This window comes from Vitiosangium sp. GDMCC 1.1324, assembly GCF_003044305.1.
Classification (GTDB): domain Bacteria; phylum Myxococcota; class Myxococcia; order Myxococcales; family Myxococcaceae; genus Archangium.
In genome coordinates, this window is sequence record NZ_PZOX01000029.1 from 1 (window position 1) to 115,343 (window position 115,343).

Sequence of the window (115,343 nt, forward strand, 5' to 3'; positions counted from 1 at the left end):
CCGGGTCAGGCCAGAAGTCCGAGCCCACGTAACGGACGACGCAGGGGTTCTCCAGGTGAATGAGAATGCCGATCTCTCGCTTGGCCCTGCCGTCCAACTTCGGGACTGCAAGGATCTTCAACGCAAAGAACCGGCCCCCACGCTCGACCTTGTAGACGACCCCGAGGCCCCCCGCGCCCAACAGCCCCACGACCTTGTAGTCCCCGATCATCTCGCCGATGTCCGGGTGCCTGAGTGCCAGTCCCACGCGCTCTACCTCCTAGATTGGGGAGCGTAGCATAACCGGAGGGATTCGGTCTGAAAGGCGGGACCGGGGAGGCGGGTGGACCCCTCCAGGCGTGGCGACCGCTCCAAGCCGGCCCCCAACCCACTCGCCCCCGGCCGCCACCCACCCGCCCCCCAGTCCCTAATTTGAGACGGGTCTACTCGTCGGCCATCGGCACGGCGTCGAGAACCCGCAGCAGCTCGTTCCCGACCGCGATCCTCGCCTCTGACCACGTCCGCACGAGCCCCACGACCTTACGCGCTTCGGGCGACAGGTCGCGATCCGAGGAGGGCACCTCTTGGCGGGTCATATCCAGGAGCACGGCCGGAGAAACACCCAACGCGACCGCCATCCTTCGCAGTGCCGGAACGCTCGGCATCATCCCGCCGCGCTCGATTCGCCCATATACTGCCGGGCTCATCTCCGCCTTTTTAGCTACTTGGGCCTGAGTAAGCCCAAGCTCTTCCCGTGCGGTTCGGGCTGCCTCGCCGAGTCTTTTCTGTAGAAGGTCGTCTTCCATGCGATATGCCTCTCAGGTGATGGCGCCCTGTGACTTATCATGCTTGCGCTGTTGCCGCTGACGCCGTTTCTTGAGTCTGAGAAACCCAGCCGCCGTCCCCTTCAAGACGGCGAGCTGCACGGGAGCCAGCGTCCGCACCACCCGCAGCAATCGCCTAACATCGGGAGTCAGCGCTTCCTCGGGTGACGGTCGGGTCTGGGAGGCTTCCTGTTCGGTGAATCCTATCAGGGAGTCGGCAGAAGTTCCGAGTACCGCGCAGATTCTCTTTAGCCTTGGAGTGGCCGGAAGCATGTCGCCTCGCTCTACCCTTCCATACACTTCGGCGGTAATACCGACGCGCTCGGCGACATCCTCCTGCGTCAATCCAACACGCCGCCGAGCCTCCCGCGCTGCCCTGCCAATCTGAATCGTGAGATCGCTTCTGACTCGCCCCCTCTCGCCGGGAGACTTTGTGCCTTTCTTCCCTTTCATTGGCACTAGTCTCCCTGCTCGTCCGGCGACAGCGCCGTTCGCTCGATCGGGTTCGCGATCAGCCGCTTGACCCTCGCGGCAGTCTCCCAGATGGCTTTCAGCTCGCCGGCAAGCTCTACTTCTCCGAAGGGCCGATCCAAAGCATCCAGGTAGGCGCGCAGCTCGTCGCGCATTTCGGCGGCTCCGTAGCGTGCGGCGGGATCGTGTTGAAGCGCACGCCGGACAATGGACCGCAAGGGAGGGGGCGCCATTTCCAAACGACGTTCCGCTTCCCTGGGGTCGAAGCGCAGCAGCCGGTAAGCCAACACATCCAGGCTCAATTGTGCCGTCCGCTCGGCTCGCACACCGGATGCGAACCCCTGGGGAGCGCCCAGCACGGGGGCCTCAGTCGGATCGAGCGGGTATTCGGCCAGCAGCATTTCGAGCAGAACAAGCCCGAGAGAGAACACGTCAGCCCTACCGTCAATCGCTCCCGCGATGAGTGGGTCGGCACCGGTCCCGGTGGACTCCATCACGGCTCGCAGGATCTCGGGCGCACAGTAAGCGGGGTCCCCGCGCAACCGGCCGGGCGGTGTTTGCAAGCGGTCGCGCAGCTCCGAGTAGGCGGCACCGAAGTTCGCGAGCATGACGCGCCCATCAAACCCGAGACGGATCCGCATGGGACCCACGGCGCGGTGAATGATGTGCAGCGGGTGGCCCTCGGCGTCACTGCGACGGTGTGCATAATCGAGCGCGTTCGCCACTTCCGCTGCGACATAGGCCGCTAGGGCGGGCGACAACGTACGCCCCACCAGCAAGGCGAAGTCCATAGCCGTCAGGAGATAGCAACCGCGCAAGTGCTCCATGACGACATAGACCTTGCCCCTGTGAGAGACGTGGCCGTGAACCTTCACAATGCCGGAGTGTTGCAAATGCGTCGCGAGCTGCACCTCTTCCCAAGCACGATCCTCCCGCTCGCGGTCTGAAGACACCTGCAAGGGTTTGAGAACGACTTGCGAGCGAGGGCCCCCATCAGCGGACTGCCTCCAAGCGAGAAGAAGCGTGTCGTAATCCCGGAAAGCAACCTGGGTTGCGTAAACATCGTAACGGAAGCCCTCCGAAACGAAGACAAGTCGCGGGGCGGAGCTGTCGATCATGGTGCGTTCTCCACATGTGGCCCTAGGGCTGTCGAACCTAAGTTGTGTTCACGGGGCCAGCCTTCGCCGTCTGAGCGCTGGTCAGACGGCGATGTGGTTGAATAGGTAACACGGCCTCCCCTGAACAGGGAAGCCCCGAACTACCAAACAGCCCTGAAACAAATCTATCTCGAAATGCGCGTTTGAGCCCCAAAATCGAGGAAATCGGCAAAGATTTGTTCCCGACATGTATGTGTTATCCCGGCCGGATTGCACCCGCGGGGCTCGCTCAGCAGTACACCTTGCCGCCCCACAGGAACGCGCACGCGGCGGGCATACGGCCGTTGTGCTGTCCAACGGCAAGGTGCTCATCACGGGGGGCTACAAAGATAAAACCCTCTCGTCGGCGGAGCTGTACAACCCGGCCACGAGGGCCTGGAGCACCATGGGCTCCATGGCCTCGGCGCGCGACCTCTACACAGCGGTTGTGCTGTCCAATGGAAAGGTGCTCGTCACAGGGGGCTACAACCGCGTCAGCTCCACCTCCCACTCATCGGCGGAGCTGCACGACCCGGCCACGGGTACCTGGAGCACCACATCCATGACCTATGAGCACAGGGAGCACACGGCAACCCTGCTACCCAACGGCAAGGTGCTCATCACGGGGGGTTACAATCCCAGCAACAATGCCATTCTCGTCGGCGGAGCTGTACACGCCCTGAGCTCCGTGCACGGTGAGTGCGCGTGACCGATGGACACGGCCCCCCACCTGGCCGTGTCCATCGCCCGCGGCCTCCGCCGGCTCATGACACGTCATCCCCGCGACCGCGCCACGTCAATGACGCGTCAACGCCGCGTGTTCACCCGGACGCTCGCCCCTCTTCCCTCGGAGGATGTTTCACGCCGCCGTGGCGCATGGCTTGCACAACCCCGCGTGGACTCGAACAACGAGGGTTTCATGCGTTCGGTGTGTGCAGTGGTTGCCGCGGTGGGGCTGTTGGGCTGCGGTGGTGAGGTGATGGAGCCGGAGCAGGTCGATGCGATGGACACCATCGGGCAGGAGATTGTCGGCGGCGTGGAGGCGCGTCCGGGCTCCCACCCGTGGATCGTCAGCCTGCAGCAGTACGGTAGCCACTTCTGCGGTGGATCCCTCATCAGGGTCTCCCCCACCGTTGAGGCCTCCGATATCGTGGTCACGGCCGCGCACTGTGTCTACGACGGCTCCAGTGGTCTCACCGTGGTCGCGGGCGCACACGACCTCAATCGTCCGGGGGCCGGACAGGTCAGCGTCAGCGGCGAGAGGGCGGTCTACCACTCGGCCTACAACCCGGACACGACCCTCAACGACATCGCCATCATCAAGCTCGCCAAGCCCATCAAGTTCTCGAGCACCATCCAGCCCGTCTTTCTGCCCCAAGCTGGGGAAGCCGTTCCGGACAACACGCTTGGCACGGTCGCGGGCTGGGGGCTGACGCGAGAAGGGGGGTACGACACCTCGAGCATCTTGATGCAGGTGTCCGTCCCCACCATCAACTCCCGTGAGTTGGCCTCCATGTACAGCAAGGAAGGCATCAGTATCGATCCGAAGGCGATGCTTGGAGCCGGCTACCGGCAGGGGGGCAAGGACTCGTGCCAGGGAGACAGCGGTGGCCCGTTCGTCTTCAAGAATGGGAACAACTACGTCCTCCAGGGCATCGTGAGCTTCGGCGTGGGGTGCGCGAGGCCCGGGCTGCCCGGCGTCTACACACGGGTCTCCAGCTACATCTCGTGGATCAATCAGCAGCGCAAGGTGCTGAGCAGCCTGTAGTCGCGTCGGGGGCGCCCCTCTATTCTTCGACCTTCGGGAGCGCACGGGGTGTCGGGGTGCCCCGCTATCGGCTCATTCCCGATGCCGGGCAGGCAGTAGCAGCGCACCGGCTCGGGGATGCCCTTGAGATCCATGGCGCCCATTTCTCGCGCTCCTCCGGGCCGGGGCACGAGCTGCTGGAAGACGGGCTCGGACAGGGGGCGAGTGTCGCCTGGCGGGCCCGTCTCCGCGGTCACTCGCGAGCGGGACGTGGGCCACACAGCGGGCGGATCGCGTCACGCGTAACCGTGGAGAGCACCGTGACAGGGTACTTCGGATTGCCGCTCGCGCGGTCGAAGAACGGATGTGGCCACGTCTTGCCGCGGAGCTTCCAGCCGAGCACCTTGCGGATCGCACGCGCGATCAGGCGCACGTTCGGCTTCACCGACCCGGGCGGCGGATGGCCGATCGCGAACTTGCCGAGGATCCCACCGAGCGGCGCGCCGAAGACCTCGTCACACGGGCGCGCGTTCGGTGCCTGCTGGAACAGTTCGGTGACGATCCCGACGAACGGTAGCCGCGGCGACACCGTGTTGCCGAGCGGCGTCTTGCAGCAGCCCGCGTACCAGCGATAGAGGCCCTCGGGCGTGAGGCGCACGGCGATGACGAGCTCGGTGCCACGATCAAACGAGAGCGTCGATGGCGCGACCTGCACGACATCCGAGCCGCCGTGCTCGTCGAGCAGCTCGGCTCGGCCGAGGTAGTGCAGGAACGCCTGACAGTCATCGCAGTAGCAGATGACACGGTTCACCGTGTCTGGAGCCGCCTCGCGCAGCCATCCGTGTATCCTTCCGCAACGACACTGGAGCTCGACGTCTCGAGACATGGGAGCCCCGCATATCATCTTTTGACGCACCCTGAACTCATTGCTTAAAGGTCCGCGCACGTATGTCCAAAACCAATACCTCTTCAGGACTCGGGTCCGAGTACCATCCGCTCGACTCTCCTCAGCTCGAGGAGCCCCACCCGTTCCTCGCACGTGCAAGGCGGGAGGAGCCGGTGTTCTTCAGCCCGTCGCTGGGGTCGTGGGTGGTGACGCGCCATGCGGACATCAGCGCCGTGGTCGCCGATACCGCACGCTTCTCGTCCGCCGAGTCCATCACGGTGGGAGCCGCGACGACGCCGCCGGAGGTGGTCACCGCGCTGATGGATGGCTACCCCCTGGTGCCCAGCCTCGTCGACAATGATCCGCCAGCGCATACGCGCTTCCGGAGCCTCGTCAGCAAGGCCTTCACCGGGCGGCGCCTCACGGAGAAGGAGCCCTTCATCCGCGCCCTCGTGGACGAGCTCATCCACTCCTTCAAGCAGGAGAGGCAGGCGGACCTGTTCCTCCGGTTCGCCCATCCGCTGTCGTGCAGCATCATCGCGGAGATTCTCGGAATCCCCCGCTCGGACATCCACAGGTTCCGGCGCTGGTCCGACGAGTTGTCCACGGTCCTCGCGGCGCATGGCCCCGTCGAGCACCAGGTCGCGTGCGCGCGAGGCGTGGTCGACTTCCAGCGCTACCTCGCCTCGGCGCTCGAGGAGCGGAAGACGACTCCCCGGGAGGACCTGCTGAGCGACATCGTCACCGGGGCGCAGGGGATGACGCCGCCCATGAGCATGGCGGAGCTCGTGAGCCTGCTGATGCAGGTGCACTTCGCGGGTCACGAGACGACCGCGGGCCTCATCGTGGGAGCGGTGGAGCTCCTGCTCCACCATCCGGAGCAGCTGCGGGCACTTCGGGACGACCCGAGCCTCATCGCGGGCGCGGTCGAGGAGGCGCTGCGGATGACCTCCCCCGTGCATGCCATGTTCCGCACAGCGCTGGAGGCGGTGGAGCTCGGGGGAGTCCCCATTCCCAAGGGTGCCCACATCCGGCTCGTCTACGCGTCGGCCAACCGCGACGAGGCCCGGTTCCATGAGCCAGAGCGCTTCGACATCCGGCGGCTTGACGTCAAGAAGCACATCGCCTTCGGACAGGGCCTCCACTTCTGCATCGGCGCGCCGCTCGCACGGCTCGAGGCTCGCCTGGCACTGGAGGCCCTGCTCCGGAGTCTCCCGGGACTCCGGCTCGTGCCGGGGCAGAAGCCGGGCTTCCTGAAGAGCGTCACCGTCCGGAGACACGAGAGCCTCGAGGTCGCGTGGGACTGAGCCTGCCTCCGGGGCGAGGAGCCGCTCAGCCCCGCTACGATGCGGCTCACATCCGCTGAAGTCGGACTCTATTCATGATTGGCGCGCGGCTCAGGCGCGCCGTCACTCCCATCAAAGGAAGCAGGCCCTCATGAGTCAGACTCATCTGAATCCTCCGGACACGGCACAGGATACGGCTCAGGTCCTTAGCGAGCGGGTCCGCCAGAAGCACGCGGAGCTCAAAGCGTACGCTCGAGGTCTCGAGCGGCGTACCGCTCGCTACAACACCATCAGCATCGTCTGCAGCGCGCTCGCGACGGTGCTGACGATTGGCGGGGTCTCGCTCGCCTCGGCTTTCAGGTCCATGCCTTGGAAGCCCCTCTGCTTGACCGCTGCCATCTGCTCGGCGATCTCGGCTGTTTGTATCAACCTCGTCCGCTCGTCGGGGTCCTCCGAATCCCTCGAGAAGGCTCATCGGGTGGACACGAAACTCGAGGCCCTCGAGCTTCAGCTCGACTTGAAGCAGCTGCCCCTGGCGCAGGGACTGGAGCTGTACTCGCAAGTGCTGGAGGACCTGCCAGGGCCTGACATTCCGAAGATGGCTCTGCCGGAGCTCATGTCCAATTCCGGAGCACCGCACACCGAGCCGCCGTCCTCCGCCCCGGTGCATTGATCGAGGGCCCGCCGGCCCGCTCCCCTCCACGGGCTATCGGGCGTAACGGCCCCTCCCACCTCGATGGGACAGGCATCCGCCTCCCGGGCACGAGGCGGAATATAGTGCGCTAGGATCACCTCATGACGGCTCTCCTCACGAGTGATGCGGAGCTGTGGGAACTGCGCGCTCAGCTTCTCACCACTCCCTGGCGCCACATCGTCGTCCTCACCGGCGCTGGCATCTCCGTCGCGTCGGGGCTCCCCACCTACCGGGGGCCCGGCGGCCTGTGGACGCAACCCGGCATGGAGGAGCTCCCCGATGCGGCCATGCTCACCCGCGAGCCTTCCCGGATCTGGGCCCTCTTGGGCTCCCTGCGCACGCACGTCCGCGCCGCGAGCGCCAATCCGGCGCACCTCGCGCTGGCGGCTTGGGAGGCCCGGTGTCAGGAGGGCCAGTTCTTCACACTCCTGACGCAGAACGTGGACGGGCTCCACCGCCGTGCGGGCAGCCGTAACGTCATCGAGCTCCACGGCAACCTGCTGCGCACGCGCTGCACCAACCCGGCCTGCGCTCTTCCTCCCTTCGAGGACTCCGCCGAATACCCTCAGGTCCCGCTGTGCACGGCGTGCGGCGCGCCCCTACGCCTCGACATCACCCTGTTCGACGAACCATTGCCCGTGGATGCCGAGTGGGCCGCCAAGAAGGCTCTGCGTGAGTGCGAGCTCTTTCTTGCCGTTGGAACCTCCGGCACGGTCTCCCCCGCGTCCAACTTCGTGCGCAGCGCGAAGTACGCGGGGGCAAAGACAATCCTCGTCAACCTCACCCCCATGCAGCCTCGCCACCCGGACTTCGACATCGAGGTGTTGGGACACGCCGAACACATCCTTCCACTGCTCATCGGAGACGGGGAGCGGTGTGCCCTGGACGAATGACTATTTGCATCCGTACAGCTTGTGTATCTTCTTGACGTCGAGCGCCGTGAGGCCCGGCTTCTCGCTGAGCTTCGTCCGAGAAGAAGCGCGAGCCCACGTGCGCGCGGCCTTCGTCCAGGCCGTGGCCTCGCTGGATGACGAGGACCGGGAGCTGCTCCGCCTCCATTTCGTCGAGCGGCTCTCGCTGGAGCGGATGGGCGCGCTGTTCGGCGTGCACAAGTCCACCGTTTCCCGCCGCCTCTCCGGCGTGCAGGCGCTGTTGGAGAAGCGCACGCGCCGTCTGTTGATGGAGCGGCTGTCCCTCCCGGCACCCGAGCTGGAGAGTCTGATGCGCGCCATCCACGGACGCCTCGACCTGAGCCTGTCCGGGCTCCTGGGCGAGCGGGAGTGAGCTGCCCGGACGCGAACACGCTCGCGCGCTATGTGAATGGCCTGCTCGCGCCCGGCGGAGAGCAGGAGGTGCGCGGCCACGTAGCGCTTCCGCAGGTAGGTAGGTGTCCACGCGTCCACGCTCAGTCCCGCTGGACGTGCCGAAGCTCTCCTCGCGACGTCAGCAGCCAGCAGTCCTCGTCCGGATCCTCATCGAGGTTCGCCGCGAGGACCACCTGGTACGCGTGCTCGGAGAAGGAGCTCCCGAGCCCCGCGCACTCGCGCTCCTGGTAGGAGTGAAGGCCGCTGTGCGCGACGGGTCCGCTCGCGAACCGGCCCTCCTGCTGATAGACCCGCCGCTGCTGCCGGTAGATGTCGATGAGGTTCTCCACCACTTCCCCGACCGCTCCTCCTCCTCCAGAGCCCGCGGCACCACCAAACCAGTGAACGTCGCGATGGAGTACCGCCCAGTCCGCTCCGCAGGCCGTCTCGGCCGCGAACGGCTCGAGCCCCGGCTCGATGGACGCGTCCCGCTCGAAGACGTGGCACCCCTCCGCGAGCCCCCAGAGCGTGGTGGCACACGAACGGAACCGCCCACAGCTTCCGCCATACTCATACGTCCCCACATGGAACGGCTCGCGCAAGAGGGCGATGAGCAGCACGAGCCCCAGACACAGGACGCCCAGCTTCCACCGCCTCCGAAACAGTCCCGGCAACCCGCTCAGCTCCACGTCCAGGCCCGCCCAGCCCCATCCCCCCTGCCCTCGCTCGCGTGCGGCCCGCCTCCGGCGCACGGCCCACCTAACCCCGAGGAACCCCACGTACACCAGGGTAAGCAGCGCGATCACCGCGACGCCGCGGGACACCTGGTTCCCGATTTCGGCCAGGCGGTAAATCAACCAGACATGGCTGACCTGCTCTGGGTTCTCGAAGAGCCGGAACATCGTTTCCCCTTCCTGCACCTGGCCTACGTGCCCGAGAAATCCTCTGGCCGGCAAGGCGCCCGCACAAACTACCATCCTGGAGCTCGAATCCCGGGCCCTGGCACCCGGCGCACGCCGTGCGCTCGCCGATGCATCCCCTCCCCCAGCGCCGCCCTATACTCGCCCAGGTCCTTTACCTGGAGGTAGCGCGTGCGTTGGTTCGTGGTCACCGCGGTGTTGTTCGCGTCGAATGCGTCCGCGCAGACGCCTGAGTGCAAGGCGGCGAGGAAGGAATATGCCGAGCGGGAGGAGCAACTCACCACGCTGAAGAAGGCCCGCAAGGACATGCGCGACGTGCTCGCCACCGCCAAGAAGGGCCGCGCCCACAGCCGCGCCCTGGACGCGCTGGAGAAGGCCGACGACGCGCTGGAGGATGCCGTCAAGCGAGCCACCGCGGAACAGCTCCAGCGCGACAAGCTGACGAAGGAAATCTGCAAGTAGCCGCCACGCCGGCCGCCTGTCCAACCGGCCACAACCCCCGTGCCCTCGGAGCGTACGGCGCCTCGACAGGCTCCAATCCCTCACGCCCTCGAGCTCCCGCCCGCGTGGGGCGTGACCGGATTGCGTACACATACAAGTTTTCACACTGACTGCTTTCATCCCGTCGATGCCGAGAGATGTTGACGGCTCAAGGAACTTCAGTTAATCATATTTTAATCGAATTGCGGCTTTGTCCTGACGTGAGCCACACGGCTCCTTCATGGCGATCGCGGGGGGCTGTTTTCGCGCGCAGTGGCGGTGTCGGTCCTCGCGAATGGGGCGGGGGGTCGTCGCGTCAATGACGGACGCGGGAAGCAGTCGAGCCAATCACATACATTCAAGGAGTCATCGACATGCGAAGCGTGTTCTCACGCCCGGCGGGCGTCTGGCGTCCTCTTTCGGCTCTGGCCCTGGGCTGCACCCTCGTCACGCCGTTGCCGGTCCTCGCCGCGGCGGGGCAAGGCAATGCCTCGCGGGAGGCCTCCCGCTCCCCTGCCCAGCTCGTGGATCTCCAAGGGGTCCGGGCGGCCTCCGGTGCCATCCGAGCGCTGGAGGGCTCGTCCCTCGCGGCCGAGGGCCGTTACCTGCTGGTGACCGGGGCCGGTCTCGCCTTCCACCGCACGGCCCAGCCCGTCCACTCGCTGAGGACCATCTCCGTGCCGGGCTCCGCGGTGGAGCTCTACACGTGGGAGGAGGAGCTGCCCATCGGCGGACGTCAGGCCCACTACGCCTATAGCCGCGAGGGCATTGCCGCCCTCGGACGCGTACGGTCCACCAGTTACGTGGTGCGCCTGCAGGATGCCTGGTTCGATCCGCTTCAGGACCCCAAGTCCGTCGCGAACAACCTGCTCGCGGCCGGCGCGGACAACACCCTGCACCTGGTGCAGTTCCTGGCGACGCCGCTGCCCGAGTTCCGTCAGGCCATCGAGGCCCAGGGCGGCAAGGTGCTGCGCTTCCTCGCCGACCACACCTTCCTCGTGGAGATGAACGCGGGTTCGAGGGCACGCGTGGAGGCGCTACCCTACGTGCGTTGGATTGGCCCCTACCACCCGGAGTACCGGCTGGAGCGTGAGCTGCGCGAGTCCCTCCTGGGCCTGAGGGCGCCCCAGCAGGAGCAGCGCTACTCCATCATGCTCGGCGAGGGTGGAGAGAAGCGGCAGCAGGACGTGGTCCGGCTGGTACAGCGTCTGGGCGGCAAGGTGGAGCTCGTCGAGCAGGGGGGCCTGCGCGTCGAGGCGACGCTCACCCAGGCCCAGCTCCAGCAGGTGGCGCGCGCCAACGAGGTGCAATTCATTGATCGGTGGGGTGGCCCGGGCGAAGTGGACATGGACATCGTCCGCGAGACGGGTGGCGCCAACTACCTCGAGACGCTCAAGGGCTGGACGGGTCAGGGCGTGCGCGGGGAGGTTTTCGACACCGAGCTGCTCACCACGCACCAGGAGTGGCCCACCGCCCCCATCCTCCACAGCACGGGCACCACGGGAAGCCTCCATGGCACCAGCTGCTACAGCCACAACTTCGCCAAGGGAGTGAACGCGGGCGCGCGCGGCCTGCTGCCGAGCGGCCAGGGCATCTTCTTCCGCTACAACGAGTCCACCCAGTTCGGTGGCACCAAATCCCGCTACACCATCAACCAGGAGCTGACGGACCCGGCCGGGAACTACCGCGCTGTCTTCCAGACCTCCAGCGTGGGCAGCGCCCTGACGACCGCGTACACCACCATCTCCGCCGAGGTAGACGACTACCTCTTCAAGCACCCCATCCTCAGCACTCAGTCGCAGAGCAACTCCGGCAGCCGGAGCTCGCGCCCGCAGGCGTGGGCGAAGAACATCGTCTCGGTGGGCGGAGTCCGCCACAAGAACACCCTCGACCGCGCGGATGACTACTGGGGCTCCGGTGGCAGCATCGGTCCGGCGGCGGACGGGCGCATCAAGCCGGACCTGTCCTACTTCTACGACTCCGTCCGGGGTGCCTCGGGCAGCAGCGCCACCAGCTACACCGAGTTCAGTGGCACCAGCTCCGCCACCCCGCAGACGGCGGGTCACTTCGGCCTGCTCTTCCAGATGTGGCACGAGGGCGTGTGGGCCGGCCACGGCCGCAAGGCCAGCGTCTTCGAGAGCCGCCCGCAGATGGCCACGGCCAAGGCGCTGATGATCAACAACGCCTGGCGCTACAACTGGCTGGCGGGTGGTGCGAACGCGGACCTGGACCGCTACAAGCAGGGTTGGGGCACGTCCCACCTCAAGCGTCTCTACGACCGCGCCCCGGTGACGAGCGTCATCGACGAGACCGACGCCATCACCCCGCTGGGCGTCAAGAGCTACAACGTCAGCGTCGCCGCGGGTGAGACCGAGCTCAACGTTACCCTGGTCTACACGGACCCCATGGGCACGGTGGGAGCGGCCTACGCGCGAGTGAATGACCTGTCGCTGCGGGTCACCTCTCCCTCGGGCGTGGTGTACTGGGGCAACAACGGCCTCACCGCGAGCAACGTCTCGACCTCGGGAGGCACCTCCAACACCGTCGACACGGTCGAGAACGTCTTCCTGGCGAACCCCGCGGCCGGCATCTGGAAGGTCGAGGTGCTGGGTGACGAGATCGTCCAGGACGCGCGCGTCGAGACGACCGCGGTGGACGCCGACTACGGCCTCGTGGTGAACGGCGGACTCATCCAGCCATAGCCACACGGCCGGACGGGCACTCCGGACAACCGGGGCGCCCGTCCCTCCCGGTGTGTGTCCCGGCCGGGTGGTTCAGAGCGGCTGCACCGAGTCGAGGATCGCCAGGTTGCGCGCCAGGGTCTGCTCGAGATGAGCCAGCGGCGACCTGGTGTCGATGCACAGGAGGGTCGTGCTGTAGGTGCGCACCTCGCGAATGCGCACGGTCGGGTAGGTTTCTCGGGTGCCGTAACGCATGACCCGTGCGCCGGCGTAGCGGGTCAGGTCCGGATGATCGATGGTCGTTTCGACGCCGAAGCCCTGAAGGTTGGCCTCGGCCAGCTCCTCCAGCTCCGCCGGGTCCACGTCGCGGACGATCTGCAGGAGAAACTGGTTGCGACAGGGATTCTTCGACTGCTCCAGCCAACCGATAGCCGGCGCCGTGAACGTCACCGCATCGGCCACTTCGCGCGTGATCTGCCAGGTTTCCGGAAGCTGGAAGCGAAACCCCTGCGCCTCGACTGCACGCAGCGGCACCTCGTAAGACGCTGCCAGCGCACGCAATGCCGGCAAGCCCGGCTCGGCGATCTGGGTGATGGAGGCGTTCCGGGTTCTGGCCAGCTTGTCGTCGAGCCGTTGCAGGGTCGCCACGTCCAGCGGGGCCTGATTGAGGAAGAAGCGCATACAGTCGTACTCGACCCAGTCGAAACCGTCATCCAGGTGTCGCAGCGCCAGCGGCGCCGCGTCGGCGTACCAGCGATGCGCGATGGCCTCCAGCGCCAGGCTGCCCAGGCGCCGCATGTGCGGCGAAGCCTGAGCGAACAACTGGCGGATCAGGGCGAAATCCTGCTCGTCCTCCACAGCGTCGGCCAGCGCCTGGCCGACACGCAACTGCTCGGCGAAATCGACAATGCCGTCGCCTTCCGCCAGCGCCTCCTCGAACCAGCCGATGCGGCTGTTCATGCCCTCCGCTTGCCTGGACATCACCCGCTCCTATGGAGAAAGCCCATGGGACACCTCTTCAACCCCATGAAGGTCGCGCCACTCGCTGAATGAACGCAAGCGCGCTCCGCCGCTTTTCGTGGGCATGCCCTGCATCAGGCCCTTGAACATGGCTGGCCGCTTAATCTGGTATTTTAACTAATTCTTGAATCCATTCCAGGGCGCTGTCTTCCGAATCCACCGCAAGTACGTCTCCGCCAACAACGCTGGCGGCTCCTCCGTGGCGGCCACCGGCGCCTCGGCGCGTGAGTGGGAGACGCTCACCCTGGGCATCTCCACCTCTGGCGGCGGCTCCAGCGGCAACATCCTGGCGGACCTGGGTGTGTCCGACGTCGCGAGCATCAGCAGCGCCGCCGGCATCCGGCTCGACAGCTCCACGTTGGATCCGAACGCCGTCGGTCTCTACACCGTGCCCTGAGATGCGGGAGGGCCACCAGATCGGGGCGAGCTCAGCGCCGGTGGGAGACTGCCTGGCATGGGGGGCCCCGAGGGCTTGCCAGGAGGTGGAAGGAGCTGCCAGGGAGCGTCGGCGTCGAGGGAAACCCACAAGGGCCGCGGAAGAGCTGGGCGCGCCTGGGGGAGGAATGGCCTTCCGGGACGCGCATGTTGCGCCTTTGTGGGGAGCAGTTGGCCGCGGCGCACACCACCACCATCCTGTTGCAGGCGCGCGTGGGGTCTTCCACCAGGAGAAAGGAATGACGCTCCAGTTGCAAGACCACCCCGTGCCGCTCTTCCGATTCATTCCGTGGAAGCCAAACTCCGGACTGGGGCATAAGCCCTGGATCGCCCTCGGCGATCGTGGGTCCGGTCAAACAGCACATGGCTGGGGAGGCGAGCATCCGAGCGCACCGGGTCCAAGAAGCCCGCTGTCGCGGCGCATGGGGAGCGAGGAGCATGAGCAGCACCACCACGCTTGACGGCCGTCCCGCCACCATCCTGATCGTGGATGACACCCCTGCCAACCTGGGCGTGGCGGTCGATCATCTGGAACTCATGGGCTATCGGGTGCTGGTCGCCCAGGATGGTGAAGAGGCATTGGAGCGGGCCGAGCACATGCGACCCGACATCATCCTTCTGGATGTGGTGATGCCGGGACTGGACGGCTTGGAGACCTGCCGGCGCTTGAAGAAGGCGGAAGGCACCCGCGAAATCCCGGTCATCTTCATGACCTGTCTTTCGGACGCGGCCGACAAACTCTCGGCGTTCGAGGCGGGGGGCGTCGATTTCGTCACCAAGCCGTTCCAGATCGAGGAGCTGATCGCCCGGACCCGGGTGCATCTGGCCCTGCGCGAGGCGCAAAAACAGCTCGAAGCCAAGAACGCGCAACTGCAGCAGGAGATCGCGACGCGCCGGGAAAAAGAGGCGGCACTGCGGCGCATCCAGGATGAGCTGGAGCAACGGGTGCAGGAGCGCACGGCCGCGCTGGCCAACACGAACACCACCCTGAAGGCGGAGATCTCCGATCGCCAACGAGTGGAAGAGGCTTTGCGTGAGAGTCAGCGCCTGCTTCAAGCCATCATCGACAACTCGACAGCGGTGATCTCCGTCAAGGACGTCGAGGGCCGCTATCTGTTGACCAACCGCCGCTTCCTGATGCTGTTTCACCTCACCCGGGAGTCGGTCCTCGGCAAGACCGATTACGATTTGTTCCCCAGGGTGAACGCCAACGCATTTCGCGCTTTCGACCAGCGGGTGATGACAGCCAGGAAGGCGCTAGAGGCAGAGGAGCTCATGCCACAGGACGACGGGCTCCACACCTACATTTCGATCAAATGCCCGCTCCAGGATGAATCGGGGCGGCCCTATGCGATCTGTGGAATCTCGACGGACATCAGCGAGCGCAAGCGGATAGAGGAGGAGCGGGAGGTGCTCCTGGCCAGTGAGCGGACGGCGCGGGGGGAAGTCGAGCGCACCAGCCGGATGAAGGACGAGTTCCTGACGACGCTGAGCCACGAGCTGCGGACGCCTCTGACCTCCATTCTCGGGTGGGCGCAGTTGATCCTCTCCCGCCACACCTTGACCCAGGACTTGCGTCGAGGGCTCGAGACGATCGCGCGAAATGCGCGGGCACAGGCCCAGCTCATCGACGATCTGCTGGACATGTCACGCATCGTCTCCGGCCGGCTGCGCCTGGACGTGCGGGCGGTCAGTCCGGCGTCGGTGCTCGAAGCGGTGGTGGAGTCACTGAAACCGGCGGCGGACGCGAAAGCCATCCGGTTGGAACAGGAGCTCGACCCGGCAGTCGGGCAGTTCCTGGCGGATCCAAATCGCCTTCAGCAGATCGCCTGGAATCTGGTGAGCAACGCGATCAAGTTCACGCCGCAAGGCGGACGGGTGAAGGTTGCGCTGAGCCAACAGGGCCCGAACGTGCAGCTCACGGTGAGCGACACGGGGATCGGGATCGAGCCAGACTTCCTGCCGCACGTGTTCGAGCCGTTCCGGCAGGCGGACGCTTCGAGCACGCGGCGGCACGGTGGGCTGGGAATGGGTCTGGCAATCGTGCTGTGCCTGGTGGAGCTGCACGGGGGAACGGTGGAGGTGGCCAGCGAGGGGAAGGACCAGGGTGCGAGCTTCACGGTGAAGTTGCCCAGAAAAGCCTTCCCTACCGCCGCCAGGGCCAGCAGGACACCCGCGACGCACCGGCGCCGGGCCTCCTCGGATCTCAGCGGCAAGCTCGTGGATCTGGAGAGCGTGCGGGTGCTGGTGGTGGACGACGAGCCCGACACCCGGGAGCTGATTGGGCTGGTCCTCGCGGAGCACCATGCCGAGGTGCGAACGGTGGGCTCTGCGGCGGAGGCGTTGGCGGAGCTCGCCCGGTTCCGGCCGATGGTGCTGGTGAGCGACATCGGCATGCCGGAGGAGGATGGGTACTCGCTGATCCAGAAGGTACGGCGGCTGCCGCGGGATCAAGGCGGGGTCGTGCCAGCACTGGCGTTGACGGCGTTCGCACGCGCCGAGGATCGGACACGGGCGATCCTGGAGGGATACCAGATGCACCTGGCCAAGCCGGTGGAGCCCCTGGAGTTGATGACCTATGTGGCGAGCCTGGCCGGCCGTACCTATCGCGAAGCGATGCCGAGTGCATGAGCCTGGAGCAGGACCACTCCTCCATCCTCGGGAGAAATGAGGCGTGACATGAGCCGCAAGATGAGGTGGCTGGGGGGACTGCTCGCGTTGTTCGTGTTGTCTGCTTGGAGCGAGGACCAGGAACCATCGAAGCTGGGTCCATCGGACGCATCCGTGGTCAAGATGGGCGATATCGTTCCACCCCGGGTGGCGCAACCGTGCAAGCCTGACAGGTGCCCATTCGCCGGCCAGAGTGTGACGGTGTTGGCGGTCAACAGCCGACTGATCGGTGCGCCTTTGTCGGAATTGAAGGAGGAATTCGAGGCCGCCACAGGCGCCAGGCTCAACATCATTTTCATGCCACACGAAGAGCTGTTCGCCAATTTGATTTCCGACATGACCAACCGCACTGGCAAATACGACGCGGCCATCGCCGGTGCCTGGTGGCTGGGCGAACTGGTGGCGCAGGACTTCGTCATCCCCTACGACAAGTATTACAACGATCCGCGCTTCCCGAAATGGGACATCGACGAGGTGTTGCCGGGCCCCCGCGGTCTGCTCTCCTACGGCGGCAAGAAGTACATGGTCGCCAATGACCACGATGGACAGGTCATGTACTACCGCCGTGATCTGTTCGCGGACCCAGGGCACCAGGCCGCCTTCAAGCAGAAGTATGGCTATGCGCTCGCCGTGCCAAAGACCTGGGAACAGTTCCGGGATGTGGCCGAATACTTCAACGGCCGCGATCTCAACGGCGATGGTGTGCCTGACAGCGGCCTGACGATGGCCCTGAAGCCCGGGGCGCAGGGCATGTTTCACTTCATGTCGTTGTCGGCGCCGTTCGTGATCGGTCCGGACAACCCCCGGCTGTACTGGTTCGATCCGAAGACCATGAAGCCGCTGATCGAGAGCCCCGGCCACGTGCAGGCGCTCAAGGTGCTGGTCGACCTGGTCCAGTTCGGTCCCAAGGAGATGCTGACATGGGATTTGGGGAAGAGCTGGGACCACTTTCTGGAGGGACACGCCGCACTCACCTTCTCCTGGGGTGATCTGGGCGCGCTGGCACAGCAGGAGGGCAGCAAGATCAAGGGCAAGATCGGCTCCGCTCCCCTTCCAGGCACCCATGGCTACTACAACATCGCGCAACACAAGTGGGTCAAGACCGGGCAGCCAAACCTGGTGGGCAACACCACCGGCGGCTCGTGGGCGGGTGTCATCTCCAAGTACTCGAAGGCGCCGGAGGCGACCTACTACCTGCTGGCGCTGATGGCGAGCAAGGAGAAGTCCCAGGTCTACGCGGCGCGCGGCTGGGATGGCATCGACCCGGGCCGCCGCTTCCACTTCCTGCCACCCAATGGCAGCGGGAAGCTCGACACGTATCTGAAGGCGGGCTGGAACGAGGCGGACATCCGCGACTACCTGCAAGCCTACTCTGACAACTTCGGCAACCGGCTGCAGTTGCCCTATCTGCGCATTCCCGGTGCCTACAGCTATTGGCAGGCGCTCGATGGGCACCTGGCGGAGGCCGAGAGCGGCCAGTTGAGCCCGGAAGCGGCCTTGAAGGCCGCCGCCGTCGACTTCGAGGAAATCACCCTCCGGCTCGGCCGCGAGCGGCAGCGGCGCGCCTACCGGGTTTCGCTGGGGTTCTGACATGCGCACGAAGAAGTTCTTCGTGCCAGCCACACGCCACTCGAAGCCCCTGGGCATCGGACGCAAGCTCACGCTCGGCTTCGGCACGCTGGCCGCTGTCACGCTGCTGGTCGTGACGCTGGCGTTCGTTGCCGGGCGCAGTGCCACCGAAGACATCAACCTCACCGAGGGCGTACGAGGGCCGGCGTCGCTGGCCTCCGCGCAGGCGCAAGCCAGCCTGTTGCGCATGCAACTGCACGTGCGCGGCTACCTGGTGCTGTCCGATCCGCTGGACATCGAGCAATACCACCTGGCGAGAAAGTCCTTCGAAAACAGTCTTGCCTCACTGCAAGCGATGTCCGTCACCTGGCCCGACGAAGAAGCGCGGTGGGTGTCCGAGCTGACCGAGACCTATGCGCGCTGGGTCAAGCTCCCGCAGCACCTGTTCGAGCTGCATGACAACCCGCTCAAGAACCGGCCCGCGCTACGGCTCGCCCGGGTCGACATTCAAGCGCTGCGAATCCAGATCATGGAACAGGTCGATACCCTGATCGATCTCCAGAAGGCACGTGGCGCCTCGCCGCAGAACCGGGAGCTGCTGGCCGACATGCTGGGCTTCCAGACCTCGTTCGATGCGATGGCGACCAACCTCATGGCCTACGGCGCCTCGGGGGAACTCAGTTTCAAACTGGCCTACGGGCCGCAACTGGCGACCAACGCGACGATCTGGAATGAGCTGTCCAGCAAGCGCCACCTGCTGTCCGCCGCGCAGCGGGCCGGACTCGATGCCATCGCTCAGGACCGGGCCGGCTTCGCGGATCTGGCGCTGCAGATCGTCAGCATTCTCGGTGGGGAACACGCGTACGAGGACCTGTACTTGTACCGCACCCAGGTCACGCCACAGGCGGATATCCTGCTCGGCCTGCTGGGGAAGGTGACCGAACGGCAGCAGGCCCAGTTGCAGACGGATCTGGCGCGAGCGCGCAACAGCCTCGCCGAGGCGCGCCTGCAAACCGTGGCGGGCGGGCTGGTGGCCGTCATCTTCAGCTTCGCCATGGCCTTTCTGTTCCGGCGCAACATCGTCGGTCCGGTGCACCGCCTGACTGGCGTGGCGGAACAGGTGGCAGCGGGCAACCTGTCTGCGCGCGCCACGGTCGAATCGAGCGACGAGATCGGCGTGCTCGCCATCAGCATCAACATCATGACGCAACGCCTGGCCGAGACCATCGGCCACCTGGAAAGGGTCTTCGCCGAGGCGCAGCGCGCAAAGGATGCGGCCGAAACGGCCAACCGCGCCAAGAGCACGTTTCTGGCCCACATGAGCCACGAATTGCGCACGCCGCTGAACGGCATCCTGGGCTACGCGCAGATCCTGCGCCGGGACAAGACGCTGGGTGAGCGGGAGCTCGCGGGTCTGAACGTGATCCAACAGAGCGGCGAGCATCTGCTGACACTGATCAACGACATCCTGGACTTCGCCAAGATTGAAGCGGGCAAGCTGGAGCTCTACGTCACGGACCTCCAGCTCGCCCGTTTCCTGCGCACCATCACCGAGATGATCAGCGTCAAGGCGGCGCAGAAGGGCCTGGACTTCAGCTGTGACATGGCACCGGACCTGCCAGGCTGGGTGCGGGCCGACGAGAAGCGATTGCGACAGGTGCTGCTCAACCTGTTATCCAATGCGGTCAAGTTCACCGATAGCGGCCAGGTGCAGCTGCGGGTGAGCTTCGCGCCACCCAGCCGGATACGCTTCGAGGTGCGGGATACCGGCATCGGCATCCACGAGGACCAACTGAGCATCCTGTTCCAGCCATTCGAACAGGTGGGCGAGGCGCGGCGCCGGCAAGGGGGAACAGGCCTGGGGTTGGCCATCAGCCGGCAGTTCGTGCGGCTGATGGGCTCGGATATCCAGGTCGAGAGCCGGCTCGGCCAGGGCAGCACCTTCTGGTTTGAACTGGAGCTACCCGTGGTGAATGCCGAGATGACCGCGGCACCGCCGGACGGCGTCGTGACTGGCTACCATGGGCCGGCCAAGAAGGTCCTGGTGGTGGACGACGTGGCCGAGAACCGGGCGGTGGTGGTCGAGCTGCTGGCCCGGCTCGGCTTCGAGATGACGGAAGCGGAGAACGGCCGCGAGGGGTTGGACAAGGCACGAGCCCTCCAACCGGACCTGATCCTGATGGACACCATGATGCCAGTGATGGACGGCCTGGAGGCCACGTACTGGATTCGCCAGCTGCCGCATGGACGGGAGGTACCGATTGTCGCCATCTCCGCCAGCGCCGCGCAGGAGGATCGAGACAGGAGCCTGGAGGCTGGCGTCAACGCATTCATCGCCAAGCCCATCGATCACAGGGTGCTGCTGCAGGAAGTGGGTGCCTGCCTGGGATTGAGCTGGACATACGAAACACCCCGGGAGCAACCCGCCCCGCAGGAAGACAACGCCCAACCCCTGCTTCCCCCACCCCAGGAGCAGCTGGCGGTGCTCCACGAGCTCGCCCTGGCCGGCAGCATGCGGGACATCCTCCACTGGGCGACGCAGCTCACGAACCTCGGTGCGCAGTATGGCCCGTTCGCCACCAAGGTCAGCCAACTGGCACGGGGATATCAGTCCAAAGCCATTCTCGGGCTCGTGGAGAGTCACCTGACGGACGGCGGCCGCCGGGGGAAGGGCGCGACCAGCACGTGAGCGGGCAGGAGGGAAGACGCGCTCGACTCGAGCGGCCTCGTCCGTCCCGCTCTCATCGCAGGGGGCGCCGGAACTCGCGCCGCGCGGCCTCCACGGACACCCGGAACGCGCAGGTCTCGACATGGTCGTTGACGAGCCCCATCGACTGCATGAAGGCATACATCGTCGTCGGCCCGACGAAGGTCCATCCCCGAGCCTTGAGCTCCTTCGAGAGCGCCTTCGACTCGGCGGACATCGTCAGCGTCTTCAGGACCTCGGGGGTCATCCGGGCCGGGCGCGTGCCCGGATCGGGCTCGAAGCGCCAGAGGAACGCCGCCAGCGAGCCCACCTCGTCGACGAGCTCGCACGCGAGCCTCGCGTTGTGGACGGTGGACTCAATCTTCCCCCGGTGCCGGATGATGCCGGCGTCCCCGAGCAAGCGCTCGACGTCCTTCTGGGTGAAGCGCGCCACGCGCTCGAAGTCGAATCCCACGAAGGCCCGCCGGAAGGCCTCCCGCTTGCGGAGGATGGTCAGCCAGCTCAGCCCGGACTGGAAGCCCTCGAGACACAGCTTCTCGAAGAGCCGGTGGTCTTCCGTCACCGGCCGGCCCCACTCGAGGTCGTGGTACACCGCGAGCTCCGGAGATGATCCACACCAGGAACAGCGCGGCTTCTCGTCGAGCCCCGTGAGGACCTTCTCAGCCGATGGCGACATGGCTCACCTCCTCCGCGAAAAACGGTCGTTTTCCTAATACCGCGGCGAGGTATCGGCAAACGCATGAATGATTTTGCGCTGGGCCCGCCGCGGGGATAGGGAGACGGTCCTCGTATGTCAGTGACCGCGGAGCTACTCGAAACCGTCCGGGGGGAAGCGCGCCCGGATACCTGGTCTGCCGGCATGAACCTGGCCCGAGCGGGCGCCGTCTCGGTGCAGTCCGTCGGAGAGGAAGAGGCCGTGCTGCGGGTGCGCATCGCCGGCCGGCCAGCCCCCGTGACCACCGTGCTCTATCCGGAGGACGATGTCTGGGAGTGCGACTGCCGCGGCCGGGTAGACCCCTGCGAGCACGTGGTGGCGGCGGCCATCATCCTCCACCACTCGGTGTCCCAGCGCTCCCCCACTCAGCGTGCCTCCGCACCGCGCCCACCCACGCCCACCCGGCCCGCGCCCACCCAGGCCTCCGCAGCCCAGGCCAGCCCTCGCCCGGGTGCCAGTGCCGCGCCGAAGCCGGAGCGCATGGTGTACCGCTTCAAGCGCGTGGACGGAGGGATCCAGCTCGAGCGTCTGCTTGTGCGTCCGGACAACACCGCGCGGCTCCTGGCGCGCAGCCTGGCGTCGCTGCTGACGAATCCCGTGGAGGCGGCCCGGATCCAGGTGGAGCCGTGCGACCTGCTCGCGGACAAGCTGCTGCTGAAGCCCACGCGAGGCCCCCTTCCGCCCGAGCGGCTCGACGCGCTCCTGCGTGTGCTGGAGCCCGCGCGCACCGTGCTCTTCGACGGCATCCTGGTGTCCGTCTCGAGCGAGCCCCTCCTCCCACGCGTCTCCGTGGAGGACCGCGGCGAGCAGACGGTGCTCAAGGTGGAGAAGGACCCGCGCGTCACCGAGGTGGTGAGCCCCGGGGTGGTGGTCTGCGGAGGCACGCTCTGCCGGCTCGGCGAGCAGGCCCTCACCGGCGCGCGGCTGGAGCACCTGCCGCAGGAGCGCGTCTTCCCGCCCGAGCAGATGGGAGATCTCACCGGGAAGGTGCTGCCGGACTTCGCGCGGCGCATGCCGGTGGACGTGAAGAGCCAGCGGCTGCCGCCCATCGATCGCACGCTCAAGCCGCGCATCTCCCTGGAGCTCAACCAACTGGACTCCGGCCTCTCGGTGCTGCCCACGCTGGTGTACGGCTCTCCGCCGTCGGTGCGCATCGACAACGGGCGCATGGTGTACCTGAAGGGCGCGGTGCCCGTGCGCGACGAGCCCGCTGAGCAGAAGCTCATCCACCAGCTGCGCGACGATCTGAACATGATGCCCGGCCGGCGCGTCACGGTGCAGGGCCCGGAGGCGGTGCAGCTCGCCGACAAGCTGCGGCGCTGGCGCGGAGGCCTCACCGGGGACGCGGCGCGCGTGGTGAGCCCCAACGTCCAGCTACGCCCCACCCTCTCTGTGGATGCGGGTGCCACGCCGTCCGGTGTGCCACACGTGGGTTTCTCGCTCGACTTCCAGGTGGAGGGGGCGGAGCCGGGCGTGCCGCGCTCGGTGGACGCGGGCGCGGTGATACGCGCGTGGGAGGAGGGTCTGGGCCTGGTGCCATTGGAGGGTGGCGGGTGGGCACCCTTGCCCACCGCATGGCTGAAGACGCATGGCCAGCGCGTGTCGGATCTGCTGGCGGCGCGAGGGAAGGACGGACGGCTCGCCAACCACGCCATCCCTCAGCTCACCGGGCTGTGCGACGCGCTGGAGCACCCTTCCCCGCCCGGGCTCGAGCGGCTGGCGCCTCTGGTGCAGGGCTTCGAGAAGCTGCCGGAGGTACAGCTGCCCCAGGATCTCACCGCGACGCCGCGTCCCTACCAGATACAGGGCATCAGCTGGCTCACCTTCCTGAGGCAGGCGGGCCTCGGCGGCGTGCTCGCGGACGACATGGGTCTGGGCAAGACGCTGCAGACCATCTGCACACTGGGGCCGGGCACGCTGGTGGTGGCACCGACGAGCGTGCTCCCCAACTGGGAAGCGGAGGTGAAGCGCTTCCGTCCCTCGCTGAAGGTCTCCGTCTACCATGGCCCCGGCCGCACCCTGGACGAGACGGCCGACGTGACGCTCACCACCTACGCACTGCTGCGCCTGGACGCGGAGCTCCTCGGGGCCAAGGCATGGGACACGGTGGTGCTGGACGAGGCCCAGGCCATCAAGAACCCGGACAGCCAGGTGGCACGCGCGGCGTACGGGCTCCAGGCCGCCTTCCGGGTGGCCCTGAGCGGTACCCCCATCGAGAACCGGCTCGAGGAGCTCTGGAGCCTGATGCACTTCACCAACCGGGGGCTGCTCGGAGGGCGCAAGGAGTTCGAGGAGCGGTGGTCGCGGCCCGTGTCGGACAACCAGAAGGGAGCGGCCGAGCAGCTGCGCGCGCGCATCCGACCCTTCGTACTGCGCAGGCTCAAGCGGGACGTGGCGCCGGAGCTTCCGCCGCGCACCGAGTCCGTGCGCCACGTCACCCTCACCGAGCGGGAGCGCGCCGTCTATGACGCGGTGTACGCCGCCACGCGCGAGGAGGTGGTGTCCCAGCTCGAGGAAGGCGGCAGCGTGCTGAAGGCGCTGGAGGCGCTGCTGCGGCTGCGTCAGGCGGCGTGCCACCCCGCCCTCGTGCCCGGACAGCAGGCGAACACGTCCTCCAAGGTGGAGGCGCTGCTCGAGGCGCTCGGCACCGCGGTGGAGGACGGGCACAAGGCGCTCGTCTTCTCGCAGTGGACGTCCATGCTGGATCTCATCGAGCCGGCCCTGAAGGGGGCGGGCATCGGGTTCATCCGGCTGGATGGTGGCACGAGCAACCGCGGCGCCGTGGCCGAGTCCTTCCAGGATCCGAAGGGTCCCCCCGTGATGTTGATCTCCCTCAAGGCGGGCGCCACGGGGCTCAACCTCACGGCGGCGGACCACGTCTTCCTGGTGGACCCGTGGTGGAACCCGTCCGTGGAGGCCCAGGCCGCGGATCGCGCGCACCGCATCGGCCAGCAGCGGCCGGTGATGGTGTACCGGCTGGTGTCGCGAGGCACGGTGGAGGAGAAGATCCTCACCCTACAGGAGAAGAAGCGCGCTCTCTTCGAGTCCGCGCTCGGCGGCGCCTCCGGGGCCGCGGCCATCACGCGGGCGGACCTCATGCAATTGCTCGACTGAGCTGCAGCATCGCTAATCACAAACACGAGGGAACCCACTCCTTCTCGGCGTCCTTGCGAGGACAATCAGGAGAAGGACATGAACAGGAAACGAAGCACCGAGGTACAGCGTCTGCCCATGCTGGAGATGACGCCCGAGCCCGTCTGGCCGCAGACCAGCCAGGCGTCACAAATGCCTTTCCCCATCAATACGGCAAGGGACCGCCGGAGAAGAGCCGTCCTCGGGACGCTGGTGGGGTGTCTCTGCGTGCTCGTGGCGGCTCCGGCATGGGCCTTCGATGACGCGGCGGCGGATCGAGCCCTCCAGTCCGCCCAGCAGAAGTTGCGCGCCACGGCCACGAACCCACAGATACCAACGACGCAGTACCCCAAGGCCACGACCAACGGCCCGTGGAGACTCGTCCCCAACACCGCCAACATCGACTGGGTGCAAGGCTTCTTCCCGGGCCAGCTCTGGCTCATGTACGAGCAGGGGCGGGATCCCTTCTGGAGCACCAAGGCGGACGCCTGGACGCGCAACCTGGAGCTCCAGAAGAGCAACCCCGACATCCGTCAAATCACCCATGACCTGGGCTTCAAGTTCATGACCAGCTTCGGGCAGGCGTACCGCCTGACGGGGGATGACTACTACCGGCAGGTGATGTTGACGGCGGCGGGCTCACTGGCCAGACGCTTCAACCCCACCGTGGGCGTCATCGATTGCTGCGACTGGAATGACGGGACCTGGCATGTGCCCATGGTCACGGACACGATGGCCGACCTGGAGTTGCTCTTCTGGGCGTCCCGCAATGGAGGAGATCCCGCCTGGAACGACATGGCGCTCCGTCATGCCCTGAAGACCGCGGCGGACATGGTCCGCGCGGACGGTGGCACCTTCCACGTGGTGGATTACAGCACCTCGGGCGCCATCCTCTCCCGGGGCACGTACCAGGGGTTCTCCAACAGTTCCACCTGGGCCCGAGGGCAGGCCTGGGCCATCTACGGCTTCACCACGGCCTACCGGTACACGCAAGACCCGCGCATGCTCCAGGCCGCGCAGAAGGTCACCGACTACTACCTGGCCCGGCTGCCCGCGGACTCCGTCCCCAACTGGGACTTCAACGCACCCGCGGACCAGCAGCAGAAGGACTCCTCGGCCGCCGCCATCGTCGCCTCGGCGCTCCAGGAGTTGAGCAGGTATGTCAGCGACCCGGCCGTGGCCCTGCGCTACCGGAACGCGGCCCTGGCGATGCTCGACAGCCTCGCGTCCCCGGCCTACCTGGCCCCGGCCACCGGTGGCGGTCCCGGCATCCTCCTGCATGGCGTGGCGTTCTACAGGACGGCCATCGAGCCGCAGGGAGAGGACATCGACAAGAGCCTCATCTACGGGGACCACTACTTCGTCGAAGCGGTGAGCCGCTTCAAGCTGTGGAACCAGAGCGGGTGGCTCTCGACGCTCGGCTTCCCCGGGAGCCTGCATGACCTGGGGCCCAGCAACACCGGGGTGCGGATCGTCGAGTTCGACATCACGCCGCTCAGCAAGCCCGTCGACGGCGTCGTCGGCTACGCGGACACCTCCACCAACGTCACCGCCTACTCCAGCGTGGCCATGAGCATCCGCCTGAACCCGAGCGGCTTCTTCGACGTGCGCCGGGGCGGGGACTATGCCGCGCTCGCCAGCGTGCCCTACCAGGCCAACACCACCTACCACGTGCGCATGAGCACGGACCTCGGCGCCAAGACGTACAGCGTCTGGGTGACGCCTCCGGGTGGCAGCGAGGTGCTCGTGGCCGACCGCTTCGCCTTCCGCTCCGATGCGCCCCCGACCGATGACCTCGGCAAGGTGGCACTCAAGAGTGGCCACTTCGACAACGAGTTCCGGGTCCGGAACCACACCGTGCGGGCCGCGACAGCCACCGCCTCGAGCGCGAGCACGCTGACGGGGCCACCACGAGCGGTGCAGAAGCCGTAGGGATGACACCAACGCCCGGGCCTTCGAGCTGACCCCGCGGACCGGGCGCCGCGAGAACGACCTCGAGACACCTCAGAGATTCCGCTCGCGCAGCGCCTGGAAGAGCGAGACGTAGAAGGCCTCGGCGTCGAAGCGGGAGGACCAGCCAATCTGGGCCCAGTGGTCCGCTTCGATGGTGCCCAGCACCTCGCCCCACTTCTGCGAGTCGGCGGGCACCACGCCATCATTGGGCCCCACACTCCGCGTCAGGTACAGGTACGAAGGCAGGAGGATGGGATTGAGTGCCCGGATGCTCCTCGGGAAGGCACCGACGTAGCTGGCGTATCTGACGCCCGGCGCGTCCGGCACGGCGCGGTTGAACTCCGCCATCTTCGTGGTGGTCAGGTCGTAGAAGGCGCCCGTGCTCACCGCGAGCGCCTCACACACCCGCTTGAGGCCGAGCGCATCGCCCAACACCTTCGTGCCCATGTCCGCCAGTGGCGTGCCCTGGTGCGGGGTACCAATGGTGATGAGCGAGGCCACGCGCGAGGCCAACCCCAGGTGCGCGATGGCATAGCGCGCGTCCAGGCCACCCATGCTGTGGGCGATGATGTTCACCCGCTTCGCATCCAGGCTGCGCACGGCCTGGGCGAGCGCCTCGGCACGCTCGGCCACCGAGCCGGTGGGTGGCACCTTCACCACGTACACATCCGAGCCCAGCTGGCGCAGCCGCTCGGGGACGCCTCGGAAGTACTGGTGCCGGCTCTGGCCCAGCTTGAGCTCGTCGAAGCCGAGCAGTCCGTGGACCAGCACCACCGGATGGCGCAGGCCCCGCACCGCACGGCGGACTCGGAGCGTGCGCAGGTACCGGAACCCGAGCACCCCCACGCCCCCCAACACAACCAGGGCGAGCACCACCCACAGGAGCATGAGCGACATACCCGGCAAGCATGGCCGGGATGCCCTCGCTCCATCAAGTCATGCGGACAGGAGTCTCCTCAGTGGGAGGGAGTCGTCCATGTCGGACTCACGCATGCGCCTGCGCGTGCCCATCCTTCACACCCGACAGACGCAACAGCCACTTCCGCGGTATCCGATACTGGCGGCGGACGATCACATCCAACAGGTCATACACCCTCCCGGGAATCCGGCCCAATCCCTCCAGGGCCTGCTCGAGTGCTTCCAGGGATTGATCGATCTCCGCCTCGGTGACGGTGAGCGGCGGGTAGAAGCGCAGCACGGGGTGCGGGGCCGTCTCGTTCATCGAATGTCCGACGTGGACCCCCCGCTTGCCGAGCGCCATGGTGATCGCCGTCTCCACCGCGGGATTCCGCACGCGGAGGCCTGTCATCAGGCCTGTCCCTGGCACGTCCAGGATGAGCTTCGGGTACTTGCGAGCCATCCGCTCCAGCCCGCTCCGGAGCCGCTGGCCGAGGAACGCGGCGCGCTCGGGCAGTTGGTTGTCACGAATGAACTCGATGGAAGCCAACGCCGCCGCACACGCATAGGGCGAGCCCCCCGAGTCGCTCGACAGGTAGCGCGGCGGCAGGCCCTCGATGCGCTCAAGCCGCTCCACCACGGAGTCCTGCATGACCGCGAGGGCGATGGCCGCGTGGCCGCCGGTAATCCCCTTGGAGAGCAGCATGATGTCTGGCTCGACCCCATCGTACTCGATGGCGAACATCTTTCCGGCTCGGCCGAAACCGGTCTGGACCTCGTCCACCACCAGCAGGCTCTGGGTCCGCCGGCACAGGGACTCCACCTCCTTGAGGTAGCCCGGGGGCGGCACGGTGATGAAGGGGCCTCCGAGGATGGGCTCCAGGAAGACCGCCGCCACGCCATCTCCCACGGCCCGGCGCATGGCCTCGATGTCGCCATAGGGAACGAACTCCACCTCCGCCATCAGCGGCAGGAACGGGGAGCGGTGCCCCTGCTGGCCAAGGATGTTGAGCGCGCCCAGGGTCTTGCCATGGTACGAGTTGATCGCCGCGATCACCTTCCGGCGTGGCGCGTTGCAGGCCAGGGCGGCGCGCAGCGCCATCTCCGAGGACTCCGCGCCGGAGTTGGCGAAGAACACCCGGTTCAACCCACCCGGTAACATGTCCGTCACCACTTCCATCAACTCGGCGGCAACCGGGTTGGCGACGCCAAAGGGTGCACTCGCGAGCCGGTCCATCTGCTCCAACACCCTGCGCCGCACATATGGATTGCAATGGCCGATCACGAACACGCCGTAACTGCACGCGAAGTCGAGATAGCGCCGGCCCTCCTCGTCCACCACCGTGCAGCCTTCCGCGTGACTCTCGATGGTCCGGTGTGTGACGTGGAAGAAGGTCGCGGCGGTTGGATTCCAATACCTGCCACAGGCATCAATGACTTGACTCCGGTCCATCATTCCATCTCCAGGGAGGCCGTTAGGATATCTAGCGCTCCGCCAAGCTCCGTGGCGGAGACCAACAGCGGTGGCCGCATGTGCAACCAGCCATCCGCCGCATGCCGCAGCAGCAGGCCCCGCTCCAGCGCGCTCCGGCGCACGGCCTCCGCCCGCTCGGTTGATTCGAATTCAAGGGCGGCCAGGGAGCCGAGGACCTGCACCTGCCGGATGCGTTCCGGATGACGGGCCCGCAGCCCCTCCAATGCGAGGGTCAAGGTGCGCCCATGCTGCGCGTGGCGCTCCGCCAACCGCTCCTCCACGAGCGTTTCGAGCACGGCCAGCGCCGCCGCGCAGCTCGCCGGGTTGGCGCCCGTAGTGCTGCCATGCAGGGTGGGATTGCGCCGGTCGTACACCGCCGAGTTGATCGGCACCCGGGTCACATAGGCTCCCACCGGGATGATTCCTCCCCCCAGCGCCCCGCCGAGGACCAGCACGTCCGGTACCACGCCCGAGTGCTCCACGGCGAACTCGCGGCCCGTGCGGCCCAGGGCTGTCTGGATTTCATTGATGATCATCAGCGTGCCGGTTTCATCGCAGCGCTGGCGGAGGGCCCGCAGGTACTCCGCGGGCGTCAGTTGCACACCCCGGGCAAGAGACACGGGCTCCAGCAGCACCGCGGCGGTGCTGTCATCCACCGCGTGCAGCATCGCCTGAAGGTCACCGAATGGCACACGCACGGGAACGAACGGCAGGTGCCGCAGGTAGGACTCGCCAATCCCAGCCAGGTAGAGACCATGGCTCAGGGTGCCGAAGTCACAGCCCTCGACGACCACCAGATTGCGCCGGTGCGGTGCATACCCCTTGGTGAGCTTCAGCGACGAGTCCAACGCCTCCTCGCCCGAGTTGCACACATAGGAGACCTGGAGCTCACCCGGTGCCATCTCCGCCAGGCGTTGAACCAGCATCGCGAGTGGACGGCTGATGAGGATCCGGCTGGAGAGGGGTGCCTTCTCTATCTGCGCGGCAACCGCCTCGCGCACTCGCGGGTGACCGTAGCCGAACCCGCCACTGGCGAAATCGAGCAGCAGCCGATCGCCGGCGCAGTGCAGGGTCGCGCCCTCGGCCGACATCACCACCTCGTCCACCAGGTCCACGAGCAAGGCTGGAGGCGCATGCCTCCGGTATCGATGCAATACTTCCTGTGAGGATTCTGCCTGCATGGCCTATTCCTTGTCGTTCAGCGGCGGGGCCCTGGCTACCGGGCTTCGAGCACTTCCTTCTCGAACTCCCGGAAGCCGTCCTCCACCCCGATGGTGATGTCCTTGAACTCGATCAACCCCTCGGAGAACAACCTGCTCTCGCGCAGCTCCTCGATGAGGAAGTAGTACTGCTTGAGGTCCTCCGTCTCGAGAATCACGAAGTCCGAGCAGCGGGTGGAAAAGGCCTCCGCATCGTAGAAGCGGGGTTGGACGGTGTTCGCGTATTTGGCGAAGATCGGCTGCAGGTGCTCGCGCTCGAACGCCCCCCGCTCCTTCCAGCTCTTCTGCAGCCACTCGGTAGCAAACGTGTACGTCAGCACGATGGTGTATTTCATTGTGTCCTCACGGGTTGATGTGAACTGCTTCGTCTCGGCTCTGCTGTCTGTCTTGGTTCTGCTGTTCGTCCTGGCTCTGCTGCAGGAAGGCCCAGATTGCGTCGCGCCGCGGTCGGCCGGTCAGGGTGAACAGGCGTTGGTACATCTCCGGCGTGGCCGGGTAGATGTGGAGCACCTCGACCCGCTCCACCTCCGACAGGTGCTCCCGGCCGAACGCCTCGAGTTGCGGCGCCACGTGAGCGGGAGACACCCCAGGGTCCACCAGGAAGAAGCCATGCAGGGCCTCCAGCCCGTCACCGAAGACGACGGCCCTTTCGATACCAGACACGCCCTGGTACCGGGCCTCCACCCACTCCGGGGAGACGTTGCGGCCGTGGGCGGTGATGATCACGTTCTTCTTCCGGCCCCGGATGCTGATGAAGCCCTCGGCATCGATCTCCGCGATGTCGCCCGTGCTCAACCACCCCTTGTCATCGAGCCGGCAGGATGAGGGATCCCTCGTGGTGTAGCCGGCGAACAACGAGCGCCCACGGATGAGCAGTTCCCCATCTGGCGCGAGCTTCACTTCGACATGCTCGAGCGGCCTGCCCACGGTGCCGGGCTTGTTGTGACCGGGCGTGTTCAACGCCACCACCGAGCTGTTCTCGCTCAGACCGTAGCCCTCGTAGACGTCGAGGCCGAACGCCGCGAGCGCCCGCAACATCTCAGGAGGAGTCGGTGCCCCTCCGCAGGTGAGGAATGGAGCCTCCGGCCGTCCGAAGAGCCCCCTGCACAGCTCGGTGCGCTCCAGGCCCTCCATTCCCTGGCAGAAGGACAGAAGCGCCGCCACCATGGAGGGCGTCAGGGTCAGGCAGGAAGGCCGAGCGATTGGAAGGAATGGCATCATGGCCTTGGGGACGCCACCCGCCTCCCCCAGCAACGGCTTGCCACGCGGTAGGAAGACCGTGGTGCCACCCGCCAGAAGTGCCAGGTAGAGGGCGGAGACCTGCTCGATGAGCAGACTCAGGGGAACGAGTGAGAGGGAGCGGGAATGGGTGCCCGGAGGAATCACGCGCCGGAGCGAGGTCAGCAGGGACTCCAGGCCGCCTGACCGGATCATCACTCCCTTGGGAGCACTCGTCGTTCCCGAGGTGTGGATGATCTTGGCAATCCATTCCCCGGTCCGGGTCTGCGGGAGAGGGGGCGGCCGAGAGCACGCCAGGAGCTCAGCCATGTCCACCCGCAATACCCGGCGCACGACGGGGTTGCCCTGGGGCCACCACTGCATCAACCGCCGCTCTCCCTCGGCGTCCACCAGACAGAGCTCGGTGTGCTCGAGCAGGCTCCGGGCCTGGGCCGCCGAGAACGCCAGGGGCACGGGGACTTCAGAGACGCCGAGCGAGAGCAGGGAGAGATCCGCCACCACCCACTCCGGCGTATTCGCCGCCAGCACGCCGACTCGGGCCGGCTGCCCGGCTGCCTGGAGGCGTGCCGCCAGCACCGCGATGGCATGGAGGAGCTCGCGGCCGCGGTAGCTCTCGGCGGGGCGCTCCTCCGAGGCCAGCACCTCCAACACCGTCCTGTCGGGCTCGGAGCGGAAGCCGGCGAGAATTTCGTCAATGAAGCTCATGTAGCCGTCCCTGGCGGCCCATGGCCGCGGGCATGGTTGTTCAGGTGGATGGGTGAGGAGCCGGGAATGAGACGAAGGCTTCCGCTAGACAAGCGACCATGACCCTCCGGACCGTCACGCTCGCGGCTCCCGAAATTCACAAGACAGAGCGCCACTGGCCCGCGTTGTGACGTTTTCCGCGCATGGGGAATGCGCCAGGTCTCTCGAAGGGAGGGACGGACATGAGCCTGCCTGCCCATGAGACCGCCGGCACCGCGGAGTCTCCCAGAGCCCGCATCACATCCTCCTCCGACACACTCCCTCCTCGGAGTGCTTGAAGCGGGAGGCTTCATCGATGGTGGATCTGGCTCGTAAGAACTTATTGCATGATCGACTGCGATTCTTCACCACTGTCCTGGGCGTGGCTTTCGCCGTGCTACTGGTGTTCGTCCAGATCGGCCTGTTCTCGGGCCTTCTACGGAATGCCACGGTCACCATCGAGAACATGAATGCCGATCTCTGGGTGACGTCGCGCAACACGCCCAACATCGACTTCGCGCACACGTATCCGGAGTCCCTGCTGTACCGGGTGCGCGCCATCCCCGGGGTGGCCCGCGCCGACAACCTCATCGTCTCCTATATGGACATCCAGCTCCCCAACGGAGTGTCGGAGGAGATGCTCGTCTACGCCATGAAGGACTTCAAGGAGTGGAACTTCCCCTGGCACGTGGTGGAAGGCGCACCCGAGGACCTGCGGCGCGGCAACTATGTCTTCATGGACGACTCGGCCACGCAGCGCTTCGGCCCCTTCTCGACGGGCGAGTACCGCGAATTCGTGGGCAAGCGGCTGAAGATCATCGGGCGTACCCGCGACGCCCTCTCGTTCACCACCACGCCCATCGCATTCCTCGACTATGACCTGGCACAGCGGTTGGCACCCGAGGAGCTGGGCAGATCCACCACGTATACGGTGATCAAGCTGAAGCCCGGCGCGGACGTGGAACAGGTGCGCGCACAACTGCAGAAGGAATTGCCCTACAACGACGTCCACACGGGCAGCGAGTGGGCGAAGATCTCTCGCAACTACTGGGTCACCAGCACCGGCCTCGGATTCAACATGATCCTGACGGTCTTCCTCGGGTGCCTGGTGGGTGTGGTGGTGGTGGCTCAGACGCTCTACACCTCGACGATGGAGCACCTCCGGGAGTTCGGCACCCTCAAGGCCATTGGCGGTAGCAACCGCGTCATCTACGGAATCCTGGCGCGGCAGGCCCTCATCTCCGCGGTGGTGGGCTTCGTGCTCGGTTTTGGACCCGCCCTGCTGGCGCGCAGGCTGGTGGCGAACGTGGGATTCCATCTCATGCTCACGCCCCCGCTCATCGTTGCGACCTTCGTGGGAACGGTGCTCCTGTGTCTGGCCGCCGCCATGCTCTCGTTCCACAAGGTGGCCCGAATCGATCCCGCACTGGTGTTCCGGACCTAGAGGAGACAGACATCATGGCCATACTCGAAGCCCAGAATCTCACCAAGACGTTCAAGGAAGGCCGCGAGACCGTGGAGGTGCTGCGGGGAATCTCCATGTCGCTCGAGCGCGGGGAGATCGTCGTGCTCGAGGGCCCCTCCGGCTCGGGCAAGACCACGTTGCTGTCCATCCTCGGGTGCATCCTCACCCCCACCGGAGGACGGTTGGTGGTGGATGGCAAGGAGCTCGATGCGCGGCGGCCCGAGTCGCTCCCCGGAATCCGCAAACGCTCGGTGGGCTTCGTCTTCCAGCAATACAACCTCTTCCCCGCGCTGACAGCACTGGAGAACGTCGTGTTCGCCCTCAACATCAAGGGGTTCGACGACAAGGCGGCCATCGAGGAGGCGCAACGGGTGCTGCGCGCGGTGGGGCTGGAAGAGCGCCAGAACTTCCTCCCCAGGGACCTGTCTGGAGGGCAGAAGCAGCGCGTGGCCCTGGCCCGAGCACTGGCAGGCCAGGCCCCCATCCTCCTGGCCGATGAGCCCACGGCCAACCTGGACTCCGAAGTGGGAGGCCAGGTGCTGCGAATCTTCAACGACCTGGCGCGGCAGGAGGAGCGTGCCCTGCTCATCGTGACGCATGACCCCAAGGTCCGGACCATCGCGGATCGCATCCTCCACATCTCTGACGGCCATTTGATGGATTGAGGTAGACACAACATGAGAAAGCCAAGACTGACGAAAATCCTCCTGGTGGTGGCGGGTATCGCCGCGGTGCTGGTGCTGGTGCTGCAGATGCGCCGGCCGGCCGAGTCCGCCGAGCCCGCGACTCCAAAACCCGTGACGGACAGTTCCCGCGAAACCCATGCGGAGGGACGCGTGATGACCTACCCGGGGGCACTCGTCACGGTGGGCACGGAGGTGGCGGGAAGGCTGGAGGAGGTGCGGGTGGACGAGAAACAGACCGTGCGCAAGGGCGAGGTGGTGGCGGTGCTGGACTCGAGCGAAGAGCGCGCCGCGCTGGGTGAGTCCCGGGCGCTCGCCGCCGAGGCCGCGGCCCAGCTCCGGCTGGCGACAGCCGAGCTGGCGCGCTACGAACCCTTGCAAGCGGCAGGTGTGGCGACGAAGCAGACCCTGGATCGCTACCGCAGTGACCGGGAGGTGGCCCTGGCACGCCTCGAGGTCGCTCAGGCCCGGGTGCGTCAGCTCGAAAGCCGTATCTCCCGCTCCCGCATTCTGTCGCCGATCAACGGCGTGGTCATCTCCCGCGTGGCGCAACCGGGAGAGAGCGTGGCCGAGCAGACACCGCTGCTGACGATTGCCGACCTGAGCCGGCTGCGGGTGGAGGCGGAGGTGGACGAGTACGACGCGGGCCGGGTGGTGCTCGGCGCTCCGGTACGAATCGAGGCGGAGGGCTACCCTGGCAAGTCCTGGCGGGGAGTGATCGAGGAGATCCCCGACGCCGTGGGAGGCCGCTACCTCAAGCCCGATGAACCCGGACGCCCCGTGGACACGCGCGTGCTGCGGGTCAAGGTGGCACTCGCCGAGCCCACTCCGCTCAAGTTGGAGCAGCGGGTCGATGTCACCTTCCCGCCTGCCTCCTCAGACGCCCCCGAGGCCGCCGCCAGCGCGGAAAAATAGAAGGTGCGTGGCCGCCTCACAATGGCGGCCACCTCGCTCAATTAATGCTGAGGGTCGCGAAATACAAAGCAATGCGTTCCAAGTGCCCGGCCTGTTCCCCAGAACAGGCCGCCCCAGCGGGATGCTGACACCGAGCCAGCGTGCCCACTTCTGGAACAACCCAAACACAGCCTCCCTCAGGAGAAACCCCTATGGACATCAGGATCATCCGCCGCGACACAGACGAATGGGCTCAAGTGATCTCGCTGGCGCAAAGGAAATACAAGCGCGCCTTCGAGGCGAGTGTCGAGCCCACGCCCGATTGTTTCGTGGCGTGCTACGCTCGGCGCGAGCCGGCCGCCGGGCCAGAGCTCCTGGCGTGCGTGGGACTCACCTTTGGCGCCTCCGGCAAGTTCTTCGCCGAGCAATACCTGGACGAGCCCATCGAGCAGATCCTCGCCGCGGCGGAGCAGCAGCCCGTGAGCCGGGAGAGCATCGTGGAGGTCGGAACACTGGCCTCGGTGGGGCAGAGCGCTGGCACCGAGCTGCTCCGCATCCTCCCCATGCTGCTCTGGTGCATGAAGATGCGGTACGTCCTCTGCACCGCCACCCGGCAACTGCGGATGCTCTTCGACGCCCTGGGGTACCCCTTCGAGTCGGTCGTCGCCGCCAGCGTCACGCGGCTGGATGACGAGGAGGCTCGCGAGAAATGGGGCCGCTACTACGAGAACCAGCCGGAGACCGGCTTCGTCAAGCTGGAGCTGCTGACCGGCCACATCTCCGAGAACGTCCTGCGCTACCAGTTCTCTCGCATGGCGCGGAAGACGCCTCCCCAGCCGCAACCGCAGCCGCAGGAAGCCGCCTGACATCACAGCCCGAGACAACACAGGAAATCCCCAGACATGTACGGACCCGACATGACCCGCTATGGCAGTGGACACGGAGTGCTCATCCAGGCGCCGGAAGGTGAATCGCTGGACACCCTGACGAAGGACGGTGTGCTTGCCTCGCTCGAGGAGGCGGGCTTCATCCTATTCCGCCAGTTCAACACCCACCTGGATGCGTTCTCCCACTTCGTGAAGCGCATGAGCAGCCGCATCTCGCTGGACCCGGCGCGCCAGTTCCACGGGTCGGTGGCCCAGAAGGTGGACGCGGGTTTCGACGCGGTGGGGTTGCATTGCGAGAACGGCAACAGCCCGTTCCTCCCGGACCTGTGCTGGTTCTACTGCGAGAAGGCAGCCAGTGCGGGCTCGCAGACCACGGTGTGTGATGGCTACCGGGTGTGGAATGCACTCTCTCCCGCCACCCGGGAGCTCTTCCTCGCGCAGCCCATCGTGTACAGCCGCCGGGTCGCGGAGGCCCGGTGGAAGAGCTTCGTGTTCCACCTGCTCGAAGGCCGCAAGCCGTTGGAGGACATCGAGCTGGGTGATCTGCTGGCGCTGGTGCGGAACAGCACCCAGACCCGCATCGAGCCCGAGGCGGATGGCGCCATCCATTACGCCTTCCAGGTACCGGCGGTGCATGGGACCCTGTTCTCGGAGCAGAAGTCCTTCGCCAACAGCATCCTGGGCCCCTCCTTCAATTACGAGCGGCCTCGCATCACCTTCGCCGACGGCTCGAGCATCCCGGACGAAGTGCAGGAGGAGATCCGCGTCACCACCGAGACCCTCACCGAGGACATCGGCTGGCAGGACGGTGACGTGGTGCTGATCGACAACACCCGGGTGATGCACGGCCGGCGCGCCATCCAGGACCCTCACCGGACCATCTACAACGCGCTGAGCTACCTCTAGGCATTACGCACGAGCCCCCTACCCCCACGGAGATACACCATGCGGTCCAAACTGAGCCTCATCCACGAGAACGCCCACCTGAACACCTTCCACCCCAATCAACTGAACTGGCCGAAGGTGAGCGGCACCGAGGAGTTGGATTTCGTGTCGATGATGGCCTTTGGAGAGACCCGGCACCACGAGAAGGCCATCGCCTATCTCACCAAGGAGTTCGCCCAGCTGGCGGAGATCGAACGGCACGTGTCGGCGGTAATGGCCATCGTGATGGCCGAATTGCAAGCGGATGGCCATCCGCTGGCCGAGGGCTTCGAGCTGCACAACGCCCTGTCGAACTTCGCAGCCGAGGAGCTGAACCACGCCAACATGTTCTACCGCTACGTGCGGCTGCTGTCCGGGCGCGACTTCAGGTACCCGGACAACCTGTTCACCGAGCGGGTGGGCCTCTACGAGGGCTCCGACTCGCCGCTCGTGAAGCTGGCCGCGCTGTGCTGCTCGGCCTACATCGGCGAGTCCGTCATCACCGTGTTCGAGCACCGCACCCAGGCGTACGATCCCGAGCGGAAGTTCTTCCTGAGCCAGATGCTGTATGCGCACGGCCTGGATGAGGCCCGCCACATCAAGACCGACCACTACGTGTTCGACTATGTGATTCCCTCGCTCTCCGTCCAGGAGACGCGCCGCATGCGGCAGATCCTGGACGCCACCGAGACGCTCAATACCGAGCTGGCCGGGCGCTTCGAGCGCTTCACCAAGGCGCAGTTCGGGATCGACTACACCGAGGGAAACCTCGGACACTCGACGCAGTTGCTGTTGACCCGGATGTTCCGCCAGAAGGTGTTCGGGGGCAGCGAAATCCACAAGGTGGACGAGGTGTTGAACGAAGCCGATCGGGAGCTCATCCAGGCCTTCGCCCACGCCCAGGTCGTCCACCCGTAAGACAAACACGGTCATGGCTGGCCCGCGAAGGGTCAGCCTCTCCTTCCAATCATCAATCGAGCAGGGAAAAGCCATGCAACTCGAAGGCGTGAAAGAAGTCGTGGCAAGCAGTGACCAGGCGGCGGGCCGTACTGGCAAACGGGCACTCCTGGCGTCCGTGCTGGTGGGGTTGTTCCTGGCGGCAATGGATAGCACCGTGGTGGGGACGCTGTTGCCCGCCATCAAGGCGGAGATGCAGGATGTAACGCTGTACCCCTGGCTGTTGTCGGGCTTCATCCTGGCCTCCGTGCTGGCAACTCCCGTGGTCGGCCGGGCCGCGGACGTGTTCGGCCAGAGGCGGACGCTGGTGGCGGTGCTCGGCATCTTCCTGGTGGGCTCACTCGCGGTCTGCATCTCGAGCAGCATGACCAGCCTGGTCTTCGCGCGCGCGCTGCAGGGCGTGGGAGCGGGAGGCGTCTCGGTGATGACCTACATCACCGTCGGCAAGCTCTATTCCGAGCGCGAGCGCGGCAAGATGCAGGGCATGTTGAGCATGGTCTGGGGACTGGCGGCGGTCATTGGCCCGCTCGTCGGCGCGCTCGTGTACCAGAAGTTCGGCTGGCGCATGGTCTTCGCCCTCAACATCCCGCTGTCGTTCATCGCGATGGCGCTGGTGTGGTCGATCAGGTCCACCGACCAGGAGCGAGGACAGAAGGCGGAGGGCGGGGTCGATGCCCGGGTGATGGCGCTCTTCTCGGTGACGCTCGCCAGCCTGTTGATCCTCATTCTGCAGCCCAGCGTCGGGCTCTCCCCGGGCGTGAGTTTCGGGCTCGGCGCGGCCATGCTCATCGGGCTGGGGTTGTCGGTGGTGTACCTGCGCAAGTGGCCGGAGAAGAGCCTGTTGCCGGTGGAGTTCTTCACCCGCCGTGACTACGTGCTCGCCGCCTTGCTGACGGTCGTCGCGAGCATCGCCCTGTATGCCTCGGTCACGTTGCTGCCGCTCTACCTGCGGGCCACCCTGAGCACCAGCACCGTGAGCAGCGGGCTCATCGTGATGGTCGCCGCCCTGGGCTGGGTGGTGGGCTCGGCCATCTGTGGCGCCAGCCTCGTGCGGACGGGTTACAAGGCCACCGCGTTGCTCGGAACGATCCTGCTGGCGGCTGGCACCGGCGTGCTCGCCCTCGGCGGGGGCCCGCTCCCCGTGTTCGCGGCCGCCCAGGCGCTGATCGGGTTGGGCATCGGCTTCGTGGCCACCACCACGCTGGTGTTCGTGCAGAACATCTCGCCACTGCCACGGCTGGGGGCCTACACCTCGGCGGTCCACCTGTTCCGCAACATCGGTGCCGCGCTCGGCATCAACACCGTGGCGGCCATCCAGATCTTCTCCTTCAAGCGGTTGCAGCTCTCCAACCCCGGCATCGCCTATCAGGGGTCGTTCAAGTGGAGCTTCATCGCGCTGTTCGCCGCCGCCGCCGCCGCGGTGGTGGCCGCCCTCTGGATGCCACGGCGGGTCTCGCGCACCGCGTGAGGACGGTGTTCCAGCCCCCTCCAGGCTGGACGCCATCGCCTCTTGAGAGCCTACCCGGGTCGGGTAGGCTCTCGCGTCTCATGCAAGCGCATTCCCTCTCGTCGAAGCTGCTGGCGCTCGCGTTCGGTGCCAGCGCGGTTCTCGGTTGTAAGTCCAACGGAAACACCTCTCCCCCGCCTCCGCCTTCGGACACGCTGCACGTTCCGTCTCCGGACTGGCGGGATCAGATCATCTACTTCGTCATGACGGATCGCTTCGCCAATGGCGATCCGGGCAACGACAACCAGGGCGCTGGCGAGTTCGATCCCGCTGACGGAGCGAAGTACAGCGGCGGTGACCTGAAGGGCATCGAGAGCAAGCTGGACTACATCCAGGGCCTGGGCGCCACGGCCATCTGGCTCACCCCGCCCGTCGCCAACCAGTGGTGGGATCCGCTCGTCAACTACGGCGGGTATCACGGCTACTGGGCGCTCGACTTCACCCGGGTGGACGCCCACCAAGGCACGGTGGAGGACTACCAGCACCTGTCGCGAGCCCTGCACGGGCGCGGCATGTACCTGATCCAGGACATCGTCCTCAACCACATGGCCAACTGCTTCCGCTACACGCGCTATGACCCGGCGGATGTGTCGGCCAACGTGGTGCTCAACACCGGCGCCAGACCCGCGTGTGGCCCCACCCAGGCCCCCTTCAACCTGTGGGATCCCACCCGGGCCGAGCACCGCGAGTCCCACATCTTCCACTGGACGCCGAGCATCGTGGACTACGCGAACCGGGACCAGGAGCTCGGCTGGCAACTCTCCGACCTGGATGACCTGAACACCGAGAACCCCGCCGTCATCGCGGCCCTCAAGGACAGCTACAACTATTGGATCCGCGAGGTGGGCGTGGACGGCTTCCGCGTGGACACCGTCTTCTACGTGCCCCCGGCCACCGTCCGGGACTTCCTCCACTCCACCGACCCGGACCATCCGGGCGTCCTCGAGGCGGCCCGGAGCAAGGGGAAGGATGGATTCCTCGCCTTTGGTGAGGGGTTCGCCTTCGACAAGCCCTTCGAGGACAAGCTGTCGCGCAAGGTGGCCCTGTATATGAAGGACCCGGACACCGGTGAGGATCGGCTGCCGGGGATGCTCGACTTCCCCCTGTACGGCACCGTCGGGGACGTCTTCGCCCGGGGCGGCCCCACGTCGCAGCTCGCGTACCGGATGGAGCGCCGGGCGGCACTGTTCGCGCGGCCGCACCTGATGCCCATGTTCCTGGACAACCATGACGTGGATCGCTTCCTGTCGGGAGGCTCGAGGGCCGCGCTCCAGCAGGGGCTCCTGTTCATGATGACGGTGCCCGGCATCCCCGTCCTCTACTACGGCACCGAGCAGGGCTTCACCGAGCAGCGCGGCGCCATGTTCGCACAGGGCTACCGCTCGGGCGGGAAGGACCACTTCGACACCGAGGCGCCTCTGTATGCCTTCATCCGCGAGCTGACCACGCTACGCAAGACGCATCCGGTGTTCCGCCACGGCACGCCCACGGTGCTGCGGCAGAACGACGCCCGGAGCGGTGTCTTCGCCTACGCGATGGGGGACGGAGCGGACATGGCCTTCGTCATCTTCAACACCTCGGACGAGGACACGCTGCTGGACAACCTGCAGACGGGGCTGCCCGAGGGCAGCGGGCTGAAGCTGCTCGCCAGTCTGGACTCCGGCGCCGGCAATGCCACCGTGGGGCGCGGAGGACGGCTCTCCCTGAAGCTGCCCGCACGCGCCGCACGCGTCTTCATGCCCGATGGGACGACGACCGCGCTTCCGCCGGAGACCGCTCGCATCACCCTGTCCACCGCCAGTGGCGACACGGTGGCGGGCGACTTCGAGCTCGCGGGCACCGCCACCGGGGTGTCCTCCTTCCAGGTGGTGGTGGACGGGGCGCTCGGCACGGCGCAACAGGTGGCGGTGAATCCGGACGGTTCCTGGCGCACCCTCATCTCCGTGGGCAGCATGGTGGACCCCAACATCCAACACTCGCTCGTGGCCTGGAACGAGGAGGCCCGGGTGTTGTCCGACACGCTGAAGTTCCGGGTCGACCGCGCATTCAAGGACCTGGTCACCCATGAGGATCCGTCCGGCGATGACGTCGGCCCCGAGGGGCGCTACCACTACCCCACGGACACCTCGTGGGGAGACAACCACCAGGGTGATCTGCGCCGCGTCGTGGTCCAGGGCTCGGGGACGGTGCTGAAGCTGGCCCTCCAGACGGCCCACGTCACCACGGTGTGGAACCCGCAGAACGGTTTCGACCATGTGGCCTTCACCATCTTCGTCGACGTGCCCGGCCGCACGGGACTCACCGTCATGCCGCAGCAGAACGCCTCCCTCCCCGCCGGCATGGATTGGGACTACCGCATCCGGGTCCACGGCTGGTCCAACGCCCTCTTCGACACGCGCGGTGCCTCGGCCACCCAAGACGGAACTCCCGTCTCGCCCGCCGCCGCCGTCGAGGTGGACGCGGCCTCGAACACCGTCTTCCTCACGCTCCCGGGCCAGCTGTTCAGCGGCATGACGAACCTCCACGGCGTCAAGGTGTATGTCACCACCTGGGACTACGACGGCGGCTACCGCCCACTCGTCCCCTCGGCCGAGCAATGGAAGTTCTGGGGCGGTGATGGGACGTCGGACCCGCTGGTGCTCGACGACACCCCGGTGCTCACCATCCCCTGAGGTCCGCCTCCCAGGCGAGCAAGCCGTCGCGTGGTGACAGAGTGGAGCGCCAAATCCACGCTCGTCGTGATAACGCGTCCTGCATGATGGACATCCCGGGCCATACGTTGCGCGGATCGCTCCGCGCGACGGGCGCCAACCAGCTCTTCCACGCCATCTGTGACCTGGACAACCGGCCCGTCATCATCAAGACGCCCGCGCTCGCCTCACCCGGACCCCGCGAGTGGGAGCGTTATCGCCGGGAGCACGGCATCCTGCAGTTGCTCCAGAGCGTGGGAGGCGTCCCCAAGGTCCATGGCTGCGAGCTCGTCCACGATCGCCCGCTCCTCCTCTTCGAGGAGGTGGAGGGCGAGCCCTTGTCGAAGCTCGTGGGCCAGCGGCTCGAGGTCTCCCGGTTCCTCACGTTGGCCATCTCCCTGACATCGACACTCGGGGAGATCCACCGGCGTGGCGTCATCCACAAAGACCTCAAACCTTCCAACATCCTCCTCAGGCCCACGGGAGAGGGGTGCATCGTCGATTTCGGCTCGGCGACCCTGCACTGGGTCGAACATGTGGACTCGGCGGCGCCCCAGCTCATCGAGGGGACGCTGGCCTATATGTCCCCCGAGCAGACCGGGCGCATGAACCGGGCCGTGGACTCCCGCACGGATCTCTATTCACTGGGAGTGACCTTCTACGAGCTCCTGACGGGCACCCTGCCCTTCCGGGCGCGGGATGCGCTCGGGTGGTTCCACGCGCACATGGCCTTTCGTCCGCGGCCCCCGCACGAGCTCGTCCCGTCGCTCCCGCCCGTCCTGTCCGCCATGGTCATGAAGCTCCTGGCCAAGGTCGCCGAGGAGCGCTACCAGGGAGCGGATGGACTGAGGGCGGACCTCGAGCGGTGCCGCGACGACCTGCTCCGGGGCATGAGCGAGGTGTTCCCGCTGGGCGAGCAGGACTTTCCCAGCCGCTTCCAGATGCCCCAGCGGCTGCATGGGCGAGAAGTGCCCATCGCCACCTTGTTCGAGAGCTTCGAGCGGACGGCGCGGGGCGGGCGTCCGGAGCTCGTCCTGGTCAGCGGCTACTCCGGCATCGGCAAGTCGTCGGTCATCCACGAGCTGAACCGGCCCGTGGTGGAGCGGCGCGGCTTCTTCCTGCGCGGCAAGTTCGAGCAATTCCAGCGGGACATTCCCTACGCCACGCTGGCCCAGGCCATCCGCGGACTGGTGCAACACCTGCTGTCGGGCACCGATAGGGAGCTCGCAACGTGGCGTGAGCGGCTGAACAAGGCGTGGGGGACTCATGGGCAGGTCCTCGTGGACCTGGTCCCCCCGTTGGAGCTGGTCGTGGGCAAGCAGCCGCCCATCCAGGAACTGCCCCCCTCCGACGCGCAGAAACGCCTCCACCGGGTCTTCCAGCAGTTCCTCGGCGCCATCTCCACCTCCGAGCACCCGCTCGTCCTGTTCCTCGATGATCTGCAATGGGCCGACCTGGCCAGCCTGCGGCTCCTCCAGAACCTGCTCTCCAGCGCGGAGATGACGCCGGTGCTGCTGGTGGGGGCCTATCGCGACAACGAGGTCAGCCCGTCACACCCGCTGATGCTGATGCTGGAAGAGGTTCGCCAGGCGGGCGCGCGGGTCACCGACATCCGGCTCGAGCCACTGAGCCTCACGCAGCTCCAGCGGCTCGTCGCCGAGGCGCTCCCGGGCGCGAGCCCCGACGTCGTCGAGCCCCTCTCTGCCCTGGTGCTCGAGAAGACGGGGGGCAATCCCTTCTTCCTCATCCAGCTGATGGTGACGCTGAATCAGGACGGGCTGCTGACGCGCACGTCGGACGGACGGTGGCGGTGGGATGCCTCCGGTGTCCGGGCGAAGGGGTACTCGGACAACGTCGTCGACTTCATGGTGGGCAGGTTGCGCCAGCTCCCCCAGGGGACACAGCACCTGCTGCGCCTGTCGGCATGCATGGGCAACGTCTTCCCGCTCCCGATGCTGGCCATCATCTCCGGCATGGAGCCCCACGAGGTGGTGCAGAACCTCGAGCCGGCGCTCCAGGAAGGCATGCTGGCGCGCGGGAGCCAGGAGCAGTTCCGCTTCCTCCATGATCGCATCCAGCAGGCGGCGCAGGCCCTCATTCCCGAGGAGGAGCGCAAGGCCGTCCACCTGCGCATCGGCCGTCTGCTGCTGGAGAGCCTGTCCCCGGAGCAGGTGCGCGAGAAGCTCTTCGACATCGTGGGGCAGCTCAACGCCGGGGCGGAGCTGATCGACGCGCCCGAGGAGCGCCTGCGCGTCGCGCGGTTGAATGCCGAGGCCGGCTGGAAGGCGAAGAGCTCCACCGCGCACCGCTCGGCCATCGCCTGGTTCTCGGCGGCCTTCGAGCTCATCCCGGGAGACCCCTGGACGACGGACCCCACGCTCGCCTTCAAGCTGCTCCTGGATCAGGCGACCAGCGAGTTCATGGACGGCAATGCCGCCCAGACGCGCCGCCTGGTGCACATCCTCCTCACGCGGACACGGACGCCCACGGACATCGCGGCCGTCTACCGTCTCAAGAGCGATCTCCACCTCGCCGCCGGGGAGATCCAGGACGCCGTCAACTGTCTCCTCGAGGGCCTGGAGCTGCTGGGCATGCCGATGTCGCCGCATCCCTCCTGGGAGGAGGTGGTGGCAGCCCACAACGAGGTCTGGACTCTCATCGGGGAGCGTTCCATCGAGAGCCTCGTCGAGCTGCCCCTGGTGACGGATCCGCACCTGAAGGCGGTGCTCAGCGTCCTGGGCTCCCTCTTCACGCCGGCGTACTTCACCGACAACAACCTGCTCATCCTCCATCTTGCCCGGCTGGTGGCCCTGAGCCTGCGGCACGGCAACAGCGATGCGGCCGTGTATGGGTATTCCTGGTACGGCGTGGTGCTGGGACATGCCTTCAAGAAGTACCGGGAGGGCCATGCCTTCGGAGAGCTCGCCTGCGCGATCGTGGAGCGTCACGACCTCTCCGCTTCGCGGGGCATGGCGCTCTACAGCATGGAGATCATCAACTACTGGACCCAGCCCATCGCCAGCTCCATGGAGCTCATCCGCAGCGCCTTCCACCACGCGCTGCAGTCCGGTGATTTCCAGGTCGCCTGCTACTGCTGCAACCACATCGTCACCAACAGCATCTCCCTGGGTCATCACCTGGATGATGTCCATGCGGAGTCGGTCGCCCGCTTCGACTTCGCCCGCAAGGCCGGCTACCTGGACGTGCACGACGTCATCCTGTGCTCGCAGCGCTACGTCCAGCAACTGCGCGGGCTCACCCATTCGTTCGACACGCTGGACGGCGAGAACTTCCAGGAAGAGGTGTTCGAGGCCGGGCTGACCCCCGAGCGAATGAACACCATGAAGTGCTGGTACTGGATCATCAAGATGCAGGCGCGCTTCATGTGCGGTGCGTACGAGGAGGCACGCCGCGCGGGAGAGAAGGCCGCCGGGCTCGTCTGGGCCTCCCTCGGCCACATCCAGCTGCTGGACTTCCACCTCTACCGCGGGCTGACCCTGGCCGCGTGCGTCCCGGGAGCGGCGCCAGCGGAGAGGGAATTGCTCCTCGAGGACATCCAGCGGCACCAGCAGCAGCTCGCGGAGTGGGCGGGCTACTGCGCCGGGAACTTCCTCGCGCCCGAACGGATGGTGTCCGCGGAGCTGGCCCGGGTGACGGGCCGGGGCGACGACGCGATGCGGGCCTATGAAGACGCCATCCACTCGGCCCGGGAGCACGGCTTCATCCAGAACGTCGCGCTCGCGAGCGAGCTCGCGGCGAACTTCTGGCGCGAGCGGCGCTTCCCGACCATCGCCGAGGCCTATGCGCGCTCGGCCCGGGAGGCGTACCTGCGGTGGGGAGCCCAGGGCAAGGTGCGTCACCTGGAGTCCCGCTGGCCGAACCTCGCGCTCGCGGTGGCCTCGTCGGAGCACGATACGAACACGACGCAGATCGACGCGCTCACCGTGGTGAAGGCCCAGCAGGCCATCTCCGGAGAGATCGTGCTCCAGCGGCTGGCGACCACGCTCATGCAGGTGGCCATCGAGAACGCGGGAGCCCAGCGCGGCGCGCTGTTGCTCGCGCGGGGCGACAAGCTTCCGGTCATGGCCATCTCCGGCGCCTCACCGGGAGACCCCATCCTCCTGCCGGAAGAAGACGCTCCGCAGGAGCTGCCCTGGACCCTCGTCGCCTACGTCAAGCGCACGCGCGAGCACGTGCTCATCGGTGACGCCACGCAAGCCCATCCCTTCGCGGCGGACGAATACCTGGGACGTGGCGGGGCCCGATCGGTGCTCTGCCTTCCGCTGCTGCGCCAGGAAACCTTCTACGGAGTGCTGCACCTGGAGAACAACCTGGCGACCGAGGCCTTCACCCCGGATCGCCTCGCGCTACTCGGGCACATTGCCTCCCAGGCGGCCATCTCCATCGAGAACGCGCGGCTGTACGCCGACGTCCAGCACGCCGAGTCGGCCCTGCGCCGCGCCAACGACGAGCTCGAGGCGCGCGTGGAGGAACGCACCCGGGAGCTCAAGGAGGCCCAGGCCCGTCTGGTGGATACCGCTCGCGAGGTGGGCATGACCGAGATCGCCTCCAACGTGTTGCACAACGTCGGCAATGTCCTCACCAGCGCCGTCGTCAACCTCGAGGTGATGCGCGGGACGGTGGCCACCTCGCGTCTCGGGCGGCTGAAGAAGCTCTCCGCCCTGTTCCAGGAGAACCGCAACCGCCTGGCGGACTTCTTCACGAATGATCCGCGGGGGCTCCAACTGCCCGAGTACTTCTCCGCGCTCACCGAGGAGCTCCTCCGCGAGCAGTCGAGCGTGCGGGATGGCCTATCGGAGATGGGTTGGCACGTCGAGCACATCCGCTCCATCGTCCAGGTGCAGCAGACCTACGCGAAGACCGCGCTCCTCCTCGACGAGTGCGAGCTCTCACAGCTCATCGAGGACTCGCTGCGCATCCAGATGCCAGCGCTCGAGCGCCACGGTGTCTCTGTCACCCGCGAGCTCCACGGCAACCGCAAGGTGCGGGTGGACCGACACAAGGTGCTGCAAATCCTCATCAACCTCATCAGCAACGCCAAATACGCCCTGGATGGAGTCCCCGAGGGACAGCGGCGGATGACCGTGCGGCTGAGCCTCGAGGGGAACGTGGCTCGCATCCAGGTGATGGACAACGGCATGGGAATCCCGGCGGAGATCCGCGAGCGGCTCTTCTCGCACGGCTTCACCACGCGCAAGGATGGCCACGGCTTCGGACTGCACTCCAGCGCGTTGGCCGCGAAGCTGCTGGGAGGCCAGCTCCTGCTGGAGAGCGACGGACCGGGACGCGGCGCCACGGCCACGCTGGTGCTCCCGCTCTCCTAGCTCGGCGGACCCCAGCCTTCTGGAACGGGCCTCAATCCCTATCACCGATCCGTGACTGTGCTTCTAATCCAGCCCCGTGCTTCGCATCCGCTGTTGCCCTCCAGGCAACATCTCATTCACGGAGCGTGGGCCGGGCCACAGAGACCCGGCAAGTAAGTGGACTCCCTGAGGAACCAGGAGGAGCCCACGTGTTACCGTCTCGGGCCACGGGGAGGGCAATGCATTCCTCCTGTGCGTCGGGAGTTCCATCATGAGCACGAGCGCTGGGTCGGGATCGAACGAGGGGGCGCCGCCTGAATGGAAACAGGAGATGGAACAACGGCTGGCCCTGGCAACACCCCAGGACACCGTGCGAGGGATCTTCTTCATCAGCATGCTCGGGGTGGTGCGAGCGCTGGATGACGACGCCGCCGTGGAGCGCTGCCTGGAGGCCTGTGGCGAGCGGAACTTCCTCGAGTTCTTCAACTATCCCGTCAGCATCTTCATCCGATTGACCTACACCGCGGGGCAGGTGCTGAGCACCCGATATGGGAGCTTCGACGAAGCGCTGCGGCAGCTGGGGCGCAGGGCCATGGAGGACTTCCTCGAATCCGCCATGGGCAAGACCTTGAAGCACCTCGCCGGCCAGGACATCCGCAGCCTGGTGAGCAGCATCCAGGGCATCTACCGGATGACGATGAGCTACGGGGAGCGCCTGGTGGTCTGGGAAGGGCCCACCCGGGGCCGGCTCATCCTCAAGCGCAACTTCATCCCCCGCGCCTACCACGAGGGGGGGTTGCGCACCACGCTCGACCGGATGGGTGCCCAGAACGTGAAGGTGGCCGGCCGGCAGACGGGGCCGCTCGACAGCGAGTACGAGTTCTCCTGGGACTGAGCCCCCCTCCCGACACCTGGAACGCCCCTTGCAGAGCAGAGAGTCGTACTCGCGAAGAGGGCATCCACCATGAGCGTCCGGTTGGCACAAGCACAGGCGATGATTTCACGACCGGGCGGCCCGTCGGTCCGTGGCCCCCAGCAGGAGCCCCGGAAGGAGTCCGCGAAGCCAGGAACCGGCAAGTCGTCCTCGGGGGGAGCCTCCTCGGCGGGGGCCTCCTCGGCGAAGTCCGCGTCCGCGGGCAAGAGCGGGGGCGCCCAGGGTGCGCAGCGCCAGGATGGGATGGAGGCCGCGGGAGCCGTTGGAGCGAGGGCGGGTGGATTCGACGGCCTGGCGGACAAGCACGAGCCCCAGGGCCGGAGCCAGCTCGCGCTCATCCGGGGCGAGGCGGCCCCCTCCACGCCCCAGGGCCAGGGGCTCCCGGCGCGCCCGGCGCCCGTGACGGTGGCACCCGACCTGTCCCGGGAGGAGAAGGTGGCGGACCGCGAGGACGCCGCCTCCCGGCGCCAGAGCCTGGAGGACCGGGCGAAGCTGCGCGCCGCCATCGTGGATCGGCTCCTCCACGGCATGAAGGACGTCCACGGCCGGCTGTCCAACTTCCTGAAGAATCCCGGGCGCTTGGGCGTCGTCAACCTGACCCTGGTGCTCAGTGAGAGCTCCATCACCCTGGAGCTGTGGAAGGAGCCGAGCGCCATGCCCGAGCGCCGGGCCCGCATGGCCCAGGTGATGGGCGTCCCGCCGGAGGCGGATGACGCCACGCTGCTGCGGGCGCTGATGGCCGAGGTGCACCAGGCCTTCGTGGAGTTCCAGGCCAGCCGTCCAGGCCGTGAGCTCCGGCAGCAGTACGAGGAGGTGCTCCAGGGCTACGACGCGGCGAACGTGCTGCCCGTCGTCCCCGGCCACGACACCGGCCCCATGCTGGCCGAGCTCGCCCGGGTGGGGATTGCCCACGAGCCGGACTTCTCCCGGTCGCTGCTGGTGGATCCGCGGCTCCTGGCGGTGGGGCTCGGCCCCGAGGAGGGCACGACCACCCAGGTCATGGTCTCCGGCCTGACCGTGTCCCAGCTGGGCACGCTCGTGGCCCACCTGCGCCGCCTCAATCCCCGGCTCACCAACAAGCAGGTGTGCCACCTCCTCCTGCGCGCCTCCACGGACCTGAGGACGACGAGCCGTAAAGCCCTGGGCCAGGCCGAGGTGGACCAGGTGCAGGAGCTGGCGCGCCAGCTCCTGAGGCTCCAGGGCGTCGAGCTGCTCTTCGTCTGAAAGTCCCAGGGGGTGGTGACAACAGTCACCAGAGGGTGACCGCAGTCACCAGATCCGAGGCCCCCGGATGGTGACGGCGGTCACCAGAACCCCCTGATGGAGGGCTTTTGAGGGGGGCACGGGCCTTCTGCGGCCCGAAAGGCCCCAACGGGCCCTGGCACACCTCCTGCTCTACGTCCCTACGTGCCGCGGACTCGTGAGCGTGCACTTCCCCTTCACTCTCGAGGAGCTCCCGTCATGGCTCTGTCGCCCGTCTCGAACTCGCCCCTGTTCAGCCCATCCCAGCTGCGTACCCCCACCGCCGAGCCGGTCTCCGCCCCGACCCAGGGCATGCCGGACCTCCAGGGCACGCAGACGGGCAACTCCCTGGGGCAACTGTTCCAGGCCGATGGCTTCGACTCTCCGATGAGCCCGCAGAAGGCAGGCGGACTGGAGGCGGTGGCGCAAATGCTCTCTCAGCTGGCGCAGGTGCTGGCCGCGTCCGCGAGCATGTTGAGCGGCGAGGGCGGTGCCGGTGGCCAGGGTCTGTCGGGCCAGGAATCGCCGCTGAGCGGCCTGAGCGGTGCCTGCAAGGGAGTCGAGGTGCCTGAGATTGGCGGCGCGGATGGCGGCGTGCCTGAGATTGGCGGCGGGGAAGAGGGCGCACCAGGTCTCGAGGCGGCTCCGCTCACCAGGCAGGAACTGCCGAAGGCGGAAGCGCAGAAGCCGGAAGCGCAGAAGAATGTCTCCAAGCCACAGCAGGCAGCGGCTCCGGCTGGCGGCGGACCAAAGACTGGCAACACGATGACCTTCACCAACGACGGCACCTCGCCGATGACCGTCAAGTTCACGCCGAACGCCGGTGACAAGGAAATCGCGTCCCTGACGCTGAAGCCCGGTGAAACCCTGACACAGCAGTTCCCCGAGGGCTGGTCCGGCAACTTCCGCAGCACGGCTGGCGATGGGACGGCGGCCACGCTCGGTGAGGTCAAGTTCAACGGTGGCAGCAACCAGACGTATTACGACGTGAGCTACATCGAGGGAAACAACGCCGCCATGACCATCCAGCCGGAGGAAGGCGGCCGGCTGTCCGGCACGATGGACGACCTCCTCGGGTCCGCGCCTGACTCGATCAAGGCAAAGAATGCCGATGGCAATGCCTACGGCATCAAGAAGAGCACCACGTCCAACGTCCAGGATCCGGGAGTGGTGGATTACTACCGGAAGCACGTCGGAGCCGACCAGGGCTATGTCATTCCCACCGACGACGCGAGCACTCTGGGCAGCAGCGACACGAACCTGTCCGTCCACCTGAAGAATCTGGATTGAGTTGACAGGAGAGAAGGTGCACGCTCGGCTGCATGAAGGAGTTCTCCCATGCAGCTTGAGCCCTTTCGCGTGCAGCCCACGCTCCTCGAATGGAAGCGTGAGGACTACCTCATCAGCACCCACCCCGCCCTGCTGGACCTGGATGTCATTCATGGGTACCTGACGAGGTCCACCTGGGCCGCGGGCATCCCTCGAGAGACAGTCCAGCGGTCCCTGGCCAATTCCTTCCCCTTCGGGCTCTACAAGAGCGGAAGTCAGATTGGCATGGCGCGCGTCACCACGGACTTCGCGACGTTCGCCTATCTGGCGGACGTGTTCATCCTCGAGGAGTACCGGGGCCAGGGGCTCTCGCGGTGGCTGATGGAAGCGGTCCACGCGCATCCAGACCTGCAGGGCTTCCGCCGCTGGATGCTGGCCACGAGCACCGCGGCCGGCCTCTACCGCAAGGTGGGATGGTCTCCCGCGGCGCGGCCGGAGATCTTCATGGAGATCACCGACCCGGACATCTACAAGCGCCCGAAGCCCACGGGGAACGGCTAATCGAGGGCTCTCACATCGGGCCGGTCGCGGTGCTGATCGGCCCAGCGGGAGAGCTCCGGGGGCAGGCGCCAGCCGAGCGAGAGCATCTGCTCGATCACGGGGAACTTCAGCGCACGCTCGGGCATCGTGGCGAACCAGTGCTCCGCGGCGACGAGCCACATGTCCGCGGCCGACCAGCCACTCCGGGCGATGGTGGGGCGCGAGAGCGCCGAGACGCGCTGGCCCAGTGCATCCAGCGCGCGCTGGATGCGATCCACCGCCTCGGTCTTCACGGCACTCCAGGCCTCGGAGGTGTGAAGCGCGTAGTACCGGGCCCCGATATCAGCGACTCCGTTCTGGGCGACGTCGACGAGCGAGGCGATCTCGAAGACGGCGAGCGCATCCTCGGGCTCCGACGGCCAGAGCCGCGGAGCCGAAGGTTAGGCCCGATCCAGGTAGTGGGAGATCGCGGTCGAGTCCCCGAGGACACGCCCATCCTCCTCGACGAGGACGGGGGTCGTCTTGAGCGGGGAGAGGCGGCGCGACTCCTCGGCGAACTCCGGGTGGACACGCACGTTGCGCAGCTCGACGGTGAGTCCCTTGTGTGCGAGTGCGAGGCGGGTACGGCGGGCGAAGGGTGAGGTCTGGATGTGGAAGAGGATGCGCATCATCAGCCAACGGCGTGAGGGTCAGCGGCTCACGCTTCTCCCATGAGCCGGTCGCGAGCATACGCATCGAACAGCAGCTCAGCCATCGCTATGTTTTCAAGACGTTGAAGGCCCGCCTCCCAACGCGCGGATGATCTCCTCGGCGGTTGTCTCCGGCTTGAGCTCGATGCTGCAGTTGTACCCCTCATCGAAGAGCAAGAAGGGTTGAGCCTCTGGGACGACGGATTGATACCAAAGAGCGAATTCAGCGCAGTCGCGGAGGGCCCCATAGTAGATGATGGCCGACCCCTCTCGATTGAGCGCGCCCAGGACCATTGATTCCTTCATGGGCAGCCGGAACTCCACGGCGTGGTTGTCCTGAGGGTCCGGAATGAGCTTCAGCTTGACTGCGGGCCACTCTGAGGCCAGGAGCTCCACGAACCTTTCGGTCTGAATGCGCCAATCATCCCGGGCCATGAGGAAGTAGTCCATGATGGCGTCTCCGTTCGCAGCTCATGTGCATCTGCAGTCAGGGCCGCACGACGACGCGGCCTGGAACTTCTGCCTCCACCAGCAACGCCTCGAAATACGGTAGGGCTCGGGCCTCATTGGTGATGAGCTCGAGTGCGACAACAGGAGTTGCTGGATCCAGGATCACGGCAGCATAGCGGCGAAGTTGACTGAGCAGTTCGGCGCGAACGATACCTCGAACCTTTTCATTGCACGTCGAGCCTGGAACGTAAGGACTCGTCGCTGGATTATCCACATGCTTGACCTCCAACAGGTGTGCATCGCCTGCGCGGGCACCATCTGCTCGAATCTCCCTGCCCCCGCCCGACACTTCGACTTCATTCGGACCAGCCTGCTTGATTTGGTACTGAGAAGCGGGGGAGTTTTCACGGACAGGATGTTTCTCGGCCTGCTCAATCCATGAAGCGAACGCTTTCGGCTCCACCTGCTTCGGCGCGACAACCCGATCACCACTTGTCGGCCCTGCCGTGGACTGAGAGTGGGCCCCGCCCACTGCCGCAGCCGGCGCAGCCGAGCGCGCTGGAGCCCGTGGTGTACTCACGTCAGAAATAACCACCCCTTCGGGGGTGACGGCGGGTGGCTCAGGTGGAGGTGGCCGGGACTTGGAAACTTTGCTCACCACCTTTTTTGTCAGCACGAAGGCGACTACGTTGACACCCACCTTCGAGATAGCTTGACTCAAGGATAGGGCTGCTGCCTTCAGGTCGTCGTCCGTGCGTGCTGTGAGCGCGCGGTTGGCGAACATCCAGAGCGAGTTGGAAACCTCTCTCGCCTGTATCGCGACCAGAACCACCCCTAACGACACCAGTGCTGCATCCACCGCCTCGCCAGCTACTGGAACGCCCTGGGTCCCCAGCCAGACCGATGTCAGGGCCGTCATGGTGGCCAGGTTCTCGGGCGTGAGCAGGGCGCGCAGCTCCGCGGAGGATGAAGCTGGCAATTCCGAAATGGAGCGAATGGAGGCCCGGCACAGCTTCTCCGAGCCGGGCATCCGTGCCACAGGCGCTAAAGGACTCCCACAGGTTGCGTCCTCTATAGAACTGGCAGCTGCGGGCGCTGCGAGCAGCAGGCCCAGGCAGAGGGCAGCGAGTCTCAAGATTGATTCCCCCGGTGTACCCTGCCCGATGGCCACTTTGTGAGGAAGCCTTCGGCAGGGAGATGCTGAATGAGAAGTGCCCCCCCTCACGCCCGTGCGGCGACGTGACCCGTGCGCACGGTGAAGTCACCAAACCCTTCACCGGGCTGCCGGTCGCGAGCATACGCGGCGAACAGCGGTTCGAGCGCGGCCAGAATGCCCGCTTCGTCGATGTTCTCGCGGTACAAACGGTTGAGGCGCTGACCTCTTTGATCGCCTCCGAGGAACAGGTTGTAGCGGCCCGGGGCCTTGCCCACGAGGGCGATCTCCGCGAGGTACGGCCGGGCGCAGCCATTCGGGCATCCGGTGATGCGCAGGAGGATGTTCTCCTTGGTCAGCCCGTGGGCCGCCAGACGCTCCTCCAGCAACCCCACCAGGTGCGGCAGGTAGCGCTCGGCCTCGGCCATGGCCAGGGCGCACGTCGGCAGGGCCACGCACGCGAGCGCGTTCTTGCGCAGGGGGCTGGCGCGCTGGGCGCCCGTGATCCCATGCGTCTCGAGCAGGGCCTCGATGGCCGGACGGTCCTCCGGCGCGATGCCCGCGAGGATCAGGTTCTGGTTGGGCGTGAGCCGGAAGTCGCCCTTGTGCACCCTGGCGACCTCCCGCAGTCCCGTCAGGAACCGCTGGCCCTCGCGATCCGCCACCCGGCCGCTCTCGATGAAGAGCGTCAGGCTCCAGCGGCCGTCATGCCCCTGGATCCACCCGAAGCGGTCGCCATTGTGCTCGAACACGACCGGGCGCGCGGGCTGCAATGAATAACCGAGCCGCTTCTCCAGCTCGGAGACGAACCAGGCAATCCCCCGGTCTTCAATGGTGTACTTCAGACGCGCGTGTTTGCGATTGGTGCGGTCTCCGAAGTCACGCTGGACCTTCACCACGTTCTCCGCGACCTCGAGCAACTGCTCGGGGCGGATGAAGCCAATCACATCCGCGAGCCGGGGGAAGGTCGCGTTGTCCCCGTGCGTGGCGCCCATGCCTCCGCCGACGGCCACGTTGAAGCCCACCACCTCACCCTTCTCGAGGATGGCGATGAAGCCCAGGTCCTGCGAGTAGACATCCACGTCATTGAGGGGCGGAACCACGATGGCCGCCTTGAACTTCCGAGGCAGGTAGGTGGAGCCATAGATGGGCTCCTCCTCCTCGACGCCCGCGACCTTCTCCTCGTCCAGCCAGATCTCGTAATAGGCGCGAGTCCTGGGGCGCAGGTGCTCGGAGAGGCGGACGGACCACTGGTGCACCACCTCGTGCGCACGAGACTCCACCGGGTTGGGATTGCACATCACGTTGCGGTTGACGTCACCGCACGCGGCGATGGTGTCGAGCAACGTGGCGTTGATGCCCGCGATGGTGGTCTTCAGGTCCGTCTTCAGCACGCCGTGCAGTTGGAAGGCCTGGCGCGTGGTCAGCCGCAGCGTCCCGTTGGCATGGGTGCGGGCGAGCTCGTCCAGGGCCAGCCACTGCTTCGGGGTGCACACGCCACCCGGCAGGCGGGTGCGGATCATGAAGCTGTAGGCCGGCTCGAGCTTCTGCTGCCGGCGCTCCTCGCGGATGTCGCGGTCGTCCTGCTGGTAGCTGCCGTGGAACTTGATGAGCTGCGTGTCCGCCGGGGCGATGGCTCCGGTGAGCGGATCGGCGAGGCTCTCCACCAAGGTGCCCCGCAGCAGGCGGCTGCGCGCCTTGATGTGCTCCACCTCGGAAAGGGCCGGAGTCGTCGGATTCTTGCTGCTGCTCATGAGGTCTCTCTCAGTAGACGTCGCGCAGGTAGCGCTGCTGCTCGCGCAGGGATTCGAGGTGGGCCTTCGCGTCCTCGCGGCTCTTGCCGCCGTGGGTCGCGATGATGTCGATCAACGCGTCATGGACGTCCGGTGCCATGCGGTTGGCATCGCCGCAGACGTAGAGGTGGGCACCGCCCTGCAACCAGTCGTAGACCTCGCGGCCCTTCTCGCGCAGGCGGTGCTGGACGTAGACCTTCTGGCCCTGGTCTCGCGAGAAGGCCACGTCGAGCCGATGCAGCTCCCCCTTCTTGACGGCCTCCTGCCACTCGAGCTGGTAGAGGAACTGGGTGCGGAAGTGCTGCTCGCCGAAGAAGAGCCAGTTGCGGCCACTCGCTCCGGTCTCGGCGCGCTCCTGCACGAAGGCGCGGAAGGGAGCCACGCCCGTGCCAGGGCCGATCATGATGATGTCGCGGCTCGGCTCCTTCGGGAGGCGGAACCGGTCGTTGGCCTCGATGAAGACGTCCACCAGATCTTGGCCGGCCTCGCGCGTCGCCAGGTAGCTCGAGGCGGCCCCCAGGTGGCGCGAGCCGAAGGCCTCGTACTCCACCAGGGCCACCGTGATGTGGACCTCCTCCCCTGCCCGCTTCTTGCTGGAGGAGATCGAATAGAGCCGCGGCGTCAGGCGGCGCAACGCGCCCACCAGCTCCTCCGCTCCCCACTTCGCGGGATGCGCACGGAGCAGGTCGATGACCTGATGGCTGGCGAGCACCGCACGCAGGGCCTCGCCGCCCTCCGGAGTGAGCAGACGCTGGAGCTCCGCCTTGCCAGCGCGCTCGGCGTGGGCCGCGAGGAACGGACGGCTCACGCGGGTGATCTCCAGCCCCTCCGAGAGCCACCGCTTCAATGGCTGGGCGCGGCCTTCGCGAGTCACCTCGGTGGCACCATCGAGCCGCAGCTCGGAAAGCACGGCCTCGACCAGCTCCGGCGGATTGCGCGGCACCACGCCGAGCGCATCACCCGGCTCGTAGGTGAGGCCCGAGCCCTCCAGAGACAGCTCCAGGTGGCGCACGTCCTTGAGGGCCCCGCGTCCGGTGATGCGCTGGTTGGCGAGCACCTGGGACGGATAGGGATTCTCGCGGCTGAAGGTGGGCGACGCTGGGACGCTTCGCAGTGGCGTGACGGTCGCCAGCGCGGGCTGCGGTCCGATCTCCGTCTTCGCGCGCTCCAGGGCCTGAACGAGCCAGGGCTCGGCGACGGGCTCGAAGTCCACGTCACAGTCAGCGCGTGCGAACAGCCGCGTGGCCCCGAGCTGGGCGAAGCGCTCGTCGAGGACGCGGCCGACCTCGCAGTACTTGGGGTAGCTGGAGTCGCCCAGCGCCAGCACCGCGAACCGGAGCTCTCCGAGCGCCGGAGCGCGCTTGCTCAACACGAACTCGACGAAGCCGCGCGCATCATCGGGCGGATCGCCATCGCCCTGGGTGCTGATGACCACGTACAGGAGCCGCTCGTTCTTCAGTTCGCGCACGGGATACTCACTGGCGCGGACACTGCGCACGGCGAGCCCGGCGGCCTCGGCGCGCTGCTTCAGGCGCTCGGCGAGCAGCCGGCTGTTTCCGGTCTGGGTGCCATAGACGATGGTCAGCGAGCCCTGGGGCGAGGCCTGCACCACCGGCGCGGGCTGCGGGGCCGGGGCCGAGGCGGGGAGCTGCCGGGCCGCGAGCCCGGCGAAGTACCCGCTCAGCCAGGTGAGCGACGGGGAATCGAGTCCGTCGACGAGGCGCTGCACCAATGCGCCCTTCTCCTCGCCGAGCGGCGCGGCCAGGGCGGGAATGGCGGAGGGATTCACGGGAGAGGTCACGAGGTCGTCTCCTGCGCATCCAGGATCTGCTTCACCTGGCGCTCCAGGTCGTGGGAGGGATCCAGTTCCACCGAGGGGATGCCGGCACCCCGGAGCTGGTCACGCAGCCCCAGCCGCGCCTGGGGAACGGGGGTGTAGAGGATGGCGAGCAGCCCCGCCTCGGCCAGCGCGAGAGCGGTCTCCGCGTCGCCGCGGACGGTGACCACATGCCGACCCAGGTCGAACAGGGCCCGCTCCAGGCGAAGCGCCGACTCCCGCACCTCGGGAGTCCCCGTCAGGAGCACCACCGCGCCCGACTGCCCGAGACGTGCGCGCCGCTCCTCCGAGGAGATGAGGGACCGGGTCTCCTGGCCTCCCTCGTCTCCCACGGCGCCGAGGATCATCCCCGCGGCGACCGTGTCGTTGGTGAGCGGGTCGACGACGATGAAGGCACCGGTCTTCCGGTTGTCCTGGTAGGGGTCGCAGATCAACGGACGCTTGCAGACGACGCGGACCTTGCCGATGTCATTGAGCGACAGGGACTCGGCGGGGACCTCGGAGAGGGCCTCCAGGTCCTTGCGCCAGAGCACCTGCTCGATGTGGGCCGGGACGTACTTCGAGGTGTGCTTCACGAGGTAGCGGCGCGTAGGGTCCAGGCGCTCCTCGCCGAACCACACCAGCATGGCCTCCAGGTACTGGAGCGCCACCGGAGGCTTCTCGGCATGGGCGATGAGATCTCCCCGGCTGATGTCCACCTCATCGGTCAGGCGCAGGGTCACCGAGGACGGCGCGCTGGCCTCCCGGAGGCTGGCGTCGAAGGTGTCGATGGAGGCGATGCGCGTGCGCCGCTTCGAGGGGAAGACGGCCACCTCGTCGCCCACGCGCACGGTGCCCGAGGCGATCTGCCCGGCGAACCCGCGGTAGTCCAGGTTCGGCCGCAGCACGTACTGGACGGGGAAGCGGAAGGGCGCGCCATCCAACCGGCGCTGGTGCGGCAGCGACTCCAACCACCCGAGGAGCGTCTCGCCGTCATGCCACGGCGTGCGGGCGCTCGGCTGGGTGATGTTGTCGCCCCCGCGCGCGCTGATGGGGAAGTAGCGGACCTGCTCGAAGCCGAGCGTGCGGGCGAACGCATCGAACTCCGTCGTGAGGCGCTCGTAGACGGCGGGGTCAAAGCCCATCAGGTCCATCTTGTTGATGGACACCGCCAGGTAGGGAATCCCCAGCAACGAGGCGATGTACGCGTGCCGCCGCGTCTGCGGGAGGATGCCCAGGCGCGCGTCCACCAGGATGACCGCCGCGTCGGCAGTGGAGGCGCCGGTGGCCATGTTGCGCGTGTACTGCAGGTGTCCCGGCGTGTCGGCGACGATCACCTTGCGCCGGCGCGTGGAGAAGTAGCGGTAGGCCACGTCGATGGTGATGCCCTGCTCGCGCTCGGCCTTGAGGCCATCGGTGAAGAGCGAGAAGTCGATCTCCTCGCCCGCGCTGGCGCGCTTCACCGCGGCGACCTGGTCCTCGAAGAGGCCATTGCACTCGTAGAGGAGCCGGCCGATCAGCGTGGACTTTCCATCGTCCACCGAGCCCACCACCACCAGGCGCAGCAGCTCCTTCTCGTAGTGCTCGGTGAGGAGCCGCTGGATGTCATTCGTGTCCTGAAGCTGCGGTGCGGCGGCCATTAGAAATACCCCTCGCGCTTCTTGAGCTCCATCGAGCCTTCTTCGTCGTAGTCGATGAGGCGGCCCTGGCGCTCCGACACGCGGGCCTCCAGCATCTCGGAGATGACGTCCTCGACCGTGGCAGCGGAGGACTCGATTGCACCGCTCAGCGGGTAGCAGCCCAGGGTGCGGAAACGCACCCGCTTCTGCACGGGACGCTCGCCCGGACGCAGCCGCATGCGCTCGTCATCCACCATGAGCCACTGGCCGTTGCGGTTCACCACGGGGCGCTCGGCGGCGAAGTACAGCGGAACCACCGGGATGCGCTCCTTGAGGACGTAGTGCCAGACATCCAGCTCGGTCCAGTTGGAGAGCGGGAAGACGCGCATGCTCTCGCCCGCGTCGATGCGTCCGTTGTAGAGGTTCCACAGCTCGGGCCGCTGCTTGCGCGGCTCCCACTGCCCGTGGCGGTCCCGGAAGGAGTAGACGCGCTCCTTGGCGCGGGACTTCTCCTCGTCGCGCCGGGCACCGCCGAAGGCCGCGTCGAAGCCGTTCTGCGCGAGGGCCTCGAGCAGCGCCTGCGTCTTCATCGCGTGCGTGTACTTCTGGCTGGTATGGTCGAAGGGGTTCATCCCCTCGGCGATCGCCTTCTTGTTCTGGTGCACGAGCAGCTTCAGGCCATGCTTCGCCACGAACTGATCGCGGAACGCGTACATCTCCCGGAACTTCCAGGTGGTGTCCACGTGGAGCAGCGGGAACGGCAGGGGCGCCGGGTAGAAGGCCTTGCGCGCCAGGTGCAGCAGCACCTGCGAGTCCTTGCCGATGCTGTAGAGCATCACCGGGTTGGCGAACTCGGCCGCCGTCTCGCGGATGATGTGGATGCTCTCCGCCTCGAGCACCGCGAGGTGGGAGAGCCGTGCGGACAGGGTCTCACTCATGGCCAGCCTCCGCCTTCAGGAACCGCTCACGCTCGGACACCACGGACCGCGACTCGACCAGCGAGCGGAGCTGGGAGCGCAGGGAGACGACCTCGCCCACCACGAGCAGGGCCGGCGAGCCGACGGAGGCCTCACGGGCGCGCGAGGCGATGGCCGCGAGCGGGGCTTCGATCACCCGCTGGTGCTCCCAGGTGCCCGCCTCCACGATGGCGGCCGGGGTGTTGGGAGCGCGCCCCGCGGCGATGAGCGCGAGCGTCGCCTCTTCCAGCCTGCTGCCGGCCATGAACAGCACGAGCGTCTCCGCCCCGGCCAGGTGCGCCCAGTCCGGCGCCTTCCCGGCCCGGTGCCCGGTGGCGAACGTCACCGAGCCCGAGACGCCCCGGTGGGTGACGGGAATCGCCGCCGCCGCGGGAGCCGCCAGGCCGCTGGAGACACCGGGCACCACTTCATAGGAGATGCCCGCCGCCTCCAGCGCGAGTGCCTCCTCGGCGCCGCGGCCGAAGACGAAGGGGTCTCCGCCCTTGAGCCGCACCACCGAGCGGCCCAGCCGCGCCTGGGAGATGAGCAGCGAGTTGATCTCCTCCTGCGGCACCGACTCTCCCCCACCCTCCTTGCCAACGAACAGGAGCCGGGCCCGGGCCCGGGCGTGCTTCAACACCGCGGGGTGGATGAGCCGGTCGTAGACCACCGCATCCGCGACCGCGAGCAGTTGGGCCGCTCGGAGCGTGAGCAGGGAGGGATCTCCAGGACCGGCCCCCACCAGGTAGACCTTGCCGTTGACGTGCTGCTTGCTCATCTCGTCTCTCCAAAAGTCTCGAGCGCGGCGCGCACCCGGGCCCAGGCGGCCCGGCGCTGACCCCGCGCGAGCAGTTCCCCGGCCTCGCCCTCCACCAGGTGCTTCAGCAGCCGCATCCGCTCGGAGCCCCGAGGCAGCCGCTTGCGGAGCCATCCACTGAGCCGCGCGAGCTGGACATGCCCGGGGCGCACCTGCTCCAGGAACCGCTGCCGCAGTTGCCGGGCCAGCGCGGGGGCGAGTCCGGAGGTGGAGACCGCCACGACGATGGGGCCGCGCCGCCCCGTCGAGGGCAGCGTGAAGTCGCACAGCTCGGGAATGTCCGCCGTGTTCACCCAGATGCCCAGGGCGTGCGCCTCGTCCGCCACGGCCTGGCTCACCCGCCGATCATCCGTGGCCACGAACACGACGTCCTGCCCGCGCACGTCGCCTGGAGCATAGGCGCGCTCGAGCAGCTCCAGCCGGCCCTCGTCGGCGAGGCGGCGGATCGTCGCGCTGATGCCAGGGGCCACCACGCGCAGCCGGGCGCCCGCCTCCACGAGCTGCTGGCTCCGCTCGTCGGCGATGTTCCCGGCCCCGACCAGGAGGACCCGCTTGCCCTGCAGGCGGAGGCAGACGGGGAAGTCCACGTACGTGCTCATGACGGCGGGTCGGAACTAGCGGCGGACGTGCAGTCCGCACTCGCGGTTCTCGGGCGACTCCCACCACCAGCGCCCGGCGCGCTCGTCCTCGTAGGGCTTCACCGCACGCGTGCAGGGCGCGCACCCGATGGACGGGTAGCCGCGATCATGCAGCGCGTTGTAGGGGACGCTGTGCTCCTTGATGTACGTCCACACCTCCCGGGAGCTCCAGCGCGCGAGCGGGCTCACCTTCACGAGCCCATGCTCCGCATCGGTCGCGATCGCCTGGACCGCGGTGCGGGTGACGGACTGCTCCCGGCGCAGCCCCGTCACCCAGGCCTCCCGCCCCGCCAGCGCGCGGCCGAGCGGCTCCACCTTGCGGATGGCGCAGCACTCCTTGCGCTCCTCGATGCTGCGCTTGAAGGAGAAGTACCCCTTGGTGGACTCGAGCACCTCGACGCGGGCGCGCTCCGGGAAGAACGTCTCGATCTCCACGCCGTATCGGCGGCGCACCACGTCCATCACCTCGTAGGTCTCCGGCGGGAGCCGTCCCGTATCGAGGGTGAACAGGCGCACGCTCGGAGCGTGGGTGCGGGCGAGATCGATGAGGACCATGTCCTCGGCGCCGAAGCTGGAGGCGATCGCCGCGCGGGCGCCGAACCTCCGCTCGACCCAGGCGAGCACCATCTCGGCGGAGGCATCGAACAGCTCCGCCGATGCGGCACTCAGCTCTTCCGGCGTGATGGCGAGGGACGGCGGTGAGGAGGGGGACATGGGGATTCCAGAAAAAAAACGGCCCGGCACCTCATGACAAGGGCGGGCCGCACCTGCTGGGGGGAAGAGAGACGACAAAAAGGGTTGTCGCACGCCCCTAGCTCACCCGGCAGCGGTGGCCGTCGGAGAGTGGAGCGTCATCGTGGGCCTACTAGTAGCGCTGGAGGGGTCCATCCGTCAAGGTGGACGATGTGCCAATATGACGGATGCCCCTTCAGGGCCGGATACCCGCCTGCCCTCCCGTACGCGGCCCCCCGCGAAGACAGCTGCAATCTGGTGCGGTCCAAACAGGGATGGGGCAGAACACGCGGTGTGCCGACCCTGACCTCGCTCACCATCTATCCCCTCAAGTCGTGCGCGGGAGTGCCGTTGACCCGCGCCATCGTGGAGCCGCTCGGAATCCAGCATGATCGCCGGTGGATGGCGGTCCGCCCGGATGGCTCCTTCATGACGGGACGCGAGCTGCCCGCGCTCGTGCTCGTGAGGGCGGTGCCTGGGCCGTCGGGTCTCCACCTGTCGGCCCCGGGCATGCCCGACCTCGAGGTGCCCGTCCCACCCGCCGACGCGCCCCGCCTGGACGTCACCGTGTGGAAGGACACCTGCTCGGCCGCCCGGGCTGGCGCCAACGCGGACCGGTGGCTCTCCGAGTACCTCGGTCAGCCCACGCACCTGATGCACGTGGACGCGCGAATGCAGCGCCCAGTGGATCCGGAGTACGCCGCGCCCGAGGACCGGGTTGGCTTCGCCGATGGATTCCCGCTGCTGCTCATCTCCGAGGCCTCGCTGGCGGACCTCAACCAGCGCCTGGAGCATCCCGTGCCGATGACCCGCTTCCGCCCCAACCTCGTGGTGGATGGCTGTGAGGCCTTCGCCGAGGACGGCTGGAAGCGGCTGCGCATCGGTTCCGTCGAGCTGGCCGTGGTCAAGCCGTGCGCCCGCTGCGTCTTCACGACCGTGGACCCGACGACGGCCCGGGCCGATCCCCAGAAGGAGCCCCTGCGCACCCTCTCCACCTACCGGCGCGTGGGGGGCAAGAACGGGGTGATGTTCGGTCAGAACCTCATCGTGCGGCGCCCGGGGGAGATCCGCGTGGGCGACGCGGTGGAGCTCCTGGAGTAGGCGGTGGCACGGAACGAGTCCCTCACGGCAGGCACCACGGCAGCCGCTCGCGCGAGGCGAAGCCCGCCCCGCCGGAGTCGGCGGTTCAGGAATCGACGCGCGGCCCGTCGTGGTAGGCTGAAGGGGCCGCTCGCGGGACTGTGATGCGACTTCCGAACCGAGCCTTTGGAGCTTGACTAGCTGGTCGTGTCCTCCTTCCCCGAGCGGCCCTTTTTCGCCCGAGCCCCGGACAGGCTCACGGAAGGTGGAACACGATGGATGCGGCGTTGGTGCGCGCCGAGCAGGTCGCCCGCGAAGACCTGGTGATGTTCGTGAACGCGTGCTTCTCGTGCACGGGGCAGCGCGAGTTCTACAACGACGCACGCGGGCAGGCCGTCTCTATCGACTTCCTGCATGCCTACATCCTGGGCAACTACCGGCGCCTCTACGCCCGGACGCTGGCGGCGGGCATCAACCACTTCAACCAGGCGCAGATCATCCTCAACCTGCTGGCCAGCGGGAAGCAGACGCCAGCCGGGGATCGGCACGAGGAGGGAGCGCTCATCGCGGCGGCGCTCCGGGCCCTGCCGCCGCAGCGGGCCTTCCGAGTGCTGGAGCTGTTGCGCGAGCGGCGCATCAACAACCGCCGGGCGCGGGCCATCGCCCAGGAGTACCTGGAGGGGCGGCCGGACCTGGGCTTCGACGCGGTGAAGTACCGCGCCAAGGTGCGGGCCGCGGTGGCGCACGGGCATCTGAAGCTGGCGGGCGAGCTCAACCCCTTCCTGTTCCACGGCTGGCGCAAGCGCGTGTACACGACGCCGTTGTTGGAGAAGTTCCGCCAGGCCCACTACGACCAGGCGGCCGTCTTCGAGCTGCCCTTCACCATCGCCGAGGGGCTCGCGCACAAGCACGGCATTCCCCGGGACGTCTTCCTTGAGCGCATCGAGCCGCGCCTCACCGCCGCCGAGCGCCTGCGCCTGCAGGGGGCCGCGGCGCGCGAGGACGGGGCCATCGCCATCGACCTGGGGCGGGCGCCGCTCACGAAGCTGACGCTCTACGTGCTCTCCCTGAAGCCGGAGGTGCGGAGGGAGCGGCACGCCGAACTGCACACCGCGCTGGAGCAGGCCGCGGCACGCACGCTGCGCCGGGCCTCGGTGCCGCTGGGCCGGGTGGCCGCGGTGCTGGACAACAGCTACTCCGCCTCGGGCTCCACGGAGAAGCGCCGGCGTCCGCTGGCGGTGGCACTCGCCGCGCACTACCTGCTGTCCGCCTCGGCTCGCGAGTACCGCGCCTTCTGGACGAACCCGGTCGAGCAACCGCTCCTCACGGCGGCCCGTGGTCAGACCGATCTAACCACCCCGCTGCTGGATGCCCTGGACTGGATGCCGGACCTGGTCGTCGTCGTGTCCGACGGCTACGACAATGATCCGCCCAACGCCGTGGCCGAGGTGACGCGCATCTTCCGCACGAAGCTGGACCCGGCGCGCCGGACGACCCTCGTGCATGCCAACCCCGTGTTCGCTTCCGAGCTCTATGCCCCTCGGAGCATCGGGGCCCTGGTGCCGACGGTGGGCGTGAGGGATGCGGAGGACCTGCCCACGGTGCTCGGCTTTGCGCGCTTCGCGGAGGGAACGGCGCCGTTGTCGGAGCTCGAGGACTACCTCGCGGCGCGCGTGCGGCGTCTGCTGGAGCGCGGGCAGCGGAACCGGGAGCCGGCCGAGCCCCAGGCAACTCCCGGGGAGCCGCTCGACGAGGAGGAGGCGTGATGGCGCGGACGGACGTTCAGACGAAGCGCATCCTGCCCACGGGCCTGCGGCTGGCACCGTCGCAGGTGTGGGGCGGCATCCGCCTGGTGCCGGTGCTCCGGGACGAGGTCCGGGGAGACCTGCGCTTCGCCCGGCGGACGTATGACGAGGATCTCACCATCGTCTCGCTGAAGGGCGGGCTGATGGAGCCCGGGCTCAAGTACATCTCCTATGTGCCGCACGGCCTGGTGATGTCGTGGGACGACCGGAACCGGAGCACGGCCGCCGTTGTCGGGACACAGCTCCACAAGCCCGAGGGCAAGGTGCTGAAGCTGGGCCCGTTCACCATCCGGGTGATGCACCGCATGGCGCGCCGGGAGGACAAGAACCGGCTGCGGCTGCTGCCCCTGCACCTGGCGATGGAGGGCCTGCTCTCCCTGCACTTCGGCGGGCCGGAGGTGGCGTGGACCGAGTACTCGCAAGAGGCGCTCTCCCAGGGTTTGAATCCCCGGAGCGAGTGGTCCGTGGCGGGCTGGGCGAACGGGGCCTTCGACGAGGCCCTGCGCATCTTCGAGATCCACGAGCAACAGGTGGGGGTGCTCATCTTCCACGCAGACCTGCTGCTGTCCGCCTTCATCGTCGCGCACCCCGAGGACTACCGGGCGCTGCACCGGACGCTGCTGGAGGACTTCTACGGCGACCTGCTGCTCCAGTACGGCTTCCTCGGGGACGTCCCCACGATGGGGCTCTCCATCGACGAGCGGCGGATCTCCTCGGTCGGGGACCTGCGGGCCGCGGTCGAACAGATGCGGAAGGATTGGGCGGAGTTCCAGGGCTTCATGGCCGGAGGCGTCTTCGGCGCGGAGGTCCACGCGAGCACCATCTACGAGGCGGGCCCCTTCCACCTCCAGCGCTTCGTCACCAGCCTGAAGCCCTCGGAGGAGAACCACATTGGAGAGCTCATCATGCGCGCGGACGGTACGCTCGAGTACCTGAAGACGTACCGGCTCTCCGCGGCGCAGACGCGGCGCGCCTATCTGCTCAAGCAGCTCTCGCTCGCGGACTGGAACCTGGAGCGCGCGGCGACCCACCTGAACACCAGCCGGGACGAGCTGATGGTGCGCCTGAGCAATGCCGGCTTCGGCTACCTGCTGAAGGACTCCGTACTCCAGGCAGCCCTGCGGCGGCAGCAGGGCCGGCGGTAGGGAGTCCGGACCCGAGGAGCCCTACACCTCGGCGCGTAGAGGCTCGGGTGAGGACTCGCGCGGCAGCACGATGAGCCGCGTGAGCTCCTGGGCCCGCACCCGCAGGGGCCGCGTCACCTCCAGGAGCATGGAGCCACGAGCGGCCACCCACAGCCCGTCGTGGTCGAGTTCCAGCACCCCCGACAGCACGAACACGTGGGTGCCCGCCTCCAGGGGGAGCGTCTCCTGCGCCGCCAGGTCGCGGTGCTGGCCGCGCTGGACCCAGGCGAGCCGACTCTTGCGCCCGAGGTGCCCATACCGGTCGAGCCCGCGCGCCAGGTCGTCGAAGCGGCGCTCGGCGAACTTCTGCCACACGCCCTGACGGAGGCTGACGTTCGCCTCCATCAGCGGCAGCAGCGCCGAGCGGGGGATGCGCACCAGCATCGAGGCCGTAGCGGTGCGGATGGAGGCGGAGCGGCGCTCGCCCGCGAGCATGGCGATCTCCCCGAACAGTGATCCGCTGCCGAGCTCATCCACCACCTTCTCGCGCTCGCCGCCCTCGGCCAGCACGTAGACCGCGCCGCTGGCGAGCAGGTACATCTCGTCGCTGGCGTCACCCCTGTGGAAGACGTACTTGCCGCCCGGGATGGTGATGATCTCCGAGCGCCGGGCCAGCTCGCGCAGCGTGGCCTCGTCGAAGTGCGAGAAGAGCGAGGCCCGGCGCAGTTGCCGCAACACCTCGGGGCGCAGCAGGCGGGCGCCGAGCGACGTTTTCTGCACCAGGGCGGCCGTCGCCTGGATGGGCTGGCGCAGCTTCCGCTGCCCCATGGAGCGGATCATGTTCGCGATGTTGGACACGGTGATGGGCACCACCGTCACCAGACCGTGACCTTCGACGTACCCCGGATTGGCCTCGACGAAATAGCGCGCCGAGGGCTTGTCGCTGTGGAGCCAGTACTCCCGCTCCATCTCCGTCTCGCGCGTGCGCCAGCCCACGTGCCGCACCAGGGGATTGGCCGGGTCCACCCGCTCCAGGCCGAACTCCGTGGCCAGCTCGTCCATGAAGGCCAGCAACTCCGGGGGCACCTGCGTCTCGCGCCGCGGCCACACCTCGTCGAAATACTTGGCGAACAGCGAATAGCTGGACGGGTGCACCAGGGAGCCCAGGTAGAACGCCCGCCGGCCCGGGTGCTTCAGCAGGTAGTTCACCACCATCTTCAGCCCGAAGCGCGCGTTGGCATTGCCGCCCCGGTAGGCGCGCAGTGAGCCCGCCTCCGCACGGAGCACGGACGTGGGCACTCCTCCGAACTGCTTGTCGAAGATGTGCAGGGCGAAGTAGCCGACGATCTCCCCTTCCTCGTTCTTATGGAGCTGGATCCACGTGTGCTCGGCCTTCGAGTCCACCACGTACTTGGCGAAGGCCTCCCGCTCCACACCATCGAAGATCTGCCGGTGCACCTCATAGAGGGCGTCGGTGAGCTTCCCGCGCTCCTCGGAGGACATGGACTTGGGGACGACGACCTCGCTGCTGGCAATCCGGGGCATGATTTCCCACTTTTACCTCATTCGCACCGGGAACTCGCTCCGCGGGACCATGTAAGCCCCCAGACCACATTCATCCACCGGGCTGGCGGCGAAGGCGAGGCGGAATTCCTCACGCACCGCGTCCAGCTCCAGGCCCACGGGGCGGAATGCCTCACACGGCCCAATGACACACACGGCATGCGGGGCGGAATGCCTCACATCCAGACACCAGACACGCAAACGCTTTCAAACCCCTTTCATCACCAATATCAGCACCGAAACAGAAAAACGTGTGCCTCGCGCTTTTTTGGCAACTCCAGTCTAAAATTATGAGACAATGATTCCGCCTTGAACCTGTTGCGTTTCACGGGAGGTATCATTTTGGCTCGCAAGTTCATCAAAACACTGACAGTCGCAGGACTGGCGCTCTCCGCGTCCGCCTGCGGCAACATTCCCAACCCTGGCACCGAGGAGACGGGTCCCAAGGTCGAGGCCGGTGACATCCAGGCGGCCGCAGACGAGCTCTCCAGCGTGGAAGTGCTGAACGTCGCGGATGACGGCATGCCGACCTTCTTCCGGGGCAACCTCGGCAAGGCGGATCAGCAACTGCAAGGCCTCGCGGCGACCACCGCGGATGCAAGTCTGAAGAAGGCCCTGCCCGGCGTGGCGCGGCTGTTCCGCCTCAATACGGCGGACCTCGTCCTCAAGAATGTCAGCCAGGATCGCTCCGGCAACAACTACTTCCGCTACAGCCAGACCAAGAACGGCCTGCCGGTGCGCGGCGCCGAGCTGCTGGTGCACGTGAACAAGGACGGCGCCATCTTCGCCGCCAACGGCAGCGCGCGTGACGGCTCCTCCCTGTCCGCCACCCCGAACGTGGGCGCGGAGGCCGCGCTGGCCGTGGCCCGCGCGGAGGCCGCCCTCTCCGGCAGCTCCGTGCAGGGCACGCCCCAGCTCGTCTATGTCCGCTCCACCCAGGATCACCGCCTGTATCTGGCCTACGAGGTGACCGTGGCCGGCGGCGAGCGCGCGGGCGTTCCCGTGAAGGACCTGGTCTACGTGGATGCCCACGGCGGCTCGATCGTGGACCGCAACCCCCTCATCCACTCGGCCCTCAACCGCGTGGTCTACAGCGCCAACAACGGCACCTCGCTGCCCGGCACCCTCAAGCGCAGCGAGGGCGGCGCCGCCTCGGGCGACACCCACGTCGACCAGAACTATCTCAAGCTGGGTGGCACGTACGACTGCTACAAGAACAACTTCGGCCGCGACTCGTTCGACAACGCGGGCGCGCAGCTGAAGAGCTCGGTGCACTACAGCAGCAACTACGTGAACGCCTACTGGGACGGAACCCAGATGGTGTACGGCGACGGCGATGGCGTGAACTCGGGCATGCTCGGTCTGTCCGCGGACGTGACCACGCACGAGCTCACCCACGCGGTGACCGAGCGCACGTCCAACCTCACCTACTCGGGTGAGTCCGGCGGCCTCAACGAGGCGATGAGCGACATCTTCGGCGCCTACTGCGAGAGCTACGCCTCGGGCACCTGGGCCACCACCGACGCGGTGTTCATGGTGGGCGACGACATCTGGACCCCGGCCACCCCGAACGACGCGCTCCGCTACATGTACGACCCCGCCAAGGATGGCACCTCGCTGGACTTCTGGACCAGCACCGCTGGCAGCAAGGACGTGCACTACAGCTCAGGCATCGCCAACCTGGCCTTCACGCTGCTCTCCAAGGGCGGCACGCACCCGCGCGGCAAGTCGACCAACACCGTGACGGGCATCGGCGTGGACCACGCCGGCCACATCTTCTACGAGGCCAACACCAACTGCCTCACCGCGGGCTCCACCTTCGCGGACGCGAAGACCTGCACCGAGCAGAAGGCCACCACGCTCTATGGCGCCACCGAGGCGGCCTCCGTCACCGCGGCCTGGACGGCGGTGGGCGTGGGCGGCACCACCACGCCTCCCGCGGGCTGCACGACGCCGACGGTGCTCACCAATGGCGTGGCGAAGACCGGCCTCTCCGGCGCCACCGGCGGCCAGCAGTGCTTCTCCCTGGCCGTGCCCTCGGGCGCTACCAACCTCCAGTTCGCCATGAGCGGCGGCACCGGTGACGCGGACCTGTACGTGAAGTTCAACGCGGTCCCCACCACCACCACGTACGACTGCCGTCCCTACCTGTCCGGCAACGCGGAGACCTGCACCGTCGCCGCCCCGAGCACGGGTACGTACTACGCGATGCTCAACGGCTACTCGGCCTACTCCGGCGTGCAGCTCGTGGGCAGCTACACCACGGGCGGTGGCGGTGGTGGCACCTGCGGCACCTCCTCACAGCTGCTGGCCAACCCCGGCTTCGAGAGCGGCAACGTGAGCTGGACGGCCACCTCGGGCGTCATCGACGGCACCACGTCGGGCAGCGCGCCGCGCACCGGCACCTATAAGGCCTATCTGGATGGTTACGCCACGACCCACACCGACACGCTGTACCAGCAGATCACCATCCCCTCCACGGCCTGCAGCGCCAACTTCAGCTTCTGGCTGAAGATCACCACCTCCGAGACCGGCTCCACGGCGTACGACACGCTCACGGTGCAGGTGCAGAACAGCTCGGGCACGGCGCTGGCCACCCTGGGCACCTACAGCAACGTGAACGCGAGCACGGGCTACGTGCAGAAGTCCTTCGACCTGAGCGCGTACAAGGGCCAGACCATCCGCGTCTACTTCAAGGGCGTGGAGGACTCCTCGCTGGCCACGAGCTTCTTCATCGACGACACCGCGGTGAACATCACCCAGTAGCCGTCCGGTTCCAGGCCTGAAGTCCGCGGCGCGAGGGGAGGCAACCAGGCCCCTCGCGCCGTTTCTTCATGAGACATCCGGAACCTCGCACTGCGATCTGATTACGCCTTGGGCGCTTCCTGCTGCGGCTGCTGCTCGGGCTTCTTGGGGGAGAGCAGCTCGTCGAGCTTGCGCGTCAGACGATCCAGCTCCTGGTTGATGGCCTGCACCTGCGACTGGCTCGCCACGCCGCCCACCACCTTCACCATCCGGCCCTGCAGCCCCGTGAGGCGCTGGCGCACCTCGCCACCCACCCACGTCGCCTTCTTCTGCAGCTCCTGCACCGCCGGCTTCTCGCGCAGCTCGTTCACGCGCCGCTGCAGCACCTCGCGGCCGGACTCACGGCCCTTCGTCACCAGCGTCTGCAGCGCCTTCTGCGCCTCCGCCTCGAGCTGTCCGAACTGCTTCTGCGCCTGCTCCAGGCGTCCCTTCACAAAGGACGTCACCTGGCCAGCGGCCTCCGTCACCGCCGCCTCGGCCTTCGCCGCCTCGGCCTTCACCGCCTCGGCCACCTTCTCCACCACCGGCGTCTCCACCTTCGCCGCCTCGGCCTGCACCGGCTCGGCAGCCGGCGTCTCCACCTTCGCCGCCTCGGCCTGCACCGGCTCGGCAGCCGGCGTCTCCACCTTCGCCGCCTCGGCCTTCACCGGCTCGGCAGCCGGCGTCTCCGCCTTCGCCTCAGCCTGCACCGGCTCGGCCTTCACCTGGGTCTCGGTCTCCTGGGTCACTGCCTCGGACTTCGCCGCCTTGCTCTTCGCCATGTTCGCTCTCCTCTTCAACTACCAGATGGCCGAAGAGATAACGCATTGCGTCAAAGTCGTCAAGGTTCGTTGACGCACCGCGACAATGCCCGCACTCCACGAGGAGGGGCAAGCAGGCGGGCCAGCAGGGCGCCGCCTACGCGGAGCAGACCAGCCAAGGATGGCACCAATGCGAGCCGGGTACATGCGAGGCCGCGCGCCAGTTTCTCCCATTGAACAGATAGACCCGCGTTGCATTGCCCTCTCCCCTAGTCAACCAAGCCCGGCCGCGTCGTCTTGGGCTCGCGTTGGAGCAGGCTCGCTCGTGGGAGCTGGGAGATTCGGTCATTCGACACCCGGGTGCTTCCCGCTAGGCTCCGCCCCCTGCAACACCCATCCCGACTGGAGACATCACTTCATGCGCAAGCTGCTCTTCACAGGCGCGGGCGTGGCGGCACTCGTGTCCGCCTCGTGCGCGACGACCTCGCAGGAGGTCCGCGCGACGGCTGACACCCAGCCCACCGCGTCCACAGCGCCCACCCAGACCCCCACCCCGGCGGCGAATCCGCTGCTCGCCACGTGGTCTGGCCCCTACGGCGGCGTGCCTCCCTTCGCCCAGGTCAAGGTCGAGCACTTCAAGCCCGCGCTCGAGGCGTCGATCGAGGAGAACCGCCGGGAGATCGCCGCGATCGCCAACAACCCGGCCGCTCCCACCTTCGAGAACACCATCGCCGCGCTGGAAGACACCGGCCGGCGCTACGGTGACGTGAGCACGCTGTTCGGCATCTGGAGCTCGTCCATGAACGGGCCCGAGTTCCAGGCCGTCGAGCGGGAGATGGCGCCGAAGCTCGCCGCCTTCGCCGATGAGATCACCCAGAACGAGAAGCTCTTCCAGCGCATCGAGGCGGTCTACAACTCGCCCGACAAGGTGAAGCTGACCCCCGAGCAGCAGCGCCTGGTCTGGGTCCACTACACCAACTTCGTCCGCTCGGGCGCGAAGCTCGACGCGGCGGCGAAGAAGCGCCTGGGGGAGATCAACCAGCGCCTCGCCTCGCTCTACACCGACTTCAGCCAGAACGTGCTGGCCGACGAGGAGAGCTACCTCGTCGTCCTCGAGTCGGAGGCCGACCTCGCCGGCCTGCCCGAGTCCGTCCGCGCCGGTGCGGCAGCCGCGGCCGAGGCTCGTGGCAAGCCGGGCAAGTGGGTCATCACCAACACGCGCTCCTCCATGGAGCCGTTCCTGACCTACTCGTCCCGGCGGGAGCTGCGGGAGAAGGTCTGGCGCAACTACGTCAACCGCGGCGACAACGGCGACGCCCACGACAACAACAAGCTCATCACGGAGATCCTCGGGCTGCGCGCCGAGCGGGCGAAGTTGCTGGGCTACGAGACCCACGCCCATTGGCGGCTGGAGAACACCATGGCCAAGACGCCCGAGCGCGCCATGGCGTTGATGGAGGCCGTCTGGACTCCCGCCGTGGCCCGGGTCCGGGAGGAGGTCGCCGACATGCAGGCGATCGCCAACAAGGAAGGCGCGAAGCTGAAGATCGAGCCCTGGGACTACCGCTACTACGCCGAGAAGGTCCGCAAGGCGAAGTACGACCTCGACCAGAACGAGGTGAAGCCGTACCTGCAACTGGAGAAGCTGCGCGAGGGGATGTTCTGGGTCGCGGGCGAGCTGTTCGGCTTCTCGTTCACGCCCGTGAGCGACGTGCCGGTCTACCACCCCGATGTCCGCGTCTGGGAGGTGAAGGACAAGGCCAGCGGCCGGCACATCGGCCTGTGGTACTTCGACCCCTACGCCCGGCCCGGGAAGCGCTCCGGCGCGTGGATGAACGCCTACCGGAACCAGGAGCGCTTCAAGGGGGAGATCACCACCATCGTCTCCAACAACTCCAACTTCGTGAAGGGCAAGCCGGGAGAGCCGGTCCTGATCAGCTGGGACGATGCCTCCACCCTGTTCCACGAGTTCGGCCACGCGCTGCACGGCCTGAGCTCCAACGTGACGTACCCGACGCTCTCGGGCACGTCCGTGGCGCGTGACTACGTGGAGTTCCCCTCGCAGCTGCTGGAGCACTGGCTCTCCACGCCCGAGGTGCTGAACACGTACGCGGTGCACTACCAGACGGGCAAGCCCATCCCGGCGGAGCTGGTGGCGAAGATCAAGAAGGCGGACACCTTCAACGAGGGCTTCTCCACGGTCGAGTACCTGTCGAGCGCCCTGGTGGACATGAAGCTGCACCTGGCGGGGGCCAAGCCGATCGATCCGGACGCGTTCGAGCGCGACACGCTGGGAGCGCTCGGCATGCCGAAGGAGATCGTCATGCGGCACCGCACGCCGCAGTTCGGTCACGTCTTCGCGGGTGACGGGTACTCGGCGGGCTACTACAGCTACCTGTGGTCGGACACCCTCACGGCCGACGCCTTCGAGGCCTTCACCGAGGGCAAGGGCCCGTACGACCGGGACGTGGCCGCCCGGCTGAGCAAGAACATCTTCTCCGTGGGCAACACGGTGGATCCGGCCGAGGGCTACCGCGCCTTCCGCGGCAAGGACGCGGGCATCGACGCGCTGATGCGCAAGCGTGGCTTCCCGGTCCCGGGCGCCCCGGTGCAGAAGAAGAAGGCGAAGTAGACCCCTGCCGGTCCCGGCCGGGGCTGGGCACCACCGAGACCTCTCGGAGGACTCCAGCCCTGGCCTGGCCGGGAAGATGCGTCACGCGGCCTGCACCCCCTCACGGCGCGCGCCGTAGAAGTTGCGCATCCCCTCCATCATCCAGCCGCGAGGCGTGAGCGCGAGGAACGAGTCTCGGACCGCGACCAGCGCCCGGTTCCGTCCGAGGATCATCGACCCGCTCCACCGGGCATTGCGCTGGAGCCGCGCGGCGATGGGTTGCACACGGGCCGCATAGGCCGCGAGCGCGTCCTGCGCATCGGAGGTGGCACACAGCGCCTCGGTCAGCAGGGCGGCGCTCTGGAGTGCGAAGGCGCTCCCCATCCCCGACAGGAACGTGGGGCACGCGGCGGCGTCACCCAGCAGGCCGACCCTCCCTCGCACGATGGAGTCGAGGCAGATCATCTTGATGTCGTCGACGAACACGAAGCTCTGGTCGTCGATCTCCGCGAAGGCGGTGCGCACCACCGGGGCGAACGCGTTGTACTCACGGGCGAAGAACGCTCGCGTGGAGCCCGCGCCCTGGAGCTTCGGCCGGAGGCTCTCCCCACCGTGGTACACGATCGCCGAGAGGCGCCCCGGCGCGCTCGGGAGCAACCCCACCATCTTGCCGCGGCCGAGATACGCCGAGATCTCCCCGACCTCGAGCCCATGCGCCATCTCGATGTCGATGGCGACATAGCTGCCTCCGAGCAGGCGCTCTCCGCTCTCACCGAAGAGCCGCTTGCGCAGCTTCGAGTGGACACCATCGGCGCCAATCAGCACGTCCCCCCACTCCTCGCGGCCATCGGAGAGTGTCACGGTCACACGCCCGGGTTCCTCGCGGAAGTCGGCGACCTCGGTCCCGAAGCGGACATCGACATCATTGCGCACGCGTAGGTAGAGCACGTCGTGGAGATCGGCCCGCCGCATCGGGAGGAAGCCCCCCAACCCCGCGTTCAGGGCGGCCATGTGCTCGGTGCGGAGGAGCTGCCCTCCCTGCGTGCGGAACCGCAACCGGCCCGAGAGCGGAATCGCGCGGGCCTCGCAGTCTCCACGCACCCCGAGCCGGTCGAGCATGGCCACGCCCTCGGCCTTCAACGCGATGAAGTGACCCAGCGGCCGGAACTCACGCGCCCGCTCGATCACCAGGCAGTCATGGCCCGCGTCACGGAGAAGCCGCGCGAGCGCGAAGCCGCCGATTCCACCTCCCGAGATGAGCACCTTCATGTTCATTCCTCCTTCGGTTCGAGCGCGCGGTTCAATCGCACGCCCGGCAATCAAGGGCGCAGCAGGCGCTGGTAGGTGTCGAACACCAGCCGCGCGTGCTTGCGCAGAATGGCCTCACTCAATGTCTTGCGGCTGGTGACGAGCGACTGGTCGAGCACGGAGTCGCTCGCCATCACCAGCGAGACCAGGAGGTCGACCGGCAGATCCGTGCGCACACAACCGAGCTTGCGGCCCAGCTGGATGGCCGAGCGGAACTGCTCCTCCTGACGGCGAAGCAGCATCGGGGCCAACCTCGGGCTCGCGCGCAATTGCAGGCTGAGCTGGCGGAACGCTCCGAGCAGCTCGGGGAACCGGGAGGCCGCCACCAGCCAGGCGGAGAAGGTCTGCTCGACGCTCGGCCAGAAGTCCTCGGCGCTCACCGGTGACTGGGGCATGAGCGGCGGGAGCTGCGCCTCCAGACGGTCGTACAGGTCCTCCGCGGCGGCGGCGAAGAGGTCCTCCTTGTCCACGAAGTAATAGTAGTAGGCCCCCTTGCTCAGGCCCGCCTTCGCGAGGATCGCATTGAGCGAGGCCCCCTCGATCCCCTTCTCCGAGAACTCATCCAGCGCGATGCGCAGCAGCTCGGCGCGCCGGGCCTCGGGAAGCTTGTAGAACCGTTCGAGTGGCATAGACCGATGGTACAAACCACCGGTCTAATCCGCAACGCATTCTCGCCCTCCGAGAAGAACGAGCGTCCGGCCGCCGCCCCGGGCCCTCTTCTGTGCAGTGCATTTCAGTTGCGGGGCTGTGACTCTGAGTATGGGTCGGGAAATGACTAGGTTGGTGCGCCATGCGCCCCCTCTCCATGCTCTTGTTGCTCTCCGCCACCTCCGCCCACGCGGAGGTGTCCCTGCAATCCCTTCTCGACCGGCTCGGTGACGCCGAGGAGAAGAAGCTGGCCATTCCCGCCTGCCGGTTCGTGGAGAACTCGGTGACGGAGCAACTGGACAAGGAAGGGAACATCAAGGGGCGGCTGACGCGCAGCTACGAAGTCATCCGCGCGGGGACGAACGTGGTGTCGCGCAAGAAGCTCTCCGAGAAGGAAGAGGGAGAGCTGCTCAGTCAGCTCAAGGCGGAGCCACAGGATCAGAAGCAGAACGAAGATCCGCGCGGGCGGGTCTCGCCCTTCCACCCCAAGGTCCGGGACGAATACCAGTTCGAGCAGTCCGCCGGTCCGCGCGAGGGATTGGTCACGGTGAAGATCACCCCGCGCAAGGCGGACAAGAAGCGGATGAGGGGCACGGCGGTGGTGGATCCGAGGACGGCCCAGCTCATCTCCATGCGCCTGTCGCCGTCCGAGCTGCCTTCCATGCTCGACAGCTTCCAGATTGATTTCGCCTACGCGGACACGCCCTGTGAGCGGCAGCCCACGCAGCTCGAGTTCGCGGGCACGGGCGGTGTCTTCTTCTACAAGGTGCGCTTCCGCACGCAGGTGAAGATCTCCGGGCACCAGGTGCTGGAGTCCACCGACATCGGGGGCAGCGGCCCCTAGTCCGCGCTCCGCAGAGACAAAGACAGCCTGGCATCTCGAACCCGAGTGCCAGGCTGTCCGTTTCAGAAGTACCTATCGCGAATGCCTACTGACCCCAAGGATTGGCCGGCTGATCAGAAATGGCGACCCAGAAGCGCGTGCCGACAGGAATTTTTCCGTTGGCCCAGTAGCTCCACCCACCCGAGGTGGAGAGGTCCGAGCCATACCGGCCATCGTGGAACTCCGCCATCCGCCAGCCCGTCCCGAAGTTCCCGGCGCAGAGGCGATCCGCCTCGGCGCGGCTGGTGAGATCCGCCCCGGCAATGGCCGAGGTGCTCTGAACCTGGCCTCGCACCCAACCCGGATTGAAGCTGGGAGTGATTCCCGAGGGAACGGGGCTGTTGTCGACGAGCAGGCAGAGCATCGGCAGAGCCGTCGTCGCCGGTGTGTCACCGGTGTAGGCGTTGGTCTGGCCGTCATTGCCCACCAGGACCACGTCGTCCGCGCGCTGCTGACGAGACACCCAGGTCATGCCCGCATGGGTGGCCGGCAGCGAAGCTCTCACGTACAGCAACCGGTTGGCGGAGCCCGAGCCCGCGTTGCTCACCACGTTCGGCGTCGCGTTGCTCAGGAGCGCATTGCGGACCTCGGAGGGGCTGGCCGTGGGATGATCGTGGAGATAGACAGCGGCGGCCCCTGCGACCAGCGGCGCGGAGAAGGAGGTGCCGTTCTGGGTTTGGGTCTGCGTGTCGCTGTCCAGCCATGCGACCTCCATGCTGTACCCCGGCGCGAAGAGGTCGACCTTGCCGTAGTTGGCGAACGACGCCCGCTTATCAGCGGAATCCGTGGCGCTGACGGAAATGACAGAGCTATCCCGTGCAGGGCTCGAGCGGTCCGCGTTCCGGCTCTCGTTTCCAGCCGCGGCAATCACCGTGACGCCCGCCCGCACCGCCGCGCGCGCCGCACGATCCATGGGCGAGGGCCGGCTGAACCAGCGGCGCCAGAAGCCTGGAGGGAAGCCGTAGCTGACGTTCGCGACGGCGGGCTTGGTGTGGAACCGCGCCACCCAGTCCAGGCCGGCCACGACGGTCGAGCTGAACACGGAAATGGCCGGGTTGTAGGCGTTGGCCCGGCAACCGGCGATACGCACGGAGATGAGATTCGCGCCCGGAGCCACGCCCAGGGTCGCTCCACCCGCCATGCTTCCGACCGCGGTCCCATGACCATTGCAGTCATCCCGCTGGCCGGCGAAGCGAATGAAATCCACCGCCTGTGAAGCCCGGCCGCCGAACTCCTGGTGCGAGCGGCGGAAGCCCGTGTCGAGCACGTAGATATTGACCCCCGAGCCGTTGTTGCTGGCGGTGAAGCGTTGGTTCGGCTCCTTGGTGCGCTGATCCACCCGGTCCAGATGCCAGGCGATGAGCTCCTGACCGTAGGAGTCCTGCTCCACGGACTCCACCCGCGAATCCAGGCTCATGCTTTGAGCCTGCGCGTCCGAGCCCGAGAAGGTGAACATCTGCACCGCGGGAAGCACGTCGATGAGGGTTCCGCCATAGGCCGCCAGGAGGCTGTTGGCCAGGGTGGCCACCTGATCCGACGGCGTGCTCTCGCTGAACATCACGACGAACTGCCCCGGAACCGGCGCCTCCGAGGGGATGAACTTCACGTCGGTGGGCATGTCTCCCGCGGAGTTCCACGGGTTGGCCGGCTGATTGTTGATGGCCACCCAGAACCGGGTCCCGGCCGGGATCTGGCCCGTGCCCCAGAAAGACCATCCACTGGGAAACAAAAAGTTGCTGCCATAGCGTCCGTCGTGGAACTCGGCCATGCGCCAGCCAGACCCGAAATTGTCGGCGCACATGGCATCCCCCTGCTGCTGGGACGTGAGCAACAGACCCGGGGTGGGAGGCGTTGCACGGACTTCTCCGCTCAGCCATCCATTCTGGGAGTCGAAGGAAATGCCAGTGGGAGCCGCGCGGTCATCCACCAGCACGCACAGGAGGGAGCGGAACTCGGTGACAGAGGTGTCGCCTGTATAGGCATTACTCTGCGAGTCTCCTCCCACGTGGACATAACCGTTCTGCTGGCCCAACACCGTCCAGGTCATGCCAACGCGCACCGATGAGACCGCGGCCTTGACCTTGGATGGGATTTCCACATCGGATGTGTCTTCCGGGCTCGTGCATCCCGCAACCAGGGCAGTGCACAGCAAACCCGAGCACCACTTGGTGCCGAGACGATTCCAGGTGTCTTTCATGTTGTTGATTCTCGATGATGTGGTTGTTGCTGAGGGGTGACACGCCGTTCCGCAGCGCGAGAGACAAGTCACAATGGGGGGATGGCTTGTCTCTGATTCAACACATACCACCAAGGACTGACATGACCCTGGAGTTGGGCCTGCTTTTCGAATTCCAAAATTCCAAGAAGCACGACATGACAACGAAAGACAGAAAGCCTTCAGCGTCAGTATCTCTCGACGGAATTCGAACCCTCGAGGGCGGTCAGCCGGGCCTGCCCCGTGGGGCACAGGTCGAGCACGGCGCACCGCTGGCACGCAGGTTCCCGGAAGAAGCAGCACCGCTGCCCGTGCAGCATCAGCGCTTCGTGGTTGTCATAGATGCGCTGTGCGTCCCAGTCCGGTGGTAACTGCGCCTCGAGCAGACGATGCGCGGGCCCCACGGGTGTGGTCTCGGGAATCAGCCCCAGCCGCACCGCCACCCGGTGGTGATGGCTGTCCACCGGCAGCGCGGACATCCTCAGGCGGCTGAACAGCAGGGTCGCGGCGCTCGTCTTCGGCCCCACCCCGGGCAGGTGCTCCAGCCAGTCACGCGCCTCACGCACGGGCAGCTCCCCGAGGAAGTCCAGTGACAGGTCTCCGCTCCGGAACTCGGTGATCCGCCTGAGCACCTGCTGGATGCGCGGTGCCTTCTGCTCCGGCCATGTCACCGCCGCGATGGTCTCCTGGACCCGTTCGCACGGGGCATCGCGCACCTCCTCCCAGGTGGGAAAGCGGGCTCGGAGCTGGCGGAAGGCCGCTCCCGTGGAGGCGTTGCGCGTGCGGTGGCTCAGCAGCGCCGAGACGAGCTCGCTCAGCGGATCCTGCGCGCGGAAGAAAGGGATGGGACAGCCGTACACCGCGCACAGGCGCTCGTGCACCACCAGGGCCTTCGCGCTCAACGGGGACGGAGACTCGGGAAACAACGGGAGAGATGGCATGACAGGGCTTGACCTCGGACGTCACCCCTCATCGTTCGCATCCCCTCCCCTCCTGACGAGCCCCTACTCCCCGTCCGCGTGGCGGCCAGCCCGCCGGGCGCCCGCGGGCACGCGCGACCCCTGACCCGCCACGCATGCGCACGTATAATGCCCGCGGCCCTCGGGCCCCCCATGCTGCGCCGGCTCCTCCCTACCCTCCTCGCACTCGGATGCGGCCTCCTCGCCCTCTCCTGGGGGCTGGTGAGCCTCCAGCGCATCTTCGCCCAGGAGCGCGAGGACGCCCACGCCCAGCTCCGCTCCCGCCGCGATGCGCTCGAGGAGTACGCCACCCAGGCCCTCCGCCTCACGCTCGGCAAGCAGTTGGAGGCAAGCCTCACCTCCCTCCATGCCGCCATGGGCGACCCACTCGCCCCCGCCGAGGGTTTCTACCTCCAGTTCCGAGGCGCCCAGTTCCTCCCCCGCCTCACCCGCTCGGCCCCCGGCTCGCACGCTCCCGCCCGCCGTCACTACCGGGAGCTCCTCCGCGCCCTCACCGAGGGCACCACCCCCGAGGAGCCCTGGTCGGAGCGCCTGGGCCGGCTGCGCGCGGTGGAGGCCGCCCTCGGGGCGAGGAAGCCCGCCCGCGCCAACGCGCTCGCCGAGGACCTGCTGCGCTACCACGCCGAGCACCCCCTCCCCCCGGAGCAGGAGCTCCCCTTCCTCCTCCTCGTGCTCGAGCGGCTCCAGCGCGGCGAGGCCACCCCGCCCCTCGTCCGCGCGCTCCTGCGCGAGGGGCTCCCCGAGGACTTCGGCGGCATCGAGCGCTCCGCTGGCCTGCAGCGGGATCTCCTCCGCGAGCGCGGGCGCTTCACCCAGCCCGACTTCGACTTCCTGCTCGCCCACACCGTGGGGGTGAGCACCGCCCTCGGCGAGCCCTCCGACGACCTCCTGGCCCGCGCCCGCGAGGCCGGCGCCGGCATGCTCGTCATGCCCGAGGGCCTCTCCGGCCCCACCCTCATCGGCGAGCGCTGGTACGTGGAGCCCAGGGACGAGGTGGTGCGCGGCATCGCCGTGGACCTCGACGCGCTCCTGCGCGACCTGGCCCGCGACATGCGCGAGCGCGGCCACTTCGGCCCCGATGGCACGGTGCGGCTCCAGGACCCCGACGCCGTGCAGCCCCTGGACTCCCTCCGGCTGGAGGTCTCCGTCCCCCAGTGGACCGCCGCCGAGACGGCCATCGAGCAGCGCTACGGGCTCAAGACGCTGTTGGTGGCCACCTGCTGGGCGCTCGCGGTGGCCATCGGGGTGATGGCGGTGGTGGCCCAGCACGGCCGCTACCGCTACATCGAGCTCAAGAGCGATTTCGTGGCCACTGTCTCCCACGAGCTGCGCACCCCGCTGGCCTCCATCCGCCTGCTCGCCGAGACGCTCGAGCGCAAGCTCTCCAAGGCCCCCGAGATGCGCGACTACCCCGAGCGCATCATCCAGGCCGCCGACGGGCTGCACTTCCTCGTCGAGAACATCCTGTCCTTCAACCGCATCGACAAGGGCCGCTGGCAACTGCGGCCCGCCCGCGTCAAGCTGGACGAGCTCATCGCCATGCTCCGCTCGGACCTCGTGGGCAACACCTCCGTCCCCGTCCAGCTCACCGCCGACGTCGGCGACGTGGAGCTCGAGGTCGACCCGTCCCTGATGCGGCTGCTGTTCATCAACCTCGCCCGCAACGCCTGCGCCTACAACCGGCGCAACCCCGTGGAGCTCTCCATCCGCGCCTACCCCCACCCGCCCCATGGCTGCGTGGTGCTCTTCGGCGACAACGGCATCGGCATCCCCGAGGGCGAGTGGGAGAACGTCTTCCGCGACTTCTACCGGCTGGGCTCGCAAGGCCCCGAGGTCCATGGCAGTGGCCTCGGGCTCGCGCTGTGCCGGAGGATCATGGCCCTCCACGGGGGGCGCATCTCCATCGACAACTCCGGCCCCCAGGGCACCACCTTCTCCCTGCTCTTCCACGAACCCCGCCATGAACACCCCGAGCAGCCCTCCTAGCCCCCGCCCCTCCATCCTCGTCGTCGAGGATGATGCGAACCTGCGGATCGGCCTGCGCGACAACCTCCAGGACGAGGGCTACGACGTGGTCGTGGCCACCCACGCCCGCGAGGCCGAGCCGCTCTTGAGCGGGCGTTCCTTCGACCTGCTCATCCTCGACGTCATGCTCCCGGGCGAGGACGGCTACTCCTTCTGCCGGCGCCTGCGCGCCCAGGGCGTGCAGACCATGGTGCTGATGCTCACCGCGCGCTCGCTCGAGGACGACATCGTCCGCGGCTTCGAGGCCGGCGCCCAGGACTACATCACCAAGCCCTACCGCCTGCGCGAGCTGCTCGCCCGGGTGGGTGCCCTGGTGCGCCGCGCCGGCAGTGCCCCTCCCCAGGTCATGCCCTTCGCCGGCTTCAGCCTGGACCTGGGCAAGCGCGCCCTGTCCCGGACCGACGGCGGCATCATCGACCTCACCCGCACCGAGTTCGACCTGCTCGCCTTCCTCCTCAAGCACCGCGACCGCGCCCTCACCCGGGGGGAGATCCTCGACGCCGTCTGGGGCCGGGACGTCATCGTGGACCCGCGCACCGTGGACAACTTCGTCTCCAACCTGAAGAAGAAGCTCGGCTGGACGAGTGCGTCCTCCTTCACCATCCACACCATCCGAGGGGTGGGGTACCGGCTGGAGCTCGAGTCCATGACAAAACCATGACGAAGAGATGGCCGACCCAAGGCCACGGCACCGCCCTGACTCCTTAGTTTCTACGGTGTCAGCCAGGAGGGATTGCCAAGTGTTCCAGTCGGTCATCAATCAGACGGGATTGAGCGCGGGTCGGTTCGGTACGGGCATGTGGGTGTCCTTGATGGTTCACGCGGGCGTGCTCGCCGGCGTCATGGGCCTGTCGGGCAAGGCGGTGGAGAAGCTCCATATGGAGCCCGACGTCAGGATCTACCGGACCCTGCCGCAGCCGCCCAAGGGCAACCCGAATCCGCCCAAGGCGGTGACGGCACCCACTCCGCCCAAGCCCAAGAAGCCCAAGACCGAGCTGGTCCAGCCCAAGAACATCCCGCCTCCGCCTCCGGAGCCCCAGCAGACGGCCGAGGCGACTCCGCCTCCGGAGGATACGGACACCGAGGCCAATGACCTGCCCTACGTCCCCGGCAGCGATCCCAACGGTCGTGAGGAGGGCGGAGTCCCCTTCGCGAAGTCCGTCATGGAACAGATCGTGACCGACAGCATCGGCGGGACGGGCGAGGAGGTGCTCCCGTTCGGCTCTGGAATGACTCCGCCGAAGCTCGTCTCCGCCGGAATCCCGCTCCAGTACACCTACGAGGCGGCCCGGGCGCACGTCAGCGGCATCGTCATCGCCCGGTGCACCATCACCCGCGAGGGCTCCATCCAGGACTGCCGCATCATCAAGGGACTGCCGTTCATGGACGAGGCCGTGATCGAGTCCCTGACCAGCCGCCGGTACCATCCGGTGAGCTACCAGGGCAGGGCCGTCAGCGTGAGCTACACCTTCACCATCAACCTCAAGATGTGAGGTGAGGCTCTCATGTGGGCCGGGGCCCGTCGCCTCGGCCCACTCCGGTTTCATCCGTTGAACCGTGTCCGCCAGGAGAGGGTCTGATGCGCCAGGTGTCCTTGATGCTGCTCGCGGGTGTGCTCGCCTGTCCGCCGCTCCTCGCATGTAACGCGGAGGAGCCGCTCCCGCCTCGGGAGACACCACCCGACACCGGAGCTCCTCCCACGGAAGGCACGTCGGCCTCGGCCAGCGTCCCCGCGTCCACAGGTTTGTACATCATCCCCGAGCCCGACCTCGCCAACGACATGAGCGAGAGCATCGGCCCCTGCATGGTCGACAGCATGACCCGGCCCGAGATGATCTCCGGAGAGCCGATCCGGTACACGCCCGAGGCCCTGAGGGCACGCGTCAACGGCCTCGTCATTGCCCAGTGCACCATCACCCGCGAGGGCACGGTCGAGGACTGCCGCATCATCAAGGGTCTACCCTTCATGGATGAGGCCGTCATCGAGACGCTCCAGAGCCGCCGCTACCACCCGGTGCTCTTCCAGGGCAAGCCCATCAGCGTGAAGTACACCTTCAGCATGAGGCTCAAAGTGCCCTGACGGCCCCCCCCGGGAGCCGCGCCGGGCCCCTCCCCTCCCACAGGCCCCCTCGCGTCAGGTATGCCTGTACCCCGGACGTAACCCTGGCCACCGCTGGTGCGTAGAGCCTCGGGAACCACCTCGGCGTGGATCGCGTCCCTCGGGAGGGGAGATGAGCGCAGTACGCAGCTTCTTGATGGTGGCGGTCCTCGCCTTGGCCGTGCTTCCCGCACCAGCCCAGGCCGGGCGGCGGTCCTTCATCTGGGTCTATGATACGGAGATCGTCCCCAAGGGCGACGTGGAGCTCGAGCAGTGGCTGTGGGCGAGGACCCAGTCGCAGGGCGTACCCGGTGACAAGTCGCGGTATTGGATCTGGTGGGGACCCGTGTTCGGGCTCACCCAACGGCTCGAGCTGGCACTGCCCTTCCAGATTCAAGCCACCCGTGACAGCACGCAGCTCGACTCCTTCGACGCGGACCTGCGTCTGAGGCTCAACCCCCGGGGAGACGACAGCCCCTGGCAGCCCCTCCTGCGGGTGGCCTGGCACCAATCCATCCATACCTCGCGCCCTTCCCGCGTGGAGGCCAACCTGGTGCAGTCCTATGAGGCAGAGAGCGGGCTGCGCCTGGTGCTCGACCTGGGCTCGCAGGTGGGCTTCCCGGGGATCGATGGCTCGGAGGCGCCCGTGCAGTGGCTGGGCACCTATGCCGCCGGCGTGTCGTACCCCATCAGTGAAGAGGGCGAGCTGCGCGCCTCGCTCGAGGCGTTCGGGGAAGTTCCCCTGCAAGGCCTCCAGGCGAAGCAGCACCACTTCGTCGGCGCGGACCTGGCCTGGACGTTCGGCCGGTCGTGGATCACGCTCGGGGTCCTGGTGGGGCTCACCCCCCTCTTCCCGGAAACCCCCCAGTTCATGCCGAGGCTGATATGGGCCGTGGTGCTCTGATCCTCCTGCTGTCCCTCGCCGCCCCGCTCGCCGCCGCGCAGCAGGGCACCGTCCGCGGCGAGGTCCGCGTCACCGTCCAGGGACCCGATGGCCGCCCCGTTCCCAAGGCGGATCGCTCCGGCGTGGTGGTCTACCTCACCGGCTACACCGAGCCTCCTCCCGCGAGCGAGGTCAACATGGCCCAGCGCAACAAGGCCTTCCAGCCCTCCGTGGTGGCCGTGGTCACCGGGCAGAAAGTGCGCTTCTCCAACAACGACGTGGTGGTGCACAACGTCTTCTCCCGCTCGCGCGCCGGGAAGTTCGACGCGGGCAAGAACCGCCCGGGCGAGGACTACACGGAGACCTTCAAGAGGACGGGCATCGTGGACATCTACTGCGACATCCACGAGCAGATGGTGGCCACGCTGGTGGTGGTGCCCAACCGGGCCGTCGCCGTCACCGGGCCGGATGGGCGCTTCGTGCTCACGGGCGTGCCTCCCGGCACCTACCGCGTCTTCGCGGTGCACCGGCGCGATGAGCGCAGCGACGTGTCGCGCAGCGAGGTCACCGTGAAGCCCGGCCAGGAGACGACGGTGACGCTGGAGCTCACCGAGGCCCGGGCCGACGACAGCCACCCGGACAAGCACGGCCGTCCGTACACCTCCCATCCCGATGCCTACTGACGCCCCGCCCCCCCAGGAACATGCCTCCCGCGCCGGAGGCGCCCTGGGATGGCAGTCACTCTCCGTCCGGCTCGTGCTGGCCTTCATGCTGCTCGCGGGCCTGGCGCTCGCCGTGGCGCTGGTCGCCACCACCCAGGCGGTGGAAGACGCCGCCGTGCAGAAGATCCACGGCGATCTGGCCCGCACGCTGGCAACCTTCCAACGCCTCTCCCGGGCCACCCAGGAGAGCATCCGCGATGTCGCCGCCGCGCACGCGCGCGATCGAACATTCATGGACGTGGCCCTCACCGTCAACTCCGACGACAGCGCCGCGGGTCTCGACGACGGCGACGCCGAGCTCGAGGGCATCCTGGGCGCACACGAGGTCATCGGCTCCGCCGATACCGAGGCCTTCGGATGGAGCGACAAGCAGGAACACCGCATCTGGGCCTTCTTCAACGTGCGCAAGCGGCTCGTGTTCACCCGCGGGAACAGCGAGCAGGTGGGCGGCACGGTGGACAACCTGCCCATCCTGGACCAAGCATTGAGCCAGGGCTTCGCCTCCGAACTCTGGTCCCCCGCCAAACTCGAGACGCTGCCCTTCACCTTCGTGCCCAGGGAGAGCATCCAAAGGAGAGAAAGAGACCTGCTGCTCGTGCACGCCCACCGCGTCACCACCTCCGGTGGCGAAAGCGCCCGGCCCATCGGCGTGGTGCTGTCTGGACGGTGGGTGACTGAATTGCTCCTGGAGAACTCCCTGGAGCAGGGACCCTCACGGGCCCGCTTCGCCTTCCTCATCGAGGACGGCCTCACCCAGGGCGGTGCCCTGGCCACCACCGCCTCCGCCTCGGACTCGGAGGACCCAGACCCGGAGGAACTCCGGAGACTCCTGGCCTCGCTCGCTGACAAACGCGCCAAGGAGAGCTCGCTCACTGACGAGCCCGCCAAGAAGACCTCACTCGCTGACGAGCCCGTCAAGGTGAGCATCGGCAAGTACAGCTACCTCGTGCGCTGGGATGACTTCTACGGCGTGAAGAGCACCCAGGACGAGGAGGGCACCCGCGACGAGAAGAGCACCCGCGGCAAGGAGTGCACCCGCGACGAGAAGAGCACCCGCGGCAAGGAGTGCACCCGCCTCGGCCAGGTGTTCGTCTTGCGCAACCTCGACGCGGAGATCGATCCCATCATCGCCAGATTCCGTGCCAAGCTGCTGCCCACCGCCGTGGGCGTGGTGCTCCTGGCGTTCGCCCTGGCCGTGCTGTTGGCGCGCCGCCTCTCCGCGCCGCTGGTGCAACTGGAGGCTGCCGCCCGCCGGGTGCGCCTGGGCTCGCTGGACGTGGAGGTCCCCGTCCAGGGCGAGGACGAGGTGGGCCGGCTCACCGGCGCCTTCAACGAGATGGTCGCCGGCCTGCGCCAGCGCGATCAGATCCAGGGCCTCTTCAAGCGCTACCTGGCCCCCCAGGTGGTGGACGAGCTCATCCGCAACCCGGAGAAGGCGGCCCCCGGCGGCGAGCGCCGCGAGCTCACCGTGCTCTTCATCGACCTGGTGGGCTTCACCTCCCTGAGCGAGGAGATGAGCCCCGAGGCGCTCGTGGACCTGCTCAACGGCTACTTCGAGCGCGCCACCGAGGTGCTCGGCCGCTACGGCGCCACGCTCGACAAGTTCATGGGCGACGCCATCATGTGCTTCTGGAACGCCCCCCTGCCCCAGCAGGACCATGCCGCGCGGGCCTGCCTCACGGCGCTCGGTCTGCTGCAGGTGGTGGACACCCTGGCTCCCGAGTTCCAGGCTCGCGGCGTGCCCCGGCTGGACTGCCGCATCGGCATCAACACCGGCACGGGCGTGGTGGGCAACATCGGCTCGCGCGCCGCCCAGGACTACACCGTCATCGGTGACTCGGTGAACCTGGCCTCCCGGCTCGAGGGCGCGGCCCGCGTGTATGGCACCCGGACCCTCGTCTCCGAGGACACGGTGCGGGCCGCCGGAGGGGCCGTGCTCGCCCGGGAGTTGGATCTGCTGCGTGTGAAGGGCCGGCAACTCCCCGTCCGCGTCTATGAGTTGGTGGACGTGGCCGGAGCCCCACCGCCCGCGCACCTGGCCCGGTTCGCCGAGGGGCTCGCCCTCTACCGCGCCCGCCGCTTCGCCGAGGCCCGCGAGTCCTTCCTCTCCTCGCCGGAGGATCCCCCCTCGCGCATCTTCGCCGCCCGCTGCGACACCTGGATGGCCCGGCCTCCCCCCGAGGACTGGGACGGCGTCTTCTCGCTCGAGACCAAGTAGGCCCTGTGCATGGAGTTGCCGGTAGTTTCTTCAGGCCTCCGCATGCCAGGGCCTGCAAAAGCTTCCATTGTCCAGGCCGGTCCCCCTTCCAAGTCTTGAGAACCCGACAGGCGAACAGGCTGGCCTGGTTCCTGCTTCACCCTCCCACCGAGATGAGGCGTCCCGAGAACCCTACCCGCTATGGCGTTGAGATCAGCGCCTCCGCGTGGAAACAGCTCTCCTTTCTGCCACTGGATGCGTACATGCGCATCCGCGGCGAGTTGGATGCTGTCGCCTCGAAGGCAGAGCAACCAGCAGTCACCCAGTCCTTCGCGGTGGGAGACCACGTCGCGCGCTATACCGTGGACCCCGAGCGTAGGCTCCTCATCCTGGTCGAAGTGACGCACCGCTGAGGGCCTGCCACGGACCACGGCGGGCCGCCCCCCGGCAGGCGCCCCGCCCACCAGAGAAGCGGCTCTGGCGAAGATTCCCAACGTCCCACCGGCCCATGGGCAGGGTGCCCATTTTTCATTCATGGGCGAGGGTGGACCCCAGCGACCAGGGCGAAGGATGCGCCTGTGCGACTTCATCCGGGTGAGTCAATCCCTCATCCTGGCGGAGTGGGAACGGGAGGCACGCAGCCATCCCTATTCCCAGGGACTCTCTCGGCCCCGGCTCCTCGACCACCTGCCAGACCTGCTCGACCGCATGGCGAACATGGTGGAGACGCTCCATACCGGCGAGCGCCAGAGCATGGAGGGGCTGCCCGAGGTGCATGCGCTGGAGCGGCTGGAAGTGGGTTACGACCTCGAGCAGGTGGCCCATGAGTACGCCCTGCTGCGGGCCTGCATCCTCCGGCTCTATGAAGTACACGCCGAGCAGGTGGGAATGGGGGAGCCGGCGGTGATGCTGCGGGAGGTGCGGCGCTTCAACCAGATCTTCGATGCGGCCGTGTCCACCGCGGTGACCTGTTACGCCCGGACTCGCGAGCGCACCCTGGTGGCCCTGGATCGGATCTCCGAGGCAGCACTCGGTACGGAGGTGCTGGACACCTTCCTCCCCAAGCTGCTGCGCGTCATCCTGGAGAGCACGGAGTCGGTGGACTCCGTCACCCTGATGCTGCGCGAGGAGAACACCCTGCGGATGCGCGCCAGCGTGGGAGTGGAAGAGGCGCTGGACGCCGGTTTCCGTCTCCAGGTGGGCGAGGGCTTCGTCGGGAAGGTGGCCGCCGAGCGGCGCCCGCTGGAGCTGCACGCCGCGGCCACGGACCCGCTGGTGAAGAACCCGGTCCTTCGCGCCAGGAGCATCCGCGCCCTCTACGGCGTGCCGTTGTCCCACGGCAGTGACGTCATCGGCGTGGCCACGATGAGCAGCCTCACCGCCGCCTCGTTCTCCACCGAGGACAAGCTGCTCTTCCGGACCATGGTGCAGCGCATCTCGGCCCTGCTGTTCCAGGCCCGCCTCCAGGAGCGCGAGCAATCCCAGAGGCGCCTGCTGGACGCCATCCTCACCCAGCTCCCGGTGGGCGTGGCGGTGGCCGAGGCCCCTTCCGGCCACCTCATCCTCGGCAACCAGGCCTTCGAGGACATCTGGCGGCACCCCTTCATCCACTCGCCCGACCTGGAGGGTTACCGGAAGTACCGAGGCATCCACCCGGATGGCCGCCCCTTCGAGCCGCAAGAATGGCCCATCGCCCGCGCCCTCCAGGGGGAGGTGGTGCACGCCATGGAGATCTGCATCCTGCGAGGAGATGGCACGCGCGGCGTGACCCTCCAGAACTCCGCCCCCCTGCGCGACGCCCAGGGCCGCATCATCGCGGCGGTGGTCACGGCCCTGGACATCACCGACCACAAGGCCGCCGAGGAGCAGCAGCGCCGCACCGTCGAGTTCCGCGAGCGCTTCCTGGGCATCGTCAGCCATGACTTGCGCAACCCGCTCAACGCCGTCCGGCTCTCCGCCGAGGCGATCTTGAAATCCGGGAGCACGAACCCGGGACAGGCGCGCAACGCCCGCCGCATCCTCGGCAGCACCGAGCGCATGAGGCGGATGATCGCCGACCTGCTCGACTTCACGCGAGGACAGTTGGGCGGGGGCATCCCCGTCAACCGGCAGCCCGTCGAGCTCCTCCAGCTCACCCGCCATGTCCTGGAGGAGCTGGAGACAGGCCACCCGGGGCGGGTGTTCCGACTGGAGGCGTCAGGCCAGTTCCTGGGGGAATGGGATCCCGACCGGTTCGCGCAGGTGCTGGGCAATCTCGGCAAGAACGCGCTCGACTACAGCCCCGAGGGCACGCCCGTGGACTTCAGGCTGCGCGACGAGGGCGCCACCGTGTGCCTGGAGGTCCACAACGAGGGCGCCCCCATTCCGGCTCACGAGCTCCCGTACATCTTCGAGCCCTACCAGCGGGCCGCCACGGGCAGGGGACATTCGGCCTCCGGACTGGGGCTGGGGCTCTTCATCGTCCAGCAGATCGTCCAGGCCCACGGCGGCACCATCACCGTCCACTCCACCGAAGCAGAGGGGACCACCTTCGCCGTGCGGCTCCCCCGGTACGGTGCCCGGCACGAGCGCTCGCCCGAGGCCTAGTGCCCCGGGAGAACCGTGAGCAGCTCAGCCCCTCGGAGAAAAACCGGACCCGCTTCGCTCCTGCGAGCCCACGCCATTCCAGGAGAGGTTCTCGTCCAGCGAGGGCGAGTGCGCTGGCACCGCGGTGGGTCCGGCGGGGGGATGCACCACCTTCACCGTGACGTACACGGTGCGCGCGTTACCCGTGTAATCCGTGGCACGGATGTAGAGCGCATGCTCCCCCTCCGCCACGCCCGCGATCTTCCGGCTCCCCGTGTATGCCTTTGACGCTTCATCCAGGGACAACGGCGTCCAGACGCCCGAGGTGGAGTCGAGCTGGTACTCCACGCTCCGCACCCCCGAGCCCATGGGCCCGTCGTCCGCCTGGACGGCGATCTCCAGGGGTCCGGAGGTGGACATACCCGTGATGGGTCTGACCACCGTGACCTTCGGGGCCGACGAGTACAAACCCAGCACGGCGGCCAGGAGGTGAGCCCCCACCAGGGCCACGACGCCCAGCGAGGGAAGCCACGTCATCCAGACTTCCGGCCTCGGACTCCGATGTGCGGTCAGTGCCATTGGACCCTGGACAAAGCCAGAACCGTGCCGCTCCCCGGACACTCCCCTGCCACCTCGGGGCAGCTCGTCCCCGCCATCCCTTTCTTTCGGGAAAACAGCGGGTTGGCGGCTCTCTCCCGGATGGAGGAGTCTTCCGCCAGGGTCTTGCGCCGAGCGCCCCCCAGCCGAAGGGCGGAAGTTCTTTCAGTCCTTCCGGCGGGGGTCTGGAAAAAACTTCGGGCGCACTGTTGGGTGGAGGACCGCGGAGGCTCAGCGGAAGCTGACCGTGACGCGCGTCAACACGAGCCACGAGTCGCGCCGCGTCGGCTCCTCGATGGGAGGCTGGTCGTACCGCAGGAAGTAGCCCGTGGCCCCCATCCCCAGGAAGTCCGTGGCCCACCAGCGCACCGCCAATGCCCCGCCGCTCGCGCCCCCGGGCTCCACGTCCGGAGCGCCCAACCCCAGGGCGAGCCGCTCCACACGCCCGGCCACCTCCACGGCCCCTCCATCCCATGCGTCCCATGAGTCCGCGGCCTCACCCCTCGGGCCCAGGGGCCAACCCCGCTCATCGCGCCGCGACCCTCGCACCAGCCAGGAGGCCTCCACCGAGCCCCCCTGCGCCCGCACTCCGGGCAGCGCCTCGCGAGGCGTCTCGGGGTTGCCGTCCGTGTCGCGCGAGCGCCGCTCCCAGGCCACGCCCCCCTCGGCCGTCAGTTGAAAGGGTCCGCTGCCGAGCACCACATGGGCCTCGGTCACCCAGCGCCAGCCGGACACCGGCACGGGCCGGTAGAAGAGGAAGCGCGTGGCCGTCGTGCCACCCACGCCCGCCCGGTCGAACGCGTCCTCCGCGTGCACCCCCGCCCCCACCCGCAACTTCCAGGGCGAGTCCGGTGCCGCCGCCCGCGAGGCACCTCCCAGCAGCGCATCCACCCGCGCGTCCACCGAGAGCGCCGCGTTGTCATTGCCCAGGGGGCTCCGCGAGCCGTTGCCCACCCGGACCCAGGCCTCCACCGGCAACGACTTCGGCGAGAGCTGCACCTCCAGTCCGAGGTCACGCCCGGGCCACAGCGCCCGCACCGGCAGGGACAGCTCCGGAATGGGCAGCGCCTCCACGGCCACGTCCTTCGCCGAGGCGAAGAGCGGCGTCTTCCCATAGCCCAGGCGCAGGTGCACGCCCTCGGTGGGAATGAAGACGACGAGCGCATCCGTGAGGGCGGGCTTCTCGAGCGCCCACTCGACCGAGCCCACCGCCTGGAACCAGGGGGCGGGCCGGGCCTCCACGCCCAGACGGAAGCGCCCGAGGGCGAACCCGTTCTCGCCCTCCACCGCGTCGGAATGCACCCGGTAGTCCAGCTCTCCCATGAGCATCGGGGAGAGCCAGGACTCGGCGACGGCGCTCGCCGGCAGCAGCAGCATCGCCAGCAACAGGCACGAGCGCATCAGTCCTCCACCGGGATGATCTGGAGGAAGTGGGTGGCGCCATTGGAGGTATCGCCGTCATGGTCGGCGATGAAGAGGCGCTTGTTCTCCGCGTCATAGGCGAGCCCGCGCGGCTGCTGGTACCCGCTGGCCAGCACCCCCACCTCGCCGGAGGGAGCGATGCGGAACACCTTGCCCTCTCGGCTGCCCGTGAGCAGCGAGCCTCCAGGACCCACGGCCAGCAGATCCGGGCTCGGCAGGGTGGCGAGCGTCGTGTAGTCCTGGGGCGCGGCCAGGGGCGCGCGATACACCTTCCCGGCGAGCTGATCACTCACGAAGAGCGAGTCCCCCACGGCGGTCACGCCCACCGGCTTCTGCAGCGCCCCGATGCTCTCCTGCTCCGTGCCGTCCAGGGTGAGCCGCGCCACCGAGCCCACGTTCACGTTGCTCACGCGGACGAAGTAGCCGACGTAGAGCTGGCCATCCCGAGCGAGCGTCAGGCCGATGCGCCTGCGCTCCGGCTTCAGTCCGGGCACGATGCCGCTCGTCCCATCCGGCTTGACGAACACCACGTCGCCCGCCTTGCCGTAACCGAAGCGGACCACGACCAGGGTTCCATCGGGCATCCGCACCAGGTCGCCCAGACCCGCCCCATCGGCTGGCGCGGGCGGCAACGTCGCCACCAGCGACACGCCCCCGGCGTCCGTCCACTGGAGGATGCGGTTGTTCTGGTCGTCCGCGATGTAGAGCGTCCGCGACGGGGCGTCCCACCACAGCCCGTTCGGATCGCCCTCGAGGGTGAGGGCCTTGGGCCCCCGTTCGATCGCGGCGGTGGGGGGTGGATCCACCTGCTTGTCACAGGCATGGGCGAAGAGCAGGGCCAACACCAAGGGCGTCAATCGCATCGGGTCCTCCGGGTTCGTGGGGGGGCCGCGATCTATCCACCCGCGTTGTTCCCAACGGTAGAAAATTGTAGAAAATAGTGACCTTGGCTCCCTCTCACGGCACTCCCCCACGGACCCAGGACGAGCTGCTCACCACGGACGAGGTGGCGACGCTCCTGCGAGTCCATCCCAAACACGTCTACCGGCTGCTCAAGCGCGGCATCCCCGCTCGGCGCGCTGGAGGCAAGTGGCTCTTCCCGCGCGAGGAGGTGCTCCGGTGGTCGGAGGTCTCCACGCGCTCCGCTCCAGAGCCGGAGCCCTCGCGCGACGAGGCCGCTCCCGCCCCGCTGCTCGCCGCGAATGGGGACCTGGCCGTGGAGACGCTCCTCGCCCTGCATCAGGCGAACCACCATCCCCTCATCGGCTTCGTGCTCGCGGATCGCACCCGCGCCCTGGAGTTGGTGGAGCAGGGCCACGTGCTCGCCGCCGGCTGGCACGGTGCGCTCCCCCCCGAGCTCGAGGCACGCGGCGGGCTGGCGCGCATCCACCTCGTTCATCGCGAGGTCGGCCTCATCACCGCGCCCGGGAAGAAACCTCCCGCGCTCGAGCGGCTCTCCCGGGTGCGGCTCGCCAGCCGGCCTCCCACCGCGGGCGTCCGGCACCACCTGGATCAGACGCTGCGCGAGAACGGCCTGGACTCCGAGGCCATCCACCAGCGAGCACAACTGCTCGCCTCGCATCGGGACGTAGCCTGTGCCGTGGCGAGAGGCGAGGCGGACGTGGGCCTGGCCTCGCGCGCCTGGGCCTCACGGCTCGGGTTGTCCTTCCGCTCGCTCGGGCACGAGGCCTATGGGCTCATCATCCCCACGGCGTGCCTGGGAGCGCCCGCCGTGGTAGGGCTGTGCGAGACGGCCCAGGGCTCCGCGCTCAGGCGCTCGCTCCGGGGCATTCCGGGCTACGAGCCGGGTGACACCGGGAAGATTCAAATCCTCGCGGCACGTGCTTCCGGACGGGCCCGGGCCACACACAATGGGAAGGAGGGAGTCCAATGAAGGGGATCGTCAAGGGGGCGCTCGTGGCGGGCGTCCTGCTCATTGTCGGAGCGGGCATCGTGGCCGGGCTGCGCACGCCCGCCCCCGAGCCCACGCGCAAGCAGACGCTGACCATCGCCGCGGCGTCGGACCTGAAGTTCGCCCTGGATGAGTTGCTGAAGGAGTTTCGCGCGAAGCACCCGGGCGCGAACGTCCAGGTGACCTACGGTTCGTCGGGCAACTTCCTGGCGCAGCTGTCGAACGGGGCGCCCTTCGACGTCTTCCTCTCCGCGGACGTGGCCTACCCGCGCGAGCTGGCCCAGAAGGGCCTGGTGGCCGACAACGACGTCTTCCTCTACGCCGTGGGCCGCCTCGTGGTGTGGGTGCCGAAGGACTCGCCGCTGAACGTGGAATCGCTCGGGATGAAGGCACTGCTGGAGCCCGCCGCGAAGCGCATCGCCATCGCCAACCCGAAGCACGCCCCCTATGGCCGCGCGGCCGAGGCCTCCATGAAGAGCCAGGGCGTCTACGACGCCATCAAGGACAAGCTGGTGCTCGGGGAGAACATCGCGCAGACCGCGCAGTTCGTGCAGAGCGGCTCCGCCGACGTGGGCCTCATCGCCCTGGCGCTCGCGATGGCCCCGGCCATGAAGGAGCAGGGACATTATTGGGAGGTGCCGCTCGACGCCTACCCGCGCATGGACCAGGGTGGCGCCATCCTGAAGCGGGCGGAGGACCCGGAGCTGGCCAGACAGTTCCGTGACTACCTGCTCGGTGCGGAGGGCAAGGCGCTCCTCAAGCGCTACGGCTTCTTCCTGCCGGAGGAATGACGGGTGGACCGGGCCGCACTCCTGCTGAGCATGCGCCTCGCCGCGTGGACGACCCTCATCCTCCTGGGGGTGGGCCTCCCCATCGCCTGGTGGATGGCCACCTCACGCTGGCGGTGGAAGTTCCTCGTGGAGACGGTGGTCGCGCTGCCACTGGTGCTGCCCCCCACCGTGCTGGGCTTCTACCTGCTGCTCGTGCTCGGCCCGCACAGCCCCCTGGGGCGGGCCTTCGAATCACTCTCCGGGCACACCCTCCCCTTCAGCTTCGAGGGCCTGCTGCTGTCTTCGGTGCTCTACAGCCTGCCCTTCGCCGTGCAGCCCTTCACCGCGGCGCTTGCGGGAGTGGATCGCCGGCTCGTGGAGGCCTCGTGGTGCCTGGGTGTCTCGCGCTTCCAGACGTTCGTGCGCGTCGTGCTGCCCCTGTCCGCCACCGGCATCCTCTCCGGCATGGTGCTCACGTTCGCGCACACGCTGGGCGAGTTCGGCGTGGTGCTCATGGTGGGCGGCAACCTGGAGGGCCGCACGCGCACGGCCTCCATCGCCATCTACGACGCGGTACAGGCGCTGGACTACGCCTCGGCGAGCAGGACGGCGCTGGTGCTGCTCGCCTTCTCGTTCATCGTGCTGGCCATCACCTACGGGCTTCAGCGTAGGGTGTGGGCACCATGGCCGACACGCTCGTAGTCGACCTCGAGAAGCGCTTCCACGGCGGACCCACCGTCCAGGCCCGCCTGGAGCTGCCAGCCACGCCCGGACGGGTCGCGGTGCTGTTCGGCCCCTCGGGCGCGGGCAAGACGACGGTGCTGCGGTGCCTCGCGGGGCTCGACCGGCCCGAGCGCGGCCGCATCCTCTTCCACGGCGAGCCCTGGTGCGACACCGGGGCCCGCGTGTTCCTCCCGCCCCAGCGGCGGCGCGTGGGGCTCCTCTTCCAGGACTACGCCCTCTTCCCCCACCTCACCGCCGAGCAGAACGTCCAGTACGGCATTGGCCACCTGCCGGAGTCCGAGCGGCGCGAGCGCTCGCGCTCCCTCTTCGCGCTGCTGCACCTGGAGGGACTGGAGGCGCGCAGGCCGCGCGAGCTCTCCGGCGGGCAGCAGCAACGGGTGGCACTGGCCCGGGCGCTCGCCATCCGCCCTCGGCTGCTGCTGCTCGACGAGCCCCTGTCCGCGCTGGATGCGCCCTCGCGCGAGCAGCTCCGGGGCGAGCTGCGGCGGCTTCTCCGGGAGCTGGGCGTGCCCACGGTGGTGGTGACACACGACAGGCTGGAGGCGCTGGCGCTGGGGGATGACCTGGTGGCCATGGAGGGGGGCCGGGTGTGTCAGGTGGGGCCGGTGGCCGACGTGTTCAACCACCCGGCGGAGCTCGCGGTGGCGCGGATGACGGGCATCGAGACCGTGCTGCCGGGCACGGTGCTGCGGCGCGAGCAGGGACTGGCCACGGTGGCGGTGGGCCCGCATCACCTCATCGCGCTGGAGCCCGAGCGGGAGGGGAACGAGGTCTTCGTCTGCCTCCGGGCGGAGGACGTCACGCTGGGGGCTCCCGAGGCCTCCCCCACCAGCGCGCGCAACCGGCTGGCGTGCACCGTGGTGTCCGTCTCCCCCGAGGGCGCGCTGGTGCGCGTGGCGCTCGACGCGGGCTTCCCCCTGGTGGCGCGGGTGACGCGCTTCTCCAGCGAGGAGCTGGGGCTCGCCGAGGGCCGCCCCGTCACCGCCACATTCAAGGCCCCCTCGGTGCGGCTCGTGCCACGCCCGTGAGCTCCGCCCACCGAGCCCCCAGGTTCACCGGAGGCCGTCGCGCGCCGCACCCTCCAGGAGACCCCGGAGCGAGGCTCCCGACGCTCGGGGGTCGAGGGATTGCCCACCCGGCACGCCTGCACCCGGAAGGGGCTCATTCAGACGCGTGCCCTTCAGCGCCAGGATGAAGGCAACCACCCCCGACGAGCCATCGGAGCAATCCACCGAAATGGTCCCACGGAAGGAGAGGCCGATTCCGGCGTCGTCCCCCGTCCTGCTGCCCTGTCCGTTGTTGAAGTGCCAGAGGTACCTGCACTCGTCATCCGCGTAGGCGGGGCACACCTTGTCGTCGAGCCGGAAGGACTTCTCGTCACTCATCGTCCCGGACAGACCACAATCGAAATCCAGATAGAGCTTGTCGGAGTCGAAGGCATCGGCGACGACCTCGAGGGATTCATCCTTGATGGAGGAGGTGGTCTGCCTGCTCCCCAGGGTGGTCGTGAGGGTGCCCGAGACACCATACGATCCCACGAAGTCCCGACGGGGATCTCCGCAAGCACAGACACCGAGGGTCAGCATCACGGCCACCAGGGCCTGGGGGCGACGCATGAGGGACGACCTCCGCGAGGGTTCACGAACAAGGCTACCGTCCGGAACAACGGCGGAGCTGCCGGGTCCCCCTCCCCTGTCCGCCGCCGGATAGTCCACAACACCCTGCTGGTCCATACACTCTCATCCGCTCGAACCCTGAGAGGTCCGCGGAAAGATGACGAGTGGACGTCTCTTCCGGGTGCCTGCCACCGGAGCGGCCGAGGGGATGGCGTAGCGCTGGCACGGGGACGGGTGGAGGTGGTAGGCCGCCCCTGAAGTAACCAGGAGAATCCAATGCGCTTCGCCTTTGCTCGTTCCTTGGGTGTTCTTCTCGTGACCTCTTCGCTCGTCGCTTGTGGCGGTGACTCGGACGATCCCGGAGGCGGCGGCTCTGGAACCGCCACGCATTTCTTCCTACCCACCTCGAAGGGTGACAACACGGCCGCCCCTGCCCTGGCGCTCGACGGAAAGGGAGGACTGCACACGGTCTATCCCGCGTACGCGGGAGGCGGTGCGTACTACGCCTTCTGCGCCAATGGCTGCCAGCGCGCGGAGGACGTCTCGTCCGTGCACTTCGACACCGAGGGGACGGTCACCAACGCCATGCTCGCGCTCGACGCGCAGGGCAGGCCCCGCGTGCTGCTGTCGGCATACGCCAAGGTCTACTACGCCTCGTGTGACAGCTCCTGTACCGACCCGAAGGCATGGAAGGTGACGGCGATCCTCGATCACGCCGGGAAGAAGGAAGTGAGCGGACCGGCGTTCGCGCTCGACCCCCAGGGCCGGCCGCGCTTCCTGCTCCACACCTATCTCACGTACCTCGGCATCGGCCAGGGGGCGCCGTTGACCGAGTACGTCACCTGCGACCAGAACTGCCAGGACCCGAGCGCGTGGAAGGTCAACCGCATCTCCGATCAGATCTGGCACCACTCCGAGCTCCGTTTCGATGCGGAGGGCCACCCGCGCGCTGGCACCATCGTGCGCTTCGTGAACTCGGACAACAGCACGACCCACTACGGCTCCTACGTCGAGTGCCGCGGCGACTGCACCCAAGAAGCCGACTGGAATGGGACCACGCTCGGGGTTTCCTATTCGAGCGAGACCGAGGCCGTGCGCATGCAGCCGGCGATCGCGCTCGCCCTCACGTCGAGTGGAAAGCCCCGCGTGCTGCTGCTCGCCCGAAGCGCGGACAATCAGAAGCAGCTGGCCTACCTGTCCTGCGACGAGGGGTGCATCAGCAACTCGGGGTGGAGCAGCCTCGCCCTGGACAACAGCGCGAAGATCGACGACGGGCTGGATCTCGCGCTCAACGCGCAGGGACACCCCCGCATCGTCTACACGTATGACTACAACATCATCCTCGCGAGCTGCGACGCGGAGCACTGCGAGAATACCGATGCGAAGTGGAATCTCCGGGTGGTCGAAGACGCGACCGCGATGAAGTCGGACGAGATCTTCCTCTATGAGAACTGCAACGTCGGCACCTGGTTCCTGCACGCGCCCTCGCTGGTGCTCACCCAGGATGGAGGAGCGCGGGTCGGCTACCAATCGCGCGACGTGAGCGGGGGTTGGGTCAAGAAGGATCCCAACGGACCCGACTGCGTCGCCGGAACCGACATGACGTGGAGCCGGCTGGCGGTCCTCAAGCCCTGACGCCCGGGGCTCCAGGGGCATGACCCTGCGGCGTGGGCCTCGTGACGATGCGAGGGGACGGTGCTACATCCTCGCACCCTCAGTCCGAGTCCCTGCCCAAGGAATCTCTCGAGGAATCTCTCATGCCCCAGCCTCGCCTCATGCTCGCCATCCTCGTGCTGCTGTGCCACACCGCCCCGGTCCTCGCGGCCGAGCCGCCGAAGACGGAGAAGCAGCGCATCACCGCGGCGTCAGGCGTCAGGATGCGGGCCACGCCCCGCCCTGACGGGCAGGAGGTGACCCGGCTCTTCATCGGCACGGAGTTGCGCGAGCTCGAGCGCTCCGAGCACCAGGAGACGCTGGGAGGCAAGAAGGACTCCTGGTACCGGGTCGCCACATCCGAGGGACAGGAAGGCTGGGTGTTCGGCGCCTTCGTCTTGCCATTCGAGCCGGAGCGCCGCGTGCAGACCGTCCTCGAGATTGCCGGGCAGCGCCTGGCGGACGAGAAGGCGCCCTTCGTGGACCGGACGGATCTGGCCAACTTCCTGAAGGGCGTGGTGGAGAAGACGCCCGACAAGGCGAGCGCGGCGCAGTTGGAGCTGGCGCGCTGGCGCGCGGTGCGTTGGGCCCTGAGCGCCATTGGATCGCAGGAGGTGCCGAAGAAGGCGTACGAGCCCTGGGTGAAGCGCCAGGGGGAGGCGCTGGTGTACAGCGAGCCCGCGGCGGAATGGCTCGTGGACGGCGGGGTCCTGTGGCAGCTCGAGGAGAAATACCGGGGCCAGCCCGAGGCCGAGGCATTCGCCTGGGAGGCCGCGACGACGCCCACCCCCGGCGAGTGCGAGGGCTACGCGCCGTGCATCCTGGAAAGGGCCAACGCCACGGAGGGCGAGTACCTGCGGCGCTATCCCACCGGGCCCCATGCGGGTGAGCTCGTGAAGGAGCTGGAGCAGGAGCTGGTGATGGACGGTATCGCCGAGCTCGAGCAGGACGATCGCGCCATCCTGAGCAAGGAGTTGGGCACACTGGAGGCGGCGCTCGGCAAGGTGAATCCCGCGCAGACGAAGAAGGTCATGGCGAAGCTCAAGGCCCTGCGAAAGGCCGCGGGCCGCTGACGACGGCACCTCTTCGTTCAGGTTCCGAAAGGGCCTTGAAATCGCCGTACCACCGGACCGTACACCCGAACATGCACCGGGAGAATCGAATGAACTGGCTGAAGGCGTGCCTCGTGGGCGCGCTCATGATGTGGACGTGGGGCGTGCCCGCCGCCGAGGCGGCGACAAAGCAACAGGAGCTCGAGCGGCTCATCACGAAGTACCACGAGCTGCGCCAGTTCAACGGCACCGTGCTCGTGGCCGACGAGAAGGGCATCCTCCTCAAGAAGGGCTATGGCTCCGCGAACTTCGAGTGGCAGGTGCCCAATACGCCCGACACGAAGTTCCGCATCGGCTCCATCACCAAGCAGTTCACGGCGATGGTCATCATGCAGCTCGCCGCCGAGGGGAAGCTCAAGCTCGACGACAAGATCACGACGCACCTCCCGGACTACCGCAAGGACACGGGCGATCGGATCACCATCGCCCAGTTGCTGAATCACACGTCCGGTATCCCCAACTACACGACCCCCGCGTTCTTCAAGAACGACTCGCGCAATCCGGTCACGGTCGCGGACTTCATGAAGAAGTTCTGCAGCGGCGACCTCGAGTTCGAGCCGGGCAGCAAGTGGGCCTACAGCAACTCCGCCTACTTCGTGCTCGGCGCCATCATCGAGAAGCTCACCGGGCAGACCTACGCCCAGGCGCTGCAGCAGCGGATCTTCGACCCGCTGGGGATGAAGGGCACCGGCTACGACGTCTCCGAGACGCTGCTGCCCAAGCGCGCGAGCGGCTACGAGTCCAGGCCCGGCGGGTACGTCAACGCGTCCTACCTCGACATGACCATCCCCTACTCCGCCGGCTCGCTGTACTCGACGGTGGAGGACCTTTATCGCTGGGATCGCGCCCTGTACCTCGACACGCTGCTGCCCGCGCCGCTCAAGCAGCAGATGTTCACGCCAGGGCTGAACCAGTATGCCTTTGGGTGGGACATGCGGCCGCTCAAGCTGCACGACGACAAGACGGAGATCGCCGGGACCAGCCACAGCGGGGGCATCAACGGCTTCAGTACCCTGATCGTCCGCGCGCCCGAGCGGAAGGAAGTCGTCATCCTCCTCGACAACACCTCGCGCGGCGCACGGCTCAAGGAGATGGCGACAGGGGCGCTGAGCATCCTTCATGGCATCTCGCCCCGGCAGCCCCGGATGGGCATCGGAGAGGTCGTGCTGGAGACCCTCGAGAAATCGTCCGTCACGGAGGCAATCGCCAGGTACCGGACCCTCAAGGCCACCAAGTCCGGTGAGTACGACTTCACCGAGGGACAGCTCAACACGGCCGGCTACCAGTTGCTGCGAACCGGGCGCGTGGCGGACGCGATCGAGATCTTCAAATTGAACGTGGAGATGTTCCCCGGCGAGGCGAACGGCTACGACAGCCTGGGCGAGGCCTACCTGGCCAGCGGGAACAAGGAGCTGGCGATCACGAACTATCGCCGGTCCCTGGAGCTGAACCCCTCCAATACGAACGCGGTGGAGACCCTCAAGCGGATCGAGACGCCAGCCGCTCGGAACTGATCGTCCTCACGGTCCGTTGAGGTGAAAGGACTCAGCCTTTCGAGCGGTCAATCCGCCTGGAGAATTCCAGCCGCGTGCTGAAACTCTTGAAGAAATTCAAAGATTCTCTTCCGGCGATAGCTGTTACGGAAAGTTGACGTTTCCCCTGATTTGCCTTTGGGGACCGTTTTAGTGCATACTCGCGGCCCTCTGACTGAACGGACCATGACGAACAGCCTCTCCACCCTCGAGCTGACCCTCCGCCCGGCGACGAACCGTGGCGTGCGTTCGCTCGTGGTGGTGCTCGTACTCGTCCTGGTAGCGCTCCTCCTTGCCAAGGGGGCCGGGCCACCGTTCTGAGACTGGAAAGCATCCAGGCCTGAACGAGAGACCCCGCCCCCGAACATCGGAGGCGGGGTTTTTCGTTTTCTGGCGTCTCAATCCCACGCGGTTCGCAGTGGAGGCGCAATGACGAAAGCTGGCACGAGCCCCAAGATAGAGCAGGCGCCCACGGGGCACGGCGATTCCGCGGGCGGCTCCGCCCCGGAATACGCCCGGAGCACGACGAAACGCACCGGAGCCGAGATCGTCTGGGATGTCCTCGCCAGAGAGGGAGTCGAGGTCGTCTTCGGCTACCCGGGCGGGGCCATCATGCCCATCTACAATGCCTTGCATCAGCGACCCATCCGCCACGTCCTCGTTCGCCATGAGCAGGGAGCGGCACACATGGCGGATGGTTATGCGCGCGCCTCGGGGAAGGTGGGCGTGTGCATGGCCACGTCGGGTCCGGGAGCCACCAACCTGGTGACGGGCATTGCCACAGCGATGCTGGACTCCTCCCCCATCGTCTGTATCACCGGCCAGGTCCCCTCCTCGCTGTTGGGCAGCGACGCCTTCCAGGAGCTCGACATCACGGGCGTCACCCTCCCCATCACCAAACACAACTACCTGGTGACGCGAGCAGAGGACATCGCCCCCACCCTCCGGGAGGCCTTCTTCATCGCGCGCTCGGGCCGTCCCGGGCCTGTCCTGGTGGACATCACCAAGGATGCACAGCAGGCCACCGCCGCCATGGAGTCGCAGCCACGGGCCGTGCGGTTGCCCGGCTACCGCCCCGGGCACCACCCGACGCAGGAGGACCTGGAACGTGCCGCCGAGCTCATCGCCGCGGCCGAGCGGCCCCTCATCTTCGCCGGTCACGGTGTCCTCAAGGCCGAGGCCTCCTCTCTCCTGATGGAGCTGGTGGAGAAGACGGGCATTCCGGTGGCCAGCACGCTGCTCGGTCTGGGCGGATTCCCGGCGACCCATCCCCTCAGCCTCGGGATGATGGGCATGCACGGAGAGGCCTGGGTCAATAACGCCATCCAGGAGTCCGATCTCCTGATTGCCCTGGGCATGCGCTTCGACGACCGGGTGACCGGCAACCTGAAGACGTTCGCGCGCAAGGCGCGGAAGATTCACATCGAGATCGATCCCTCGGAGATCAACAAGAATGTCCAGGTGGACGTCGCGCTGGCGGGCGACGTGCGCCGGACGCTCACGGACCTGCTCCCGCGCATCAAGCAGCGCACCTGCACCCCGTGGGTGCAGCACATCAATGGCCTCAAGAGCAACTCGGCGGTGCGCGACATCCAATACATGCCGCACAACGGCAGGCTCCATGCGGCCCACGTCATCCATGACCTGTGGTGGCTGACCCAGGGCAAGGCCCTCATGGTCACCGATGTGGGGCAACATCAGATGTGGGAGGCGCAGTACTACCGGCATGACCGCCCGAGGCAGCTCATCACCTCCGGTGGCCTGGGCACCATGGGCTTCGCCCTCCCGGCGGCCATGGGCGCACGCCTCGCCCGGCCAGGAGATGAGGTCTGGGTGGTGGTGGGCGACGGTGGCTTCCAGATGTCGGCGGCCGAGCTGACGACCTGCGCCCAGGAAGGCGTCAAGCTCCACGTGGCTGTCATCAACAATGGCTATCTGGGCCTGGTGAGGCAGTTGCAGCAGTTCTTCTATGAGAACCGCTACACCGCCACCCCCCTGCGAAACCCGGACTTCGTGAAGCTCGCCGAAGCGCACGGGTTGACCGGCCTGCGCGTCACCCGGCGCGAGGACATCCCCGATGCGGTGGCCCAGGCCCGAGCCAGTCCGTGCACCGCCGTCATCGACTTCAGGGTGGAGCAGGAGGACAGCGTCTATCCCATGGTTCCGGCGGGCGCGAACCTCGACGAGATGATCCGCCGTCCCCAGGACGAAAGTGAAGCCGGTGCGACCTCGCCGTGGGTCAGCGGGGCTGTCTGAGGAGCCAATGCCATGAGCGCATCCCTTCAACGCACCTTCATCGTTCACGTCGAGGATCGCCCCGGCGTCCTCAACCGTGTCATCTCGCTCTTCCGCCGCCGCGCCTACAACATCGACTCGCTCACGGTGGCTCGCACCGAGCGCCCCGCAATCTCACGCATCACCCTGGTGGTGGTGGTGGATGACCGCGAGGCACGCCTGCTGGAAGCCAATCTCTACAAGCTCATCAACGTTCTCTACGTGGAGGACGTCACGCACCAGGCCCCGGCGGTTCGCGAGCTGGCCCTCATCAAGGTGCGGGCCAGCGAGGAGACCCGCCCCCAGGTCCTTCAGGTCTGCGACGTTTTCCGCGCGCGCGCCATCGACGTGACGCCCTCGTCGCTGGTGGTGGAGCTCACCGGCACGCCGGACAAGATCGACGGGCTCATCGATGTGCTGCGCCCCTCCGGAATCATCGAGCTGGTGCGCACAGGTGCCGTCGCGATGGCTCGGGGAGCCCAGTCCCCCCTCTCCGGCGTGCTGGATGCGCCGCCCCCGGAACAGGCCGCGTAGGCAAACCCTGACACGGGAACGCAGCAACACCCTCCGCCCCCAGGGCGTGAGGAAGAACCCTTCGTATTACCCAAAGAGGCAGCACGCATGGACTGTAAGCACATCTGGATGAACGGGAAGCTGATGGCGGCGGCTGAGGCACAGCTGAATTTCCTCACGCCCGCCACGCACTACGGCATGGCGGTGTTCGAGGGCATCCGCTGCTACCGGACGGCGAAGGGTCCCGCCATCTTCCGCCTCCGCGAGCACATCGAGCGGCTTCACAGGTCCGCGGCCATTCTCGGCTGGCGCGAGATGCCCTTCACCGTGGGGCAGCTCATCGAGGCCTGCCAGGAGACCGTCCGGGCCAATGGCCAGGAGGAGTGCTACATCCGCCCGCTCATCTACCTCGCCGGCGGAGGGTGGAACCTCAACATCGACAGCGGCCAGGCCCACGTGGGCATCGCCGTGTGGTCGTGGAATGCCTACCTCGGCGCGCAGGCCGCCGAGCGCGGTGTGCGGGCCAATGTCTCCTCGTACACCCGTCACCATCCCAACGTGGTGATGACCAAGTCGAAGGTCGCGGGGAACTATCCCAACTCGGTGCTCGCCAAGACGGAGTCGGTCCGTCTGGGGTTCGACGAGGCGATCATGCTGGACACGCAGGGCATGGTGGCCGAGTGCACCGGCGAGAACATCTTCATCGTCCGGGGCAACAAGGTGATGACGCCGCCCGAGGGGCAGATCCTCGAGGGCATCACCCGGGACACGGTGATGATCCTCGCCCGTGAGATGGGCCTGGAGGTCAGCGCCCAGCCCATCTCGCGCGACCAGCTCTACACGGCCGACGAGGTCTTCGTCACCGGAACGGCCGCCGAGGTCATCGGCCTGCGGGAGATCGACTTCCGCACCATCGGAAACGGCCGCACCGGCCCCATCACCCAGAAGATTCAACAGGCCTATCACGCGGCCGTCCGTGGCGAGCTGCCGCGCGCCGCGGAGTGGTTGACCTACGTACCCAGCAGGTAGCGATTCACAGGACAGGAGAAGAGGCGAGCGGATGAGCACGGAGAGCACGAAGGATCGGGTCATCATCTTCGACACCACCCTGCGCGACGGCGAGCAGTCGCCCGGCGCCAGCATGAACGTGGCGCAGAAGCTACAGGTGGCGCTCGCGCTTCGAGACCTCGGCGTGGACATCCTCGAGCTCGGATTTCCGGTCGCCTCCCAGGGAGACTTCGAGGCAGTCGCCACCGTGGCCAGCCGGGTCGAGGGCCCCACGCTGTGCGCCCTGGCCCGCGCGAACCGGGAGGACATCGACCGCACGTGGGAAGCCCTCCGCGCGGCCGAGCGCCGGCGCCTCCACGTCTTCCTCGCCACCAGTCCGCTCCACCGCGAGTACAAGCTGAAGATGAACCAGGAGGAGGTCCTCCGGCGCGCCGTGGAATCCGTGCGCTATGCGCGCGAGCGCTTCGAGGACGTTCAGTTCTCCGCCGAGGACGCGGTGCGCACCGAGCCCGAGTTCCTCGCCGAGGTGGTGGAGCGCGTCATCGAGGCAGGCGCCACCACGGTCAACATCCCGGACACGGTGGGCTACGCGATGCCGGCCCAGTACTCCTCGCTCATCGCGTACCTGCGGCGCCACGTGCGCGGCATCGAGCGCGTCGTGATGAGCGTCCACTGTCACAACGACCTCGGACTTGCGGTGGCCAACAGTCTGGCTGCGGTAGTGGAAGGCGCGCGGCAGGTGGAGTGCACCATCAATGGCATCGGTGAGCGGGCGGGCAACTGCGCCTTGGAGGAGGTGGTCATGGCCCTGCGCACGCGCCATGACTTCTTCGGCGTGCGGACCGGCATCCGCACCGAGCGCCTCTACCCCACCAGCCGGCTGCTCTCCAACGTGACGGGCCTGCAGGTCCAACGGAACAAGGCGGTGGTGGGACAGAACGCCTTCGCCCACGAGGCGGGCATCCATCAGCACGGTGTGCTGATGCACCGGGGTACCTACGAGATCATGCGTGCCGAGGACGTGGGTTTCACCGGCAACAGCCTGGTGCTGGGCAAGCACAGCGGCCGCCACGTGCTGCGCCAGCGGGCGAAGGAGCTCGGCTACCAGCTCGACGGCCCGCAGATCGACAAGCTGTTCGAGGAGTTCAAGCGGCTGGCGGACTCCAAGAAGGAGGTCTTCGACGCGGACCTGGAGGCTCTCATCCAGGGACACCTCGGCATCCGGGAGCTGTCGACCTGGAAGCTGGAGACCCTCAGCTGCGTCTCCGGAGTGGGGACCGTCCCCTCGGCCACCGTCTGCCTCGAGCATTCCGACGGGCGGAAGGTCCGCGATGCCGCGTGCGGCGATGGGCCCGTGGACGCCGTCTTCAAGGCCGTGGAACGCATCACCGGCCAGCAGGTCCGCCTGTGTCACTACCAGGTCACCAGTGTCACCGACGGCGAGGACGCCCAGGGACACGTCGACCTGGAGGTGGAATCAGGTACCCGCAGGTTCCGCGGCCGGGCCGTGAGCACCGACATCATCGTCGCGAGCGCCCGCGCCCTGCTCGACGCCCTCAACCGGGCGGCCAGCGCCACCAGCCACATCCCCATCTCCAGCCACGACGTCCCCTCCCTAGAAGTGAGCGCGTGACATGAGCCCTCCCATGCCTCGAAACCTGTTCCAGAAGATCTGGGAGTCCCACCTCGTCCGGCCGGAGACGGCGGAGACGCCCGCGGTCCTCTACGTGGATCTCCACCTCGTGCACGAGGTGACCTCGCCGCAAGCCTTCAGCCTGCTGCGCGAGCGGGGCCTGCGCGTGCGGCAACCCGAGCGGACCGTCGCCACCATGGACCACTCCACGCCGACCCTCCCGCGGGACGCGCAGGGGCGCTTCCCCATGGCGGACGCGGAGGCGGCGGCGCAGCTCTCGCAACTGGAGGCCAATTGCCACGAGTTCGGCGTGGAATTGCACGCGCTGGGCACCGAGCGCCAGGGCATCGTCCACGTCATCGGGCCCGAGCTCGGCCTCACCCTGCCCGGCTCCACCATCGTGTGCGGCGACAGCCACACCAGCACCCACGGGGCCTTCGGCGCGCTGGCCTTCGGCATCGGCACCAGCGAGGTGGGGCACGTGCTGGCCACCCAGTGCCTGCTGCAGCGCCAGCCGAAGACGATGGAGGTCCGCGTGGAGGGCCGCCTCCGCCCTGGCGTGAGCGCCAAGGACATCATCCTGGGCATCATCGCCAAGGTGGGTGTGGGCGGTGGAACGGGACACGTGCTCGAGTACACCGGAAGCGCCATCCGCGGCCTCTCCATGGAGGAGCGGATGACGGTGTGCAACATGTCCATCGAGGCTGGCGCGCGCGCGGGCCTCATCGCCCCGGACGACACGACGTTCGAGTACCTCGCCCGCCGCCCGCGCGCTCCCCAGGGAGAGGCGTGGAACCGGGCGGTGGCGCGCTGGCGCACGCTGCCGTCGGACCCAGGCGCCACCTACGACGCGACGGTGACGCTGGATGCCGACGCGCTCGAGCCGATGCTCACGTACGGGACCCATCCCGGCATGGGGATTCCGGTCACCGGCACCGTGCCCGCGCCCCACCAGTTGACGGATGCGAGCGCCCGCGACTCGCTGGAGCGTGCGCTGCGCTACATGGGACTGACGCCGGGGCAACGTCTGCTGGGCCAGCCCATCGACGTGGTGTTCATTGGCAGCTGCACCAATTCGCGGCTGTCGGACCTGCGCGCCGCGGCCCATGTCCTGCGCGGGCGCAAGGTGGCCTCCCGCGTGCGCACGCTCGTGGTGCCAGGCTCCCAGGAGATCAAGCGGGCGGCGGAGTCCGAGGGGCTGCACGACATCTTCCGCGAAGCCGGCGCGGAATGGCGGGAGCCCGGATGCTCGATGTGCATCGCCATGAACGGGGACCAGGCGAAGCCCGGTCAGTACGTGGTGAGCACCAGCAATCGCAACTTCGAGGGACGGCAGGGCAAGGGAAGCAGGACCTTCCTCGCCAGTCCCCTCACCGCCGCCGCCGCCGCCGTCACCGGCCAGGTCACCGATCCCCGCGAGCTCTTGAGGTGAGTCCCATGGAACCGTTCCGCACACTGCGCTCGCGCACCGTCGTCATGGCGCGGCAGAACATCGACACCGATCAGATCATCCCCGCCCGCTTCCTCAAGATCACCCACCGCGCGGGTCTGGGCCGCTGGCTCTTCGCGGACTGGCGTTACCAACCTGACGGCAGCCCCCACCCGGACTTCATCCTCGAGCAGCCAGAGGCCCAGGGCGCCCGGGTGCTGGTCGCGGGTGACAACTTCGGCTGCGGCTCCTCGCGCGAGCACGCCCCGTGGGCCCTCGTGGACTGGGGCTTCCGCGCCGTCATCAGCTCCTCCATCGCCGACATCTTCTCCAACAACGCGATCAAGAACGGTCTGCTGCCGATACGGGTGGACGCCGGGTTCCACCGCCGCCTGCTCGCCGAGCCGGGCTCGGAGGTGATCATCGATCTGGAGCACCGCACCGTGCGGCTCGCGGATGGAACGGAGGCCACGTTCCCGCTGGATCCTTTCGCCCGCTACTGCCTGATGAATGGGGTGGACGAGCTGGGGTTCCTGCTCGGCCAGGAAGAGGCCATTGCCCGTTTCGAGGAGGCCCGCTCATGAAAGCGCTTGTCGCGGTGCTTCCGGGAGACGGCATCGGGCCCGAGGTGGTGGAGCAGGGAACCCGCCTGCTGAAGGCGGTGGCCGAGCGCTTCGGCCACTCCTTCGAGCTGGTGGAGGCGCCCATGGGAGGGGCGGCCATCGACCTCACCGGCTCGCCGCTGCCTCCGGAAACGCTCGCCCTCTGCCAGCGGGCGGATGCGGTGCTGCTGGGTGCCGTGGGAGGGCCAAAGTGGGACCCGCCCGCGAAGGTGCGTCCGGAGCAGGGGCTGCTCGCGCTGCGCAAGGAGCTGGGCCTCTACGCCAACCTGCGGCCCGTGGCGCCCGTTCCCTCGCTCTACGACGCCTCCACGCTCAAGCCCGAGGTGCTGCGCGGCGTGGACCTGCTGGTGGTGCGTGAGCTCACCGGTGGAATCTACTTTGGCGAGAAGCGCCGCGAGGAGGACCGGGCCTTCGATGCCTGCGTCTACACGGTGGAGGAGGTGGTGCGGGTGGTTCGCGCCGCCGCCTCCCTGGCGCGGACCCGCCGCAAGAAGCTCACCTCGGTGGACAAGGCCAATGTGCTCGAGACCTCGCGGCTGTGGCGCGCGGTGACCGAGCGGGTCATCCGCGAGGAGTTCCCGGACATCGAGCTGAAGCACCTGCTGGTGGACGCCTGTGCCATGCACTTGATCAAACGTCCCGCCGACTTCGACGTCATCGTCACCGAGAACATGTTCGGCGACATCCTCACGGACGAGGCGGCCATGCTCTCGGGCTCCATCGGTATGCTGCCCTCGGCCTCGCTGGGAGCGAACCGGCGCGGGTTGTACGAGCCCATTCACGGCTCCGCCCCGGACATCGCCGGCCGCGGAGTGGCCAACCCCTACGGGACCCTGCTGAGCGTGGCCATGCTGCTGCGCCACTCGCTCGGGCTCGAGCAGGAGGCCCGTGAGGTGGAGGCCGCGGTGGCCTCCTCGCTCGATGCCGGTGCCCTCACCGCCGATCTCGCGCCCCCGGGCACCCGGCCCGTGGGAACCCAGGAGGCCGGCCGGGCCGTGATCGACCGGCTCGGCGGGCACCAGCCCTAGCGCCTCCCCTCTCCTTCACGGCTTTCCAGGAGCCCTCATGTCTCAAGACACACGCCGCAACAGCCGCGCCATCACCGAAGGTTACGAACGTGCGCCCGCACGCGCCATGCTGAAGGCCATTGGCTTCACCGACGAGGATCTCTCCAAGCCCCTCATCGGCGTGGCCAACACCTGGACCGAGACCATGCCCTGCAACTTCCACCTCCGCCGCCTGGCGGAGAAGGTGAAGGAGGGCATCCGGGCCGCGGGTGGAACCCCCATGGAGTTCAACACCATCTCCGTGAGTGATGGGGTCACCATGGGCACCGAGGGCATGCGGGCCTCGCTGGTGAGCCGCGAGGTGATCGCGGACTCCATCGAGCTGATGTGCCGCGGCCACATGTTCGACGCGGTGGTGACGCTGGTGGGCTGTGACAAGACCATCCCCGCCGCGGCCATGGCGGTGCTCCGGCTGAACCTCCCCTCGCTCGTCCTCTACGGCGGCTCCATCGCCCCCGGGTGCTACCAGGGCCGGGACGTCACCGTGCAGGACATGTTCGAGGCCGTGGGCGCCGTGACCGCCGGGAAGATGTCGCTCGAGGCGCTCAAGGAGATCGAGAACGTCGCCTGTCCGGGAGCGGGAGCCTGTGGCGGCCAGTACACCGCCAACACCATGGCGCTGGCCATCGAGATGCTCGGGCTCGCTCCGGTGGGGTACTCCACCATTCCCGCGGAGGATGCGCGCAAGGACGCGGCGAGCGTCGCCGCGGGCCGGCTCATCATGGACGTGCTCCAGCGCGATGCACGCCCCCGGGACATCGTGACGCGCACATCGTTCGACAATGCCATCGCGTCGGTGGCGGCCACCGGTGGCTCGACCAACGCCGTGCTGCACCTGCTCGCGCTGGCGGGGGAGATGGGCGTGCCGCTCGCGCTGAAGGACTTCGACGAGGTGAGCCGGCGCACGTCACTCCTCGCGGACCTCAAGCCGGGCGGCCGCTTCGCCGCGGTGGACATGGACCGCGCCGGGGGTGTTCCGCTGCTCGCCCAGCGATTGATCGCGGGCGGCTTCATCGACGGAAGTGCCCGAACCGTCGAGGGACGCACCTGGGCCGAGCACTCGGCCAGCGCCACCGAGCGGGCGGGACAGCGGGTCATCCGGCCCCTGAGCGAGCCCATCCGCTCCACGGGCGGGCTGGTCATCCTGCATGGCAACCTCGCCCCGGAAGGGTGCGTGGTGAAGATGTCGGGGCACGAGCGCAGCCATCACCGGGGGCCCGCGTGGGTCTTCGACCGCGAGGAGGATGCCTTCGCGGCGGTGAAGGAGCGCCGCATCCAGCCCGGTGCCGTAGTGGTCATCCGCTACGAGGGACCGCGCGGCGGCCCGGGCATGCGCGAGATGCTGGGAGTGACCGCGGCGCTCGTGGGTCAAGGGCTGGGCGACTCCGTGGCGCTCCTCACCGACGGGCGCTTCAGCGGCGCCACCCGCGGCCTCATGATCGGCCACGTGGCCCCCGAGGCAGCCGTGGGCGGCCCGATCGCGGCCGTTCGCACCGGTGACATCATCACCATCGACGTGGAGGCCCGGCAGTTATCGGTGGAGCTCTCCGCGGACCAGATCGCCGAGCGCCTCCGGGGATTCCAGCCGCCTCCGCCCCGCTACACCTCGGGTGTCTTCGCGAAGTACGCCGCGCTGGTGTCCTCGGCCTCCGAGGGCGCCATCACGCGGCCCCCTCAACCCCAGGCTTCACCCCAGGCTCCCTCCGCCGAGCGGCGGCAGGTGGCCGCAGTTCCCTAGTCCCACCCCACCCCCTCAGGACCGCACGAATGACCACCATCTATTACGACAAGGACGCCTCCCTCGAGCCCATTCACTCCCGCAAGGTCGCGATCATCGGCTACGGGAGCCAGGGACACGCTCACGCCCTCAACCTCAAGGACTCCGGCGTCGAGGTGCGGGTGGGGCTGCATCCCGCCAGCCGCTCGCGTGCCAAGGCGGAAGCGGCGGGCCTCAAGGTGTCGTCCGTCGCCGAGGCCGCCCAGTGGGCCGACCTCATCATGATCCTCGCTCCGGATCAGACCCAGAAGCAGATCTACGACGCGGACATCGCGCCCCACCTCACCCGGGGCAAGGCCTTGTTCTTCGCCCACGGCTTCAACATCCACTACGGGCAGATCCGCCCGCCCACGGACGTGGACGTGCTGCTCATCGCCCCGAAGTCACCCGGGCACCTGGTGCGCCGCCTCTACCAGGATGGCAAGGGAACTCCCGCGCTCATCGCCGTGCACCAGGACGCCACCGGCAAGGCCAAGACGCTCGGCATGTCCTATGCGCGAGCCCTCGGCACGACGCGCGCCGGCCTGCTGGAGACCACGTTCAAGGAGGAGACCGAGACCGATCTCTTCGGTGAGCAGGCGGTGCTCTGCGGAGGAGTCACCGCCCTCGTCCAGGCCGGCTTCGACACGCTGGTGGATGCGGGCTACCAGCCCGAGAGCGCCTACTTCGAGTGCCTGCATGAGCTCAAGCTCATCGTGGACCTCATGTACGAGGGCGGCATGGGCTGGATGCGCCACTCCATCAGCGACACCGCCGAGTACGGGGACTACACGCGCGGGCCGCGCCTCATCAACGAGTCGGTGCGCGAGGAGATGCGGAAGGTCCTCAAGGAGATCCAGACCGGCGTCTTCGCGCGCGAGTGGATCCTCGAGAACCAGGCCGGCCGCCCCGTGTTCGACAAGCTGCGCGAGCAGGGCCAGCAGCATCCCATCGAGAAGGTGGGCCGGAATCTTCGCGAGATGATGTCCTGGATTCGTGAATCGAAGAAGGACTCGAGCGATCCCACCGCGCGCTGACACACACGGCGTTGCACACCGGCATCATGGGCGCGGGCGCTCGGCTCGACGTTCGGGTCGCGCCCTTGCCTTGCGCCCTTGTGTGCTCGGAGCGCGCCGTGCGGCCGTCCTCGGGCTGGAGGATGCCCGCCGCCCGGAGCCCCTGCGTGGACGCGGCGAGGCCTTCGGTGCGGGCCCCGCCAGCGGCAGGAACGGCAGGCAGAAGAACAGGTACATGTCGCACAACATGGAGCTTTTTCCCCTTCCTCGGGTGCGCATGGGATGTGGCGCACGACCCGTTGAGCAATGGCGGTGCCACCGGCTCCAGGCTCCGCCCACATTTCCCTCCCGGGAGGGAGGGCCGGGCGCAAGGTGCCACGTCCCCCTGCCCGGAATGCGTGAAGAAGCATGAAGAAGAGGTTGCGAAAGCTCCTGTAAGGGGATTCCCGCCGGTCTTCCAACGGGGGTGCCGGATTTCCGGCGGGGATGGCCACCCGTCCCAGTGCCATGGGACACGGCCTGGACGTCGCCGCCTTGCCCGGTTGAGCAGGTCCACGGGTCCAACTCCACGTACGGCGCCTCCTCGCGCCGCATGAAAGGGAGTCCCATGGGTCACGAACGTTTCAATCGGGTGTGCCGGGTGGCGCTCGCCGCAGCCATGCTGAGCGCATGTGAGGGTGCCGGAGTCTCCGGCGCGGACGAGTCGCCTCAATCCGATCGCACCGGGATCGGAATGGTTCCCCCGCCTCCCTCCACCGAGCCGGCTCCGGCCCCTGTTCCCCTCGACGCCCTCCGCTCGCTGGCCGTGACGGAGAAGAACATCCTGGCCCGGTTCGGCGGGCGGCGGGTGTTCAGCAAGCTCGTCGCAGACAACGCCGGAGCGGGCTTCACCGCCGACCAACTCTTCCGCCAACTCTGGGACACGCAGAACCCCGCGCCCGGGCAGCCGGACCTGCCGGGCATGCCGCACTGCACCGACAACGGCAACACGCTCAACGACTTCCCCTACGTGTGCCGCCCGAGCGAGGGCGGACAGGCGCGCCCCACATCGGTCATCAACCTGGACAGCTATGCGGCGGTGGGTCTCTACAACCGCTTCGACCTGGCGCCCGTGGACGGCTCCGATTGCGGCCAGTACCGCATCGTCCTGGCCCGGCTGCCCTTCTCGCCCGCCAGCCGCAACTTCATCATCTTCGAGTCCGTCCTGCCCAACCCCCACCCCGAGCTGGGTCTCGAGGGCTGCCGCCCGGTGGTCAGATTCTGGAGCGGCCTGTCCGCCGATGCGGATCCAATGTCCCGCGCAGACAAGCTGGAGGCCTTCTACTTCTCGGGGCTGCCGGGCTTCGCGCCGGTGGTGAGCATGAACCACTTCGGCAACAACCCGAGGAGCCTGGGCCAGGTGCGCACCAACCAGTTCCTCCAGGGACCGCCCGGCGCTCCTCCGGTGCCGTGGATGATGCACGAGTTCAAGCTGGTGACCGACTGCACCGCCCAGCCCTCGTGCACGCTGAAGTTCGTCCCGGCGACCGTGAAGACCAACCCCTTTGGAGGGCTGTTCAACCCGGCGTCCACGGACCCTCGGGCCTCCGCGTTCCAGAGCTACTTCCTCACCCAGGTGGCGGGCCTGGCCGTCAACGACCTCAACCGCTTCAACTACGCGGTGCCGGACTCCTTCAACGCCGCCCAGGACGACTCCCGGACACCGGGCGGAGCGGACGACTATCTCGCCCAGTTCGGCCCGGGCCCCAGCGCGTTCCACCGGGCCATCGGAGATGAGCTCACCCGCCTGGGCAGCACGCTGACCCCGCACGACATCGTCGCCCGTGCCCAGGCCCTCTCCTGCGGAGGCTGCCACCAGCGCAACAGTGGCCGGCCGGTGGGCGGAGGCCTGACGTGGCCCGCCTCGGCGAACTTCGTCCACAGCACCGAGACCGATGATCCAGCGGACCCCGGCCGCTTCGCCATCTCCCCAGCGCTCCGGAACCAGTTCCTGCCCCTGCGCAAGACGGTGCTGGAGAGCTACCTCCAGTCGCCTCCGCTCGACGCGAGCTTCGTCCGCCAGTCCGTCCCCACCACGGTGCGCGCGGGCCAGACCTTCCAGGTGTCCCTCACGCTGAGCAACACCGGCACCACCGCCTGGTCCGAGCCCAATGCCATCCAGCTGCGCGCCGCGTCCGGCACGCCCGAGTGGGCCGTGGCGTCCGTCCCTCTGGCGCCCGGGGAGCTCGTCCACCGCGGGAGCGAGAGGACCTTCACCTTCGACGTCCAGGCCC

The 115,343-nt window shown here is 67.6% G+C and carries 94 protein-coding genes and 1 pseudogene (1 of these 95 running past the window's edge); 60 read left to right on the forward strand and 35 right to left on the reverse strand.

Annotated elements, in window-relative coordinates:
- From DAT35_RS50025 to DAT35_RS50040, 4 genes and pseudogenes are all read right to left on the reverse strand, one after another.
- Positions 1-247: pseudogene (locus tag DAT35_RS50025) on the reverse strand (serine/threonine protein kinase); the annotation flags it as partial.
- A 175-nt stretch (positions 248-422) separates the two neighbouring features.
- Positions 423-785 (reverse strand): helix-turn-helix domain-containing protein, encoded by a 363-nt coding sequence (locus DAT35_RS50030; protein ID WP_108076536.1) that lies wholly within the window; start codon positions 783-785, stop codon positions 423-425.
- Between the two features lie 12 nt (positions 786-797).
- A complete protein-coding gene (locus DAT35_RS50035; protein ID WP_108076538.1) occupies positions 798-1,256 on the reverse strand; it encodes a helix-turn-helix domain-containing protein in 459 nt (152 codons plus the stop codon).
- 5 nt (positions 1,257-1,261) lie between these two features.
- Entirely contained in the window at positions 1,262-2,392 is a 1,131-nt protein-coding gene (locus DAT35_RS50040; protein ID WP_108076540.1) for a protein kinase, read from the reverse strand.
- A 226-nt stretch (positions 2,393-2,618) separates the two neighbouring features.
- Between DAT35_RS50040 and DAT35_RS50045 the strand changes: the two genes are divergently transcribed.
- Together DAT35_RS50045 and DAT35_RS50050 are read left to right on the forward strand one after the other, a co-directional pair.
- Positions 2,619-3,119 carry a kelch repeat-containing protein gene (locus DAT35_RS50045; RefSeq protein ID WP_108076542.1) on the forward strand — a complete coding sequence of 167 codons (501 nt, stop codon included), beginning with the start codon at positions 2,619-2,621 and terminating at the stop codon, positions 3,117-3,119.
- Positions 3,120-3,329: 210 nt separating this feature from the next.
- Complete coding sequence (locus DAT35_RS50050) at positions 3,330-4,178, forward strand: serine protease (protein WP_108076544.1); 849 nt, start codon at positions 3,330-3,332, stop codon at positions 4,176-4,178.
- Positions 4,179-4,410: 232 nt separating this feature from the next.
- On the opposite strand, the gene DAT35_RS50055 is transcribed toward DAT35_RS50050, so the two are convergent.
- Entirely contained in the window at positions 4,411-5,061 is a 651-nt protein-coding gene (locus DAT35_RS50055) for a DUF6151 family protein (RefSeq protein ID WP_369946443.1), read from the reverse strand.
- Between the two features lie 155 nt (positions 5,062-5,216).
- Here DAT35_RS50055 and DAT35_RS50060 point away from each other — a divergent pair, with 155 nt between their 5' ends.
- On the forward strand, positions 5,217-6,350 hold the full coding sequence (locus DAT35_RS50060) for a cytochrome P450 (RefSeq protein WP_233262182.1): 1,134 nt from the start codon (positions 5,217-5,219) through the stop codon (positions 6,348-6,350).
- A gap of 258 nt (positions 6,351-6,608) precedes the next feature.
- On the opposite strand, the gene DAT35_RS59540 is transcribed toward DAT35_RS50060, so the two are convergent.
- Positions 6,609-6,758, reverse strand: a complete 150-nt coding sequence (locus DAT35_RS59540) for a hypothetical protein (RefSeq protein WP_158502213.1) — start codon at positions 6,756-6,758, stop codon at positions 6,609-6,611.
- A gap of 49 nt (positions 6,759-6,807) precedes the next feature.
- Between DAT35_RS59540 and DAT35_RS50065 the strand changes: the two genes are divergently transcribed.
- The 3 genes from DAT35_RS50065 to DAT35_RS50075 all read left to right on the forward strand — a co-directional run bounded on the left by DAT35_RS50065 (position 6,808) and on the right by DAT35_RS50075 (position 8,307).
- Positions 6,808-7,002 (forward strand): hypothetical protein, encoded by a 195-nt coding sequence (locus tag DAT35_RS50065; protein WP_108076548.1) that lies wholly within the window; start codon positions 6,808-6,810, stop codon positions 7,000-7,002.
- Between the two features lie 122 nt (positions 7,003-7,124).
- Positions 7,125-7,916 carry a Sir2 family NAD-dependent protein deacetylase gene (locus DAT35_RS50070; RefSeq protein ID WP_108076550.1) on the forward strand — a complete coding sequence of 264 codons (792 nt, stop codon included), beginning with the start codon at positions 7,125-7,127 and terminating at the stop codon, positions 7,914-7,916.
- Between the two features lie 31 nt (positions 7,917-7,947).
- Entirely contained in the window at positions 7,948-8,307 is a 360-nt protein-coding gene (locus tag DAT35_RS50075; protein ID WP_233262183.1) for a sigma factor-like helix-turn-helix DNA-binding protein, read from the forward strand.
- A gap of 121 nt (positions 8,308-8,428) precedes the next feature.
- Here the strand turns inward: DAT35_RS50075 and DAT35_RS50080 are convergent, their stop codons facing one another.
- Complete coding sequence (locus DAT35_RS50080) at positions 8,429-9,079, reverse strand: hypothetical protein (protein WP_146210210.1); 651 nt, start codon at positions 9,077-9,079, stop codon at positions 8,429-8,431.
- A gap of 339 nt (positions 9,080-9,418) precedes the next feature.
- Between DAT35_RS50080 and DAT35_RS50085 the strand changes: the two genes are divergently transcribed.
- Both DAT35_RS50085 and DAT35_RS50090 read left to right on the forward strand, forming a co-directional pair.
- Positions 9,419-9,709, forward strand: a complete 291-nt coding sequence (locus tag DAT35_RS50085; protein WP_108076554.1) for a hypothetical protein — start codon at positions 9,419-9,421, stop codon at positions 9,707-9,709.
- Positions 9,710-10,101: 392 nt separating this feature from the next.
- Entirely contained in the window at positions 10,102-12,429 is a 2,328-nt protein-coding gene (locus tag DAT35_RS50090; RefSeq protein ID WP_108076556.1) for a S8 family serine peptidase, read from the forward strand.
- Between the two features lie 72 nt (positions 12,430-12,501).
- On the opposite strand, the gene DAT35_RS50095 is transcribed toward DAT35_RS50090, so the two are convergent.
- Complete coding sequence (locus DAT35_RS50095; protein ID WP_146210211.1) at positions 12,502-13,368, reverse strand: hypothetical protein; 867 nt, start codon at positions 13,366-13,368, stop codon at positions 12,502-12,504.
- Between the two features lie 184 nt (positions 13,369-13,552).
- On the opposite strand from DAT35_RS50095, the gene DAT35_RS50100 reads away from it, so the two are divergent.
- The 4 genes from DAT35_RS50100 (at position 13,553) to DAT35_RS50115 (ending at position 20,791) form a co-directional block, all read left to right on the forward strand.
- Complete coding sequence (locus DAT35_RS50100; RefSeq protein ID WP_108076560.1) at positions 13,553-13,825, forward strand: hypothetical protein; 273 nt, start codon at positions 13,553-13,555, stop codon at positions 13,823-13,825.
- 476 nt (positions 13,826-14,301) lie between these two features.
- A complete protein-coding gene (locus DAT35_RS50105; RefSeq protein ID WP_108076562.1) occupies positions 14,302-16,494 on the forward strand; it encodes a response regulator in 2,193 nt (730 codons plus the stop codon).
- A gap of 48 nt (positions 16,495-16,542) precedes the next feature.
- Positions 16,543-18,123 carry an ABC transporter substrate-binding protein gene (locus DAT35_RS50110; RefSeq protein ID WP_108076563.1) on the forward strand — a complete coding sequence of 527 codons (1,581 nt, stop codon included), beginning with the start codon at positions 16,543-16,545 and terminating at the stop codon, positions 18,121-18,123.
- Between the two features lies 1 nt (position 18,124).
- The gene (locus tag DAT35_RS50115) at positions 18,125-20,791 is read left to right on the forward strand and encodes an ATP-binding protein (protein ID WP_108076564.1); all 2,667 of its coding nucleotides are present in this window, start codon (positions 18,125-18,127) and stop codon (positions 20,789-20,791) included.
- A gap of 52 nt (positions 20,792-20,843) precedes the next feature.
- Here DAT35_RS50115 and DAT35_RS50120 read toward each other — a convergent pair whose 3' ends face one another.
- Positions 20,844-21,485, reverse strand: coding sequence for a DNA-3-methyladenine glycosylase I (locus tag DAT35_RS50120; protein ID WP_108076565.1), 642 nt, complete (start codon positions 21,483-21,485; stop codon positions 20,844-20,846).
- 114 nt (positions 21,486-21,599) lie between these two features.
- Here DAT35_RS50120 and DAT35_RS50125 point away from each other — a divergent pair, with 114 nt between their 5' ends.
- Entirely contained in the window at positions 21,600-24,638 is a 3,039-nt protein-coding gene (locus tag DAT35_RS50125) for a DEAD/DEAH box helicase (protein WP_108076566.1), read from the forward strand.
- A 78-nt stretch (positions 24,639-24,716) separates the two neighbouring features.
- Entirely contained in the window at positions 24,717-26,588 is a 1,872-nt protein-coding gene (locus DAT35_RS50130; protein WP_233262184.1) for a glycoside hydrolase family 88 protein, read from the forward strand.
- Between the two features lie 72 nt (positions 26,589-26,660).
- Here DAT35_RS50130 and DAT35_RS50135 read toward each other — a convergent pair whose 3' ends face one another.
- The 5 genes from DAT35_RS50135 to DAT35_RS50155 form a co-directional block, all read right to left on the reverse strand.
- Entirely contained in the window at positions 26,661-27,506 is an 846-nt protein-coding gene (locus tag DAT35_RS50135; protein WP_108076568.1) for a triacylglycerol lipase, read from the reverse strand.
- Between the two features lie 88 nt (positions 27,507-27,594).
- Entirely contained in the window at positions 27,595-28,962 is a 1,368-nt protein-coding gene (locus DAT35_RS50140) for an aspartate aminotransferase family protein (protein WP_108076570.1), read from the reverse strand.
- Positions 28,959-30,161, reverse strand: a complete 1,203-nt coding sequence (locus DAT35_RS50145) for an aspartate aminotransferase family protein (RefSeq protein ID WP_108076572.1) — start codon at positions 30,159-30,161, stop codon at positions 28,959-28,961. Before DAT35_RS50145 ends, DAT35_RS50140 begins: the two co-directional genes overlap by 4 nt.
- 35 nt (positions 30,162-30,196) lie before the next feature.
- The gene (locus DAT35_RS50150; protein WP_108076574.1) at positions 30,197-30,535 is read right to left on the reverse strand and encodes a darcynin family protein; all 339 of its coding nucleotides are present in this window, start codon (positions 30,533-30,535) and stop codon (positions 30,197-30,199) included.
- A 7-nt stretch (positions 30,536-30,542) separates the two neighbouring features.
- Positions 30,543-32,144 carry an AMP-binding protein gene (locus DAT35_RS50155; RefSeq protein WP_108076576.1) on the reverse strand — a complete coding sequence of 534 codons (1,602 nt, stop codon included), beginning with the start codon at positions 32,142-32,144 and terminating at the stop codon, positions 30,543-30,545.
- 361 nt (positions 32,145-32,505) lie between these two features.
- Here DAT35_RS50155 and DAT35_RS50160 point away from each other — a divergent pair, with 361 nt between their 5' ends.
- The 13 genes from DAT35_RS50160 to DAT35_RS50220 all read left to right on the forward strand — a co-directional run bounded on the left by DAT35_RS50160 (position 32,506) and on the right by DAT35_RS50220 (position 51,499).
- A complete protein-coding gene (locus DAT35_RS50160; protein ID WP_158502214.1) occupies positions 32,506-33,606 on the forward strand; it encodes an ABC transporter permease in 1,101 nt (366 codons plus the stop codon).
- A gap of 14 nt (positions 33,607-33,620) precedes the next feature.
- Positions 33,621-34,292 (forward strand): ABC transporter ATP-binding protein, encoded by a 672-nt coding sequence (locus DAT35_RS50165; protein ID WP_108076580.1) that lies wholly within the window; start codon positions 33,621-33,623, stop codon positions 34,290-34,292.
- A gap of 12 nt (positions 34,293-34,304) precedes the next feature.
- The gene (locus DAT35_RS50170) at positions 34,305-35,225 is read left to right on the forward strand and encodes an efflux RND transporter periplasmic adaptor subunit (protein WP_108076582.1); all 921 of its coding nucleotides are present in this window, start codon (positions 34,305-34,307) and stop codon (positions 35,223-35,225) included.
- A 191-nt stretch (positions 35,226-35,416) separates the two neighbouring features.
- The gene (locus DAT35_RS50175; protein WP_108076584.1) at positions 35,417-36,070 is read left to right on the forward strand and encodes a thermostable hemolysin; all 654 of its coding nucleotides are present in this window, start codon (positions 35,417-35,419) and stop codon (positions 36,068-36,070) included.
- 36 nt (positions 36,071-36,106) lie between these two features.
- Positions 36,107-36,997: a TauD/TfdA family dioxygenase gene (locus tag DAT35_RS50180; protein ID WP_108076586.1), complete on the forward strand. Its 891-nt coding sequence runs from the start codon at positions 36,107-36,109 to the stop codon at positions 36,995-36,997.
- Positions 36,998-37,036: 39 nt separating this feature from the next.
- On the forward strand, positions 37,037-37,933 hold the full coding sequence (locus tag DAT35_RS50185) for a diiron oxygenase (protein ID WP_108076588.1): 897 nt from the start codon (positions 37,037-37,039) through the stop codon (positions 37,931-37,933).
- Positions 37,934-38,006: 73 nt separating this feature from the next.
- On the forward strand, positions 38,007-39,440 hold the full coding sequence (locus DAT35_RS50190) for an MFS transporter (protein ID WP_158502215.1): 1,434 nt from the start codon (positions 38,007-38,009) through the stop codon (positions 39,438-39,440).
- An 80-nt stretch (positions 39,441-39,520) separates the two neighbouring features.
- Entirely contained in the window at positions 39,521-42,151 is a 2,631-nt protein-coding gene (locus DAT35_RS50195) for an alpha-amylase family glycosyl hydrolase (protein ID WP_108076592.1), read from the forward strand.
- An 83-nt stretch (positions 42,152-42,234) separates the two neighbouring features.
- Entirely contained in the window at positions 42,235-47,514 is a 5,280-nt protein-coding gene (locus DAT35_RS50200) for an AAA family ATPase (RefSeq protein WP_108076594.1), read from the forward strand.
- A gap of 310 nt (positions 47,515-47,824) precedes the next feature.
- Positions 47,825-48,388 carry a DUF2378 family protein gene (locus DAT35_RS50205; protein WP_233262185.1) on the forward strand — a complete coding sequence of 188 codons (564 nt, stop codon included), beginning with the start codon at positions 47,825-47,827 and terminating at the stop codon, positions 48,386-48,388.
- Between the two features lie 69 nt (positions 48,389-48,457).
- Positions 48,458-49,651 carry a hypothetical protein gene (locus DAT35_RS50210; protein ID WP_108076599.1) on the forward strand — a complete coding sequence of 398 codons (1,194 nt, stop codon included), beginning with the start codon at positions 48,458-48,460 and terminating at the stop codon, positions 49,649-49,651.
- Positions 49,652-49,888: 237 nt separating this feature from the next.
- Positions 49,889-50,959 (forward strand): hypothetical protein, encoded by a 1,071-nt coding sequence (locus DAT35_RS50215; protein ID WP_108076601.1) that lies wholly within the window; start codon positions 49,889-49,891, stop codon positions 50,957-50,959.
- 48 nt (positions 50,960-51,007) lie between these two features.
- The gene (locus DAT35_RS50220) at positions 51,008-51,499 is read left to right on the forward strand and encodes a GNAT family N-acetyltransferase (protein ID WP_108076603.1); all 492 of its coding nucleotides are present in this window, start codon (positions 51,008-51,010) and stop codon (positions 51,497-51,499) included.
- On the opposite strand, the gene DAT35_RS61530 is transcribed toward DAT35_RS50220, so the two are convergent.
- The 11 genes from DAT35_RS61530 to DAT35_RS50265 form a co-directional block, all read right to left on the reverse strand.
- The gene (locus tag DAT35_RS61530) at positions 51,496-51,771 is read right to left on the reverse strand and encodes a hypothetical protein (protein ID WP_233262186.1); all 276 of its coding nucleotides are present in this window, start codon (positions 51,769-51,771) and stop codon (positions 51,496-51,498) included. The two genes, DAT35_RS50220 and DAT35_RS61530, sit on opposite strands and share 4 nt — an antisense overlap.
- A 147-nt stretch (positions 51,772-51,918) precedes the next feature.
- The gene (locus DAT35_RS61535; protein ID WP_233262187.1) at positions 51,919-52,149 is read right to left on the reverse strand and encodes a glutathione S-transferase N-terminal domain-containing protein; all 231 of its coding nucleotides are present in this window, start codon (positions 52,147-52,149) and stop codon (positions 51,919-51,921) included.
- Positions 52,150-52,242: 93 nt separating this feature from the next.
- Positions 52,243-52,617 (reverse strand): hypothetical protein, encoded by a 375-nt coding sequence (locus DAT35_RS50230; protein ID WP_108076605.1) that lies wholly within the window; start codon positions 52,615-52,617, stop codon positions 52,243-52,245.
- A 37-nt stretch (positions 52,618-52,654) separates the two neighbouring features.
- Positions 52,655-53,647, reverse strand: coding sequence for a restriction endonuclease fold toxin-2 domain-containing protein (locus DAT35_RS58540; protein ID WP_146210212.1), 993 nt, complete (start codon positions 53,645-53,647; stop codon positions 52,655-52,657).
- A 191-nt stretch (positions 53,648-53,838) separates the two neighbouring features.
- The gene (gene cysI / locus DAT35_RS50235; RefSeq protein WP_108076607.1) at positions 53,839-55,524 is read right to left on the reverse strand and encodes an assimilatory sulfite reductase (NADPH) hemoprotein subunit; all 1,686 of its coding nucleotides are present in this window, start codon (positions 55,522-55,524) and stop codon (positions 53,839-53,841) included.
- Positions 55,525-55,534: 10 nt separating this feature from the next.
- A complete protein-coding gene (locus DAT35_RS50240) occupies positions 55,535-57,364 on the reverse strand; it encodes an assimilatory sulfite reductase (NADPH) flavoprotein subunit (RefSeq protein ID WP_108076609.1) in 1,830 nt (609 codons plus the stop codon).
- Complete coding sequence (locus DAT35_RS50245; RefSeq protein WP_108076611.1) at positions 57,361-59,019, reverse strand: GTP-binding protein; 1,659 nt, start codon at positions 59,017-59,019, stop codon at positions 57,361-57,363. Before DAT35_RS50245 ends, DAT35_RS50240 begins: the two co-directional genes overlap by 4 nt.
- Positions 59,019-59,936, reverse strand: coding sequence for a sulfate adenylyltransferase subunit CysD (cysD, locus tag DAT35_RS50250; protein ID WP_108076612.1), 918 nt, complete (start codon positions 59,934-59,936; stop codon positions 59,019-59,021). Before cysD ends, DAT35_RS50245 begins: the two co-directional genes overlap by 1 nt.
- Complete coding sequence (cobA, locus tag DAT35_RS50255; protein ID WP_108076613.1) at positions 59,929-60,732, reverse strand: uroporphyrinogen-III C-methyltransferase; 804 nt, start codon at positions 60,730-60,732, stop codon at positions 59,929-59,931. The genes cysD and cobA overlap by 8 nt, the downstream gene beginning before the upstream one ends.
- Entirely contained in the window at positions 60,729-61,370 is a 642-nt protein-coding gene (locus tag DAT35_RS50260; protein WP_108076614.1) for a bifunctional precorrin-2 dehydrogenase/sirohydrochlorin ferrochelatase, read from the reverse strand. The genes cobA and DAT35_RS50260 overlap by 4 nt, the downstream gene beginning before the upstream one ends.
- A 15-nt stretch (positions 61,371-61,385) precedes the next feature.
- A complete protein-coding gene (locus DAT35_RS50265) occupies positions 61,386-62,123 on the reverse strand; it encodes a phosphoadenylyl-sulfate reductase (protein WP_108076615.1) in 738 nt (245 codons plus the stop codon).
- 312 nt (positions 62,124-62,435) lie between these two features.
- On the opposite strand from DAT35_RS50265, the gene DAT35_RS50270 reads away from it, so the two are divergent.
- The 3 genes from DAT35_RS50270 to DAT35_RS50280 all read left to right on the forward strand — a co-directional run bounded on the left by DAT35_RS50270 (position 62,436) and on the right by DAT35_RS50280 (position 66,171).
- A complete protein-coding gene (locus tag DAT35_RS50270; RefSeq protein ID WP_199243248.1) occupies positions 62,436-63,242 on the forward strand; it encodes an MOSC domain-containing protein in 807 nt (268 codons plus the stop codon).
- 254 nt (positions 63,243-63,496) lie between these two features.
- The gene (locus DAT35_RS50275) at positions 63,497-64,987 is read left to right on the forward strand and encodes a hypothetical protein (protein ID WP_108076617.1); all 1,491 of its coding nucleotides are present in this window, start codon (positions 63,497-63,499) and stop codon (positions 64,985-64,987) included.
- Positions 64,987-66,171: a hypothetical protein gene (locus DAT35_RS50280; protein ID WP_108076618.1), complete on the forward strand. Its 1,185-nt coding sequence runs from the start codon at positions 64,987-64,989 to the stop codon at positions 66,169-66,171. The genes DAT35_RS50275 and DAT35_RS50280 overlap by 1 nt, the downstream gene beginning before the upstream one ends.
- A gap of 21 nt (positions 66,172-66,192) precedes the next feature.
- Here DAT35_RS50280 and DAT35_RS50285 read toward each other — a convergent pair whose 3' ends face one another.
- Positions 66,193-67,695, reverse strand: coding sequence for a cyclic nucleotide-binding domain-containing protein (locus DAT35_RS50285; RefSeq protein ID WP_108076619.1), 1,503 nt, complete (start codon positions 67,693-67,695; stop codon positions 66,193-66,195).
- Positions 67,696-68,055: 360 nt separating this feature from the next.
- On the opposite strand from DAT35_RS50285, the gene DAT35_RS50290 reads away from it, so the two are divergent.
- Positions 68,056-70,479 (forward strand): M4 family metallopeptidase, encoded by a 2,424-nt coding sequence (locus DAT35_RS50290; protein WP_108076709.1) that lies wholly within the window; start codon positions 68,056-68,058, stop codon positions 70,477-70,479.
- A 101-nt stretch (positions 70,480-70,580) separates the two neighbouring features.
- Here the strand turns inward: DAT35_RS50290 and DAT35_RS61540 are convergent, their stop codons facing one another.
- Positions 70,581-71,279, reverse strand: a complete 699-nt coding sequence (locus DAT35_RS61540; RefSeq protein WP_233262188.1) for a hypothetical protein — start codon at positions 71,277-71,279, stop codon at positions 70,581-70,583.
- A 397-nt stretch (positions 71,280-71,676) separates the two neighbouring features.
- On the opposite strand from DAT35_RS61540, the gene DAT35_RS50300 reads away from it, so the two are divergent.
- Positions 71,677-73,890, forward strand: a complete 2,214-nt coding sequence (locus tag DAT35_RS50300; RefSeq protein WP_108076620.1) for a M3 family metallopeptidase — start codon at positions 71,677-71,679, stop codon at positions 73,888-73,890.
- A gap of 81 nt (positions 73,891-73,971) precedes the next feature.
- Here DAT35_RS50300 and DAT35_RS50305 read toward each other — a convergent pair whose 3' ends face one another.
- Complete coding sequence (locus DAT35_RS50305) at positions 73,972-75,138, reverse strand: NAD(P)/FAD-dependent oxidoreductase (protein ID WP_158502217.1); 1,167 nt, start codon at positions 75,136-75,138, stop codon at positions 73,972-73,974.
- Positions 75,139-75,188: 50 nt separating this feature from the next.
- Positions 75,189-75,806, reverse strand: coding sequence for a TetR/AcrR family transcriptional regulator (locus DAT35_RS50310; RefSeq protein ID WP_108076622.1), 618 nt, complete (start codon positions 75,804-75,806; stop codon positions 75,189-75,191).
- Positions 75,807-75,967: 161 nt separating this feature from the next.
- Between DAT35_RS50310 and DAT35_RS50315 the strand changes: the two genes are divergently transcribed.
- Positions 75,968-76,669: a hypothetical protein gene (locus DAT35_RS50315; RefSeq protein WP_108076623.1), complete on the forward strand. Its 702-nt coding sequence runs from the start codon at positions 75,968-75,970 to the stop codon at positions 76,667-76,669.
- Between the two features lie 85 nt (positions 76,670-76,754).
- Here DAT35_RS50315 and DAT35_RS50320 read toward each other — a convergent pair whose 3' ends face one another.
- Both DAT35_RS50320 and nth read right to left on the reverse strand, forming a co-directional pair.
- Positions 76,755-78,755, reverse strand: a complete 2,001-nt coding sequence (locus tag DAT35_RS50320) for a S8 family peptidase (RefSeq protein WP_158502218.1) — start codon at positions 78,753-78,755, stop codon at positions 76,755-76,757.
- 356 nt (positions 78,756-79,111) lie between these two features.
- Positions 79,112-79,864 (reverse strand): endonuclease III, encoded by a 753-nt coding sequence (gene nth, locus DAT35_RS50325; RefSeq protein ID WP_108076625.1) that lies wholly within the window; start codon positions 79,862-79,864, stop codon positions 79,112-79,114.
- A 171-nt stretch (positions 79,865-80,035) separates the two neighbouring features.
- Between nth and DAT35_RS50330 the strand changes: the two genes are divergently transcribed.
- The 9 genes from DAT35_RS50330 (at position 80,036) to DAT35_RS50365 (ending at position 90,414) form a co-directional block, all read left to right on the forward strand.
- Positions 80,036-81,889 (forward strand): HAMP domain-containing sensor histidine kinase, encoded by a 1,854-nt coding sequence (locus DAT35_RS50330; protein WP_108076626.1) that lies wholly within the window; start codon positions 80,036-80,038, stop codon positions 81,887-81,889.
- The gene (locus DAT35_RS50335; RefSeq protein ID WP_108076627.1) at positions 81,864-82,589 is read left to right on the forward strand and encodes a response regulator transcription factor; all 726 of its coding nucleotides are present in this window, start codon (positions 81,864-81,866) and stop codon (positions 82,587-82,589) included. Before DAT35_RS50330 ends, DAT35_RS50335 begins: the two co-directional genes overlap by 26 nt.
- Positions 82,590-82,668: 79 nt before the next feature.
- Entirely contained in the window at positions 82,669-83,421 is a 753-nt protein-coding gene (locus tag DAT35_RS50340) for an energy transducer TonB (protein ID WP_108076628.1), read from the forward strand.
- A gap of 86 nt (positions 83,422-83,507) precedes the next feature.
- A complete protein-coding gene (locus DAT35_RS50345; RefSeq protein ID WP_108076629.1) occupies positions 83,508-84,008 on the forward strand; it encodes an energy transducer TonB in 501 nt (166 codons plus the stop codon).
- 151 nt (positions 84,009-84,159) lie between these two features.
- Positions 84,160-84,930: a hypothetical protein gene (locus DAT35_RS50350; RefSeq protein WP_108076630.1), complete on the forward strand. Its 771-nt coding sequence runs from the start codon at positions 84,160-84,162 to the stop codon at positions 84,928-84,930.
- Positions 84,912-85,592: a carboxypeptidase regulatory-like domain-containing protein gene (locus DAT35_RS50355; protein WP_108076631.1), complete on the forward strand. Its 681-nt coding sequence runs from the start codon at positions 84,912-84,914 to the stop codon at positions 85,590-85,592. The genes DAT35_RS50350 and DAT35_RS50355 overlap by 19 nt, the downstream gene beginning before the upstream one ends.
- A complete protein-coding gene (locus tag DAT35_RS50360; protein WP_233262189.1) occupies positions 85,582-87,849 on the forward strand; it encodes an adenylate/guanylate cyclase domain-containing protein in 2,268 nt (755 codons plus the stop codon). Before DAT35_RS50355 ends, DAT35_RS50360 begins: the two co-directional genes overlap by 11 nt.
- A gap of 242 nt (positions 87,850-88,091) precedes the next feature.
- Positions 88,092-88,241 carry a hypothetical protein gene (locus DAT35_RS59545; RefSeq protein ID WP_158502219.1) on the forward strand — a complete coding sequence of 50 codons (150 nt, stop codon included), beginning with the start codon at positions 88,092-88,094 and terminating at the stop codon, positions 88,239-88,241.
- Positions 88,242-88,398: 157 nt separating this feature from the next.
- A complete protein-coding gene (locus DAT35_RS50365; RefSeq protein WP_233262190.1) occupies positions 88,399-90,414 on the forward strand; it encodes an ATP-binding protein in 2,016 nt (671 codons plus the stop codon).
- Positions 90,415-90,438: 24 nt separating this feature from the next.
- On the opposite strand, the gene DAT35_RS50370 is transcribed toward DAT35_RS50365, so the two are convergent.
- From DAT35_RS50370 to DAT35_RS50380, 3 genes are all read right to left on the reverse strand, one after another.
- On the reverse strand, positions 90,439-90,930 hold the full coding sequence (locus DAT35_RS50370; RefSeq protein ID WP_108076633.1) for an Ig-like domain-containing protein: 492 nt from the start codon (positions 90,928-90,930) through the stop codon (positions 90,439-90,441).
- A 291-nt stretch (positions 90,931-91,221) separates the two neighbouring features.
- Positions 91,222-92,391, reverse strand: a complete 1,170-nt coding sequence (locus DAT35_RS50375; RefSeq protein WP_108076634.1) for a hypothetical protein — start codon at positions 92,389-92,391, stop codon at positions 91,222-91,224.
- Entirely contained in the window at positions 92,391-93,275 is an 885-nt protein-coding gene (locus DAT35_RS50380) for a hypothetical protein (RefSeq protein WP_108076635.1), read from the reverse strand. The genes DAT35_RS50375 and DAT35_RS50380 overlap by 1 nt, the downstream gene beginning before the upstream one ends.
- A gap of 83 nt (positions 93,276-93,358) precedes the next feature.
- Between DAT35_RS50380 and DAT35_RS50385 the strand changes: the two genes are divergently transcribed.
- The 4 genes from DAT35_RS50385 to DAT35_RS50400 are packed head-to-tail and all read left to right on the forward strand — an operon-like array spanning position 93,359 to position 96,866.
- Complete coding sequence (locus tag DAT35_RS50385) at positions 93,359-94,306, forward strand: helix-turn-helix transcriptional regulator (protein ID WP_108076712.1); 948 nt, start codon at positions 93,359-93,361, stop codon at positions 94,304-94,306.
- Complete coding sequence (gene modA / locus DAT35_RS50390; protein WP_108076636.1) at positions 94,303-95,115, forward strand: molybdate ABC transporter substrate-binding protein; 813 nt, start codon at positions 94,303-94,305, stop codon at positions 95,113-95,115. Before DAT35_RS50385 ends, modA begins: the two co-directional genes overlap by 4 nt.
- A gap of 3 nt (positions 95,116-95,118) precedes the next feature.
- Complete coding sequence (gene modB / locus DAT35_RS50395; RefSeq protein WP_108076637.1) at positions 95,119-95,796, forward strand: molybdate ABC transporter permease subunit; 678 nt, start codon at positions 95,119-95,121, stop codon at positions 95,794-95,796.
- Positions 95,778-96,866, forward strand: a complete 1,089-nt coding sequence (locus tag DAT35_RS50400; protein WP_108076638.1) for an ABC transporter ATP-binding protein — start codon at positions 95,778-95,780, stop codon at positions 96,864-96,866. Before modB ends, DAT35_RS50400 begins: the two co-directional genes overlap by 19 nt.
- Before the next feature lie 24 nt (positions 96,867-96,890).
- Here the strand turns inward: DAT35_RS50400 and DAT35_RS50405 are convergent, their stop codons facing one another.
- The gene (locus DAT35_RS50405) at positions 96,891-97,454 is read right to left on the reverse strand and encodes a hypothetical protein (protein WP_108076639.1); all 564 of its coding nucleotides are present in this window, start codon (positions 97,452-97,454) and stop codon (positions 96,891-96,893) included.
- Between the two features lie 315 nt (positions 97,455-97,769).
- Between DAT35_RS50405 and DAT35_RS50410 the strand changes: the two genes are divergently transcribed.
- From DAT35_RS50410 to DAT35_RS50470, 14 genes are all read left to right on the forward strand, one after another.
- The gene (locus DAT35_RS50410) at positions 97,770-99,089 is read left to right on the forward strand and encodes a hypothetical protein (protein ID WP_146210214.1); all 1,320 of its coding nucleotides are present in this window, start codon (positions 97,770-97,772) and stop codon (positions 99,087-99,089) included.
- Positions 99,090-99,211: 122 nt separating this feature from the next.
- Positions 99,212-100,180 (forward strand): SH3 domain-containing protein, encoded by a 969-nt coding sequence (locus tag DAT35_RS50415; protein WP_158502220.1) that lies wholly within the window; start codon positions 99,212-99,214, stop codon positions 100,178-100,180.
- An 89-nt stretch (positions 100,181-100,269) separates the two neighbouring features.
- The gene (locus DAT35_RS50420; protein ID WP_108076642.1) at positions 100,270-101,733 is read left to right on the forward strand and encodes a serine hydrolase; all 1,464 of its coding nucleotides are present in this window, start codon (positions 100,270-100,272) and stop codon (positions 101,731-101,733) included.
- Positions 101,734-101,937: 204 nt separating this feature from the next.
- Positions 101,938-102,072, forward strand: coding sequence for a hypothetical protein (locus DAT35_RS62015; protein WP_255415256.1), 135 nt, complete (start codon positions 101,938-101,940; stop codon positions 102,070-102,072).
- 108 nt (positions 102,073-102,180) lie between these two features.
- Positions 102,181-104,007 carry a biosynthetic-type acetolactate synthase large subunit gene (gene ilvB, locus DAT35_RS50425; RefSeq protein ID WP_108076643.1) on the forward strand — a complete coding sequence of 609 codons (1,827 nt, stop codon included), beginning with the start codon at positions 102,181-102,183 and terminating at the stop codon, positions 104,005-104,007.
- A 12-nt stretch (positions 104,008-104,019) separates the two neighbouring features.
- Positions 104,020-104,559 (forward strand): acetolactate synthase small subunit, encoded by a 540-nt coding sequence (gene ilvN / locus DAT35_RS50430; protein ID WP_108076644.1) that lies wholly within the window; start codon positions 104,020-104,022, stop codon positions 104,557-104,559.
- 87 nt (positions 104,560-104,646) lie between these two features.
- The gene (locus tag DAT35_RS50435) at positions 104,647-105,567 is read left to right on the forward strand and encodes a branched-chain amino acid transaminase (RefSeq protein WP_108076645.1); all 921 of its coding nucleotides are present in this window, start codon (positions 104,647-104,649) and stop codon (positions 105,565-105,567) included.
- A 31-nt stretch (positions 105,568-105,598) separates the two neighbouring features.
- Entirely contained in the window at positions 105,599-107,179 is a 1,581-nt protein-coding gene (locus DAT35_RS50440) for a 2-isopropylmalate synthase (protein ID WP_108076646.1), read from the forward strand.
- Between the two features lies 1 nt (position 107,180).
- Positions 107,181-108,611: a 3-isopropylmalate dehydratase large subunit gene (gene leuC, locus DAT35_RS50445; protein ID WP_108076647.1), complete on the forward strand. Its 1,431-nt coding sequence runs from the start codon at positions 107,181-107,183 to the stop codon at positions 108,609-108,611.
- A gap of 5 nt (positions 108,612-108,616) precedes the next feature.
- On the forward strand, positions 108,617-109,192 hold the full coding sequence (gene leuD, locus DAT35_RS50450) for a 3-isopropylmalate dehydratase small subunit (protein ID WP_108076648.1): 576 nt from the start codon (positions 108,617-108,619) through the stop codon (positions 109,190-109,192).
- Entirely contained in the window at positions 109,189-110,259 is a 1,071-nt protein-coding gene (leuB, locus tag DAT35_RS50455; RefSeq protein WP_108076649.1) for a 3-isopropylmalate dehydrogenase, read from the forward strand. The genes leuD and leuB overlap by 4 nt, the downstream gene beginning before the upstream one ends.
- A 37-nt stretch (positions 110,260-110,296) precedes the next feature.
- Positions 110,297-112,036: a dihydroxy-acid dehydratase gene (gene ilvD, locus DAT35_RS50460; protein ID WP_108076650.1), complete on the forward strand. Its 1,740-nt coding sequence runs from the start codon at positions 110,297-110,299 to the stop codon at positions 112,034-112,036.
- 29 nt (positions 112,037-112,065) lie between these two features.
- The gene (gene ilvC / locus DAT35_RS50465; RefSeq protein WP_108076651.1) at positions 112,066-113,091 is read left to right on the forward strand and encodes a ketol-acid reductoisomerase; all 1,026 of its coding nucleotides are present in this window, start codon (positions 112,066-112,068) and stop codon (positions 113,089-113,091) included.
- Positions 113,092-113,677: 586 nt separating this feature from the next.
- Positions 113,678-115,343 carry the 5' portion of an NBR1-Ig-like domain-containing protein gene (locus DAT35_RS50470; protein ID WP_158502221.1) on the forward strand. The gene runs 101 nt beyond the window's last position, so the window shows 1,666 of its 1,767 coding nt (coding positions 1-1,666); the start codon lies at positions 113,678-113,680; the stop codon falls past the right edge of the window.

Coding starts and splice junctions, on each gene's coding strand:
- DAT35_RS50030 (WP_108076536.1), bottom strand. CDS start 785: ATGGAAGACGACCTTCTACAGAAAAGACTCGGCGAGGCAGCCCGAACC.
- DAT35_RS50035 (WP_108076538.1), bottom strand. CDS start 1,256: ATGAAAGGGAAGAAAGGCACAAAGTCTCCCGGCGAGAGGGGGCGAGTC.
- DAT35_RS50245 (WP_108076611.1), bottom strand. CDS start 59,019: ATGGCCGCCGCACCGCAGCTTCAGGACACGAATGACATCCAGCGGCTC.
- DAT35_RS50400 (WP_108076638.1), top strand. CDS start 95,778: ATGGCCGACACGCTCGTAGTCGACCTCGAGAAGCGCTTCCACGGCGGA.
- DAT35_RS50220 (WP_108076603.1), top strand. CDS start 51,008: ATGCAGCTTGAGCCCTTTCGCGTGCAGCCCACGCTCCTCGAATGGAAG.
- DAT35_RS50260 (WP_108076614.1), bottom strand. CDS start 61,370: ATGAGCACGTACGTGGACTTCCCCGTCTGCCTCCGCCTGCAGGGCAAG.
- DAT35_RS50090 (WP_108076556.1), top strand. CDS start 10,102: ATGCGAAGCGTGTTCTCACGCCCGGCGGGCGTCTGGCGTCCTCTTTCG.
- DAT35_RS50120 (WP_108076565.1), bottom strand. CDS start 21,485: ATGTCGCCATCGGCTGAGAAGGTCCTCACGGGGCTCGACGAGAAGCCG.
- ilvD (WP_108076650.1), top strand. CDS start 110,297: ATGTCTCAAGACACACGCCGCAACAGCCGCGCCATCACCGAAGGTTAC.
- DAT35_RS50335 (WP_108076627.1), top strand. CDS start 81,864: ATGAACACCCCGAGCAGCCCTCCTAGCCCCCGCCCCTCCATCCTCGTC.
- DAT35_RS62015 (WP_255415256.1), top strand. CDS start 101,938: ATGACGAACAGCCTCTCCACCCTCGAGCTGACCCTCCGCCCGGCGACG.
- DAT35_RS50070 (WP_108076550.1), top strand. CDS start 7,125: ATGACGGCTCTCCTCACGAGTGATGCGGAGCTGTGGGAACTGCGCGCT.
- DAT35_RS50050 (WP_108076544.1), top strand. CDS start 3,330: ATGCGTTCGGTGTGTGCAGTGGTTGCCGCGGTGGGGCTGTTGGGCTGC.
- DAT35_RS50045 (WP_108076542.1), top strand. CDS start 2,619: ATGTATGTGTTATCCCGGCCGGATTGCACCCGCGGGGCTCGCTCAGCA.
- cysI (WP_108076607.1), bottom strand. CDS start 55,524: ATGAGCAGCAGCAAGAATCCGACGACTCCGGCCCTTTCCGAGGTGGAG.
- DAT35_RS50435 (WP_108076645.1), top strand. CDS start 104,647: ATGGACTGTAAGCACATCTGGATGAACGGGAAGCTGATGGCGGCGGCT.
- DAT35_RS50170 (WP_108076582.1), top strand. CDS start 34,305: ATGAGAAAGCCAAGACTGACGAAAATCCTCCTGGTGGTGGCGGGTATC.
- DAT35_RS50300 (WP_108076620.1), top strand. CDS start 71,677: ATGCGCAAGCTGCTCTTCACAGGCGCGGGCGTGGCGGCACTCGTGTCC.
- DAT35_RS58540 (WP_146210212.1), bottom strand. CDS start 53,647: ATGCCCGGCTCGGAGAAGCTGTGCCGGGCCTCCATTCGCTCCATTTCG.
- leuD (WP_108076648.1), top strand. CDS start 108,617: ATGGAACCGTTCCGCACACTGCGCTCGCGCACCGTCGTCATGGCGCGG.
- DAT35_RS50370 (WP_108076633.1), bottom strand. CDS start 90,930: ATGACGTGGCTTCCCTCGCTGGGCGTCGTGGCCCTGGTGGGGGCTCAC.
- DAT35_RS50365 (WP_233262190.1), top strand. CDS start 88,399: ATGCGCCTGTGCGACTTCATCCGGGTGAGTCAATCCCTCATCCTGGCG.
- DAT35_RS50375 (WP_108076634.1), bottom strand. CDS start 92,391: ATGCGCTCGTGCCTGTTGCTGGCGATGCTGCTGCTGCCGGCGAGCGCC.
- DAT35_RS50360 (WP_233262189.1), top strand. CDS start 85,582: ATGCCTACTGACGCCCCGCCCCCCCAGGAACATGCCTCCCGCGCCGGA.
- DAT35_RS50210 (WP_108076599.1), top strand. CDS start 48,458: ATGAGCGTCCGGTTGGCACAAGCACAGGCGATGATTTCACGACCGGGC.
- DAT35_RS50440 (WP_108076646.1), top strand. CDS start 105,599: ATGAGCACGGAGAGCACGAAGGATCGGGTCATCATCTTCGACACCACC.
- DAT35_RS50195 (WP_108076592.1), top strand. CDS start 39,521: ATGCAAGCGCATTCCCTCTCGTCGAAGCTGCTGGCGCTCGCGTTCGGT.
- cobA (WP_108076613.1), bottom strand. CDS start 60,732: ATGAGCAAGCAGCACGTCAACGGCAAGGTCTACCTGGTGGGGGCCGGT.
- DAT35_RS61535 (WP_233262187.1), bottom strand. CDS start 52,149: ATGATGCGCATCCTCTTCCACATCCAGACCTCACCCTTCGCCCGCCGT.
- DAT35_RS50355 (WP_108076631.1), top strand. CDS start 84,912: ATGGGCCGTGGTGCTCTGATCCTCCTGCTGTCCCTCGCCGCCCCGCTC.
- DAT35_RS50230 (WP_108076605.1), bottom strand. CDS start 52,617: ATGGACTACTTCCTCATGGCCCGGGATGATTGGCGCATTCAGACCGAA.
- DAT35_RS50105 (WP_108076562.1), top strand. CDS start 14,302: ATGAGCAGCACCACCACGCTTGACGGCCGTCCCGCCACCATCCTGATC.
- DAT35_RS59545 (WP_158502219.1), top strand. CDS start 88,092: ATGCGCATCCGCGGCGAGTTGGATGCTGTCGCCTCGAAGGCAGAGCAA.
- DAT35_RS50145 (WP_108076572.1), bottom strand. CDS start 30,161: ATGCAGGCAGAATCCTCACAGGAAGTATTGCATCGATACCGGAGGCAT.
- DAT35_RS50040 (WP_108076540.1), bottom strand. CDS start 2,392: ATGATCGACAGCTCCGCCCCGCGACTTGTCTTCGTTTCGGAGGGCTTC.
- ilvN (WP_108076644.1), top strand. CDS start 104,020: ATGAGCGCATCCCTTCAACGCACCTTCATCGTTCACGTCGAGGATCGC.
- leuC (WP_108076647.1), top strand. CDS start 107,181: ATGAGCCCTCCCATGCCTCGAAACCTGTTCCAGAAGATCTGGGAGTCC.
- DAT35_RS50215 (WP_108076601.1), top strand. CDS start 49,889: ATGGCTCTGTCGCCCGTCTCGAACTCGCCCCTGTTCAGCCCATCCCAG.
- DAT35_RS61540 (WP_233262188.1), bottom strand. CDS start 71,279: ATGGCGAAGAGCAAGGCGGCGAAGTCCGAGGCAGTGACCCAGGAGACC.
- DAT35_RS50150 (WP_108076574.1), bottom strand. CDS start 30,535: ATGAAATACACCATCGTGCTGACGTACACGTTTGCTACCGAGTGGCTG.
- DAT35_RS50205 (WP_233262185.1), top strand. CDS start 47,825: ATGGAACAACGGCTGGCCCTGGCAACACCCCAGGACACCGTGCGAGGG.
- DAT35_RS50350 (WP_108076630.1), top strand. CDS start 84,160: ATGAGCGCAGTACGCAGCTTCTTGATGGTGGCGGTCCTCGCCTTGGCC.
- DAT35_RS50345 (WP_108076629.1), top strand. CDS start 83,508: ATGCGCCAGGTGTCCTTGATGCTGCTCGCGGGTGTGCTCGCCTGTCCG.
- DAT35_RS50405 (WP_108076639.1), bottom strand. CDS start 97,454: ATGCGTCGCCCCCAGGCCCTGGTGGCCGTGATGCTGACCCTCGGTGTC.
- DAT35_RS50190 (WP_158502215.1), top strand. CDS start 38,007: ATGCAACTCGAAGGCGTGAAAGAAGTCGTGGCAAGCAGTGACCAGGCG.
- DAT35_RS50130 (WP_233262184.1), top strand. CDS start 24,717: ATGAACAGGAAACGAAGCACCGAGGTACAGCGTCTGCCCATGCTGGAG.
- DAT35_RS50180 (WP_108076586.1), top strand. CDS start 36,107: ATGTACGGACCCGACATGACCCGCTATGGCAGTGGACACGGAGTGCTC.
- modA (WP_108076636.1), top strand. CDS start 94,303: ATGAAGGGGATCGTCAAGGGGGCGCTCGTGGCGGGCGTCCTGCTCATT.
- DAT35_RS50135 (WP_108076568.1), bottom strand. CDS start 27,506: ATGTCGCTCATGCTCCTGTGGGTGGTGCTCGCCCTGGTTGTGTTGGGG.
- leuB (WP_108076649.1), top strand. CDS start 109,189: ATGAAAGCGCTTGTCGCGGTGCTTCCGGGAGACGGCATCGGGCCCGAG.
- DAT35_RS50115 (WP_108076564.1), top strand. CDS start 18,125: ATGCGCACGAAGAAGTTCTTCGTGCCAGCCACACGCCACTCGAAGCCC.
- DAT35_RS50380 (WP_108076635.1), bottom strand. CDS start 93,275: ATGCGATTGACGCCCTTGGTGTTGGCCCTGCTCTTCGCCCATGCCTGT.
- DAT35_RS50320 (WP_158502218.1), bottom strand. CDS start 78,755: ATGACCTGGACGGTGTTGGGCCAGCAGAACGGTTATGTCCACGTGGGA.
- DAT35_RS50095 (WP_146210211.1), bottom strand. CDS start 13,368: ATGAACAGCCGCATCGGCTGGTTCGAGGAGGCGCTGGCGGAAGGCGAC.
- DAT35_RS50165 (WP_108076580.1), top strand. CDS start 33,621: ATGGCCATACTCGAAGCCCAGAATCTCACCAAGACGTTCAAGGAAGGC.
- DAT35_RS50280 (WP_108076618.1), top strand. CDS start 64,987: ATGGCGCGGACGGACGTTCAGACGAAGCGCATCCTGCCCACGGGCCTG.
- cysD (WP_108076612.1), bottom strand. CDS start 59,936: ATGAGTGAGACCCTGTCCGCACGGCTCTCCCACCTCGCGGTGCTCGAG.
- DAT35_RS50315 (WP_108076623.1), top strand. CDS start 75,968: ATGCGCCCCCTCTCCATGCTCTTGTTGCTCTCCGCCACCTCCGCCCAC.
- DAT35_RS50310 (WP_108076622.1), bottom strand. CDS start 75,806: ATGCCACTCGAACGGTTCTACAAGCTTCCCGAGGCCCGGCGCGCCGAG.
- ilvC (WP_108076651.1), top strand. CDS start 112,066: ATGACCACCATCTATTACGACAAGGACGCCTCCCTCGAGCCCATTCAC.
- nth (WP_108076625.1), bottom strand. CDS start 79,864: ATGCCATCTCTCCCGTTGTTTCCCGAGTCTCCGTCCCCGTTGAGCGCG.
- DAT35_RS50200 (WP_108076594.1), top strand. CDS start 42,235: ATGATGGACATCCCGGGCCATACGTTGCGCGGATCGCTCCGCGCGACG.
- DAT35_RS50110 (WP_108076563.1), top strand. CDS start 16,543: ATGAGCCGCAAGATGAGGTGGCTGGGGGGACTGCTCGCGTTGTTCGTG.
- DAT35_RS50155 (WP_108076576.1), bottom strand. CDS start 32,144: ATGAGCTTCATTGACGAAATTCTCGCCGGCTTCCGCTCCGAGCCCGAC.
- DAT35_RS50055 (WP_369946443.1), bottom strand. CDS start 5,061: ATGATATGCGGGGCTCCCATGTCTCGAGACGTCGAGCTCCAGTGTCGT.
- DAT35_RS50285 (WP_108076619.1), bottom strand. CDS start 67,695: ATGCCCCGGATTGCCAGCAGCGAGGTCGTCGTCCCCAAGTCCATGTCC.
- DAT35_RS50265 (WP_108076615.1), bottom strand. CDS start 62,123: ATGTCCCCCTCCTCACCGCCGTCCCTCGCCATCACGCCGGAAGAGCTG.
- DAT35_RS50185 (WP_108076588.1), top strand. CDS start 37,037: ATGCGGTCCAAACTGAGCCTCATCCACGAGAACGCCCACCTGAACACC.
- DAT35_RS50420 (WP_108076642.1), top strand. CDS start 100,270: ATGAACTGGCTGAAGGCGTGCCTCGTGGGCGCGCTCATGATGTGGACG.
- DAT35_RS50140 (WP_108076570.1), bottom strand. CDS start 28,962: ATGATGGACCGGAGTCAAGTCATTGATGCCTGTGGCAGGTATTGGAAT.
- DAT35_RS50415 (WP_158502220.1), top strand. CDS start 99,212: ATGCCCCAGCCTCGCCTCATGCTCGCCATCCTCGTGCTGCTGTGCCAC.
- DAT35_RS50275 (WP_108076617.1), top strand. CDS start 63,497: ATGGATGCGGCGTTGGTGCGCGCCGAGCAGGTCGCCCGCGAAGACCTG.
- DAT35_RS50175 (WP_108076584.1), top strand. CDS start 35,417: ATGGACATCAGGATCATCCGCCGCGACACAGACGAATGGGCTCAAGTG.
- DAT35_RS50305 (WP_158502217.1), bottom strand. CDS start 75,138: ATGAAGGTGCTCATCTCGGGAGGTGGAATCGGCGGCTTCGCGCTCGCG.
- DAT35_RS50125 (WP_108076566.1), top strand. CDS start 21,600: ATGTCAGTGACCGCGGAGCTACTCGAAACCGTCCGGGGGGAAGCGCGC.
- DAT35_RS50330 (WP_108076626.1), top strand. CDS start 80,036: ATGCTGCGCCGGCTCCTCCCTACCCTCCTCGCACTCGGATGCGGCCTC.
- ilvB (WP_108076643.1), top strand. CDS start 102,181: ATGACGAAAGCTGGCACGAGCCCCAAGATAGAGCAGGCGCCCACGGGG.